General features: G+C 70.2%; 88 protein-coding genes, 3 tRNA genes, 1 pseudogene and 1 riboswitch (1 of these 93 running past the window's edge). Of the genes and pseudogenes, 59 read left to right on the top strand and 33 right to left on the bottom strand.

What is annotated here, in order from left to right; all coding sequences use genetic code 11:
- Positions 1 to 506: pseudogene (locus RWH43_RS13195) on the top strand (DNA polymerase III subunit gamma and tau); the annotation flags it as partial.
- Positions 506 to 1,099, top strand: coding sequence for a recombination mediator RecR (gene recR / locus RWH43_RS13190; RefSeq protein WP_150958566.1), 594 nt, complete (start codon positions 506 to 508; stop codon positions 1,097 to 1,099). The pseudogene RWH43_RS13195 and the gene recR, both read left to right, overlap by 1 nt.
- Before the next feature lie 36 nt (positions 1,100 to 1,135).
- Here recR and RWH43_RS13185 read toward each other — a convergent pair whose 3' ends face one another.
- Positions 1,136 to 2,536 carry a threonine/serine exporter family protein gene (locus RWH43_RS13185; protein WP_230705148.1) on the bottom strand — a complete coding sequence of 467 codons (1,401 nt, stop codon included), beginning with the start codon at positions 2,534 to 2,536 and terminating at the stop codon, positions 1,136 to 1,138.
- A gap of 182 nt (positions 2,537 to 2,718) precedes the next feature.
- On the opposite strand from RWH43_RS13185, the gene RWH43_RS13180 reads away from it, so the two are divergent.
- Positions 2,719 to 4,005 carry an aspartate kinase gene (locus tag RWH43_RS13180; protein ID WP_144832964.1) on the top strand — a complete coding sequence of 429 codons (1,287 nt, stop codon included), beginning with the start codon at positions 2,719 to 2,721 and terminating at the stop codon, positions 4,003 to 4,005.
- A 30-nt stretch (positions 4,006 to 4,035) separates the two neighbouring features.
- On the opposite strand, the gene RWH43_RS13175 is transcribed toward RWH43_RS13180, so the two are convergent.
- Genes RWH43_RS13175 through RWH43_RS13165 form a run of 3 tightly spaced genes read right to left on the bottom strand, consistent with a single transcriptional unit; the run spans position 4,036 to position 7,150 of the window.
- Positions 4,036 to 4,800 carry a FadR/GntR family transcriptional regulator gene (locus tag RWH43_RS13175; protein WP_144832966.1) on the bottom strand — a complete coding sequence of 255 codons (765 nt, stop codon included), beginning with the start codon at positions 4,798 to 4,800 and terminating at the stop codon, positions 4,036 to 4,038.
- Positions 4,797 to 6,287 (bottom strand): APC family permease, encoded by a 1,491-nt coding sequence (locus RWH43_RS13170; protein WP_154097418.1) that lies wholly within the window; start codon positions 6,285 to 6,287, stop codon positions 4,797 to 4,799. Before RWH43_RS13170 ends, RWH43_RS13175 begins: the two co-directional genes overlap by 4 nt.
- Positions 6,284 to 7,150: a carbon-nitrogen hydrolase family protein gene (locus RWH43_RS13165; RefSeq protein WP_230705150.1), complete on the bottom strand. Its 867-nt coding sequence runs from the start codon at positions 7,148 to 7,150 to the stop codon at positions 6,284 to 6,286. Before RWH43_RS13165 ends, RWH43_RS13170 begins: the two co-directional genes overlap by 4 nt.
- 107 nt (positions 7,151 to 7,257) lie before the next feature.
- Here RWH43_RS13165 and RWH43_RS13160 point away from each other — a divergent pair, with 107 nt between their 5' ends.
- The 6 genes from RWH43_RS13160 to RWH43_RS13135 all read left to right on the top strand — a co-directional run bounded on the left by RWH43_RS13160 (position 7,258) and on the right by RWH43_RS13135 (position 13,327).
- Entirely contained in the window at positions 7,258 to 8,328 is a 1,071-nt protein-coding gene (locus RWH43_RS13160) for an aspartate-semialdehyde dehydrogenase (protein WP_144832970.1), read from the top strand.
- A 99-nt stretch (positions 8,329 to 8,427) separates the two neighbouring features.
- Entirely contained in the window at positions 8,428 to 9,900 is a 1,473-nt protein-coding gene (locus tag RWH43_RS13155; protein WP_144832972.1) for a malate:quinone oxidoreductase, read from the top strand.
- Between the two features lie 7 nt (positions 9,901 to 9,907).
- On the top strand, positions 9,908 to 10,513 hold the full coding sequence (locus RWH43_RS13150) for a thymidine kinase (protein ID WP_144832974.1): 606 nt from the start codon (positions 9,908 to 9,910) through the stop codon (positions 10,511 to 10,513).
- A 59-nt stretch (positions 10,514 to 10,572) separates the two neighbouring features.
- Entirely contained in the window at positions 10,573 to 11,601 is a 1,029-nt protein-coding gene (gene galE / locus RWH43_RS13145; RefSeq protein WP_316001708.1) for a UDP-glucose 4-epimerase GalE, read from the top strand.
- An 80-nt stretch (positions 11,602 to 11,681) separates the two neighbouring features.
- Positions 11,682 to 12,464, top strand: coding sequence for a FadR/GntR family transcriptional regulator (locus tag RWH43_RS13140; RefSeq protein WP_154097420.1), 783 nt, complete (start codon positions 11,682 to 11,684; stop codon positions 12,462 to 12,464).
- Positions 12,465 to 12,505: 41 nt separating this feature from the next.
- A complete protein-coding gene (locus tag RWH43_RS13135; RefSeq protein WP_144832979.1) occupies positions 12,506 to 13,327 on the top strand; it encodes a siderophore-interacting protein in 822 nt (273 codons plus the stop codon).
- Positions 13,328 to 13,396: 69 nt separating this feature from the next.
- On the opposite strand, the gene RWH43_RS13130 is transcribed toward RWH43_RS13135, so the two are convergent.
- A complete protein-coding gene (locus RWH43_RS13130) occupies positions 13,397 to 14,191 on the bottom strand; it encodes an HAD-IIB family hydrolase (protein WP_316001707.1) in 795 nt (264 codons plus the stop codon).
- A gap of 375 nt (positions 14,192 to 14,566) precedes the next feature.
- Between RWH43_RS13130 and RWH43_RS13125 the strand changes: the two genes are divergently transcribed.
- Together RWH43_RS13125 and RWH43_RS13120 are read left to right on the top strand one after the other, a co-directional pair.
- Positions 14,567 to 16,597: an Ig-like domain-containing protein gene (locus RWH43_RS13125; RefSeq protein WP_316001706.1), complete on the top strand. Its 2,031-nt coding sequence runs from the start codon at positions 14,567 to 14,569 to the stop codon at positions 16,595 to 16,597.
- Between the two features lie 166 nt (positions 16,598 to 16,763).
- A complete protein-coding gene (locus RWH43_RS13120) occupies positions 16,764 to 18,368 on the top strand; it encodes a glycoside hydrolase 5 family protein (RefSeq protein ID WP_316001705.1) in 1,605 nt (534 codons plus the stop codon).
- Between the two features lie 82 nt (positions 18,369 to 18,450).
- Here the strand turns inward: RWH43_RS13120 and RWH43_RS13115 are convergent.
- The 4 genes from RWH43_RS13115 to RWH43_RS13100 form a co-directional block, all read right to left on the bottom strand.
- Positions 18,451 to 18,527: transfer RNA gene (locus RWH43_RS13115), tRNA-Pro, on the bottom strand.
- Between the two features lie 90 nt (positions 18,528 to 18,617).
- On the bottom strand, positions 18,618 to 20,114 hold the full coding sequence (locus tag RWH43_RS13110) for a hypothetical protein (RefSeq protein ID WP_316001704.1): 1,497 nt from the start codon (positions 20,112 to 20,114) through the stop codon (positions 18,618 to 18,620).
- 114 nt (positions 20,115 to 20,228) lie between these two features.
- Entirely contained in the window at positions 20,229 to 21,152 is a 924-nt protein-coding gene (locus tag RWH43_RS13105) for a metallophosphoesterase (protein WP_316001703.1), read from the bottom strand.
- A complete protein-coding gene (locus tag RWH43_RS13100) occupies positions 21,149 to 23,881 on the bottom strand; it encodes a transglycosylase domain-containing protein (protein ID WP_230705156.1) in 2,733 nt (910 codons plus the stop codon). The genes RWH43_RS13105 and RWH43_RS13100 overlap by 4 nt, the downstream gene beginning before the upstream one ends.
- A 116-nt stretch (positions 23,882 to 23,997) precedes the next feature.
- Here RWH43_RS13100 and sp36 point away from each other — a divergent pair, with 116 nt between their 5' ends.
- The 7 genes from sp36 to RWH43_RS13065 all read left to right on the top strand — a co-directional run bounded on the left by sp36 (position 23,998) and on the right by RWH43_RS13065 (position 27,611).
- Positions 23,998 to 24,216, top strand: a complete 219-nt coding sequence (gene sp36, locus RWH43_RS13095; protein ID WP_144833146.1) for a Sp36 family protein — start codon at positions 23,998 to 24,000, stop codon at positions 24,214 to 24,216.
- The gene (locus RWH43_RS13090; RefSeq protein WP_144832991.1) at positions 24,213 to 24,680 is read left to right on the top strand and encodes a RidA family protein; all 468 of its coding nucleotides are present in this window, start codon (positions 24,213 to 24,215) and stop codon (positions 24,678 to 24,680) included. The genes sp36 and RWH43_RS13090 overlap by 4 nt, the downstream gene beginning before the upstream one ends.
- 134 nt (positions 24,681 to 24,814) lie before the next feature.
- The gene (locus RWH43_RS13085; protein ID WP_144832993.1) at positions 24,815 to 25,525 is read left to right on the top strand and encodes a phosphatase PAP2 family protein; all 711 of its coding nucleotides are present in this window, start codon (positions 24,815 to 24,817) and stop codon (positions 25,523 to 25,525) included.
- A 73-nt stretch (positions 25,526 to 25,598) separates the two neighbouring features.
- A complete protein-coding gene (locus RWH43_RS13080) occupies positions 25,599 to 26,003 on the top strand; it encodes a YbaB/EbfC family nucleoid-associated protein (RefSeq protein WP_144832995.1) in 405 nt (134 codons plus the stop codon).
- Entirely contained in the window at positions 26,003 to 26,308 is a 306-nt protein-coding gene (locus RWH43_RS13075) for a hypothetical protein (protein ID WP_144832997.1), read from the top strand. The genes RWH43_RS13080 and RWH43_RS13075 overlap by 1 nt, the downstream gene beginning before the upstream one ends.
- The gene (locus RWH43_RS13070; RefSeq protein ID WP_144832999.1) at positions 26,308 to 27,186 is read left to right on the top strand and encodes a WXG100 family type VII secretion target; all 879 of its coding nucleotides are present in this window, start codon (positions 26,308 to 26,310) and stop codon (positions 27,184 to 27,186) included. The genes RWH43_RS13075 and RWH43_RS13070 overlap by 1 nt, the downstream gene beginning before the upstream one ends.
- Positions 27,183 to 27,611, top strand: a complete 429-nt coding sequence (locus RWH43_RS13065; protein ID WP_144833001.1) for a YbaB/EbfC family nucleoid-associated protein — start codon at positions 27,183 to 27,185, stop codon at positions 27,609 to 27,611. The genes RWH43_RS13070 and RWH43_RS13065 overlap by 4 nt, the downstream gene beginning before the upstream one ends.
- A gap of 24 nt (positions 27,612 to 27,635) precedes the next feature.
- Here RWH43_RS13065 and RWH43_RS13060 read toward each other — a convergent pair whose 3' ends face one another.
- The 3 genes from RWH43_RS13060 to acs all read right to left on the bottom strand — a co-directional run bounded on the left by RWH43_RS13060 (position 27,636) and on the right by acs (position 31,011).
- Complete coding sequence (locus RWH43_RS13060; RefSeq protein WP_144833003.1) at positions 27,636 to 28,559, bottom strand: hypothetical protein; 924 nt, start codon at positions 28,557 to 28,559, stop codon at positions 27,636 to 27,638.
- A gap of 77 nt (positions 28,560 to 28,636) precedes the next feature.
- Positions 28,637 to 28,924 (bottom strand): WXG100 family type VII secretion target, encoded by a 288-nt coding sequence (locus tag RWH43_RS13055; RefSeq protein WP_144833005.1) that lies wholly within the window; start codon positions 28,922 to 28,924, stop codon positions 28,637 to 28,639.
- Positions 28,925 to 29,043: 119 nt separating this feature from the next.
- Positions 29,044 to 31,011 carry an acetate--CoA ligase gene (gene acs, locus RWH43_RS13050; protein WP_144833007.1) on the bottom strand — a complete coding sequence of 656 codons (1,968 nt, stop codon included), beginning with the start codon at positions 31,009 to 31,011 and terminating at the stop codon, positions 29,044 to 29,046.
- Positions 31,012 to 31,444: 433 nt separating this feature from the next.
- Between acs and RWH43_RS13045 the strand changes: the two genes are divergently transcribed.
- The 14 genes from RWH43_RS13045 to RWH43_RS12980 all read left to right on the top strand — a co-directional run bounded on the left by RWH43_RS13045 (position 31,445) and on the right by RWH43_RS12980 (position 45,126).
- Positions 31,445 to 32,428: a TadA family conjugal transfer-associated ATPase gene (locus RWH43_RS13045; RefSeq protein WP_144833009.1), complete on the top strand. Its 984-nt coding sequence runs from the start codon at positions 31,445 to 31,447 to the stop codon at positions 32,426 to 32,428.
- Complete coding sequence (locus RWH43_RS13040; protein ID WP_316001702.1) at positions 32,425 to 33,321, top strand: type II secretion system F family protein; 897 nt, start codon at positions 32,425 to 32,427, stop codon at positions 33,319 to 33,321. Before RWH43_RS13045 ends, RWH43_RS13040 begins: the two co-directional genes overlap by 4 nt.
- A gap of 120 nt (positions 33,322 to 33,441) precedes the next feature.
- Positions 33,442 to 33,639, top strand: coding sequence for a DUF4244 domain-containing protein (locus RWH43_RS13035; RefSeq protein WP_230705165.1), 198 nt, complete (start codon positions 33,442 to 33,444; stop codon positions 33,637 to 33,639).
- Positions 33,636 to 34,028, top strand: a complete 393-nt coding sequence (locus tag RWH43_RS13030) for a TadE family type IV pilus minor pilin (RefSeq protein ID WP_260979732.1) — start codon at positions 33,636 to 33,638, stop codon at positions 34,026 to 34,028. The genes RWH43_RS13035 and RWH43_RS13030 overlap by 4 nt, the downstream gene beginning before the upstream one ends.
- Positions 34,028 to 34,348 (top strand): Rv3654c family TadE-like protein, encoded by a 321-nt coding sequence (locus RWH43_RS13025; RefSeq protein WP_316001701.1) that lies wholly within the window; start codon positions 34,028 to 34,030, stop codon positions 34,346 to 34,348. The genes RWH43_RS13030 and RWH43_RS13025 overlap by 1 nt, the downstream gene beginning before the upstream one ends.
- A gap of 68 nt (positions 34,349 to 34,416) precedes the next feature.
- Positions 34,417 to 37,341 carry a type I DNA topoisomerase gene (gene topA, locus RWH43_RS13020; RefSeq protein WP_316001700.1) on the top strand — a complete coding sequence of 975 codons (2,925 nt, stop codon included), beginning with the start codon at positions 34,417 to 34,419 and terminating at the stop codon, positions 37,339 to 37,341.
- Entirely contained in the window at positions 37,338 to 38,075 is a 738-nt protein-coding gene (gene tmk, locus RWH43_RS13015) for a dTMP kinase (RefSeq protein WP_316001699.1), read from the top strand. Before topA ends, tmk begins: the two co-directional genes overlap by 4 nt.
- A gap of 9 nt (positions 38,076 to 38,084) precedes the next feature.
- Positions 38,085 to 39,263 carry a DNA polymerase III subunit delta' gene (locus RWH43_RS13010; RefSeq protein WP_187358471.1) on the top strand — a complete coding sequence of 393 codons (1,179 nt, stop codon included), beginning with the start codon at positions 38,085 to 38,087 and terminating at the stop codon, positions 39,261 to 39,263.
- Positions 39,260 to 40,801, top strand: coding sequence for an alpha/beta hydrolase (locus RWH43_RS13005; RefSeq protein WP_262346276.1), 1,542 nt, complete (start codon positions 39,260 to 39,262; stop codon positions 40,799 to 40,801). The genes RWH43_RS13010 and RWH43_RS13005 overlap by 4 nt, the downstream gene beginning before the upstream one ends.
- A gap of 38 nt (positions 40,802 to 40,839) precedes the next feature.
- Entirely contained in the window at positions 40,840 to 41,535 is a 696-nt protein-coding gene (gene deoC, locus RWH43_RS13000; protein WP_186325503.1) for a deoxyribose-phosphate aldolase, read from the top strand.
- Between the two features lie 66 nt (positions 41,536 to 41,601).
- Positions 41,602 to 41,674, top strand: a tRNA-Thr gene (locus RWH43_RS12995).
- 153 nt (positions 41,675 to 41,827) lie between these two features.
- Positions 41,828 to 42,223 carry a hypothetical protein gene (locus RWH43_RS12990; protein ID WP_144833042.1) on the top strand — a complete coding sequence of 132 codons (396 nt, stop codon included), beginning with the start codon at positions 41,828 to 41,830 and terminating at the stop codon, positions 42,221 to 42,223.
- A 75-nt stretch (positions 42,224 to 42,298) separates the two neighbouring features.
- Positions 42,299 to 44,551 carry an MMPL family transporter gene (locus tag RWH43_RS12985; protein ID WP_316001698.1) on the top strand — a complete coding sequence of 751 codons (2,253 nt, stop codon included), beginning with the start codon at positions 42,299 to 42,301 and terminating at the stop codon, positions 44,549 to 44,551.
- The gene (locus RWH43_RS12980) at positions 44,548 to 45,126 is read left to right on the top strand and encodes an isochorismatase family protein (RefSeq protein ID WP_316001697.1); all 579 of its coding nucleotides are present in this window, start codon (positions 44,548 to 44,550) and stop codon (positions 45,124 to 45,126) included. The genes RWH43_RS12985 and RWH43_RS12980 overlap by 4 nt, the downstream gene beginning before the upstream one ends.
- 6 nt (positions 45,127 to 45,132) lie before the next feature.
- On the opposite strand, the gene RWH43_RS12975 is transcribed toward RWH43_RS12980, so the two are convergent.
- From RWH43_RS12975 to RWH43_RS12965, 3 genes are all read right to left on the bottom strand, one after another.
- Positions 45,133 to 46,239, bottom strand: a complete 1,107-nt coding sequence (locus tag RWH43_RS12975) for a PAS domain-containing sensor histidine kinase (protein WP_316001696.1) — start codon at positions 46,237 to 46,239, stop codon at positions 45,133 to 45,135.
- A 121-nt stretch (positions 46,240 to 46,360) separates the two neighbouring features.
- Positions 46,361 to 47,947 carry a molybdopterin-dependent oxidoreductase gene (locus RWH43_RS12970; RefSeq protein WP_316001695.1) on the bottom strand — a complete coding sequence of 529 codons (1,587 nt, stop codon included), beginning with the start codon at positions 47,945 to 47,947 and terminating at the stop codon, positions 46,361 to 46,363.
- 42 nt (positions 47,948 to 47,989) lie between these two features.
- On the bottom strand, positions 47,990 to 48,928 hold the full coding sequence (locus RWH43_RS12965; RefSeq protein WP_316001694.1) for an EamA family transporter: 939 nt from the start codon (positions 48,926 to 48,928) through the stop codon (positions 47,990 to 47,992).
- Positions 48,929 to 49,008: 80 nt separating this feature from the next.
- On the opposite strand from RWH43_RS12965, the gene RWH43_RS12960 reads away from it, so the two are divergent.
- On the top strand, positions 49,009 to 49,491 hold the full coding sequence (locus RWH43_RS12960) for an Lrp/AsnC family transcriptional regulator (protein WP_230705173.1): 483 nt from the start codon (positions 49,009 to 49,011) through the stop codon (positions 49,489 to 49,491).
- 21 nt (positions 49,492 to 49,512) lie between these two features.
- Here the strand turns inward: RWH43_RS12960 and RWH43_RS12955 are convergent, their stop codons facing one another.
- The 5 genes from RWH43_RS12955 to RWH43_RS12935 all read right to left on the bottom strand — a co-directional run bounded on the left by RWH43_RS12955 (position 49,513) and on the right by RWH43_RS12935 (position 53,819).
- Positions 49,513 to 50,352: a hypothetical protein gene (locus RWH43_RS12955; RefSeq protein WP_230705174.1), complete on the bottom strand. Its 840-nt coding sequence runs from the start codon at positions 50,350 to 50,352 to the stop codon at positions 49,513 to 49,515.
- A 53-nt stretch (positions 50,353 to 50,405) separates the two neighbouring features.
- Positions 50,406 to 50,603: a hypothetical protein gene (locus RWH43_RS12950; protein ID WP_316001693.1), complete on the bottom strand. Its 198-nt coding sequence runs from the start codon at positions 50,601 to 50,603 to the stop codon at positions 50,406 to 50,408.
- A 95-nt stretch (positions 50,604 to 50,698) separates the two neighbouring features.
- Positions 50,699 to 51,739, bottom strand: a complete 1,041-nt coding sequence (locus tag RWH43_RS12945) for an aldo/keto reductase (RefSeq protein ID WP_316001692.1) — start codon at positions 51,737 to 51,739, stop codon at positions 50,699 to 50,701.
- Positions 51,740 to 51,774: 35 nt separating this feature from the next.
- A complete protein-coding gene (locus RWH43_RS12940) occupies positions 51,775 to 52,812 on the bottom strand; it encodes a methionine synthase (protein WP_316001691.1) in 1,038 nt (345 codons plus the stop codon).
- Between the two features lie 20 nt (positions 52,813 to 52,832).
- The gene (locus RWH43_RS12935; protein ID WP_316001690.1) at positions 52,833 to 53,819 is read right to left on the bottom strand and encodes a putative oxygenase MesX; all 987 of its coding nucleotides are present in this window, start codon (positions 53,817 to 53,819) and stop codon (positions 52,833 to 52,835) included.
- 116 nt (positions 53,820 to 53,935) lie between these two features.
- Between RWH43_RS12935 and RWH43_RS12930 the strand changes: the two genes are divergently transcribed.
- Positions 53,936 to 54,877 carry a LysR family transcriptional regulator gene (locus RWH43_RS12930; protein ID WP_251508897.1) on the top strand — a complete coding sequence of 314 codons (942 nt, stop codon included), beginning with the start codon at positions 53,936 to 53,938 and terminating at the stop codon, positions 54,875 to 54,877.
- A gap of 64 nt (positions 54,878 to 54,941) precedes the next feature.
- The gene (locus tag RWH43_RS12925; RefSeq protein ID WP_316001689.1) at positions 54,942 to 56,135 is read left to right on the top strand and encodes a low temperature requirement protein A; all 1,194 of its coding nucleotides are present in this window, start codon (positions 54,942 to 54,944) and stop codon (positions 56,133 to 56,135) included.
- Between the two features lie 85 nt (positions 56,136 to 56,220).
- Here the strand turns inward: RWH43_RS12925 and RWH43_RS12920 are convergent.
- The 3 genes from RWH43_RS12920 to RWH43_RS12910 form a co-directional block, all read right to left on the bottom strand.
- Positions 56,221 to 56,293, bottom strand: a tRNA-Lys gene (locus RWH43_RS12920).
- 40 nt (positions 56,294 to 56,333) lie between these two features.
- Positions 56,334 to 57,353 (bottom strand): FecCD family ABC transporter permease, encoded by a 1,020-nt coding sequence (locus RWH43_RS12915; protein ID WP_316001688.1) that lies wholly within the window; start codon positions 57,351 to 57,353, stop codon positions 56,334 to 56,336.
- Positions 57,326 to 58,372, bottom strand: a complete 1,047-nt coding sequence (locus tag RWH43_RS12910; protein WP_230705178.1) for a FecCD family ABC transporter permease — start codon at positions 58,370 to 58,372, stop codon at positions 57,326 to 57,328. Before RWH43_RS12910 ends, RWH43_RS12915 begins: the two co-directional genes overlap by 28 nt.
- A gap of 23 nt (positions 58,373 to 58,395) precedes the next feature.
- On the opposite strand from RWH43_RS12910, the gene RWH43_RS12905 reads away from it, so the two are divergent.
- A complete protein-coding gene (locus RWH43_RS12905; protein WP_230705179.1) occupies positions 58,396 to 59,439 on the top strand; it encodes an ABC transporter substrate-binding protein in 1,044 nt (347 codons plus the stop codon).
- A 105-nt stretch (positions 59,440 to 59,544) separates the two neighbouring features.
- Here the strand turns inward: RWH43_RS12905 and RWH43_RS12900 are convergent, their stop codons facing one another.
- Complete coding sequence (locus RWH43_RS12900; protein WP_144833073.1) at positions 59,545 to 60,222, bottom strand: fasciclin domain-containing protein; 678 nt, start codon at positions 60,220 to 60,222, stop codon at positions 59,545 to 59,547.
- Positions 60,223 to 60,535: 313 nt separating this feature from the next.
- Between RWH43_RS12900 and sigK the strand changes: the two genes are divergently transcribed.
- The 4 genes from sigK to RWH43_RS12880 all read left to right on the top strand — a co-directional run bounded on the left by sigK (position 60,536) and on the right by RWH43_RS12880 (position 63,742).
- Entirely contained in the window at positions 60,536 to 61,138 is a 603-nt protein-coding gene (sigK, locus tag RWH43_RS12895; protein ID WP_186325504.1) for an ECF RNA polymerase sigma factor SigK, read from the top strand.
- Complete coding sequence (locus tag RWH43_RS12890) at positions 61,135 to 61,953, top strand: anti-sigma factor (RefSeq protein WP_144833077.1); 819 nt, start codon at positions 61,135 to 61,137, stop codon at positions 61,951 to 61,953. Before sigK ends, RWH43_RS12890 begins: the two co-directional genes overlap by 4 nt.
- A 55-nt stretch (positions 61,954 to 62,008) precedes the next feature.
- Positions 62,009 to 62,647, top strand: coding sequence for a DNA-directed RNA polymerase subunit beta (locus RWH43_RS12885; protein WP_154097445.1), 639 nt, complete (start codon positions 62,009 to 62,011; stop codon positions 62,645 to 62,647).
- 210 nt (positions 62,648 to 62,857) lie between these two features.
- Positions 62,858 to 63,742: an aminotransferase class IV gene (locus RWH43_RS12880; protein ID WP_316001687.1), complete on the top strand. Its 885-nt coding sequence runs from the start codon at positions 62,858 to 62,860 to the stop codon at positions 63,740 to 63,742.
- A gap of 82 nt (positions 63,743 to 63,824) precedes the next feature.
- Here the strand turns inward: RWH43_RS12880 and pstB are convergent, their stop codons facing one another.
- From pstB to RWH43_RS12860, 4 genes are all read right to left on the bottom strand, one after another.
- Positions 63,825 to 64,604 carry a phosphate ABC transporter ATP-binding protein PstB gene (gene pstB, locus RWH43_RS12875; RefSeq protein ID WP_144833083.1) on the bottom strand — a complete coding sequence of 260 codons (780 nt, stop codon included), beginning with the start codon at positions 64,602 to 64,604 and terminating at the stop codon, positions 63,825 to 63,827.
- A gap of 20 nt (positions 64,605 to 64,624) precedes the next feature.
- The gene (gene pstA, locus RWH43_RS12870; RefSeq protein WP_316001686.1) at positions 64,625 to 65,707 is read right to left on the bottom strand and encodes a phosphate ABC transporter permease PstA; all 1,083 of its coding nucleotides are present in this window, start codon (positions 65,705 to 65,707) and stop codon (positions 64,625 to 64,627) included.
- Complete coding sequence (gene pstC, locus RWH43_RS12865) at positions 65,704 to 66,729, bottom strand: phosphate ABC transporter permease subunit PstC (protein WP_316001685.1); 1,026 nt, start codon at positions 66,727 to 66,729, stop codon at positions 65,704 to 65,706. Before pstC ends, pstA begins: the two co-directional genes overlap by 4 nt.
- Positions 66,730 to 66,884: 155 nt before the next feature.
- Positions 66,885 to 68,015 carry a PstS family phosphate ABC transporter substrate-binding protein gene (locus RWH43_RS12860; RefSeq protein ID WP_144833089.1) on the bottom strand — a complete coding sequence of 377 codons (1,131 nt, stop codon included), beginning with the start codon at positions 68,013 to 68,015 and terminating at the stop codon, positions 66,885 to 66,887.
- Positions 68,016 to 68,172: 157 nt separating this feature from the next.
- Here RWH43_RS12860 and RWH43_RS12855 point away from each other — a divergent pair, with 157 nt between their 5' ends.
- Entirely contained in the window at positions 68,173 to 72,117 is a 3,945-nt protein-coding gene (locus RWH43_RS12855) for a Pls/PosA family non-ribosomal peptide synthetase (protein ID WP_316001684.1), read from the top strand.
- Complete coding sequence (locus RWH43_RS12850) at positions 72,114 to 73,409, top strand: M1 family metallopeptidase (RefSeq protein ID WP_144833093.1); 1,296 nt, start codon at positions 72,114 to 72,116, stop codon at positions 73,407 to 73,409. The genes RWH43_RS12855 and RWH43_RS12850 overlap by 4 nt, the downstream gene beginning before the upstream one ends.
- A 534-nt stretch (positions 73,410 to 73,943) precedes the next feature.
- Here the strand turns inward: RWH43_RS12850 and RWH43_RS12845 are convergent.
- The 3 genes from RWH43_RS12845 to RWH43_RS12835 all read right to left on the bottom strand — a co-directional run bounded on the left by RWH43_RS12845 (position 73,944) and on the right by RWH43_RS12835 (position 77,677).
- Entirely contained in the window at positions 73,944 to 75,428 is a 1,485-nt protein-coding gene (locus tag RWH43_RS12845) for an HNH endonuclease (RefSeq protein ID WP_316001683.1), read from the bottom strand.
- 210 nt (positions 75,429 to 75,638) lie between these two features.
- A complete protein-coding gene (locus RWH43_RS12840; RefSeq protein WP_316001682.1) occupies positions 75,639 to 75,995 on the bottom strand; it encodes a GntR family transcriptional regulator in 357 nt (118 codons plus the stop codon).
- On the bottom strand, positions 75,992 to 77,677 hold the full coding sequence (locus tag RWH43_RS12835; RefSeq protein ID WP_316001681.1) for a D-alanyl-D-alanine carboxypeptidase family protein: 1,686 nt from the start codon (positions 77,675 to 77,677) through the stop codon (positions 75,992 to 75,994). Before RWH43_RS12835 ends, RWH43_RS12840 begins: the two co-directional genes overlap by 4 nt.
- Before the next feature lie 37 nt (positions 77,678 to 77,714).
- A riboswitch (TPP riboswitch) is annotated at positions 77,715 to 77,825 on the top strand.
- On the opposite strand from RWH43_RS12835, the gene RWH43_RS12830 reads away from it, so the two are divergent.
- The 3 genes from RWH43_RS12830 to RWH43_RS12820 all read left to right on the top strand — a co-directional run bounded on the left by RWH43_RS12830 (position 77,817) and on the right by RWH43_RS12820 (position 80,688).
- The gene (locus tag RWH43_RS12830) at positions 77,817 to 78,458 is read left to right on the top strand and encodes an ECF transporter S component (protein WP_154097720.1); all 642 of its coding nucleotides are present in this window, start codon (positions 77,817 to 77,819) and stop codon (positions 78,456 to 78,458) included. Its footprint overlaps the riboswitch before it by 9 nt.
- On the top strand, positions 78,458 to 79,906 hold the full coding sequence (locus RWH43_RS12825; protein ID WP_154097719.1) for an ABC transporter ATP-binding protein: 1,449 nt from the start codon (positions 78,458 to 78,460) through the stop codon (positions 79,904 to 79,906). The genes RWH43_RS12830 and RWH43_RS12825 overlap by 1 nt, the downstream gene beginning before the upstream one ends.
- Entirely contained in the window at positions 79,903 to 80,688 is a 786-nt protein-coding gene (locus RWH43_RS12820; RefSeq protein WP_316001680.1) for an energy-coupling factor transporter transmembrane component T family protein, read from the top strand. The genes RWH43_RS12825 and RWH43_RS12820 overlap by 4 nt, the downstream gene beginning before the upstream one ends.
- Positions 80,689 to 80,714: 26 nt before the next feature.
- On the opposite strand, the gene RWH43_RS12815 is transcribed toward RWH43_RS12820, so the two are convergent.
- On the bottom strand, positions 80,715 to 81,209 hold the full coding sequence (locus RWH43_RS12815) for a GNAT family N-acetyltransferase (RefSeq protein ID WP_230705335.1): 495 nt from the start codon (positions 81,207 to 81,209) through the stop codon (positions 80,715 to 80,717).
- A 128-nt stretch (positions 81,210 to 81,337) separates the two neighbouring features.
- Here RWH43_RS12815 and RWH43_RS12810 point away from each other — a divergent pair, with 128 nt between their 5' ends.
- The 6 genes from RWH43_RS12810 (at position 81,338) to RWH43_RS12785 (ending at position 87,501) form a co-directional block, all read left to right on the top strand.
- On the top strand, positions 81,338 to 82,309 hold the full coding sequence (locus RWH43_RS12810) for a hypothetical protein (RefSeq protein WP_154097716.1): 972 nt from the start codon (positions 81,338 to 81,340) through the stop codon (positions 82,307 to 82,309).
- A 46-nt stretch (positions 82,310 to 82,355) separates the two neighbouring features.
- Complete coding sequence (locus RWH43_RS12805) at positions 82,356 to 83,117, top strand: SDR family NAD(P)-dependent oxidoreductase (protein ID WP_316001679.1); 762 nt, start codon at positions 82,356 to 82,358, stop codon at positions 83,115 to 83,117.
- Positions 83,114 to 83,893: an enoyl-CoA hydratase/isomerase family protein gene (locus tag RWH43_RS12800; protein ID WP_316001678.1), complete on the top strand. Its 780-nt coding sequence runs from the start codon at positions 83,114 to 83,116 to the stop codon at positions 83,891 to 83,893. The genes RWH43_RS12805 and RWH43_RS12800 overlap by 4 nt, the downstream gene beginning before the upstream one ends.
- A complete protein-coding gene (locus RWH43_RS12795; protein WP_316001677.1) occupies positions 83,890 to 84,720 on the top strand; it encodes an SDR family oxidoreductase in 831 nt (276 codons plus the stop codon). The genes RWH43_RS12800 and RWH43_RS12795 overlap by 4 nt, the downstream gene beginning before the upstream one ends.
- Before the next feature lie 220 nt (positions 84,721 to 84,940).
- On the top strand, positions 84,941 to 86,362 hold the full coding sequence (locus tag RWH43_RS12790) for an AAA family ATPase (protein WP_316001676.1): 1,422 nt from the start codon (positions 84,941 to 84,943) through the stop codon (positions 86,360 to 86,362).
- A gap of 104 nt (positions 86,363 to 86,466) precedes the next feature.
- Positions 86,467 to 87,501, top strand: a complete 1,035-nt coding sequence (locus tag RWH43_RS12785; protein WP_316001675.1) for a hypothetical protein — start codon at positions 86,467 to 86,469, stop codon at positions 87,499 to 87,501.
- A 92-nt stretch (positions 87,502 to 87,593) separates the two neighbouring features.
- On the opposite strand, the gene RWH43_RS12780 is transcribed toward RWH43_RS12785, so the two are convergent.
- Entirely contained in the window at positions 87,594 to 88,451 is an 858-nt protein-coding gene (locus RWH43_RS12780) for a Cof-type HAD-IIB family hydrolase (protein ID WP_316001674.1), read from the bottom strand.
- Between the two features lie 314 nt (positions 88,452 to 88,765).
- On the opposite strand from RWH43_RS12780, the gene RWH43_RS12775 reads away from it, so the two are divergent.
- The 8 genes from RWH43_RS12775 to RWH43_RS12740 form a co-directional block, all read left to right on the top strand.
- Positions 88,766 to 90,667: a beta-glucoside-specific PTS transporter subunit IIABC gene (locus RWH43_RS12775; protein WP_316001673.1), complete on the top strand. Its 1,902-nt coding sequence runs from the start codon at positions 88,766 to 88,768 to the stop codon at positions 90,665 to 90,667.
- Entirely contained in the window at positions 90,654 to 92,105 is a 1,452-nt protein-coding gene (locus RWH43_RS12770) for a glycoside hydrolase family 1 protein (RefSeq protein WP_144834391.1), read from the top strand. Before RWH43_RS12775 ends, RWH43_RS12770 begins: the two co-directional genes overlap by 14 nt.
- 44 nt (positions 92,106 to 92,149) lie before the next feature.
- Positions 92,150 to 92,980 (top strand): PRD domain-containing protein, encoded by an 831-nt coding sequence (locus RWH43_RS12765; RefSeq protein ID WP_144834393.1) that lies wholly within the window; start codon positions 92,150 to 92,152, stop codon positions 92,978 to 92,980.
- 19 nt (positions 92,981 to 92,999) lie between these two features.
- Positions 93,000 to 93,266, top strand: a complete 267-nt coding sequence (locus RWH43_RS12760; protein WP_144834394.1) for an HPr family phosphocarrier protein — start codon at positions 93,000 to 93,002, stop codon at positions 93,264 to 93,266.
- 126 nt (positions 93,267 to 93,392) lie between these two features.
- Positions 93,393 to 94,676 carry a dual-specificity RNA methyltransferase RlmN gene (rlmN, locus tag RWH43_RS12755; RefSeq protein WP_316001672.1) on the top strand — a complete coding sequence of 428 codons (1,284 nt, stop codon included), beginning with the start codon at positions 93,393 to 93,395 and terminating at the stop codon, positions 94,674 to 94,676.
- Between the two features lie 87 nt (positions 94,677 to 94,763).
- Positions 94,764 to 95,639, top strand: coding sequence for an ABC transporter ATP-binding protein (locus RWH43_RS12750; protein WP_316001671.1), 876 nt, complete (start codon positions 94,764 to 94,766; stop codon positions 95,637 to 95,639).
- Positions 95,636 to 96,439, top strand: a complete 804-nt coding sequence (locus RWH43_RS12745; RefSeq protein ID WP_230705326.1) for an ABC transporter permease — start codon at positions 95,636 to 95,638, stop codon at positions 96,437 to 96,439. The genes RWH43_RS12750 and RWH43_RS12745 overlap by 4 nt, the downstream gene beginning before the upstream one ends.
- Positions 96,439 to 97,466, top strand: the 5' portion of a protein-coding gene (locus RWH43_RS12740; RefSeq protein WP_316001670.1) for a sensor histidine kinase. The gene runs 196 nt beyond the window's last position; the window shows 1,028 of its 1,224 coding nt (coding positions 1-1,028); its start codon is at positions 96,439 to 96,441; the stop codon falls past the right edge of the window. Before RWH43_RS12745 ends, RWH43_RS12740 begins: the two co-directional genes overlap by 1 nt.

The raw sequence follows: 97,466 nt of genomic DNA, 5'->3' as shown, positions 1-97,466 counted from the left end.
GCCAGGGCGGCGCTCCGCGCGGACCGGCCGGCCCGGCGCCCGCCGGCCCGCAGGCGACGCGACCGAGCGGGCAGCAGCCCCCCGCGCCGCGCGCCGCGACCTCGTCGGCCCCGTACGCCTCGTCGGTGACCGAGTGGGCCGTGGCGCCCATCCCGGCCTCCGACGGCGCCGCGCCGTCGGCGTTCCGCGCTCCGACCGCCCTGGCGGTCGACGACGAACCCGACGAGGCCTCCGCGGGCATCGCACCGGCCACCCCCGTGCGCGAGGGTGTCGTGCTCCCGCCCCGTGACGTGGCCCGGTCGGTCCCGGCCCCCGAAGAGGTCGACGACGACGACGTGATCCCGCCCGCCGACGAGACCGAGGCCCCGCTGCCGCCGGTCGTCGTTCCGCGCATGCCCCCGCTTGGCGGCGGCGTGCAGCGCTACGGCGAGGCGGTCGTGCGACAGATGCTCGGCGCCACCTACGTGCGTGACGAACCCTACGAGCCCCCGACGAGGTTCAACTGATGTACGACGGAATCGTCCAAGACCTCATCGACGAGTTCGGCCGCTTGCCGGGCATCGGCCCGAAGTCGGCCCAGCGCATCGCGTTCCACATCCTGCAGTCGCCGTCGTTCGACGTCTCGCGACTGTCGACTCTGCTCGGCGAGATCCGCGACAAGGTCAAGTTCTGCGAGATCTGCGGCAACGTCACCGAGCAGGAGCGCTGCTCCATCTGCCGCGACCCCCGTCGCAACGCCACCCTGATCTGCGTCGTCGAAGACGCGAAAGACGTGGCCGCGATCGAGCGCACCCGCGAGTTCCGCGGTCTGTACCACGTGCTCGGCGGGGCGATCAGCCCGATCGCCGGCATCGGTCCCGACGACCTGCGCGTCACCCAGCTCATGCAGCGCCTCGCCGACGGCACGGTGCAAGAGGTCATCCTCGCGACCAACCCCAACCTCGAGGGCGAGGCGACCGCGACCTACCTCAGCCGGCTGCTGCACACGCTCGAGATCCGCGTCACCCGCCTGGCATCCGGTCTCCCCGTCGGCGGAGACCTCGAATACGCCGACGAGGTCACCTTGGGTCGCGCCTTCGAGGGCCGCCGCGCGCTCTGACCTCGGCCTCGGAAAGTCCGCGCCGGCCGCCCGCGACTACCGCCGCACGCGCGCCCGCACCCGGGTGACGCTGGTCAGCGTCGCGCGCACCGGCTGGCCGAGGTAGATGCCGAGCGAGGCGCCGACGGCCAACGCGATGCCGATGGTGGCCGCCCCCGCGAGGGTGGTCACGCCGGTCATGAGCACGGTGGGGTCGTCGCCCGACTCGACCACGCCGAGCAGTCCGCGGAACACCGCGGCACCGGGCACGAGTGGCAGGATCGCCGCGGTCGTGATCGCGACCGACGGCACGTGCAGGCGGTAGGCGACCACGATGCCGGCGAAGCTGCCGACGAAGGCGCCCACGCCGCTCGCGGCCGCGACCTCGAAGCCGACCCCGGTCGCCGCGACGTACCCGGCCCAGGCGACGAGGCTGAGCGCCGCGCTGACCACGACGATGCGTGCGCCGGCGCCGTTGTACACCGCTACCGCGATGGCGATGACGGCGGCGCCCACGAACTGCAGGGCGACGGGTCCGAGCGGCAGAGCCGTGGACGGCGGCGACATGCCGAGACCGATCACGCGCACGGTCTCGAGACCGGCGAGGATTCCGAGTACCACGCCGAGCGTCTGCGTCGTCAGCTCGAGAATGCGGCCCGTGGCGGTGAGGGCGAAGCCGTCGATCGCGTCTTGGGCCGCGCCGACGACGGTGAGTCCCGCGAGCATCAGCACGATCCCGGATGCCACGATCACCGACGGTCTGATCGCCGCGGCCGCGTCGAGGCCCGTGTAACGCAGCAGGGGGGAGAGCGCCGCGACGACGGTGAGCACGAAGCCGCCCGCGATCTGGGCGAAGAAGTAGGGCACGCGGGCACGGGCCATGATGTGCTGCGTGGTCGCCGCGAGCGCCGCGGCGATGAACGACAGCACGAGGGCGAGCCAGTTCGCACCGAACATGATGGCGACGCCGGCCGCGAGCGAGGCTTGCGAGACGATGACGATCGCGGGGCGGTAGCGGAACGGCAGGCGCCGGATGGCGCGGCAGCGCGAGATGGCGTCGTCGAGGGCCAGGCCGTTCGCGATCTCCTCGACGAGGGCCTGCAGGCGCTGCAGCTTCGCGTGGTCGGGTACCGAGCCGCGCACGACGCGCAGCAGGGTCGTCGGATGGGTCGCCCCCGGCCGGCTGTGCGCGATGGTGATCGAGTTGTAGGTCACGTCGACGTGCACGGGGTCGAGTCCGTACGCCCCGCACACGCGCACGATCGTGAGCGTCACCTCGTTGGCGGGCGCGCCGACGACCAGCATCGTCTCGCCGATGCGGATCGCGAGGTCGAGGATGCGCGTCGACAGCGCCTCGTCGATGACGGGCAGCAGGGTCGTGTCGGGCGACGACGACGCGTCGTCGGTGTGCACGAGACGGCGCAGCGACGACAGCCAGTGGCCGGGGGTGAGCGGCATCCGATCGCTCCAGGGGGGAGGGGGTGGAACCCGTCGATCCTATCCGCGGGCGGCTGGGCGCTCGCATGACAGTACGTGCATGACGGGGGCGGTATGCGCGCGCCTTTAGGATGATCCTCGGGCGCGACACCAGCGCCGGCGTCGTGGCATCCCGACGCACGACCCCTCCGGGAGTTCTCCTCATGGCTCTGATCGTCCAGAAGTACGGCGGCTCGTCCGTCGCCGACGCCGAGAGCATCAAGCGGGTCGCCAAGCGCATCGTCGACACGCGTCGCGCCGGCCACGAGGTCGTCGTCGCCGTCAGCGCCATGGGCGACACCACCGACGAGCTCCTCGACCTCGCCGGTCAGGTCGCGCCGATCCCCGCGCCGCGCGAGCTCGACATGCTGCTGTCCAGCGGAGAGCGCATCTCGATGGCGCTGCTAGCCATGGCCATCCACTCGATGGGCTTCGAGGCGCGTTCGTTCACCGGCAGCCAGGCGGGCATGATCACGGATGCCACGCACGGCGCGGCCCGCATCGTCGACGTCACGCCCATCCGACTCCGCGAGGCGCTCGACGAGGGCGCGATCGTCATCGTCGCCGGCTTCCAGGGATTCAACCGCGACACCCGCGACATCACCACGCTCGGTCGCGGCGGATCCGACACGACCGCCGTCGCGCTCGCCGCGGCGCTGAAGGCCGACGTCTGCGAGATCTACAGCGACGTCGACGGCATCTTCACCGCCGACCCGCGCGTCGTGCCTCTCGCGCGCAAGCTCGACCGCGTCGGCAGCGAAGAGATGCTCGAGCTCGCCGCCAACGGTGCCAAGGTCCTCTACATTCGCGCGGTCGAGTACGCGCGGCGCCACGGCGTGCTGATCCACGCCCGGTCCACGTTCAGCCCGAACGAGGGCACCTGGGTGCTCGACCCGTCGAAGAAGTACCCGCTCGTCCCCGAGGGAGCCACCATGGAAGAGCCCATCGTCGCCGGCGTCGCCACCGACCTCAGCCAGGCCAAGATCACCGTCATCGGCGTGCCCGACGTGCCCGGCAAGGCCGCCGACATCTTCAAGATCGTCGCCAAGTCCGGTGCCAACGTCGACATGATCGTGCAGAACGTCTCGGCGGCGGCGACCGGTCGCACCGACATCTCGTTCACGCTGCCCAAGACCGACGCCTCCGTCGCGCTCAAGGCCCTCGCGGGCGAGCAGTCCGAGGTCGGGTTCCAGAGCCTCGTGCACGACGATCAGATCGGCAAGCTCTCGGTCGTCGGCGCGGGCATGCGCACGCACTCGGGCGTCTCGGCGACGCTGTTCGAGGCGCTGAGCCTGGCGGGCGTCAACATCGAGATGATCTCGACCTCCGAGATCCGCATCTCGGTCGTGGTGCGCGGCGTCGACCTCGCCGAGGCCGCCCGCCTCGTGCACACCGCGTACGGTCTCGACGGCGACGCCGAGGCCACGGTCCACGCCGGCACCGGTCGCTGATCCGCCCGGCTCATCCGCGGCGGTCGACGCTCACGACGAGCGGATGCCGCTGGGTCGCGCCGAGATGAACATCGACGCGCGCAGCTCGAGCACGTGCTCGCGCGCGAGAGCCGCCGCGCGCTCGGCATCGCCGGCTTCGACGGCGGCGAGGATCGCAAGGTGCTCGTCGTTACTGCCGCGGAGGTACTCGATCGGGTACGGCACGAAGTAGCCGTAGAGCGCGTCGGCGGTCGTGCGGTGCGTCTCGAGGGCCCAGTCCTGGAGCGCCGCCGCGGCCATCGCGCGGTGGAACCGCACGTCTGCCTCGTGGAACTGCGACCAGTCGTCCGCGGCGGACGCGTCGGCGCTCGCCTGCCGAGCCGCATTCAGGTGGGCGATCGCGGTCGGGTCGTCGCGGTGCCAGGCCGCCTCGGCGGCGAGGGACGACTCGATCAGCGCGCGCTGGGCGATGAGGACCCGCACCGTCGGGGTCTCGCCGCGCAGTCGGACCACGGCCGGGTCGTTCGCCCAGCGCGAGATGTCGGCGTGGGCCGAGACGAACGTGCCGCCGTTGCGGCCGCGGCGCCGCTCGAGCAGTCCCTCCTCGGTCAGGGTCTCGAACACCCGGCGCACGGTCGCCGTGCTGACTCCGAACGCGTCCGCCGCGCGGTGATCCGAGGGCAGGTGGGCACCGGGCGGCAGCAGGCCCAGTTCGATCGCGAGGCACAGTCGGGCGCGGACGGCGTCGGATGCCGAGAGCGGGACGATCGACGAGAGTGCCGGGGCCGCGGCGGCATCGGCACTCTCCGTCGTCATCCGTCGATCATGTCATCCTGCGCGCGGGCGACGGCGATCGCGGCGGTGGGCGTGGCATCCGGTACCTGGATCTCCCCGATACGGCGTCGCCCGCCCCACGCCGCACCGACCACACCCGCGGCCACCGGGAGCAGAGCGAGCACGATCGACAGGGCGACGCTTCCTCCGGTCACCAGCGTGAAGTTCGACAGCACCAGCCAGAGCGAGAGCGCCAGGCCGATCACCGCGGCGATCGGGGCGACCACCGCGCGGCCGATGAGGGCGCGGCGCACCTGGGCGTTGCGCGAGAAGAAGACCAGCACGGCCACCGAGGTGAGCAGCATGAGCAGCACCATGCCGACCGTGGCGACCCCGGCCATCGAGCCGAAGACGCCGACCAGGGGTTCGACGTCGAACAGCGCGAACGCACCCACGATGACCGCGGCGGTGATCGTCTGCACCATCGACGAGAACGCGGGCGATTCGTGGCGCCCGTGCACGACGCCGAGGCGCCGGGGGAGTGCGCCGCGACCGGCGAGGGTGAACTGGTAGCGCGCGATGATGTTGTGGAACGACAGCACGCAGGCGAACAGGCTCGTCACCAAAAGCACCTGCGTGATGTCCTGGAAGATCGGGCCGAGGTAGCGACCGGTGAGGTCCATCAGCATGTTCGCGTCGCCCGCCAGCGTCGCCTTCGCGAGAGCGACCGCGCCGTCGGTGCCCGCGCCCGTGATCAGCGCCCAGCACGACACGGCGTAGAAGACGCCGATGATGATGACGGCCAGGTAGGTGGCGCGGGGGATCGTGCGGGCGGGGTCGCGCGCCTCGTCGCGGAAGACGGCCGTCGCCTCGAACCCGATGAACCCGGTGAGCGCGAACAGCACCGAGATGGCGAGGCCGGGGCTGAAGACGTTCTCGGCCGAGAACGTCGACCACGCGATCCCCTCGGCGCCACCGGTCGAGAAGATGACGACGTCGAGCACGACGACCACGGTGATCTCGGCGACCAGGGCGATCCCCAGCACGCGCGACGACAGTTCGATGTGTCGGTAGCCGAGCACGGCGACGAGGATCAGCGCGACGAAGGCGTAGACGCCCCAGTGCAGGGTCGGCCCCCCGAAGAACGTCACGAGATCTCCGAGCGCCCACCCGAGGAAGCCGTACACGCCGACCTGGATGGCGGTGTAGGCCACGAGGGCGACGAAGGCGGCGGCCAGTCCCGCGCGCGGGCCGAGCCCCGCCGAGGCGTACGAGAAGAACGCTCCGGCATCGCGGACGTAGGGCGTCATCGTGACGAAGCCGACGGCGAAGACGAGCAGCACGAGCGCGGCCAGCAGGAAGCCGACCGGGGCGCCGGCGCCGTTGCCCGAGCCGACCGCGATCGGCACGTTGCCGCCGATGACGGTGAGGGGAGCGGCGGCGGCGATCACCATGAAGACGATCGAGCCGGTGCCGAGTCGACCCGAGAGTCGCTTCACGCCGGGGGTTGTCGGGGGAGTGGGGGTCATGCGGGCGGCCTTTCGTTGCGGGTGACGGGGTCGGGCTGCCGGGGGGCGGTCTGCGGGGAGGGAGCGGAGGTGAGGTCGGGACGCCGGTCGCGCAGGTAGGGGTTCGCGGCGCGGGAGCGCTCGATCGCGGCGGGGTCGACCGTCGCGAGCAGCAGTTCGTCGCGGTCGGGGCCCGCGGCGGCCAGAACGACGCCGTCGGCACCCACGACGCTGCTGCGCCCGACGTAGCTCAGATCGCCCTCCGACCCGACGCGGTTGGCGTAGGCGATCGCGACCTGGCTCTCCCACGCGCGCACGCGGATGAGGTGCTCCGCGATGAAGGCGTAGGGCTCCATCTGGGCCGTCGGCACGAGGATCAGATCGGCGCCGGCCACGGCGAGGGCTCGGACGTTCTCGGGGAACTCCACGTCGTAGCAGATGAGCAGACCGAGGCGAAGGCCCCGCCAGGTGAGGAGGGGACCGAGCGTCTCGCCCGCGACGAAGAGCGAACGGTCGAGGTCGCCGAAGAGATGCGTCTTGTCGTACCGCGCGAGCACCGTGCCCTCGGCGTCGATCACGAGCACGGCGTTCGCGATGCCGTCGGGGCGGCGCAGGCCGGTGCCCACGACGAGGGCGATGCCGGCCCGGACGGCGACCTCGCGCAGGCGGTCGACGAGGTCATCGGTCACGACCTCGCCGAGTCGCGGACCGATGTTGTAGCCGGTCGCGAACATCTCGGGGGTGACCAGGATCTCGGCTCCGCCCTTCCGCGCCTCGCGTGCGGCCCGGGCGATGCGCTCGAGGTTGCGGGGCACGTCGCCGGGCTCTCCGCGGGCCTGCAGAACGGCGATCCGCACGGGGGAGGATCCGTCATAAGTGTTCATCGTGAACACAATATAGAGCGCGCTGTTTCCGCGGTGTAACGGGTTCGCGAAGAGCCGTCTGCGCCTGCCGGTAAGATCATCGAAATCCCGAACGCAAGGACACTCGCATGACCCGCATCTCCGATTCCGGAATCTCCCTCGCCGTCGTCGGCGCCACCGGCCAGGTCGGCACCGTCATGCTCGAGATCCTCGCCGAGCGCTCGTTCCCCATCCGCGAGCTGCGGCTGTTCGCCACCGCTCGCTCCGCCGGCACCTCGATCGACTTCGGCGGTCACTCCGTCGTCGTCGAAGACGTCGCCACGGCCGATCCCGCGGGGGTCGAGGTCGCCCTCTTCTCCGCCGGCGCCACCGGTTCGCGGGCCCACGCGCCGCGCTTCGCCGAGGCGGGCGCGCTCGTCATCGACAACTCCAGCGCCTGGCGCATGGACCCCGAGGTGCCGCTGGTCGTCAGCGAGGTCAACCCGCACGCGATCGACGAGGCCGTCAAGGGCATCGTCGCCAACCCCAACTGCACGACCATGGCCGCCATGCCGGTGCTGAAGGTGCTCGACACCGAGGCGGGCCTCGAGCGCCTCATCGTCAGCACCTACCAGGCCGTCTCGGGGTCCGGCCTAGCCGGTGCCCAGGAGCTCCTGGGCCAGGTCGAGGGAGTGCTCGCGCAGGGCGGCGTCGAGCGTCTCGTGCGCGACGGTTCGGCCCTCGACTTCCCCGCACCCGAGAAGTACGTCGCCCCGATCGCGTTCGACGTCATCCCCTTTGCGGGCAACCTGGTCGACGACGGCCTCAACGAGACCGACGAAGAGAAGAAGCTGCGCAACGAGAGCCGCAAGATCCTCGAGCTGCCCGAGCTGCGCGTCGCCGGCACCTGCGTGCGCGTCCCCGTCTTCACGGGTCACTCGCTCAGCATCAACGCCGAGTTCGCGCGCGACCTCTCGCCCGAGCGCGCCCGCGAGCTGCTCTCCGACGCCCCCGGCGTGCGCCTCGAAGAGGTGCCCACTCCGCTGCAGGCCGCCGGCACCGACCCCAGCTACGTCGGCCGCATCCGCGCCGACCAGTCCGCCCCCGAGGGCAAGGGCCTCGTACTGTTCATCAGCAACGACAACCTGCGCAAGGGCGCGGCGCTGAACGCGGTGCAGATCGCCGAGCTCGTCGCCCAGAAGCGTCTCGCGACCGCCTGAGGACACGGCATCCGGATGCCGGGTGTCAGGTGTCTCGACATCGAACCGACCGATCTCTCGATGTCGAGACACCTCACGGCCCGCACCTAGAATCGACGGGTGACTGAAAACGTCGATGTTCTCCTCATCGGTGGCGGCATCATGTCCGCCACTCTCGGCACGCTGCTCAAAGACCTCCAGCCCGATCTGAAGATCGCGGTGCTGGAGCGCCTCAGCGACGTCGCGCAGGAGAGCTCCAACGCCTGGAACAACGCCGGCACGGGCCACGCGGCGCTGTGCGAGCTCAACTACATGCCCGACAGCAAAGACGGAGCGCTCGACCCGTCGAAGGCCGTCGCGATCAACGAGCAGTTTCAGCAGAGCCGCCAGCTCTGGTCGACGCTCGTGGCCGAGGGCGTGCTCGACGAGCCGTCGACGTTCATCAACGCGACCCCGCACATGACCTTCGTGCGCGGCGAGAAAGACGTGGCGTACCTGCGTCGCCGCTACGAGGTGCTCAAGCAGCAGCCGCTGTTCGCCGGCATCGAGTACAGCGAGGACTCCCGCGTCATCAACCAGTGGGCTCCGCTGCTGATGCAGAAGCGTCGCAAGGGCGAGCCCTTCGCCGCCACCCGCGTGCCCGCCGGCACCGACGTCGACTTCGGCTCGCTCACGCGCCAGCTCTTCGCGAACCTGAGCGAGAAGGGCGTCGAGGTCGCCACCAACCACGACGTCAAGAAGCTCAAAAAGAAGAAGGACGGCACCTGGGAGGTCTCGTACCGCCACGTCATCGGCGGCACCCCGGGCTCCATCAACGCGAAGTTCGTCTTCGTGGGTGCAGGCGGATGGGCGCTGAAGCTGCTCCAGCGCTCGGGTATCCCCGAGATCAAGGGCTACGGCGTCTTCCCGATCGGCGGGCAGTGGTTGAAGACCTCGAACCCCGACATCGTCTCGAAGCACCGCGCCAAGGTCTACTCGCAGGCTTCGGTGGGCGCGCCTCCCATGTCGGTGCCGCACCTCGACACGCGTGTCGTCGACGGGGAGTCGGCTCTGCTGTTCGGACCGTTCGCGACCTTCAGCCCGAAGTTCCTCAAGAACGGCTCGATGCTCGACATCGTCACGCAGGTTCGTCCGCACAACATCGGACCCATGCTCAAGGTCGCCGTCGACAACCCGGGCCTCATCAAGTACCTCGTGAGCGAGCTGCTCAAGACGCACGCGAAGAAGGTCGACAGCCTCCGCGAGTTCATGCCCACCGCGAAGGACGACGACTGGGAGCTGCTCGACGCCGGTCAGCGCGCCCAGGTGATGAAGCGCGATAAGGACAAGGGCGGCGTCCTGCAGTTCGGCACCGAGGTCGTCACCTCGGCCGACCACTCCATCGCCGGTCTCCTCGGCGCCTCGCCGGGCGCCTCGACGGCCGTGTCGATCATGCTCGGCCTGATCAAGACGTGCTTCCCCGAGCGCATGGCCGCGTGGGAGCCGCGTCTGCGCGAGCTCATCCCCAGCTACGGGGAGTCGCTGAACACGCGACCCGACGTCGCCCGTCGAGAGCTGGACGCCACGGCGCAGGCCCTCTCGATCAACCCCTGAGGCGCTCGTGGCGAAGCTGTACTTCCGCTACGGGGCGATGAACTCCGGCAAGTCGACGGCCCTGCTCCAAGCGGCGTACAACTACGAGGAGCGCGGTCAGCGCGTGCTGCTGGCCAAGCCCGAGATCGACACCAAGGGCGCCGACCAGATCGACAGCCGACTCGGTGTGAAGCGTTCGGTCGACTTCCTCGTGGCGCCCGCCGACGACCTGCGCGAGGTGTTCCATGCTGCGGCGGGGCACGCGCCCGTCGCGTGCCTGCTCGTCGATGAGGCGCAGTTCTTCACCCCGGCGCAGGTCGACGACCTGCTGCGCATCGCGGTGCTCGACGGCATCCCCGTGCTCGCGTACGGCATCCGCACCGATTTCCGCACCGAGGCCTTCCCGGGATCGGCCCGTTTGATGGAGATCGCCCACAGCCTCGAAGAGCTCAAGACCATCTGCCGCTGCGGCCGCAAGGCGATCTTCAACGCGCGTCTCGTCGGCGGAAGGTTCGTCTTCGATGGCGACCAGGTCGCGATCGACGAGGGGCAGATCGCGGGCGAAGTCACCTACGAGTCGATGTGCGCGGCCTGCTACCTGCGCGAGTCGGGCGGGCGGCTCGACGGCCGCTGAGGGCCGCCGCGAGCGCGAGCGTGACGATCGGCGTCGGAGTCGACCGATAGCCTGGAGGCATGCGCGTACTCCTGGCCGGCGGTGCCGGTTACATCGGAACCCACACGGCCGTCGCCCTGCTCGAAGCCGGTCATGACGTCGTCCTGCTCGACGACCTGTCGGGGACGCACGCCGTCGCCGCCGAGCGGGTCGAGAAGATCACCGGCAAGCCCGCGCCGCTGATCATCGGCGACGCCGCCGACGAAGCCGTCGTCGCCTCCGCCTTCGACGACCACGGACCGATCGACGCGATCATCCACCTCGCCGCGTTCAAGGCCGTGGGCGAGTCGACGCAGAAGCCCCTCGAGTACTACTCCAACAACCTCGACACCACGTTCGCTCTGCTGCGGGTCGGTATCGCCCGCGGCATCCGGAGCTTCGTCTTCTCGAGCACCGGCACGGTGTACTCCGACCCGGCCGACCTGCCCTTCACCGAGGAGTCGACCACGAGCGTCGACCTCTCGAACGCCTACAGCAAGTCCAAGCGCATGAACGAGGTCGTGCTCGCCGACGTCGCGCGGGTGAACCCCGATCTCAACGTGACGGTGCTGCGCTATTTCAACCCGGTCGGCGCGCACCCGTCGGGTCTCATCGGTGAAGACCCCGCCGGCATCCCCAACAACCTCATGCCGTACGTCTCGCGCGTGGCGATCGGCTCGCTCGACGAGATCGGCGTCTTCGGCTCCGACTACGACACCCCCGACGGCACGGGTCTGCGCGACTACATCCACGTCGTCGACCTCGCCGAGGGTCACGTCGCCGCTCTCGAGCAGGCGCAGCCGGGTCACGCGGTGTTCAATCTCGGCACCGGTCGTCCGGTCAGCGTGCTCGAGCTCATCGCCTCGTTCGAGAAGGCCGTGGGGCACGAACTGCCCAAGAAGATCCTCGACCGCCGCCCGGGGGATGTCGCCGCGACCTACTGCGACCCCACCAAGGCCGGCGAGGTGCTCGGCTGGCGCACGCGACTCGAGATCGACGACGCGTGCCGCGACTACTGGAACTGGCAGACGACGAACCCCGAGGGATACCGCATGGCCGCCGACGCCTGAACCCCCTGTCGCCGCGCGGACACGCGCGTAGGGTGATGTGGTCGGGTCACACCGTGAGGTCCGCGCAGACGGAGGATGCCATGCCGAACAGCGCTCCACGCGCCTGGCAGGTGGTGCTCGAGCGGATCGAGGGCGACCTCCGCGAGGGCCGGCTCGCCCCCGGCGATCGATTGACGCCCGAACGCGAGCTCGCGACCCAGCTGGGCGTCGGGCGCTCGAGCGTGCGCGAAGCGGTACGCGTGCTCGAGGTGCTCGGCGTGGTGCGCACCGCGACGGGATCCGGTCCGACGGCGGGCGCGATGATCGTCACGACCCCGCGCGGGGGCCTCGCCGCCTTCCTGCGCCTGCAGGTCGCCGCCAACGGCTTCCCGCTGGGCGACGTGGTGCGCACGCGCATCGTGCTCGAGTGCGACGTCGCCGAACGCCTCGCCGGCGCGGAGGCCGACCTCACCGACACCGTCGAGGTGCTCGACGCGATGGATGCCGACGACCTGGCATCCGATGAGTTCCTCGCTCTCGACGCGCGGTTCCATCAGGCCCTCGCCGAGGCGTCGGGCAACGCCGTCGTCTCGGCCATGATGGCCGGACTCCGCAGTTCGATCGAGGCCTACACGCGAGCCGGGGCCTTGCGGCTCGACGACTGGGCGAGCACCGCGCAGCGGCTGCGGCGCGAGCATCGGCGGATCGTCGACGCCGTCGAACGCGGAGACGCCGCCGAGGCGCGGGACTGCATCCGCCGGCACATCGCCGACTACTACACCGAGGTGGCGCAGGCTCTGAGCCCGTCCGACCCCGCCGACGCCGCCGTCGCCGACGCGGCGCGTGTCGCCGTGACCGCCGACAGGTCGTCTACGCCCGTCTGAGCCGTCGACGGGCGTCCGCACCCGTCTTGAGAAGGAGAACCGTGTCCGATCGCCCCGCGCGCCCGCCGCGTCCGCAGCACGTGCTGTCCGTCGTCTCCCGTGAGCGTCTGAGCCCGCACCTCGTGCGCATCCGTGCGCGCGGTACCGACCTCACCGCGTTCCGCGAGAGCCCGCACACCGACGCCTACGTCAAGATCACCTTCGCCAAGCCCGAGTTGGGTCTCGAGCCGCCGTACGACCTGGCGGCGCTGCGCGAGACGCTGGCCCCCGATGACCTCCCCGTCACGCGCACGTACACGGTGCGGGCGGTCGACGGCGACGAGCTCACGATCGACTTCGTCGTGCACGGCGACGAGGGACTCGCCGGCCCCTGGGCCGCCCGAGCCGAGCCGGGGGAGCGCCTGGTCGTCTCGTCGCCCGGCGGGGGATACGCCCCCGACTCGACAGCGGACTGGCACCTCCTGGCCGGCGACGAGTCGGCCCTGCCGGCGATCGGGGCGGCGCTGGAGGCTCTGGCTCCGGATGCCGTGGGGGCGGCGTTCCTCGAGGTGCAGAGCCCCGACGAGCAGGTGACCCTGCGGGCGCCCGAGGGCATCGCCCTCACCTGGGTGCACCGGGGAGACGCCCCCGCCGGCGCGACGCCGGTGCTCGCGGAGGCCGTTTCGCAGTGGCATCCGCTCCCCGGACGCGGGCAGGTGTTCGCCCATGGGGAGCGCGAGGCGATGAAGGCCCTGCGCGACATCGTGTTCGGGCAGTGGCAGCTCGAGCGGTCGCAGGTGTCGTTGTCGGGATACTGGGCCTACGGGCGCACCGAAGACCGGTTCCAGGCCGAGAAGCGCGAGCCCATCGGTCAGATCCTCTGACGGGCGGGCGCCGCCCGCACTCGAGCGCGGGTCGGCGTCAGCGCGGGCGGATGGCCCGGCCCTCGGGGCTCAGCTCTCGGCGCGCTCGGGCAGCGTGGGGACGAGCTCGTCGAGGAACGCTGCGGTGTCCTCCCAGCCGTGCACGGCCTGGCACTCGACGCCCATGGCGAGCACGGGGTAGTCGTTGCCGTCGGGGTCGAGGCGGTCGCCGACGAACAGCATGTCGTCGAGGGAGATGCCGGTCGCCTCCGCGAGCTTGCCCATGCCGTAGGCCTTGTCGATCCCGCGGTGGGTGATGTCGACCGAGGTCGACCCGCCCGAGCGCACCTCGAGGTCGGGAATGCGGGCGGCGACGGCCTCGCGCAGGTTGTTCTTCTTCTCGCCCGTGGGGTCCCACGCCATCTTCGCCTCGAGCGGCGCCGACTGGCCGAGAGCCGAGAACGTGATCTGCGAGCCGCGGTCCTCGAGGATGTCGCCCCAGGGCTCGGCCTCCCACAGACCCAGGCGCTCGGCCTCTTCGCGCACTGCGGAGAGGGCGCGCTGCTTCTCGTCGTCGGTGAGCGAGTGGGCGTACACCGTCTCGATGCCCTCGGCGTTCAGGCGGTAGTACTGCGTGCCGCAGGTCGGCATGAGGTGGAAGTGCGACAGGAGCGCCGCGTCGGCGTGCGGCAGACGCTCGACCACCTGGGTGCGGAACTGCTGCAACTGGCCTCCGGAGATGATCGCCACCTCGACGCGGGCCGCGAGGGCGAGCAGGAGCTCGCCGATGCGGGGGTCGATCTGCGACTTCGACGGGGCGAGGGTGTCGTCGAGATCGAACGCGACGAGGCGGGGCGTGGTGTCGGGCACGGGTGCTCCTGGCATCAGGTGGTCGTTGCGCGCACGCCTACAGATGCGGCGCGGGGTCGTGTCGATTCTAGGCGGGAGGCCGCGGATCTCCCGACGGCCCCTCAGGCGAGGCTGCGGGTGAAGAGGCGGCGTCCCCCACGGGAAGGCGTTCCGCCGCGGGTGGTTCGATCCCGAAGTGCTCCACGGCGTCGGCTGCAGACAGGAGACGCAGCCGCACGATCCCGGGGAAGCATGAGAGTCCTCTCATGAATGACGGAAAGCGAAAACAACTTCATAACGAACGTTCAGGTTGTCGTAGGGTAGGCGCGACGCTGAGAGGTGGGTGGGGGCCCGATCGCGGTTCCCGTCCTGCTCGCCGTGCGTCTTCCGACGAGACACGTGAGAGAGACGATGACACGAAACATGAAGCGCTTGGGGTGGGCCGGTGCGTCCGCCGCTCTGGCGCTTACCGCCTCCGGACTCCTGGCCCCGGCTGTCGCCTTCGCCGGTGAGGCGGAGTCCACCGCCCCGACCTCGGGACCCCAGTTCGATTCCACGGCGAAGAAGCTGATGACCGAGAACGACCAGGTCGAGGGCGTCGCGAAAGACGGCTCCGGCAACGTCGTGATCTTCACCTCGACCGACGAGGCCGAGCTCGAGGGCACCGCCAAGGCCTTCGTCGACTCCACCTCGAACGTCGTGGTGAAGAACATCGGCAAGATCTCGGCCCTGGCCGCCACCGACGTCGTCGGCGGTGCGGGCTACGTCTCGCCCATCGACGACACCTCGGGCGCCCTGTGCTCGGTCGGCTTCAGCGGGTGGACCCCCGAGGGCGACCCCGCCGTCATCACCGCCGGCCACTGCAACGCCGACGGCACTCTCACGCAGAGCTTCCTCACCGTCCCCTCCCGCGACGAGGCCGCCGGCGGCACCCAGCCCGCGATCGGTGCTCCGCTCGGAACCCTCGGCTTCTCGCAGTTCGGCGGCCCGGGCAACAGCGAGGGCGCGAACGGAAACGCCTCGTCGGTCGACATCGCGACCATCGACGTGACCAACGTCACGCTCGATCTGCTCCCCGAGATCACCGACTGGTCGACGCCGAGCGATCTGTCGAAGTCGACCACCGACGTGCGCGCGGTGGGCAAGGCCCAGCTCGACAAGCCGGCGTCCAAGTCGGGTCGCACGACGGGGCTCACCAGCGGCACCGTCACGGCCGAGGGCTGGGTGCAGGTGGAAGAAGAGGCGGGCGATGCCCGTTGGGTCTACGGATTCGCGGTCGAGGGTGCCCCCGGCACCGTCCTCAGCGGTGACTCCGGCGGCTCGGTGTTCCAGGGCTCGACCGCCGTGGGCGTCGTCTCGGGTGGAGACCCCACGGGTGCCTTCCTCTGGGCCGCCGACCTCCAGGCCGGACTCGAGCGCACCGGTGGTTACACCGTGGCGCTGAAGATCGACGCTCCCGTTCTCACGACCCCCGCCGACGGCGGATCGGTCGCCGTGGGCGGCACGATCTCGGGCACCGCGCCCGCCGGTTCGACCGTGAAGGTCACCCCCGCCGCGGGCGACGCCTTCGAGGCGACCACCGACGGTTCCGGCAACTGGAGCTTCCCCGCCCCCGACAAGCTGGGCGACTACGACTTCTCGCTGCAGGCCGTCAACGGCTACAACACCTCGGCCGAGGTCGACGCCTCGGTCGTCGTCAAGGCCGAGGCCCCGGTCATCGTCTCGCCCGTCGACGGCTCGATCGTCGAGAACGAGCTCACCGCCATCTCGGGCACCGGCCTCGCCGGCGCCACGGTGACGCTGGGCGGCGACGCCACCGGCACCGCGAAGGTCTCGGCCAGCGGACAGTGGTCGGTCAAGACCGACCTCGGCATCGGCACCTACTCCGTCACCGCCGTTCAGGCGCGTGACGGGCAGACCTCCGCCGAGGCCACCTCGTCGTTCACGGTCGCTCCGTCGGCTCCGACCATCTCGGGCATCCAGGACGGCGCCACCTACAGCGGCGCGGCCGTTCCCACCTCGGTCTCGGGCACCGGTGTCGCCGGTGCGAAGGTCGTCGTGACGATCAACGACGCCAAGGTCGGCGAGACCACTGTCGACGAAGACGGCACCTGGTCGATCGTGCTGCCCGCCGCCCTCGGTGAGGGCTCCTACGCGGTCGTCGCGACCCAGACCGTCGAGGGTGTCTCCAGCACCGCGACGGTCAGCTTCGCCGTCGCAGCCGTTCCGGCGCCGTCGCCCTCCCCGAGCGGCACCCCCGCTCCGGGCGGCAACGGCAACGGTGGATCCGGCAACGGTGGCGCGGGCAACGGCGGTAACGGTGGCGGCCTCGCTGTGACCGGTATGGGCGACGTGGCTCCCTTCGCGTGGGGTGCTGCGGCACTCCTGCTCGCGGGCTTCGGTGCCCTCGGCTTCCGCAAGGAGAGCCGCTCGGCCCGCTGAGGTCGATGAGCCAGCGCCCCCGGCGCCTTCCCGTTTCGGAAGGCGTCGGGGGCGCTTTCGTTGTCGCGACCGCGGGTCGGTGCGCGCGACGCGGGGGACGGCGCCGACTCGTCGCGCGATTACGATGAGCTGACGTGCCCGACGGAGCCCGCGAAGGATGCAACGGATGAGAACCCGACGCGCAGCGTGGGCGACCACGATCGTTCTCGTCGTAGCGGCCGTGGTCGTCGCCGCCCTCGTCCTGACCTTCGCAGTCCAGCGGGTGAGTTCGTCTTCGCATCTCGTCCTCGAGAACCCGACGCTCATCTTCTCCGACCCGGGGGCGGTGTCGTTCGCCGTGTCGGGGGCGAGCGCGAGCGTGACGTGGAGCGTGGCCGACGAGGGTGGTCACGAGGTGGTCTCCGGCACCGCCGAGCCCGACGACGGATCCCTCACCATCGACGTCGCGCAGCGGGTGCCGACCGGCTACTACACGGTGACCCTCTCCTCGCCGTCCGATGGAGACGTCACCGCCGCGTTCGGGGTCACCGGCCCCGCCCCCGCGGACGATCGCTACTACAGCGTGCAGACCCTGAGCGCGCACCCGAACAGCGTCTACAGCGTCAACATGGACCGTCTGATCCCGATGCTGAAGGGACTCGGCTTCTCGTCGCGACGCGACTCGGTGTACTGGAGCCAGTTCGAGCTGTCGGCCGGCGAATACTCGACCCCGCCGTCGATCCAGCGCACGCTCGACGAGGATGATCAGAACGACATGTCGCTCGTCTGGACGGCCGGCAGCGGCAATCCCCTGTACGACGGGGGCCGCCTCCCGTCGTCGCCCGAGGCGATCCGCGCGTACGCGAAGTACATCGACGCATTCCTCACCGCGCACCCCCACGTCACCACCGTCGAGATGCTCAACGAGTTCAACGGCACGAACAACAGCGCCTGCGGCGCGACGGCGGCGTGCTATCTCGACATCGCGAAGATCGTCTATCCGTTCGTGAAGTCGCGGCATCCGGATGTCGTCATCGTCGCGGGGGGACTCGCGGGTGTCAGCCTCGATTGGTGGCGCGACTTCTTCTCGGCGGGGGGAGTCGCCTACGGCGACGCCTTCTCGTACCACCCCTACGGGCTCACGCCGCAGCGCCTGGGCGAGGTCGCCGACGAGATCACGCGGTTGATCAAGAAGAACAATCGAGGTGTCGGCAAGCCGCTGTACATGACGGAGGTCGGGTGGTCGATCTCCACCGAGCAGAAGGGCAACCCCGCGAAGGTCGGGACCGAGGAACAGCAGGCCGACCGGCTCGTCTACAGTTTCATCGCGCCGCAGGCGAGCCCGCAGATCGCTCTCGTCAACTGGTACCAGGCGCTCGATTACGGCCCGACCGAGACGGAGTACAACTTCGGCCTGTTCCGTCAGGCGACCGACAACGTCAAGGGGTTCCAGCCGAAGAAGGCCGCGATCGCGTTCTACGTCCTGCGGTCGCAACTCGACGGCTTCCGCTACGTGCGCACGGACACGCTCGCCGGCGACGTGCAGTCGTACGTGTTCTCGAACGACAAGGGGGTCACCACGCGGGTGATGTGGCGCACGACCCGGTCGTCGGCGGACACCTCGACGACGTCGGTGACGCTTCCGGCGACGGGCAAGGCGTACCTGACGGTCACGAGCGTCGACGGGGCGCGCCTGGCCGCGGTCACCGGTACCGCGGCGTCTTCGACGCAGGAGGTCTCGACGTCGCCGATCTTCGTGACCACGAGCAATTCGCCGCCTCCGGCGCGGTGACCCGCGAGCCGACGGAGCGGCGCATCCATCCGCCGGACAGGAAGAAGGCCCCCCGCGATCCCGCGGAGGGCCTTCTGTGTTGTGGTCGGGGTGACAGGATTTGAACCTGCGGCCTCGTCGTCCCGAACGACGCGCGCTACCAAGCTGCGCCACACCCCGTTGCAACTTGAAAAGTCTACCCTGTCGAAGCGGATGCTCCGAACCACGGCAGGACCCGGGCGCGTCATGATCGAGGCCGTTCGTGCGGGATCAGGTGCGCGGAGTGCCTCGTCTCCGCGCGATGCCCCACGCGGCGATCCCCATCGCCAGGACGACGGCCGCGATCCCGCCGGTTCCTCCGATCGCCGCCGCCGACATCCCGGTCGCGGCGAGGGCGGCCGGAGTCGACGCGGGCGGACTCGACGTCACGGGCGGCGGTGTGCTCGCCGCGGGGGTCGGGTCGACCCGCACCGGGGGAGGATCCCCCCACTGCGTCGTCTGCGAGGAGGAGGCGAACCTCTCGACGAAGACGAAGCCGGGAGAGAGGTGCTCCATGGTCTCGGCATCCTGGGCGCCGCGATCGATGCGCCAGACGGCGGTGTACACGCCGGGGCCGGGAAGGGGGTCGCTCTGCACCCGGTAGACGCCGCCTCCCGTGGCCGGATCGGTGCGGAGCTCGAGGTGCGCGACGGGGTCCAGCCCCGCGGGGATCTCGTCGGATTCGGCCGGGAACGAGCTGGTCGCGAACACGTCGGCCGTGGCCGAGATGACGACGAACGAGCCGTCCTCGAGACGCGGCCACGGCTCGTCGCTCTCGACGGCGACCTCGTCGACGAATCGTCCGTCCTGCAGGTGCGCCGAGGTGGAGATGTGCGGCGCGAAGCGCACGGGGCGCGTGGTGGCGTCTTCGGCGGTCAGCTCGAAGGTCGTGGGGCGTGCGGGCCCGGCTGATTGCTGCTGATCGGGGGTGGTGTACGAACGGATCGCGGCGGTCTCGACGGTGAACGTCCCCGTCGCGCGGACCGCATAGGGTCGTCCGTCGTTCGCGGCGGGAACCGGGGCGGAGATCGGGTAGACGATGCCTCCCACGACCCCCGATCGCTCCGCGGCGCCCGTGTCGGCGAACACGGCGTTCTCGAGCCGCAGCGTGCCCGACGCCGTGGGGTCGACGTCGGCGGTCACCGTGCCGCGCGTGGGGTCGTCTGCCTGCGTGGTGAGGGTCAGCGTTCCGCCGACGCGCGGGACCGCCATCGCCTCGGCCTCAGCGAGGTAGGTCCGAGCGAGGTTCTGGACCGCGACGTTGTTCTCGGGGCTGGCCCGCCGCATGATGTGGTCGATGGCGCCGCGCAGATCGTCGCCGGTGTAGCCCCACGAATGCAGGGTGGTGTCGCGGTCGACGATCGCCTTGACCGCCCAGCCGACACTCGCCGCCTGCACCGGGTCGTCGGTCTGACCGTAGGTGCCGACGAGGTGGTTGATCGAGACCAGCTGCTGGGGGCTGAGGCCGTTCACGTCGGAGGATTCGCCGTGGTCGGTCGTGTCACCGGTCGCCACCGGAAGCCCCGGGTGGATGCAGTACGTGTGCACGTCGCCGACGCGCATCGATCCGTGCCAACCCGTGGACGACAACGGCGCCCAGGTGCCGAAACCGGTGCCCTGGTCGGCGGCGTGCGCGGCGGGCGCGAAGCCGACGGCGCCGAGAAGTACGGCGACGGCGGCGGCGAACGCCGCCCGACGGCGCCGTGACGGAGGTGGTGAGTGCTGCATGCGAGTCCCTTCGATTGGAAGAGACTCGATCTTGCGTGAGGGGCGATCGCCGCCGATGCGAGAACGGACCGATCCGTGGAGGGATCGGTCCGTTCTGGTGCTGTGCAGAAGCGGTCAGCGAGGCAGCAGCGTCAGCAGAGTGGCCTCCGGCCGGCACGCGAAGCGCACGGGGGCGTAGATGGAGTGTCCGAGACCCGCGCTGACGTTCAACGGCACCGTTCGCCCGTCGTGCGTCCACTCGCTCAGACCGCGCGCCTGGTCGAGGGGCAGGTCGCAGTTCGACACCAGCGCCTTGCTGCTGAAGGGGATGCGCACCTGTCCGCCGTGGGTGTGCCCGGCCAGTAGCACGTCGGCGCCGAACGAGGTGAAGGCGTCGAGGGTGCGCCGGTAGGGGGCGTGCATCACACCGAGGGTGAGGTCGCCGGCATCCAGTCTCGAGACGACCGGGGGGATGAGCTCGGGCCGATCCCAGTTGCGGTGCGCGTCGTTCACGCCGAAGGCCGTGATCCGCGTGCCCTTCACCTCGAGCGAGACGGCCGTGTCGTCGAGGACCTTCCACCCGAGGTCGGCGGTGAAGAACCGATCGAGGGCATCGATGTCGAGGTGCTTGTGAGCCGGAACGTGCCCGGACGGTCCGAGGAAGTAGCGCAGCGGATTGCGCGGCGCGGGTTCCTGGTAGTCGTTCGAGCCGTGCACGACGAGTCCGGGGACGCCGCGCAGGGCGGCGAAGGCGGTCCGGATGCCGGTGAGCCCATCGCGATGACCGAGATTGTCTCCCGTGTTCACGACGAGGTCGGGCGAAAGGTCGGCCAGGCGCGCCATCCACTCCTGCTTGCGGTGCTGCCAGGGCGCCATGTGCGCGTCGGAGACGTGCAGGACGCGGATCGGTTCCGCGCCCTTCGGAAGCACGCGCAGGGCGTGGTAGCGCACCGTGAACAGGTAGCGCTCGACGCCCATGCCCCAGACGGCCGCCCCGACAGCGGCCGCCCCCGCGACCCCGAGGGGCGCGAGGGCGGCGACGCGGGAGGCGCGGCTCACGGGCAGTCCTTCGCGCTGACGTTCAGCACGACCGGGGTGTCCTTGTTGGCCGCGGTGCCGCCGGCGGGGTTGCTGGCGGTGACCTGGCCGCCGTCGGGGGCCTTGTCGCTCTTCTTGCAGTCGCCGATCGAGAAGTTGGTGAAACCGGCGTTCTTGAGATCGTTCTGCGCGGCGTTGATGCTGCGGCCGATCACGTCGGGGACGGTGCCGCCCTTTCCGTTGCCGGGGCTCAGGGTGATCTGCGAACCGGCGGGGGCGGAGCCGCCACCGGGGTTCTGCGCGGCCACGCGGTCGCCGCCGAGCTCGGAATCGATCGGGTCTCCGACCGTCACGCGGAAGCCGGCGTTCTGCAACGTCGAGGTCGCGCTGTCGATGCTCTGGCCGACCACGTTCGGGAGGTCGCGCTGCTGCGTGCGCAGCAGGTTGCTCGCGGGGTCGGGGAAGCGGTCGCCGCCGTAGACGTCGTCGGCCGCGCGCTGCACGTCACGTGCGAGTCGGTAGCGCATGTCGCTGAGCTGCAGGCCGTTGGCGAACTTCTGGAAGAGGCTGACGGTGCCGCCGTCCCAGTTGCCGACCCAGACCGCGGTCGTGACGTTGGTCGACGACTCGATCATCCAGGTCTCGTGGGCCTCGTGCGTACCGGTCTTACCGAGCACGGGGGTGCCGTCGCCGGGGTTGGCCTGCGAACCCGTTCCGCCACCCTGCATGACGCCCTGGAGGGCGTACGCGGCGGTCGCCGCGATCTCGGGCGTCAGTGCGGTCTCGCACTGCTGGTCGGGGATGGGGCGCTCGGAGCCGTCGGCCGCGGTCACCTTGTCGATGACCTTCGCGGGGCAGCGCGTGCCGCCGTTGGCGACCGTCGAGAAGGCGCCGGCCATGGCGATCGGCGAGATGTTGTCGCTACCGATGACCTCGTTGGCGTTCGCCATCAAGATCTCCTTGCCGTCGCCCGTCTTCACGCCCATCTTCTTCACGACGTTGGCGATGTCGCAGAGGTCGAGCTCGGCGGCCATGGCGAGGTAGCCCGTGTTCAGCGAGTCGCGCGTGAACATCATCGGCGTTCCCACGTAGCCGCGGCTCTCGTTGAAGTTGTTGATCGTGTACTTCGTGGTGTTGACCCACGGACCCTGGCACGAGTTCTTCATGTTGGGGACGGGCTGCAGGCGACCGTTCAGCGTCTCGTTGAGCGAGTGCCCCTTCTCGAGCCAGTCGATGAGGGTGAACAGCTTGAACGTCGATCCGGCGCTGAAACCGATCGATCCGCCGTTGTCGGAATCGCCGGCGAAGACGATCGAGCTGTACGAGGGGTCGGAGTCGGCGAGGGTCGGATCCTGCGTGAACTTCGTGTTCTGCGCGAGGGCGAGCAGGCGACCGGTCTTGGCCTCGAGGCTGACGGCGGTGGCACCGAACTTCAGGTTGTCGTAGCGGGCCGGGTCGAGGTTGGTCGGCGCGTTCTCGCTCATGGTCTCTTGAGCGGCGTTCTGCACGTTCCAGTCGAGCGTCGTCTGGATCGTCAGACCGTCCTGACGCAGCGCGTTGACGCGGTCGTCGGTTCCCTCGCCGAACGCGGGGGAGTTCAGGATCGTCGAGACCACGTACTGGCAGAAGTACGGGGCGGCCGAGGCGGCGCAGCCCTGGGTCGTCGGGGTGATCGCCGGGGTGATCGGCTCGATCGCGAACGACACGTACTGCTCGTGGGTGATCTTGCCGTCGGCCTCCATGCGGCTCAGCACGTAGAGCTGGCGGCCCTTGGTCTCGCTGTAGCCGTCGGCGGCGGCGACCAGCTGGTCCTGCGTGATCTCGCCGTTGTCGCGCAGCGTGTACAGCGCCTGGATGGTGCCCTGGTCGACGTCGTCGATCGAGCCGTCGGGAGCCTTGTTGTAGGCGGTCTCGCCGTCGCTGATGCTGCCGGTGGGCAGGTCGATGCGGAAGCGGTTGGGGTTCTGCACCATGCCGGCGAGGATCGCGGACTGTCCGACGGTCAGGTTCGCGGCGGGGGTGTTGAAGTAGTACCGCGCGGCGGCGTCGATGCCGTACGTGGTTCCGCCGAAGTTGGCGATGTTGAGGTACCCGAGGAGGATCTGATCCTTCGTGTACTCCTTCTCGAGCTGCACCGCGTAGCGCATCTCCTGCAGCTTGCGCTGGTAGCCCGCGGCACCGTCCGACTGGATGGCCTCGAGCGCGCACGCCTGCAGAACTTCGTCGCGGCTCTTGGCTTCGACCGCCGGGGTGCTGTCCGTCGCCTCCACGGCGGGGATCGCGCGGGCGTCGCGCTCGCAACGCTGCACGAGCACGTTCTTGACGTACTGCTGGCTGATCGAGGATCCACCCTGCGTCTCGCCGCCCGAGGCGTTGCTGAGCAGTGCACGGGTCGTACCGATGAGGTCGACACCACCGTGCTGGTAGTAGCGCGGGTCCTCGGAGGAGAGGATCGCGTCGTACATGACCGGGTTGACTTGGTCGAAGGTGACCGGGGAGCGGTTCTGGTCGTAGAACTTGGCCAGGACCTGGTCGCCGGCCATCAGCGTCGTCGGCTGCATCAGCTCGTCGGGCTGCAGGTAGCTCGGCATGTTGTCGAAGATCGTGATGGCGCTGGAGGCCGCCGCGCCGGAAACGGCGATGGCGGGCGTCACGGCAGCGGTGACGAGGAGTCCGGCGACCGCGCTCAGGCCGACGAGGCCGACGATGCCGCCGAGGGCACCGCTAGCCGTTCGTTTGTTCTCGGGCATAGGCTTGAGGATAAGCGACGTTGCTGGGCGATGCCTCGAAGGTGAGCCCTGCGCGCGTACGCGTCCGCCCCCGCGCGCAGATGCTGCGCGCTCCGAGCAACCTCCGGGAGCCCGAGATGATCACGTGGGAGTACCTCACCACGCCGCTGCTGATCCACAACACCGCCGCGATCCTCAACAACTGGGGCAAGCAGGGCTGGGAGCTCGTGCAGGTGGTGACCGGCCCCGAGGGCGGACTCGTCGCCTACCTCAAGCGCCCCACGGGCGGAGGCGCAGCGAACGCGGGTCTCGGTGCCGCCGAGACCGCCGCCAAGCAGTTCGAGGGGCAGCAGTGACCGTCTCGGAGCGTCTGGCCGCTCTGGGCGTCGAGGTGCCCGCGGTCGTGCCGCCCGTGGCGTCGTACATCCCGGCGAAGCGCCACGGCGACCTCGTCTACACCTCGGGCCAGCTTCCGATGGTGCAGGGTGCACTCCCCGCCACCGGCAAGGTCGGCGAGACCGACGGGCTCGTCAGCCCCGCGGATGCCAAGACCTACGCCCGTCAGTGCGCGCTGAACGCCATCGCGGCGGCCGCCGCGCTCGTGGGAGGCGTCGACAACCTCACCGGTGTGCTGAAGTTGACCGGCTTCGTGGCATCCGTCCCCGAATTCACCGGGCAGCCCGGCGTCATCAACGGTGCGAGCGAGTTCCTCGGCGAAGTCTTCGGCGAGGCCGGGGCGCACGCGCGCTCCGCGGTGGGAGTGCCGGTGCTCCCGCTCGACAGCCCCGTCGAGGTCGAGGTGGTCTTCTCGGTCGCGTGAGCGGAATTCCGGATGCCGACTCCTCGGCATCCGGATCGAAGGGGGCGTCCCGCGTGTCGGGGCGCCCCCTTCGTCGTGCCGCCGGTCGCCGGTCACGGCGGATTCTGAAGTGGCGGGGAGGATCATTCGTGCTCATGACCACCTCCGTCGTGCCGGGCGCGTCGTCCGCCGCCGCCTCGAACCCCTTCCTGGCCCCCGCCGCCCACCCGCGTCGGCTGGTGCTCACCGCCGTGGCGACCGTGCTCGTGCTCGTCGCTGTCGGCTTCCTCCTGCGGCTCGTGCCGCTCGACGTCGGGCTCTCCCGTGTCGTGCACCGCTCGCACCTCGGTGCCCTCGGTGCAATCGCGGAGGGGTTTTATCGTGCGGTCAAACCGGTCTCGGCGGCCGGGATCATGGTCGTGGCGACGGCGGTCGTCGGCTTCGCCACGCGTCGGTGGCAGGCGGCCCTCGCGTTCGTCGGGACGATCGCGCTCACCTGGGGCTCGGCCGAAGCGATCAAGCTCGTCGTCGAGCGGCCTCGCCCCGGCCTGTCGGAGCAGGTGGTGAACGCCGTCGGGACGACGGCCGACCCGTCGTTCCCGAGCGGCCACGTCGCGTTCGTCGCCGCTTTCGCCGCGGCGCTGATCTGCGTGTCGTGGGCGACCCGCTGGCGCGCCCTAGCGATCGGAGTGGGCGTCGTGCTGGTCGCGGCGATGATGCTGTCGGTGGTGTACATCGGCGTGCACTACGTCGGCGACGCGGTGGCATCCGTCATCTGGGTGGCGGGCATCTTCCCGGCCGTGCGCGCCCTCCTGGCGTTCGTCGTCGCACGGGCGCAGGAAGTGGTCGACGCCCGACGCCGGTGAGCCGGACCCTCCCCGTGCGCGGCATGAGGTTCGATAGCATCGGGCCGAGCCAATAACCGGGGGGAGGGCTCGAATGAACGACGCCGCGCAGATGCTGATCGCGATCGCCGGTCAGTTGGAAAAAGCCAAGGAGCTATCCGACGTCGCGGAGAACCTGTCGGGGGAGCTCGCCGCTCTCACCGGGGTGGGAAGCAGCGAAGATGACGAGGCGACGGTGACGGTCGATCACCAGGGCATCGTGACGGGGGTGACTCTGTCCGCCGGGGTCTCTCGCTCGGATGGTCGCTCGATCGCGGAGGCGATCCTCACTGCGACGGAGCGTGCGATCGACGACGTCAAGCGTCAGGCCGAGCCTTTGCAGGCGGCCATCCTGCAGCCTTACCTCCCCCAGCAGACCGTTGACTTCTCGGCGCAGTTGGACGAGCTTTTCCGTCGTGTTCAAGCGGTCGACGGGATCACAGACGAGGAGAATCGCTGATGACAGATCTCGATGTCCAGGCCGACGCGTTGCACGCGCACGCGTCCGCTCTTCACGGTTCGGCGGAGAGGTTCGACGCGGCGGCGGTTGCGGCGCTGCAAGCGGTCTCTCTCTCGCCCGAGGCTTTCGGGCTGCTGTGCTCTTTCCTCGTACCCGTCGTCGGCACGCAGCAAGCGACCACGGTTGCGGGGCTGGGCGCACTCAAGCTCGCTTTGTCCGCAGAGGCGACCGCCGTCTCAGCAGCGGGGAGCGCCTACGCCCTCCTCGACGACGTGCTCGCCTCCGAGATCGCGAAGGTCATCTGATGTCCCTGCTCGTCGCGCCCACCTATGAGAGCGGAGCGAGCGGGGAAGCCATCCTCGGGGCGATTCCCATCGCGGGAGGAATCGCCGACAGTGTTCGCGACTTCGGTAACGGCAATATCACCTCGGGCGTGATCGACGTCGCCGGATCGGCTCTCGACGTCGTCGGCGTCATCGCGAACCCCATTGCCACGCTCGTATCGTCGTGCGCGGCGTTCCTCCTCGACTACATGAGCCCGCTGCATGAAGAACTCGAACTCCTCACCGGGAGTCCGGAGATGGTGCGTGCGCTCGGCGGGACCTGGGACAACGTGGGGGAGGCGCTCACCGCGATCGCCGACGATCGCGACCGCGCGCTCGCCGGGTTGCGCGAGTCGTGGGAGGGCGCGGCGGCCACCGGCTACGAGACCGTCGCCAACGGCTTGACGACCCTCATGCGCTCGTTGGCCGACGCCGCCCACAGCAACGCCAACGGACTGCGTCTCGCGGCTTCCGTCGTGCAAGTCGTGTACGAGATCGTGAAGGGCATCATCGCTGATCTGGTCGGTCAGCTCATCCAGGCGGTCGTCATCGCCATGGCGACCGTGGGCGTCGGCCTGCCGGCCGTCGTCGCCCAGTGCAGCGCGAAGATCGCCCAACGCGTACCCCAGGTCGCGCGATGGGTGGAGAAGATCCAGGAGGTCATGCGCCGAATACAGGACATCGTCGAGACGTTCACGCAGTTCGGACGCAAGTTCGAGATCAACGCGGGCACCATCAAAGGCACCCTCGACAGAAAGGTCGACGTGTTGGTCAGCGTCCAGTCCGTCGATCTCGTCAACGCCGTGAAGGGCATCAACAGCGGCATCACGAAGTCCACCGAAGCGGGGGCCGAGTCGTGAGCGGCCCCGGCGACTCCTCAGGGGTACCGCAGCCCACGCGGGAGCGCCTCGCCCTGCGTGAGGCGCAGTACGCCGCTGCGCGCGCACGCGGAGAAGAGATCCTGGCCGCTCAGCGGGCGATGGACGCGGCGCGGGGCACAGCCTCGTCCTACCTCGGCGAAGTCACGGCGACGGTGTCGGCCCGGGGCCTTCTGACCGATCTGCAGATCACGCCGCGAGGAGCCGCGCTGGGCCCACAGGTCCTGGGACGGCTCGTCTCGACGACGATCCGCGAGGCGCTGCTCGATCTGGAGGGCAATTTGATCGCTGCGGTCGACGAGACCGGCCACTCCGAGGCTTCTGCTGCACTCGTGGCAGAGGTCACGGGTGGATTGCGGGGCCCTCTGGCAGCCCTGGATGATACGGAAGCTGCGCGCCAGCAGTGACATCGCGCGGTGGCGCGCCGTCGTCTACCGCTCGCCGCCCATCGTGGACGCGACCGTCGGAAGGTGCGAGCCTCCCGACCGCGTGCCCACATACACACCAGTCGGCGTGCCGGGTGGAACGTCCCAGACGTCGATGGCTTGTTGGCGCGACATCGTGACGTGCTTCTGAGCGTCGGGCGCCTCCTGCCATGGCACCTTGCCCTCGAGGCCGTACCCCTTCCAGTCCGGGCGGATGAGGCGCTGGCCGAGGGAGAGTCCGGCACCACCCTCGAGACGACGCGGGAAGACCCCCGTGCCCGCGACCAGGGGATCGGCGCGACCCCATGCGCGTTCGGGGACGGATTCGATCACGCCCGCAAGCGTCGTCGCGACGCTGCGGATGTGGCCTGCGTCGTAGGGCTCGAAGCCGTAGGCGAGCACGACGCCGGCGCGAATGACCACGGCGCTCACGGAAACCATCTCTGCGAGCACATCGAGGGTCTGCGGTGTCAGAAGGTCCTCGGCGAAGGAAGGCACGAATCCCTCGACGGTCCAACGGCCGTCAGCCGTGCGCCCGGGACCCAGCGGCGGAAGTGGGAGCCCGTAGTCCTTCTGCGTCGATGCAGCGTCGACCAGTCTGATTTCGGGGAGAGGCGCAGGCAGATCGATCCACACCGCGTTCGTCTCCCGCCGATCTCCGTGCGGAATGCCGCTGTTCGTCGTGCCGTATTCGTACCCGATCAGGCGGCCCGCGCGACAGCGGTGCCCGGCGACGGACCCCTCGGCGACGTCGATCACCGCAACCGTCCAGATGTCGTTGCGGCGGATGCCGCGCAGAGCTGCCTCGCGCAGCTCGTACGGAGGTGCGGGCTGGCTGGCGAACCAGGCCCACCCGCTGCCCTCCATCTCCGCTCGGAGCTGGGCCCGTTCGCGCAGAGCCTCCTCGCGCTTACGCTTGCCGAAAATCACGGTCGCAGTCTACGTGCGCAACCCATCGCCGCGACCGATTGCGGGTGCAGCCACTCGCGGGAGGAGGGGGAAGGCGGTCAGAATGAACGTGCGAGCGCCGACTCGGCGTCGGCGATCGCCGTCCCGGTCCGTAGGAGCACTTCGGCGCAGCCGTCGAGCAGAGCCTGCATGGCGCGCATCTGCTCTTCCCACCGCGTCCGCGCGAGGGAGTACGCCTCACGCGCCTCGCCCTGCCAACCACTCTCCATGGCAGCGAGCTGTGCGTCCAGCTGATCGAGTTCTGCGCCCATGCGTGACGACGCGCTGCGAAGCGTCTCGACGGTCTGGCTGACGCGGCCAAAATCGATCCGGATGCGATCCGCCATCCTCGTCCCCCTCGAATGTCGATTCCCGACACCACAGTACCTAGCTCGACGGCCGCTCCCCGTGCTTTTCGAACGTTGAAGATCCCGGATGCCATGGATCACGGCATCCGGGATCTTCCTCACTTCACCTGGGCGCTGATGACGCTCATGACGGCGGTGTCGGCGAGGGTCGTGGTGTCGCCGACCTCGCGGCCTTCGGCGACGTCGCGGAGGAGGCGGCGCATGATCTTGCCCGAGCGCGTCTTGGGCAGTTCTCCCACGATGTAGACGTCGCGCGGGCGGGCGATCGGGCCGATCTGCTGGCCGACCCACTTGCGCAGCTCGTCGCCGAGCCCCTCGACGGGGTTCTGCTTGAGGTAGCGGCTCTTGATGATGACGAAGGCGACGACCGCCTGACCCGTGGTCTCGTCGCTCGCGCCGACCACGGCCGCCTCGGCGACGCCCTCGTGACCGACCAGGGCCGACTCGATCTCGGCGGTCGAGAGGCGGTGCCCCGAGACGTTCATGACGTCGTCGACGCGGCCGAGCAGCCACACGTCGCCGTCGTCGTCGAGGCGGGCGCCGTCGCCGGCGAAGTAGTAGCCCTTGTCGGCGAACTTCTCCCAGTACGTCTCGCGGTAGCGGTCGGGGTCGCCCCAGATGCCGCGCAGCATGCTCGGCCAGGGTTCGGTGACCACGAGGAGTCCTCCGCTGCCGTTGCCGACCGGTTCGCCCGCGTCGTCGACGACGGCGATCGAGATGCCGGGCACGGGCACCTGCGCCGAGCCCGGCTTCGTCTCGGTGACGCCCGGCAGCGCGGAGATCATGATGGCGCCGGTCTCGGTCTGCCACCAGGTGTCGACGATCGGCGTCTCGTCGGCGCCGATGATCTCTCGGTACCAGACCCACGCCTCGGGGTTGATGGGCTCACCGACCGAGCCGAGCAGGCGCAGCGACGACAGATCGAACTTCTGCGGCACGTCGCGACCGATCTTCATGAAGGAACGGATCGCCGTCGGCGCGGTGTAGAAGATCGACACCTTGTGCTTCTCGATGAGCTCCCACCAGCGACCCGGGTGCGGGGTGTCGGGGGTGCCTTCGTAGAGGAGCTGTGTGGCGCCGTTGGCGAGGGGACCGTAGGTGACGTAGGTGTGCCCGGTGATCCAGCCGATGTCGGCGGTGCACCAGTACACGTCGGTCTCGGGGTGGACGTCGTGCACCACCCGGTTCGTGAACGCCGCCTGCGTCAGGTATCCGCCCGAGGTGTGCAGGATGCCCTTGGGCTTTCCCGTCGTGCCGGAGGTGTAGAGGATGAACAGCGGGGTCTCGGACGGGAAGGCCTCGGCCTCGTGCTCGCCGGATGCCTGGGGCACGACGTCATGCCACCACAGGTCGCGCTCATCGGTCCACTCGACCTCGTTGCCGCCGCGCTTGACCACGACGACGTGCTCGACCGTCTCTTGGACGCCCGACCCGTTGCGATCGGCCAGGGCCTGGTCGACCGCGGGCTTGAGCGGTGACACCTTTCCCTTGCGCCAGCCGCCGTCGGCCGTGATGACGACCTTCGCCCCCGCGTCGTCGATGCGCGCGCGCAGGCTGTCGGCCGAGAATCCGCCGAAGACGACGGAGTGCACCGCGCCGATGCGGGCGACCGCGAGCATCGACGAGATCGCCTCGGGGATCATCGGCAGGTACAGCGCGACGCGGTCGCCCTTCTCGACGCCGAGATCGGTGAGCACGTTCGCCAGACGCTTCACCTCGTCGGTGAGTTCGGCGTACGTCACGTTGCGGGTGTCTCCCGGCTCGCCCTCCCAACGCAAGGCGATCCGGTCGCCGTTGCCGGCGTCGACGTGGCGGTCGAGGCAGTTGTAGGCGACGTTGAGCTCGCCGTCGGCGAACCACTCGGCGAAGGGCGGATTCGACCAGTCGAGCACCTTCGTGAAGGGCGTGTGCCAATGCAGCTCCCGCGCCTGGTCGGCCCAGAAGCCCTCGCGGTCGGCGGCGGCGCGCTCGTAGAGCGCCCGGTCGCCGATCGCGGCGTCGGCGAATGCGGCCGACGGGGCGAAACGGCGGGTCTCGTTGAGGAGGTGGTCGATCTGGCTGCTCATCGCGGCGCTCCTTCGCGTTCACGGACGCCGGCGCCCATGCGCAGCGTCGTCACGTCGGTCACGCTAGCGACACCCTCCGACACGGGCCACCTCCGATAGTTGGCATCGCGGTGATCGGTCGGCGCAGCAGGGAAACAACTGATATATCGCGTTGCATACGTCTGGAAAGTTGGTGGCGCCCTCCGGCGCGCGTACGCTGTCTACCGCCCGAACATCGCTTCCGGCACCGCGTCGGGGGAGCCCCCCAATTTTCCCCGGCGCGTGGCGGCATCCCTCGCCCCCCACTGTAGGGATGCCGCCCCCTTCATTTTCGGACGGTCCTCCCGCGCGACGAGGCGCGGGGTTCCTCCCCAGATGACTCATCGCTCCGTCTCTCCACCGATCGACCGATCCGGTCAGCGGGCGCGGTCGACCGGTCCCTACGGTCGTCGTCATGTCGATTCCCTCCCTCCCCGCTCCGTCCGTCGTCGACGCGACGGACGCGGATCGCGACGACGCGGCGCTGGCGTTCCTCCGCCCGTTCCTCGACGACCCCACTGTCACCGATCTCTTCGTCAACGGCGAACGGGGCCTCTTCGTCGACCGCGGAGACGGCATCGTCCGCGTGCCGTCGTGGCGGGCCAGCGAGGCGGAGGTGCGACGACTCGCCGTCCGCCTCATCGCGCGCGGAGGGCGGCACCTCGACGACGCCTCTCCCTGCGTCGATGTGAGGTGGGCGCGAGGGGTGCGCGTGCACGCGGTGCTCGCGCCCGTCGCCGCGACCGGGACGTGCATCTCGGTGCGCGTGCCGGTGTGGTCCGCACCCGACATGGCGAGGCTCGAAGGTGCCGGCATGTTCGACGCCGCGCAGAGGGGCCGGCTCGAGGGACTCGTCGCTCGGCGCGACAACCTGCTGATCGTCGGCGCGACGGGGGCCGGGAAGACCACTCTCCTCGCCGCTCTCCTGGGCTGCGTTGCCGACACCGAACGGATCGTGACGATCGAGGAGGTCGCCGAGCTGCGACCAGCGCACCCCCATCACGTCGCTCTCGAAGCGCGCCAGGCCAACATCGAAGGCGTCGGAGGCATCCCCGTGTCGCGTCTCGTGCGCGAGGCGCTGCGCATGAGGCCCGACCGGCTCGTGATCGGCGAGGTGCGCGGCGAAGAGGTGCGCGAGCTGCTGCTCGCGTTGAACACCGGCCACGACGGGGGAGCCGGCACGCTCCATGCCAACAGCCTCGTCGACGTCGCGCCCCGGCTCGAGGCCCTGGGCGCTCTCGCGGGGATGGATGCCGGGGCGGTGGCACGGCAGACGGCGGGGGCGATTGCGGCGATCGTGCACGTGGAGCGTGTCGCCGGGCGCCGCCGTGTCGCGGCATGGGGGCGACCCGCGATTCGCGACGGTCGACTGCTGATCGAGGCGCGGGAGTGGGAGTGACACGGCCCTCCGCCCGTCCGGCCGCGGGCGACGACGACGCGATCGAGACCGTCGCGCGGTTGGCGACGCTCATGGCCGGGGGCGCTGCACCGGTGGCGGCGTGGTCGCACCTCGCAGCCGGAGGCGGTGCCGTCGTGAACGCCGCAGCGGATGCCGCGCGACGCGGCGTCGACGTCGGACCCGTGCTGGTCGCCGAGGGCGGCTGGTGGATCGGGGTCGGGGCGATCTGGAGCGTCGCGGTCGAGACCGGAGCTCCCTTTGCCGAGACGCTGCGCGGGGCCGTCGTGGCGCTGCGCGATGTCTCGGAGGTGTCGGCCGATGTGGCCGTCGCGCTGGCCGAGCCCACCTCGACCGCCCGGCTGCTCGGCTGGTTGCCGGTGCTCGGGGTGCCGATGGGGTACGCGATGGGGTTCGACCCCGTGAGCATCCTCGTCACCGATCCCCTCGGACCGCCGTGCCTGGTCATCGGGGGCCTCCTCATGGTCGGGGCGCGACTCTGGACGAGAGCGCTCGCGCGCCGAGCTCGCCCGGCCGCACGCATTCCGGGTCTGGAGCCCGAGCTGTGGGCCGTCGCGCTGTCGGCGGGAGTGTCGGTCGACCGCGCGAGCGCGCTTATGGGCGGCCTCGCCGACGTCGGGGAGGACGATCAGGCGACAGCGGCCGTGCAGCGGACGCTCGATCTGGCGACCCGGGCGGGTGTCCCCGCCGTCGAGCTGCTCCGCGGCGACGCGTGGCTCGCCCGCCACCGCGCGCGCACCGAGGGGCGAACGGCCGCAGCGCGGCTGTCGACGCGGCTGCTGCTTCCGCTCGCCGTCTGCACCCTTCCCGCGTTCCTCCTCCTCGCCGTCGTCCCGCTGGTGCTCGGCATCGTCCGATCGAACGCCTTCCCCTGACCCGCGATCCGGCGCGACCGCGCCCTCCGCTCGCCGTCGGCCCGCGGAGTCATCCCCTCCCCACCTCTACCCCTGGAGAACGACATGCCTCTCTTCCCTCATCGCGACTCGGGTTCTTCCTTGCTCCCGTTTCCCTCCCTCACGTCGGCGCGGGCGGGTGCGCTCTTCCTCGACGAACGGGGGGCGGCGACGGCCGAGTACGCGGTCGCCACGATGGCCGCCGTCGCCTTCGCGGGATTGCTCGTCGTCATCATGCGCAGCGACGAGGTGCGCGGCATCCTCACCGACCTGGTGCGCCGCGCCCTGACGGTGCAATGACGATGCCCTGGTCGCGCAGCGGGTGTACTCGCATCGCGGTGGCGGGCGCGTCGAGAGGTGAGCCCGGCCGACGGCTCGGTGAACGGGGGTCGGTCACGGCCGAGTTCGCCGTCGCCCTGCCCGCCGTCCTGGTCGTGCTCGCCCTGGCGGTCGGTGCGCTGAGCACGGCGGCGGCGACCATCCGCGTGCAGCACGCCGCCACCGAGGCGGCACGGCTCCTCGGCCGCGGCGACGAGAGCGGGCTCGCGCGGGTCGCCGAGATCGGGGCCACGGCCACGGTGCAGCGTTCGGACGACCTGGTATGCGTCGAGGCTTCAGCCCCCGTGCCGCTGCACCTTCCTCTCCCTCCCGTCGCCGCCCGGGCGTGCGCCCTGGACGGCGGGCACTGATGGCCGGCGCGACGGCGACGGTGGGGGTGGTCGCCGTCGTGGCGGCGCTGGCCGTCGGCCTCGGCTGCGTCGGCGGGGCCGCGATCGCCGCGTCGCGCCTCGCGGGGACGGCCGATGCGGCCGCGCTCGCCGCGGCGGACGCGGCGAGCGGAGCGGTGACGGGCTCCCCGTGCGACGAAGCGGGACGCATCGCCGCGGCCGGCGGAGCGACCCTGCGAGAGTGCGATGTCGCGGGCCTCGTCGCCACCGTCACCGTCGGCGGGGCGTACGGTGGAATCTCCCTCGATGCGCGCTCGCGAGCCGGACCCCCAAGCCGGTGAGCCCGTGAGACCTCCCGGAACCCGAACAGGGAGGCGTGTGTATGGTGTGCATCGAAGAAAGGACCCCAGTGGCAAACGGAAAGAAGCTCGTCATCGTCGAGTCCCCGACGAAGATGAAGTCGATCCAGGGATACCTCGGCGACGACTACGAGGTGCTCAGCTCGGTCGGTCACATCCGCGACCTCGCGTCGAAGAAGGAGATCCCGGTTGACAAGAAGGCGGCGTACGGCAAGTACTCCATCGACGTCGAGAACGACTTCGACCCCTTCTACGTGGTCAACGATCGCAAGACGAAGACCGTCGCCGAGCTGAAGCGCGCGCTCAAGACGGCCGACGAAGTCCTGCTCGCCACTGATGGTGACCGCGAAGGCGAAGCCATCGCGTGGCACCTGCTCGAGGTCCTCAAGCCCAAGGTTCCCGTGCGTCGCATGATCTTCCACGAGATCACCAAGGACGCCATCAAAGAAGCGGCCGAACACACGCGTGAGCTCGACGTCTCGCTCGTCGACGCGCAGGAGACCCGCCGCGTCCTCGACCGCCTCTACGGCTGGGACGTCTCGCCGGTCCTTTGGCGCAAGGTCGGCTCGGGTCGCGAGGGCACCGCCCTCAGCGCCGGCCGCGTGCAGTCCGCCGCCACCCGCATGGTCGTCGAGCGCGAGCGCGAGCGCATGGCGTTCGTGTCGGCGTCGTACTGGGACGTCGAAGCGCTCGCCTCGCAGGCGGGGTCGTCGTTCCGCACGCGCCTGAATCGTCTCGACGGCGCTCCCATCGCCCGCGGTGGCGACTACGACGACAACGGACAGCTGAAGAAGGCCGTCGTCGTGCTCGGTGAAGAGCAGGCCCGGTCCCTGGCCGAGGCGATCACCGCCGCCGGTCGCGCGACGGTCGCCAAGGTCGAGGCGAAGCCCGGCACCCGCAGCCCGCGCGCCCCGTTCACCACCTCCACGATGCAGCAGGAGGCCGGTCGCAAGCTCTCGATGAGCGCCAAGCACGCCATGGGCGTCGCGCAGCGGCTCTACGAGAAGGGCTTCATCACCTATATGCGTACCGACTCGGTCGCGCTGTCGGGCCAGGCCATCTCGGCCGCCCGTGCGCAGGCCGTGGCGCTCTACGGTGACAAGGCCGTTCCCGCCAACCCCCGCATGTACAAGAGCAAGTCGAAGAACGCGCAGGAGGCGCACGAGGCGATCCGTCCCTCGGGTGAGACCTTCCGCACGCCGGCGTCGCTCGCTTCGTCGCTCGACCGCGACGAGCAGAAGCTCTACGACCTCATCTGGAAGCGCACCGTCGCCAGCCAGATGGCGGATGCCAAGTACGAGACGACGACCGTCACGCTCACGGTGCAGGCCGGCGCGCAGACGGCCGAGTTCACGGCATCCGGCACCGTCTACACCTTCAAGGGCTTCCTCGAGGCCTACGAGGAAGGCGCCGACGAGAAGCGCAACGACGACGACGCCGACCAGTCGCTGCCCGCGGTGGCCGTCGGCGACGAGCTCGTCGTCAGCGACGTGGAGCCCAAGGGGCACAGCACCTCGCCGAAGCCGCGCTACACCGAGGCGAGCCTGGTGAAGGCCCTCGAAGAGAAGGGGATCGGACGCCCGTCGACCTTCGCCAGCATCATCGGCGTCATCCTCGACCGCGGATACGTCACCAAGCGGGGTCAGGCGCTCGTGCCGAGCTGGCTCGCGTTCAGCGTCGTGCGACTGCTCGAAGAGCACTTCGCCGACCTCGTCGACTACGACTTCACCGCTGCCCTCGAAGACGACCTCGACGCCATCGCCCGCGGCGAGCAGCGCCGCACCGAGTGGCTGAAGTCGTTCTACTTCGGCTCCGACAAGCAGGTGGGCCTGCGTCACATCGTCGACAACCTCGGCGAGATCGACGCGCGCGAGCTCAACTCCACGCGCATCACCGACACCGCGACCCTGCGCTTCGGCAAGTACGGTCCTTACCTCGAGGTCACCGACCCGACGGCCGACGCCGACGCCAAGCCGCGCATCGTCAACATCCCCGAAGACCTCGCTCCCGACGAGCTCACGCCCCAGAAGGCGCAGGAGCTCATCGACGCTCCGGTCGCGGGCGACCGCGTGCTGGGCGAGAACCCCGAGAACGGCAAGCTCGTCGTCGTCAAGGACGGCCGCTTCGGTCCCTACGTGCAAGAGGTCGACGCCGAGGAGCCCGAGGAGGTCGACCAGGCCACGGGTGAGGTCGTCGAGCAGCCGAAGAAGCGCGCGACGAAGAAGGACGCGGCCCCCAAGCCCCGCACTGCCTCGCTGTTCCGCTCGATGTCGGTCGACACGATCGAGCTGGACACCGCCCTGCAGTTGCTCTCGCTGCCGCGCGTCGTGGGCGCCGACCCGACGTCGGGCGAGGAGATCACCGCGCAGAACGGTCGGTTCGGTCCGTATCTGAAGAAGGGCACCGATTCTCGGTCGCTCGACGACGAGAAGCAGATCTTCGACATCACCCTCGAGGAGGCGCTGGCCAAGTACGCCGAGCCCAAGTACGGCGCTCGCCGCGCCTCGAGCGCCTTGAAGGAGTTCGACGCCGACCCGGTCAGCGGCAAGCCGCTCAAGCTGAAGGACGGTCGCTTCGGTCCGTACGTCACCGACGGCGAGACCAACGCCACGGTGCCGCGTGGCGAGAACGCGATGGAGATCACCTTCGAGCGCGCCGTCGAGCTGATCGCCGACAAGCGCGCGAAGGGACCGGCGCCGAAGCGGGCGACTGCGGCACGCAAGGCGCCGGCCGCCAAGACCGCCGCGGCCAAGACCACGGCCGCGAAGACCACGGCCGCGAAGACCACGGCCGCGAAGACGACCGCCGCGAAGAAGACCACGGCGACCAAGACGACGGCGGCGAAGACCACGGCGGCGAAGACCACGGCGGCGAAGACCACGGTGGCGAAGACCACCGCGGCCAAGACGACGGCGGCGAAGACGACCGCCGCCACGGCGACGACCACGCGCAAGGCGCCGGCGAAGAAGTCGTGACCGGCGACACCACCCGGCCGCTGCAGGTCCCTCGGGCCGCGGCGGCCGGTGGGCCCGGCCTGTTCGTGACGTTCGAGGGCGGCGACGGCGCGGGCAAGACCACGCAGGCGTCGCTGCTCGAGGAGTGGCTCACCGACCAGGGCCGACAGGTCGTGCGCACGCGCGAGCCCGGGGGGACCGAGGTGGGCGTCCGCATCCGCGACATCGTGCTGCATCACCGCGGTCACGTCGCTTCCCGCGCCGAAGCCCTGCTCTACGCCGCCGACCGCGCGCACCACGTCGAGACCCTCGTGCGGCCCGCGATCGCGAGGGGCGACGTGGTCATCCAAGACCGCTACCTCGACTCCTCCGTCGCCTACCAGGGCGCGGGGCGGGTGCTCGACGCCGACGACGTCCGCGCGCTGTCGCTGTGGGCGGCCGAAGGGCTGCTGCCCGACCTGACCGTGCTGCTCGACCTCGATCCCGCGGCGGCGCGAGCGCGCCTCGACGCCGACGACAAGCCGTTCGACCGCCTCGAGGCCGAGAAGAGCGAGTTCCACGCCCGCGTGCGAGCGGGGTTCCTCGCGCTCGCCGCAGACGAGCCGGAGCGCTTCCTGGTGCTCGACGCCGCTCGCCCGGCCGACGAGCTGGCGGCGCGCGTACGCGAGGCCGTCGGCCGACGACTGTGGGCTGACCGCGGGTCACCAGGGGATGCACAGCCGCGCACCGACGGCGGTGTCCGACCCCCCGGATAGGCTGGGCCCATGTCCGTCGTGATCGAGCCGTCGTCCCGGACCGCCGGTCCGGCGCCCTTCCCGTGGGACGCCGTGTGGGGGCAAGACGAAGCGGTCGCGAGCTTGCGCACCGCGGCATCCGACCCCTCCGCCCTCGCCCACGCGTGGCTCATCACCGGTCCGCCCGGGTCGGGTCGCTCGACCCTCGCCTACGCCTTCGCCGCCGCGCTGATCGCCGACCCCGGCGACGAGCAGGCCCAGCGGCAGGTGCTCGCGCGCACCCATCCCGACCTCACCGCGCTGCGCACCGAGCAGGTCGTGATCCGCATCGACGAGGCCCGCCGTCTCGTCGAGCGCGCCTCGTTCGCCCCCTCGCTCGGGCGACACCGCGTGATCGTCGTCGAAGACGCCGACCGCATGTCGGAGCGCACCTCGAACGTGCTGTTGAAGGCGCTCGAAGAGCCGCCCGAGAAGACCGTCTGGGTGCTGTGCGCACCCAGCGACGCCGACCTGCTGCCGACCATCCGCTCGCGCGTCCGCGTGCTGCGACTGGCCGAGCCCAGCGTCGCCGACGTCGCGGCGCTCATCGTCGAACGCACCGGAGTGACCCCCGAGGTCGCAGAGGAGTCCGCCCGGCACGCGCAACGCCACATCGGCATGGCGCAGCGCCTGGCCACCGACGACGACGCCCGCGCCCGGCGGGCCGAGACGCTCGCCGCGGTGCTCGCGGTGCGGGGAATCGGCGACGCCGTCGACGTGGCGAGCCGCATCGTGCGACTGGCGACCGACGACGCCAAGGCGCTCACCGCGACCCGCGACGAAGAAGAGCGTCGCTCTCTGCTGCGCATGCTCGGAGTGGCCGAGGGGGTCGCCGTGCCGCCCTCGGTGCGCGGGCAGGTCAACGCGCTTGAAGACGATCAGAAGCGTCGCGCCACGCGCAGCCTGCGCGACGGGATCGACCGCGTGCTCACCGACCTGCAGTCGTTGTTCCGCGACGTGGTGATGATCCAGTACGGCCGCGAGGGCGACCTCGTCAACAGCGAGCGCATCGACGCGCTCCGCGCCCTCGCGAGCGAGTGGTCGCCCGCCCGCACCCTCGGCGTGCTCGACCGCATCTCGGTCACTCGCCGCAACCTCGAGCAGAACGCCGCCCCGGTGCTGGCGTTGGAGAGTCTCATGATCACCGTCGCCAACGGATCGACCCCGTGAGCCTGCGCAGGCGCATCACCGCTGCCGCGGCGGGTCTCGCCGGCCTCGCCCTCGTTCTGAGCGGGTGCCTCTACGCGCAGATCCCGCCCACGGCCCCCGTCGACGGTCCGTCGCCCACGCCTCAGACCGAGGGCATCGACTCCTCGCTGCTGCCGTACTACGGTCAGACGCTCGATTGGCAGCCCTGCGGATCCGCCGGCTTCGACTGCACGAACGTCACGGCGCCACGCGACTACGCCGACCCCTCGGCGGGCGAGCTGCAGCTGGCCGTCATCCGCCACCGCGCGACGTCGGGTCAACCTCTCGGGTCGCTCTTGACGAACCCGGGTGGCCCGGGCGTGAGCGGCGTCGACACCGTGCGCGACTCCCTCTCGCTCGTGGCGGACGAGACGCTGACGCGCGACTACGACGTCATCGGGTTCGACCCGCGCGGAGTCGGGCAGTCCGCGCCCGTCACCTGCTACGACGCGGCCGGCATGGACGCCTTCCTGTACGACATCCCGCCCGGTGAGCGGGGGAGCGACGAGCGCAACGCCGCGCTCGAGAAGCGTCAGGCCGACTTCGCCCAGGCGTGCGCCGACAACAGCGACGGCATCCTGCCGTACGTCTCGACTGCGAACGCCGCGCGCGACATGGACCTGCTGCGCGCGGTGCTCGGCGACGAGAAGCTCAACTACCTCGGGTTCTCGTACGGCTCGTTCCTCGGTACCACGTACGCGGGCCTGTTCCCTGAGCGGGTCGGACGCATGGTGCTCGACGGCGGGATCGACCCGAGCCTTCCGTCCAGCGCGAGCGGAATCGCCCAGGCGGTCGGGTTCGAGAACGCCCTCCGCGCCTTCATGGCCGATTGCCTCACCTCGTCGGAGTGCCCGTTCACCGGCTCGGTCGACGACGCGATGAACGACCTGTCGTCCCTGCTGTCCCGCGTCGATGCGCGCCCGCTCACCGCCGGCGACGGGCGACAGCTCGGGGCCGACACGCTCGTAACTTCGATCGTGGCGGCGCTGTACAGCGATCAGAACTGGCCCTACCTGCGGCAGGCGCTCGCCGACGTGCAGAACGGCGACGCCACGGTGGCCTTCCAGCTCGCCGACTTCTACAACGGACGCGTCGACGGCACGTACCAGGACAACACGATGCAGGCGCTGCGCGCCTACAACTGCGTCGACTATCCCGACGAAGGCGACGAAGACGACCCGCAGCTGCTGGCCGAGCTCGAACAGAAGGCTCCCGTCGTCGCTCCGTACTGGATCGGGCCCGACGCGTGCGCCGCCTGGCCCGCGCCGCCGACCGGCGTCCGCGAGAAGATCACGGCGCCGGGCTCCCCGCCCATCGTGGTGCTGGGTACCACCGGTGACCCGGCCACGCCCTACACCGAGGCGCAGGCGCTCGCGGAGCAGCTCTCGCAGGGCGTTCTCGTCACCTACGTGGGCGAGGGACACCTCGCCTACAACAAGGGCAACGACTGCGTGAACTCGGCCGTCGACGACTACCTCGTCGACGGCACCGTCCCCGCGGTGGGACTCCGCTGCGAGTAGCGGCACAGCGTCGCGACCCCCACCCGCCTAGGCTTGTCATGTCACATCTCGAGGAGACCCCTATGACCGCGCCCATCGCCGACCTGGCGAGCTACATCGACCACACGCTGCTCAAGCCCGAGGCCACCCGCGCCGACGTCGAGCGCCTCATCGCCGAGGGTGCCGAGCTCGGAACCTACAGCGTGTGCATCTCGCCGTCGTTCCTGCCCGTCGACCTGCCCGCAGGGCTCAAGCTCGCCGTCGTCTGCGGCTTCCCGAGCGGCAAGCACCACGCCGAAGTCAAGGCCGCCGAGGCCGCCCTCTCGGTCGCGCAGGGCGCTGACGAGATCGACATGGTCATCGACGTGGGTGCGGCCATCGCGGGCTCGTACGACGTGGTCGAGGCCGAGATCCGCGCCGTGCGCACGGCTGCTCCCGCGCCCACCGTGCTGAAGGTCATCATCGAGTCCGCAGCGCTCAGCGACGAGGCCATCGTCGCCGTGTGCGAGGCGGCGGTCGCCGCCGGTGCCGACTTCGTCAAGACCTCCACCGGCTTCCACCCGGCCGGCGGCGCCAGCGTCCACGCGGTCGAGCTCATGAAGCGCACCGTCGGCGATCGCGCCGAGGTCAAGGCCTCCGGCGGCGTGCGCACCCGCGCCGCCGCCGAAGAGATGATCGCGGCGGGGGCCACGCGCCTCGGTCTGTCGTCGAGCCGCGACATCCTCGCGGACCGCTCGGCGACCGGGGACTACTGACCCGCGTACCGCGAGGCCCGCTGGAGCATGTAAGATCGATGATCGTGCACGCGACAGCGCGCACGTGCCGCCTTAGCTCAGACGGCAGAGCGATTCACTCGTAATGAATAGGTCAAGGGTTCGATTCCCTTAGGCGGCTCCGAAGGCCCTCACCCGCTTCCACCGGGTGGGGGCCTTTTTGTATCCCGCGCGACGAGCCGGGGGCCGGTGACGGCGCCCGATAGGCTGAGGGGCGCCTCGTTCCGCGCTCGCGCGACGGCGTCTTTCCGCCCGCTACCCCGCAGGAGCCCCCGTGTCGAACGCCCTCGATGCCGTCATCGAGATCTTCACGTGGGTGGGCCTCGGCGGAGGTCTGCTCCTCGCCTTCGCGGCGGTGTTCCTCTTCCTCGCCGACGGCACGTGGATGCCCGCACGCGCCGTGGTGGAGCACGTCGAGGGTGGGCGCGTCGTGCGGTGGTTCGACGACGACGGCGGGGTCAACGAGGCGCCGCTGTCCGCGCACGACGACGCGAAGGTCGGCGCCGCGGACATGACCGACATCTTCTATCGCCGGGGGAGTGCGCACCGCATGCGTTTGACGAAGTCGTCGCCGCTCGTACGGTTCGTCTCGTTGCTGGCCGCCGGGGTGCTCTCGCTCGGCACCATCGCGTTCGTGATCTCGATCGTGCTGTTGTTCGCGCGCGGGTGATCCATGCCCGGCTCCCGCGCAGCCTGCGAAGGTCGGACTTGACGAACGGACCATATCGCTAGATAAGCTAGCAATATGCCCGACGCTCCCGCGCCCGCCCGCCGCCGTTCACGCCGCCTCGACGATCGACCGACGGTGTCGCGCTGGCTGCGCATCGGCATCCCGAGCCTTCTCGTGCTCCTCTGGGTCGTGGGCGGCTCGATCGGTGGACCGTTCTTCGGCAAGGTCGACCAGGTCGCCACCAACGACCAGTCGTCGTTCCTGCCCCAGTCGGCGGATGCCACCCGGGTCAGCGAGCGCCTGACCGATTTCGTGGGCAGTGACACGATTCCGGCCATCGTCGTTGCCTCGTCCGCCGACGGCAGTGCCCTGACCGATGAGCAGGTGACCGACCTGCAGACGCTCGCCACCGACATCGCGGGTCTCGACGGCGTCAGCGGGGAGGCGTCGCCACCCGTGGTCTCGGACGACGGGCAGGCCGCGCAGATCTTCGTGCCCATCGACAGCTCGGGCGAGGTGCGCGACGTCGTTGAGCAGGTGCGCGAGAAGGTGTCCGCCGAGGTGCCCGCGGGCATCGACGTGTGGGTCACGGGTCCCGCCGGCTTCACCGCCGATCTCGCCAAGGGCTTCCTCGGCATCGACGGACTGCTGCTCGGTGTCGCGTTGATCGCGGTCTTCGTCATCCTCGTGATCGTCTACCGCTCGCCGCTGCTGCCGGTGCTTGTGCTGCTGACCTCGGTGTTCGCGCTGTGCGTGGCGCTGTTGACCGTCTGGTGGCTCGCCTTCGCGGGCATCGTGGTGCTCAACGGCCAGGTGCAGGGCATCCTGTTCATCCTCGTGATCGGTGCCGCGACCGACTACGCGCTCCTGTACACGGCCCGCTTCCGCGAGGCAATCGGGGAAGGCCGCAAGAGGTGGGATGCCACGACCCGTGCCTGGCGCGGTGCGTTCGAGCCCATCCTGGCCTCGGGTGGCACGGTCATCGCGGGCCTGCTCTGCCTGCTCCTGTCGGATCTCGCGACGAACCGGGCCCTCGGTCCGATCGCCTCGATCGGCATCGCCTTCGCGGTGCTGTCGGCGCTGACCTTCCTTCCGGCCCTGCTCGCCCTGGTGGGGCGTGCGGCGTTCTGGCCCTTCTTGCCCAAGCCGGGCAGCACCGCCCTGCCCGACGACCTCACGCAGCCCGCCAAGGGCCTGTGGCCGCGGCAGGCGCGTTTCGTCGCGCGTCGGGCCCGCCCCGTCTGGATCGTGTGCACGCTCGTGCTCCTGGCCGCGTGCGTCGGGGTGACGCAGCTGCGCGCCGACGGCGTGCCCGCGAGCGACCTGGTGCTGGGGGCGTCCGAGGCGCGCGACGGTCAGGCCGCGCTCGCCGAGCACTTCCCGGGTGGGTCGGGGAGCCCCGCGTACGTGCTGGTCCCCGAAGTGCAGGCGGCTCAGGCCGTCGAGGTGCTCGATGGAGCGACAGGCGTCGACGCGGTGGCCGTGCTCAGCGGCGACGCGCCCGGCGGCCAGTCGCCGGTGAGCGTCGTCGACGGCGCCCTGCAGACCACGGCGTTCGGGCCTCCCGGCACGCCCGCCCCCGCGCCCACCGTCTCGAACGGCGACGTACTGCTCGCGGCGACGCTCTCGGACACCGCGGATTCACCCGCCGCCGACGAGGCGGTGCGGCAGCTGCGCGTCGATCTCACCGACCGGCTCGGTGAGGGCACCGCCCTGGTCGGCGGCGTCACGGCCACCGACATCGACTCCATCGACACGTCCATCCGCGACCGTTCGCTGATCATCCCGATCGTCCTCGTGGTGATCCTGCTCATCCTGATGGCGCTGCTGCGCTCGATCGTGGCTCCGCTGCTGCTGATGGGAACCGTGGTGGTGTCGTTCGGCGCCGCCCTCGGCGTCAGTGCGCTGGTCTTCGATGGCCTCTTCGGCTTCCCGGGCGCCGACCCCGCCGTCCCCCTGTACGGCTTCGTCTTCCTCGTCGCGCTCGGGGTGGATTACAACATCTTCCTGATGTCGCGCGTGCGGGAGGAGTCGCTCGCGTACGGCACCCGCGCGGGCATCCTGCGCGGCCTGGTCGCCACCGGCGGCGTCATCACCTCGGCGGGACTCGTGCTGGCCGCCACGTTCGCGGCGCTCGGCGTCATCCCGATCCTCTTCCTCGCGCAGATCGCCTTCATCGTCGCCTTCGGTGTGCTGCTCGACACCTTCGTGGTGCGCTCGTTGCTCGTGCCCGCCCTCGCGTACGACCTCGGTCGACGCATCTGGTGGCCCTCGAAGCTCGGCCGGCAGGAGCGGGCGGATGCCGACGCGCCTAGGCTCGAGGCATGACCCGGGCCTTGTTCATCGTCGACGTCCAGAACGACTTCACCGAGCACGGCGCTTTGGGCGTCGAGGGAGGGGATGCGGTCGCCGAGCGCATCTCGCGCTTCCTCGAGCGTCACGCGGGGGAGTACGCCGTGATCGTCGCCTCCCGCGACTGGCATCACGGCGATGACGACAACGGCGGGCACTTCTCGTCGACCCCCGACCTCGTCGACTCGTGGCCCGTGCACTGCGTCGGTGGCACCCCTGGCGCCGACTACGACGAGTTCTTCGACACCTCGCGGGTCACGCACCACCTCAAGAAGGGGCAGGGCAAGCCCGCCTACTCGCTTTTCGAGGGAGTGTCCGACGAGGGCGAGACCGCCGCGCAGATCCTCGAGGCCCACGGCATCCGCGACATCGATCTGGTGGGGATCGCGACGGACTACTGCGTGCGGGCCTCGACCCTCGACGCGCTGGCGGCCGGTCGGGGGGTGCGGGTGTTCACCGACCTGATCGCGGGGGTGCACGCCGACTCCAGCGCCACCGCTCTCGCCGAGCTCGAGGCAGCCGGTGCGCGGCTGACCCACTCGGCGGAGTGAGCTCGGCTACACGCACCCGGTCGGGTCGTCGTCGTCGGTGCGGGGGATCGAGAGGGTCACCGTGGTGCCCTCGCCGGGTGCGCTGACGAGGCGCAGTCGACCGCCGTTGGCATTGGCCACGCGTTGCACGCTGGCGAGCCCGATACCCTGACCGCCGTCGCCCTTCGCGGCGTAGCGGCCGCGTTCGCCGTCGTTCGTGATCACCGAGAGATCGTCGGGGTGGATGCCGCGGCCGGTGTCGCGCACGCGCACGGCGGCACCCTCGTCGGTCTCGAACACCGAGATCTCGATCTCGTCGTCGGAGTACTTGGCCGCATTCTCGAGCACGTTCGCGATGGCGCGGCGCAGACCCAGGACGTCTCCGCAGACCGGAACGGGGTCCATCTGCGCATAGACGACGCGCTCGGACGCGGCGCCCGGGAGAACCAGCGCGACGGCGCCCCGGGCGACGAGATCCATGGTGGCGCGGTGGCGACCGCGCGTCGACTCCGGGTTGACGTTGGCCATGAGCGCCTCGGCCATCGCGACCATGTGGTCGCTCGCCTCGCCGGCCCGCTGCAGCAGGCGATTGTCGTCGCCGATCTCCTCGCCGATCAGGTCGAGGTAGCCGCGCAGCGCCGTCACGGGGGAGAGCAGGTCGTGCGCGAAGGTGCGCTGCAGGGCGACCCGCTCGTCGGCGGCCTGCTTCTCGCCCGTCAGGTCGCGCACGATCTTGACGAACCCGAGCACCTGGCCCTGGTCGTTGCGGATCGCCGAGATCGTGACGCGGGCCCAGAACTCCGAGCCGTCGCTGCGCAGGCGCCAGCCGGTGTCTTCGACGTGACCGTCGCGCTGCGCGGCGGCCAGCAGTGAGTCGGGAACCCCGCGTCGGCGGTCTTCTTCACGGTAGAAGCGCGAGAAGTGCGATCCGAGGATCTCGTCTTCGCTGTAGCCCTTGATGCGCTCCGCGCCGAGGTTCCAGCCGCGGACGAACCCGCCGCTGTCGAGCTTGACGATCGCGAAGAGGTCGACCTGCTCGTCCCAGTCCTGAGGGATCGAGCGCCGGATGCTCGTCAACGGGTGCGCCGGGTCGACCCCGGGCGCGACGGGCGGAGTCGGGGGTTCTTCGGGCACGCTGCTCATCGGACGGCACGGGCGCGGGTCGGGATACTCGCTGAAGCCATGCCTCGATCATGGCCCCCCGGTGGGGCGGACCGACAGCGATTGACATTCGCCGAACCGGTCCGCTCCCGTGTCACGAGACGGTGACGAGGGTGCGCTGCCAGCCGCTCGAGCCGTCGGGGGCGATGGGCGCCTGGTCCTGGATCTGCACGTTGCCCTGCGCGTCGGTGGCCCGGACCGCGATGTAGTGCGTGCCGGCCTCGGCGGTCCAGTCGAACTTCCACTGCACCCACGATTGGGCGTTGATGGGCGTCGAGAGCTGCGTCTGCTGCCACTCGCCGTTGTCGATGCTGACCTCAACCTTTTCGACGCCGATCGGCTGGGCCCAGGCCATTCCGGCCACGACCACGGGTCCGGCGGCGATCGGCGTGCCGATCTTGGGGGTGTCCACGCGCGACGACATCTTGATCGGCGCCTGCGCGGCGTACCCGCGAGGGGTCCAGTACGCCTCGTCCTTGTCGAAGCGGGTCACGGTGAGCTTGGTGACCCACTTCGTCGCCGAGACGTAGCCGTACAGACCCGGAACGACCATGCGCACGGGGAACCCGTGCTCGAAGGGCAGCGGTTCGCCGTTCATGGCCACCGCGAAGATCGCGTCGAGGTTGTCGTCGGTGAGCGAGGAGAGGGGAGTGGATGCCGTGAAGCCGTCCACGCTCTCGGAGAGCACCATGTCGGCATCCGCCTGCACACCCGCCATCCGCAGCACGTCGCGGATCGGCAGCCCCGTCCAGATCGCGTTGCCGACGAGGTCTCCGCCGACCTCGTTCGACACGCAGGTGAGGGTCACGCCGTACTCGTCGAGGCCCATGTTGACGAGGTCGTCGAAGCTGAGCTCGATGGGGTTGTCGACCATTCCCTCGATCGACAGGCGCCACGTGGTGGGGTCGACGTTGGGAACGCTCAGCGCCGTGTCGACGCGGTAGAAGTCGGCGTTGGGGGTGATGATCGGGCTGAGGCCGTCGATCTCCCAGTTGGCGTCCGCGGGGACGGTGACGGTCGACCGCGCGGCCGGCAGACGCAGGGCGTCGCGAGCGGCGGCGACCGACGAGGTCGCCGCGTTCAGCACACGTGCGCCCACTCCGACGACGACGGCGCCGACGGCGGTGAGGCCGGTGAAGAGCAGGAAGTGGCGGCGGTCGGTGCCCGTGGCCTCGACGTTCTGCGCGGTGGCGGCCGCCACCCAGCGACGCAGGCGGACCATGGCCAGCATCAGCACGAGGACGCCGGCGATGGTGCCGGCGACCGGGGGGAGCCAGCTGAGGGCGCCGGCGCCGGTGCGCGTGACGATGGCGGCGGTGGCGAGGATTCCGCCGATGCCGAGCAGCACGACCCCGACGAAGCGGAAGCGGTATTCGAGGACACCGGCGACGGCGGCCGCGACGGCGGCACCGAGTCCGACGCCGGCGAGCAGGGCGATCTTGTCGCTCTCGCCGAACAGGGTGATCGCGAGCTCCTTCAGGGGGCGCGGGACGATGTCGACGATGAACGAGCCGACCGCGAGGATCGGGCTCGCCGAGCGGGCGACCAGTGCCGCAAGGGCCTCGGCGACCGCCAGCAGTGCTGCCGCCGATACGATTCCGGCGAGTGCGGCCCAGATCCAGGCGTGGGGGCGGCGCACCGACGTCTTCCGGTCGGTCTTCGCCGTGGTGTCGGTGGTCATGGCATCCCTCATCTCCGGCCGTCGCGCACGCGTGACGAGGCCTCACACCTCATTCGGAGCGGAAGGGGAAACGGATGCCGTGGGGGTGAGTGCGAAGAGGGCGACGCCCGACGCGATGAGGGCCAGGGCGAGGGCCAGTCCGGCCGTGACCGGCTCGCCGAGCAGGGGGGCCGCCACGACCGCGGTGAGCACGGGGCTGAGCGCGCCGGCCGCCGCGGGGATGCTGCTGCCGAGGTTCTTCACCGCCACGACGTAGCAGGCGGTCGACAGCAGGCCGGTCCCGATGCCCTGCACGAGGGCGTAGCCGCCGAGGGCTCCCAGGTCGATGGAGCCCGAGAACAGGTGCGACGGCAGGGCGCCGGTTGCGGCGAGCACCGCGGCACCGAGGAGTGAAGCGAGCGAGACGACGACGATCACCCCGACGGGGTCGAGGCGCGTGCGAGCGAGGCCCACCGTGTACGCCGCCCACACGAACCCCGCGGCCAGCAGCACGGCGATGCCGCCGGGGCCGGCCGATCCGCCGGTGAAGACCGCGCTGGCGGCGACGCCCGCGACGATGGCGGCGAGGGCGAGGGCTCGACGGCGGGGGATGCCGCGCCGGCTGCGCGCGAAGAGCAGGAGCGTGACGAAGAGGGGCACCGTCCCGGGCACCAGCAGGCCGGTCAGCGCGGCGGAGGTGAGGTGGGCGCCCCACGCGAACAGCAGGTAGTGGGGGAGTCCGGCGAGCAGGACCAGCGCGACGATGAGCGCCCGCTCCCGGCGGAGCGCGCGAAAGGTGCGGGAGATCCAGGGCGACAGCACGAGCGCGGGCACTGCGAAACGCACGATCGCGGCATCCGCCATCGTCAGTCCGGCTCCCTCGAGGGCCCGCGCCGACAGGGCGAACGACGACCAGAGCGCGACGACCGCGGCCACGGCCGCGAGGCCGATCACGGTGGAGCGAGCGAGCGCGGGGCGGCGCGGCAGGGCGAACGTGGTCACCCGCTGAGCGTAGGGATTCGCCGGTGGCAGGCGATTGCGAAAGTTGCCCGTGAATCGTTGATCTTGGCAGAATCTGCCGTATGACGGCTCTCGATGGCATCGACAAGCGGATCCTGCACGAGTTGCAGCAGAACGGCCGTCTCACGAACCAGGAGCTGGCCGATCGTGTCGGCCTCTCGCCCTCGCCGTGCCTGCGGCGCGTGCGCCACCTCGAACAGCAGGGGGTCATCGAGGGCTATCGCGCCGTCGTCGCCCCAAAGGTCGTCGGGCTGAGCATCACCGCGTTCGTGCGACTACGCCTGGCGACGCACGAGGGGGCGACGGTGGATGCCGTGGAGCAGCGCCTGCGCGCGATCCCGCACATCGTCGAGGCGCACCTGCTGGCGGGTGACTGGGACTACCTCGTGCGGATCGTCACGCCGAGCTTCGCGGAGTACGAGCGCCTGCTGCGGGAGCACCTGCGCGCGATCCCGTCGCTGGCCTCGATCGACACCACGTTCGCCTTCGCCGAGACGAAGCCGCTCTCGCCGCTTCCGCTCGGCGAGGAGACCGCGCGCCGCTGATCGGATCGACCGGTCGCCCGATCAGGAGAGGAACGCCACCGGCAGGTCGGCGATCGGGAGACCCGAGGCGGCGATCTCGCGTTCGATCGCCGCGTGGTGTTCGGCGGGGGCGGTGAGCTGCACCTTCTCGGCCCCGTCGATGGGGGTTCCCCCGCCGCCGAGGAAGAGCGCCGTGGCTCCATAGGTGTCGATGAGCCGGGCGAGCAGGTCGTGATAGCGCTGCGCCTCGCCGGGGCCGACGACGACGCCCAGCTGCGGGCCGCTCACCTCCACGGGAGTGCCGGGGCCGACGCCCGCGGCCGTCCGCAGCGCGTCGGCGCCGGCGACGAGGGGGAGAAGGCGGTCCGCCATCTCGCGGCCGTCGATCGTCGAGATCCCCAGGCGCGCACCGTCCCAGATCGCAGCCTGCACGGTCTCCCCGGGCGCGAGTCGGCCGATCTCGGTCACGACCGGGGCGGGATCGAACCCGACGTCGGGACACCCGTCGTCGGCCTCGCCCGCGAAGGAGACGCGCGTGTCGGCGACGGTGACCACGTCGAAACCCCACGACACGGCATCCGAATACTCCGACGCGCACGCCAGGCGCCAGACTTCGTCGAGGTCGTCATCGGAGACGGTCACCGAGAGGGACGCGTGCGGCTGGACGAACAACGGCGCCTCGACCCAGCGTTCGCTCTGCACGTCCGTCACCCCGGGAATCGAGCCGACCTGCGCGCTCAACGCGTCGAAGGCGGGGTCGGAGCGGGGGAAGCGCGTCTCATCGGCCATGAGGCCGAACATCAGCACGCCCCCGCCGAGAACGGCGATCGCCGCCGCCGCAGCAGCGACGACGGCGATGCGGGACCGCACGTTCTTCGGCATCCGTCGACCTCCTCACCCGGAGGGTACGAGGGTCGCGTGAACGCCGGGAGAACTCAGCGCGTGTTCGTGCGGACGCCGCGCTGTTTGCTCATCTTCGCGATCACCTTGCGGCGGATCTTCTGCACCTTCGGGTCCTTCCAGACCCGGTAGGCGACGGTCCCCGCGGCGGCGGTGCGCCCGATGGCCGTGCGGGCGATGACGGCGCCCGCGAGGGCGACCGCTCCGGTCCCGATCCAACGTCCGACTCCCATGGTGACTCCTCTGCTCGCGTCGTGAGGTGTCCACCCCACACGATCGAGCAGCGGATGCCGTGCCGCTTGCGTCACCGCGGGCGATATGCCTGCGCTCAGCGGACGGCGGCGCCCACGGGGGCGGCGAACGGCTCCAGGGCGGCGATCACGTCGTCGGAGAGCGTGGCCTTGCTCGCGTGCACCGCGTCGTCGACCTGGCTCGGACGCGAGGCGCCGATGATCGCGGTGGTGACCACGGGGTCGCGCAGTACCCACGCCACCGCCAGTTGCGGGATCGACAGTCCCGCCTCGCGGGCGACGCCCTCGATGCCGCGGATGCGCTCGAGGTAGTCGTCGGTGAGGGCGCTGCCGTCGAGGAAGCGGCTGTCGGCGGCGCGCGAGTCGGCCGGAACGGTGCCGTCGAGGTACTTGGCCGTCAGCAGACCCTGAGCCAGCGGCGAGAACACCGCGCTGCCGACGCCGAGGTCGCGCAGCGTCGGGAACAGGTCGGCCTCGGGCGTGCGGTCGAACAGCGAGTACCGCGGCTGGTGCACGAACAGGCGCACGCCCTCGGCGGCGAGCAGCTCGTACGCGCGGCGGGTGAGGTCGGCGGGGTAGTTCGAGATGCCGACGTAGAGCGCCTTGCCGCTGCGCACGATGTCGGCGAGGGCGGTGACCGTCTCTTCGATGGGCGTCTCGGGGTCGACGCGGTGCGAGTAGAACACGTCGACGTAGTCGGTGCGCATGCGGGTGAGGCTCTGCTCGAGGGAGCGCATCAGGTACTTGCGGGATCCGCCGTCGCCGTAGGGGCCGGGCCACATGTCGTAGCCGGCCTTCGTCGAGAGGAACAGCTCGTCGCGGTAGGGGCGCAGGTGGCTGTCGAGAACGGTGCCGAACGTCGACTCGGCGGCGCCGTAGGGCGGGCCGTAGTTGTTGGCGAGGTCGACGTGCACGACCCCGCGGTCGAACGCGTGCAGGAGGATCTCGCGCTGCGAGTCGAGCGTGCGGCCGCTGCCGAAGTTCTGCCACAGACCGAGAGAGATACGGGGCAGACGGATGCCGCTGGCACCCGCCCGCGCGAACGGGACGTCGTCGTACCGTGCGGTCGACGCGGAGAGGGCGGAGGTCAGGCGGGGGTCATCGGCAGCGATGGGCATGGACCGACTCTGCCACGGATGACCCCGCTCGCGCGTCAGGCCGGGACGCGCGCCAGTTCGTCGCGCAGGATGCGGGCGCCGGCGGAGAGCGCGCTCATCTTGTCGAACGCGACCTGGCGCGGCAGGGGGGCCATGCCGCAGTTCGAGCTCGCGATCAGCATGTCGGCGTCGACGAACTCCAGGGCGCGCCGCAGGGTGTCGGCGACCTCGTCGGGCGTCTCGATGTCGTGGTCGGCCACGTCGACGGCGCCGAGCATGACCTTCTTGCCGCGGATGAGCTCGATCACATCGATCGGCACGTGCGAATTGTGGCTCTCGAGCGACACGATGTCGATACTCGAGCTCTGCAGCAGCGGGAACGACTGCTCGTACTGGCGCCACTCCGCGCCGAGCGTGGCCTTCCAATCGGTGTTGGCCTTGATGCCGTAGCCGTAGCAGATGTGCACGGCCGTCTCGGCGCGCAGGCCCTCGACCGCGCGCTCGAGGGCGGCGATGCCCCAATCCTTCGTCTCGTCGAAGAAGACGTTGAACGCGGGCTCGTCGAACTGGATGATGTCGACGCCCACCGCCTCGAGCTCCTTGGCCTCCTGGTTGAGGATGGTCGCGAACTCCCAGGCGAGCTTCTCTCGGCTGCGGTAGTGGCGATCGGCGAGGGTGTCGATCATGGTCATCGGGCCGGGAAGGGCCCACTTGATCGGGCGATCCGTCTGCTGCCGCAGGAAAGCGGCATCCGCGACGAACACCGGCTGGCGACGGCCGACCGCGCCGACGACGGTGGGAACGCTCGCGTCGTAGCGGTCGCGGATGCGCACCGTCTCTCGGTTCTCGAAGTCGACGCCCTCGAGGTGCTCGATGAAGGTCGTGACGAAGTGCTGACGCGTCTGCTCACCGTCGCTGACGATGTCGATGCCGCGGCGCTCCTGCTCCTGGACGGCGGCGCGCAGGGCGTCGTGCTGGCCCTCGGCGAGGGTGTCGCCCTCGAGCTCCCAGGGCGACCAGAGCACCTCGGGGCGGGCGAGCCACGAGGGCTTGGGGAGGCTGCCGACGAGGGCGGTGGGGATGAGCGCGTTCACGGTGGGGGTCTCCGGGGAAGTCATCGGGTCGGGAGGGCGTCGGCGACGAGCCAGGCGTCGAGCACCGCGCGGTGCGGCGTCACGAAGTGCTCCTCGGTGTAGCGGCCCTGGGTGATGCCGAGGCGGCTGCGCTCCTCGCGGTCGTAGGCGATATCGGTGCGCGTGAAGTCGCCGTGCTCGAGGGTCGGACGGAAGACCTCGCCGGCCGGGAAGTGGGCGTTGTAGATCTCGGGGCGGTAGATCTTCTGGAACGTCTCCATCGTGGCGATCGTGCCGGCCAGCTGTAGGTCGGTGTAGTCGGCGAGCAGGTCGCCCTCGAAGTAGAACGCCAGGGGAGCGACGCTGCCGTGCGGCATGAAGTAGCGCACCTGCAGGCCCATCTTGCCGAAGTACTCGTCGGTGAGGCTGAAGCTGTCCTGCTCGTACTCGAAGCCGAGCACGGGGTGCTCGACGCCGGTGCGGCGGTAGGTGCGGCTCGTCGAGACGCTGATGCACACGACGGGCGACTGCGCGTAGCGCTCGCGGTAGGCGGTGGAGCCCAGGAAGTGCTGGAAGAGCTTCCCGTGCAGGATGCCGAAGTCCTCGGGCAGAGTGAAGGGTCCGCCGTCCGCGTTGGCCGCCGGCAGCAGCACACTGAAGTCGTAGTCGCGCAGGTACGACGAGAAGTTGTTGCCGACGATGCCCTGGTGGCGCTCGCCGGTGGTGGTGTCGACGACGTGGATGTCGAGCACCTCCAGCAGCGGGAACTCGCGGTCGGCGCCGGCGTCGTCGTCGAACTGCAGGTGGGCCGAGACGATGTCGAGCTCGACGCTGTACGTATCCGCGCCGCCGCCGACGAGGTCGTTCACGCGGCGGTCGATCATCGCGAGGGCGTTGCGCAGGTTCTGCTGGCGGTGCTCGCCCCGGGCGAGGTTGGCGAAGTTGGTGGTGATCCGCGAGCTGCTCGACGGCGCGTAGTCCTCGTCGAAGCGGGTGGTGGAGATGCGGAACGTGATGTCGTTCGCCATGGCAAGCCAATCGAGAAGGGCCGGGTGGGCCGTGCGGTGATCGTGTTTTCATCGTGCGCTTCGACCGGAGTCATCGGGTAATTCCGTTGAACTATGCAGAGGTATAGCCTTCGACTATGGCTAGGCGATCGAGCGGCATCACCCTGCAGCAGCTGCAGTACTTCATCGAGGTCGCGGCCGAGGGCTCGATCAGCGCGGCGGCCGACCTGCTGTTCGTCGCGCAACCCACGATGTCGGCGGCGATGCGCGACCTCGAGACGCGCGTCGGTCGCGACCTGCTCACCCGCTCCGCGCGCGGGGTCACGCTGACCGTCGACGGTGTGGAGTTCCTCGGCTACGCCCGCCAGGTCGTCGAGCAGGCCGAGCTGCTCGAGCAGCGCTACCTGGGGCGCCCGCCTTCGCGTCGCCTGCTCGGCGTCTCGGCGCAGCACTACTCGTTCGTCGTCGACGCGTTCGTGCGGATGGTGAAGGCGACGGATGCCGCGGAGTACGAGTTCTCCCTGCGCGAGACCCGCACCTTCGACATCATCGAAGACGTGCGCACCCTGCGCAGTGAGATCGGCGTGCTCTTCCGCAACGACTTCAACCGCAACGTGCTCGACAAGCTGCTGCGGGACTCGGGACTCGCCTTCCATCCGCTCTTCCGCGCCGAACCGCACATCTTCGTCTCGCGGCGGAATCCTCTCGCCGGTCGCGAGCGCGCGAGTCTCGACGACCTCGCCGACCTGCCGCGCCTGACCTTCGACCAGGGCGCGAACAACTCGTTCTACTTCGCCGAGGAGATCCTCTCGACCCTGTCGAGCCGCCAGGAGATCCGCGTCTCGGACCGCGCCACGATCTTCAACCTCATGATCGGCCTCGACGGCTACACGATCTCGACCGGCATCATCAGCGACGACCTCGACCCCGAGATCGTCGCCGTGCCCCTCGAGGTCGACGAGCGCATCGAGATCGGCTGGATCGGTCGCACGGCCATCCCCCTCACCGAGCAGGCGCAGCGCTACCTCGCCGAGATGCGCGCCGTGGTGGCGGAGTTCGGGGTCGAGCTGATCGGCTGACGGCCGGCTCGGGTCGGTGAGCGGTTCGCCGTCGTGACCCGACGCGTCGGTGCCAGGATGAGGCATGGCATTCGGGATGGCCCGCGACGTGTTGCGCCCCACGGACTCCTCGCGCGCGGACCGGGTGACGTACGTCGAGCTGTTCTTCGACTTGATGTTCGTTCTCGCGCTGACGCAGTTGTCCGCCTACCTCTTCGAGAACCAGACTCCGCTCGGCGCGTTCGAGGGCGTCATCATGGTGTGCGCGCTGTGGTGGGCGTGGGTGTCGACCACCTGGGTGACCAATTGGCTCGACCCCGTGAAGCTTCCCGTGCGCGGAGTGGTCGTCGCTCTGGGGTTCGTCGCGCTCGTGATGAGCGTCTCGATCGCGGAGGCCTTCGGTGATCGAGCGTGGGCGTTCGCCGTGGCGTACGTCGTCCTGCAGATCGGGCGCACGGGGTTCATCGTGTGGGCGACCGTTCGTCACGACCGGCGGGTGGCGCACGATTTCGCTCTGATCCTCGGATGGACCGTCGTCGGCGGCGCCCTCTGGATCGTCGGTGCCGTGCTGCCCCCTGCCGGGCAGCTGCCGTTGTGGACCGCGGCGCTCGCTCTCGAACTGCTCGGCACGATCCTGGGGTACCCGATACCGGGTCGAGGAAAAGTGCGGCTGCAGTCGTGGGATCTGTCCGGCCCCCACATCGCCGAACGCACGGCGCTCTTCGTGCTCATCGCGGTCGGCGAGGGATTGCTCGTCACCGGCCTCGCCTTCGTCGAGAAGGAGTCGTCCGCGTCATCGGTGGCGTCGCTGGTGACCGCGTTCGTCGCCGCCGCGGCGGCGTGGTGGATCTACTTCGATCACGGCGAGCGCGTCGGCGCTGAGGCGATCGAGGCGTCAGACGAACCAGGCCGACTCGCTCGCACGGCGTACACCTGGGTGCACCTTCCGATCATCGGCGGGATCGTGTTGCTGAGTGTGGGCGACAAGGAAATGCTTTCGCATCCCGACCAGCGAAGTGCCGCCGCGACCATCGTCATCGTCGGCGGGCCCCTCCTCTTCCTCGCGGGCACCGTGCTGTTCCGGCGCACCCTCGAACGGCGGTGGCCGAGAGCTCAGCTGTTCGGCCTCGTCGGTCTGGCCGTGCTTGCGGGGATGGCCCTTCTCTTGCCTGTCCTCGACGCGCTCGGATTGTCGATCGCGGCCGCGATCCTTCTCGCCGGTGTCGCAGCCGCCGAGACCGTCGAGCGGGTGCGTCGTGGGCGCAGAGCGGGGGGATGAACGCACCTCTGGCGGCGCAAGCGCGCGACGGCGGCGGAGAGCGTCGCGTCCGGTCCGACGGCGTAGTGCTCCGAGAGGGAGAGAGTGGGCCCGGAGGGGCTCGAACCCTCGACCCGCGGATTAAAAGTCCGATGCTCTGCCAACTGAGCTACAGGCCCTGATGTCTCCAGCGTACCGGGCGCGAACGGGCCCGCGTGTTCACCGGCGCGTGCGCGCCACGATCCAGAACAGGTACGCCCCGCCCACCACGCCCGTGACGAGCCCGACCGGGATCTGCAGGGGAGCGAGCGCCCGCTGCGCCACGACGTCGGCGATGAGCAGCACCGTCGCGCCGATCGCGGCCGACCCGACGAGGGGGATGCCGCTGGTGCCCATCACCCTCCTCGCCAGCTGGGGTGCGGCGAGGGCGACGAAGCCGATCGGTCCCGCGACGGCGGTGGCCGTGCCGGTCAGCAGCGCGGCCACGACGATGAGCACCAGCTTGGCGCGGCCCGTGCGCACACCCAGCGAGCGGGCGGTGTCGTCGCCCAGTTCGAGCGCGCGGACCTCGCGGTGCACGACGACCAGCACCGTCGACAGCACGATCAGCGAGGCGAGGAGCAGGGCGACGTCGGATGCCGAAGCGGCCACGAGACTGCCGAAGAGCCACTGCGTCGCGTTGCGCGCGATCTCGAGCGGCGCACGTGTGAGCAGGTAGTCGTTGACGGCCGAGAGCAGCATGCTGAGCGCGATCCCCGCGAGGATCGTCTTCTCGCGCGAGATCCCGACCCGCCGGGCGATCATCATGACGACCACGACCGTGAGCAGCCCGCCCATCCACGCACCGGCCGCCGGCGAGGCGGTGGGAGCGATGAGGGTCAGCCCGATCAACGCCCCGGTGGCCGAGCCGGCGCTGAAGCCGACGATGTCGGGGCTCGCGAGCGGATTGCGGGCGAGGGTCTGAAACACCGCCCCGGCGAGCCCGAGGGCGGCACCGATCGCGAGCGCGGCCGAGATCCGGGGAACCCGCAGGCCCAGCACGACGAGCGAGGTGCGCGCATCGCCCGTGCCGGAGAGGGCGGATGCCACGTCTCCCACCGACGCCTGGAACGAACCCGTCGTCAGCCCGACCACTGCCGCCACCGCGGCGACGACCAGCGTCACGCCGAGGGCGATGACGGGACGGCGGGAGCGGCGTCGCACGAGCGCGGTCACGTCGTCTTCCGCAAGATCAGCCACAGCAGCAGGGGCGCGCCGACGAAGGCGGCGACGATCCCCGCCTCCACCTCGCCGGGAAGCGCGATGACGCGACCGACGACGTCGCTCGCGAGCGTCAGGGTGGCGCCGCCGACCGCCGCGAGGGGGAGTGAGGAGCGAAGGCCACCGCTCGCCGATCCGCGGACGAGGTGCGCGACCAGCAGTCCGATGAACGCGAGGGGGCCGGCCGCGGAGGTGGCCGCCGCGCAGAGGATGGTGATCGCGGCACCCGCGCCGAGGATCACCGGGAGCGGGGAAACGCCGAGTGCTCGGGCGAGGTCGTCACCGAGACGCAGCTGATCGAGGCCGCGCGCGACGACGACCGCCAGCACGATGCCCACGACGGCGAACGGGAGCAGCTGCGCGGCGACGCCGGGATCGCGTCGCTCGAACGAACCGACCGCCCAGAAGCGGAACGACTCGAACGTGTCGTCGTCCGCGAGCGTGATGATGCGGACGAGCGCGCCGAGGCAGGCACTGAGGGCGACCCCCGCGAGCACGAGCCCGACGGTGTCGGTGCGTCGCCCGGGTCGGGCGGCGAGGGTGACGAGCACGGCCGAGCCGGCTGCCCCCGCGAAGGCGAACCAGACGTAGCCGCTCGCGGTCCCGATGCCGAACACGGCGATCGCGACGACGACGCCGAGGGCGGCGCCCGCGTTCACCCCGAGAAGTCCGGGGTCGGCGAGCGGGTTGCGGGTGAGCGCCTGCATGAGCACCCCGGCCACGCCGAGGCACGCGCCCGCGAACACGGCGGTGATCGTGCGCGGCAGGCGCAGCTGGTGCACGATGACGCCCGCGGCATCCGTGCGATTCGAGAACAGCGCCGAGACGACGTCGGGCGGCGAGAGTGGCCGTGATCCGACGGCGAGACTCGCCACGATCACGCCCATCAAGACGACGGTGAGGCCCAGCGTGACGACGGCGATGCGCGCTCGCGAGCGGCGACGCAGGCGCGCCGGGGAGTCGGCATCCGCAGACACGGCCGGGTGGATGTCGAGCACAAAGGTAAGGATAACCTAACCCTGTGACTGCTTTTCGTTCCCTGTCTTCCCGCCACCGTTTCCGTCCCCTCGTCGCCGCTCTCGGTGCCGTGGCCGTCGTCGCTCTCGCGGGCTGCGCCGGCCCTGCCGCCCCCACCTCGAAGGTGGATGCCGAAGCCGCGGCGACCGGAGAGTGGGTCGTCTCGCGCGATCTCGAGCCGGGCATGGGTTCCGACGAGGCCGACGGCGTCTTCCCCCGCGAGGTGACGCACTTCGAGGGGGTCACCGAGGTCCCGGCCGCGCCGACGCGCATCGCGGTGGTCTCGACGGGGCAGCTCGATGCGGTGCTCGCGCTCGGCGACGTCCCCGTTGCCGCGACCCGGGCCGAGAACAGCGGGCTCGTCCCGCAGTACCTGCGCGACGCGTTCGCCGACGACGCGGCGTCGCTCGACGCGATGACCGACATCGGAGAACGCACCGAGCCCGACCTCGAGGCCATCGCGCAGGCGGCGCCCGACCTCATCCTCATCAACTCGACACGCGGCGAGGCGCTCTACGACGCACTGTCGGCGATCGCGCCGACGGTGGTGACGAAGGGCAACGGAGTGAACTGGAAGAGCGACTTCCTGCTGATCGCCGACGCCCTGGGCGACGAGGGAGCGGCTCGCGGTGTGCTGGATGCGCTGCAGAGCGACAGCGCGGACTTCGCCGCGACGCACGCCGTAGAGGAGCCGACGGTGTCGTTCCTGCAGTCGACCGGCGATCGCACGCGCATCATGGGCGTGCCCTCGTTCGCGGGCGGGATCGCTCAAGACCTCGGTCTCGGACGCCCGGAGTCGCAGCGGTTCGACGAGACGTCGCAGGAGATCAGCGCCGAGCAGATCGACCTCGCCGACGCCGATCACGTGTTCTACGGGGGAACAGGGCAGGGTGTCTCGTTCATCGAGGACGCCCCGCTGTGGTCGACGCTCTCCGCCGTCGCAGACGGGAAGACGACGATCGTCGACTTCGACCCCTGGTTCATGAACGCCGGCCCCGTCGCGGCACGGCTCGTGCAAGACGAGATCGTCCGCGTCCTGGGTTCGTGACGAACGAAAGCGAGCGCCGGACCCCCTCGCCTGGGGTCCGGCGCTCGCCGTCAGGATCGATCACTCAGTGATCGGTCGGATGCGCGTCGCCGCGCGTCCGAGGACTTACATCGGGGGCATCAGCACCGAGTCGATGAGGTACACCGTGGCGTTGGCCGTCTGGACGCCACCGCAGATGACGTTGGTCGAGCCGTTGACGGTGATCGCGTCACCCGAGCCGGCGACGGTCACGTCCTGGCCCTCGACGGTGGTGTGGGTGCCGTCGATCTCGCTGGGCGAGAGCTGGCCGGGGACCACGTGGTACGTGAGGATCTTGGTCAGGGTGGCCGAGTCGGTCTTCAGCGAGTCGATGGTCGCGGCGTCGATCTTGGCGAACGCGTCGTCGACGGGGGCGAAGACGGTGAACTCGCTGCCGTTCAGGGTGTCGACCAGGTTCACGTCGGGGTTCAGCTGGCCCGAGACGGCTGCGGTGAGCGTCTTGAGCAGCGGGTTGTTCGACGCGGCGACGGCGACCGGGTCAGCGGCCATGCCCTCGACCGAGCCGGCACCGGACGGAACGGCGGCGGCGTAGTCGGCGCAACCGGGGCCCACGAGGTTGGAGGCCGGGTCCATGGCGCTGGACGAAGCCGACATCGACGGCGATGCGGACATCGACGGCATCGACGAGGACTCGTCGGTGGTGGAGCCGCCGGCGGTGGAGCCGCCCGAGCAGGCGGTGAGTGCGAAGGCCGAGCCCAGAACGAGGGCGAGACCAGCAATAACGGGCTTCTTGTTGGTGAGCATGACATTCCTCCGAAATCGTCCGGATCGCGTCTGCGACCCGTCAGGGACACCCCGGTGCGAGGGGCGGTTCGCCGTGGAGCGGCTTACACAGGGCATTCGGGACCCCCGTCGCATCGGATTGCGGAATGTTGCGATTCGCCCGGCGTAACGGCATCCGGGCGACGATAAATACCAGATCAGAGGGTTTAAAATATTCCCGATAATATTTTTGGACGAGTTCGCTTCGCGCCGGAGAAGGGGGCGGGAAGGCCGCGGGCGCTAGCTCACGCGCGACGCGCGCGCACGCACGCGTGCCCACGCGGAGACGTACGCAATGATGGGACGCATGGTGATCGACGGCTTCGACCTCCCCGATGAGGGGCCTGCGCCTGCCGATCACGTCGGTGCCTTGCTGCAGCGCGTGGCCGACGGCGACCGCTCCGCTTTCGCCGAGCTCTACGACACGCTGTCCCCTCGCGTGTTCGGTCTCATCCTGCGCGTGCTCGTCGACCGGTCGCAGAGTGAAGAGGTTCTGCAGGAGGTCTTCCTCGAAATCTGGCAATCCGCTGCGCGCTTCACTCCGAACAGAGGGCAAGGAAGATCGTGGGTTCTCACGATCGCGCACCGTCGAGCGGTGGACCGCGTGCGGTCATCGCAGTCGAGCGTGGATCGCGATGTGCGCGCAGGATTCCGCGATATGGATGTCGCTTACGACGCCGTATCGGAAAAAGTAGAGATGAAAATAGAAGGGCGGCGCGTCGTCGATGCACTGGCGGCGCTTCCCGAAGCACAGAAGGAAGCACTCACGCTGGCCTATTTCGGTGGGTACAGCCAAAGTGAGATCGCAACCCTCGTCGGGGCACCGCTCGGCACGATCAAGACCAGGATGCGCGACGGCCTGTCGCGCTTGAGGATGGAAATGGGGGTGGACAAGTGAACGAGAGGGACTTCGCCGACCTCGCCGTCGGACACGCGCTCAACGCGCTCTCCGAGGCTGATGAGCGCGCGTACCAGGAGGCTCTCGCGGGGAACCCGAACTGGGACCACCACGTGCGCCACGCCGTCGATGCGGTCGCCGCGATCGGCGACTCCGTCGAGCCCGTCGAGCCCCCGCCGTCCGTGCGTGCGTCGCTGTTCGCCCGCATCTCCGAGCTCCCGCAGGACTCAGCGGTATCCACATCTCCGAACGAATCCGTCGTCGACGACGAGGATTACGCCGCGGCCGGGCCCGCCGTCATCGAGCCCGAGCGCGAGGCTGTCACGGTCGGCGCGTCGTCGGCCTCCGGCTGGGGTGCCCGCCGCTGGTTCGCGCTTGCCGCGTCGTTCGCCGCCGTCCTCGTCCTCGGTTTCGGCGCCGTCACCGTCAGTCAGCTGTTCGCCCCGCCCGCCGCGGTCGTGGCCCTCCAGCAGATCGAAGACGCGCCCGACGCGCAGTCGGCCTCGGCCACCATGCCCGACGGCACGGTCGCCACGGCCCACTGGTCGCCCTCGAGCGGCAAGAGCGTGCTCGTCGCCGACGGCATGCCGGCGCTGCCCGACGGCAAGACCTACGAACTGTGGTTCGTCCGCGGTGAGGACCAGATCGCGATCCCGGCCGGGATCTTCGAGCCGGATGCCGACGGCAACGCCACGGCCCAGCTCACGGGCGAGATGCACAGCGGTGACGTCATCGCCGTGACCGTCGAACCCGCCGGCGGTTCGCCCGACGGCACGCCGAGCTCGGCCCCCGTGCTCGCTGTCGCCACGGCGTGACTCGCCCCGCCTGAGCCCGGCCCGGCCTCCGGGGCCGACGCTCTAGCCTGGATGCATGAGCGATTCCCCCCGCGAGTTCCACAAGCCGGTCCGGCGCCCCGCCGAGCTCTTCGACCGCCTGTTCTCCGCCGAGGACCCCGCCGAGGTGTCGCGCGTCGCGCACAGCACCGCTCAGGCGCTGCTGTCCCGGGTGCGGGCCGACCCCAGCATCGACGTAGTCGAACGTCTCGTCGCCTTCACCGACGACCACGGCATCGACGACATCGCCGAGCTGTGGTCGCGCTCGCCCGCGCGGTCGCTTCCCGGGGCACTGTGGCGGCTCTACCTGCTGCAGCTCATGATCCACGACGACGCCCCGACCGCCGCCCTGCTGTACGAGCGCGGCCGGGTCGAGATGGCGACGGTGGATGCCGTGGTGGCCGGGGCCCCGGCTCCCGCCGGACCCGAAGAGCTCGTGGCGCTCATCGACACCATCCTGCGCGGTCTATTCGAGGGGGACTTCGCCGTCGCCCTCGATCGCGCGGCGGCGTTCTGCCGGGTGCAGGCGGCGGGCTCGACCCACCTCGCCGACGACTACGAGAACACCGAGTCGGAGCGGGCGAGTGCCCTGACCACGCGCGCCCTGCGGCTGGCGACCTACGCCGAAGATCTCTCGGCATCCGCCGCTCTCTGGCGCCGCGACGCGTTGACGTGAGCGCTCCGCGGGAGAACACACCGCGGAAAAGAAAAGTGCCGGACCGCAGAACGCCTCTCGGCGCAAGGCCGCTCAGAGCGGCAGAAGATGGAGCCCGGGGTTACTGCGGCCCGGCATGAAGAGTGTAACAAGACCGGCGCGGTGGCATTCCCTCCGACAGCCCCGTGGACAAGCCCCGGGCGTGTCGTTTCCCGCGTCTAGGCTCGCGGTATGGCTTGGCGTTCCGCTCTTCTGCTCGACCCCGCGGCATCCGACGACACCCGAGAGGACTGGGACGCGACCTTCCGCGTCGTCGACCCCGACGGGCCCGTCCTTCCGCTCGGAGAGCTGAGCGCCCAGCGCGGCGACGGGATCTTCGAGTCGCTCGGCGTCGTCGACGGGCACGTGCAGGAGGTGGGCCCGCACCTGGCCCGCCTCGCGCGCTCCGCCGAGCTCTGCGAGCTGCCCGCGCCGAACCCCGCGCAGTGGCGGGCGGCGATCGCCCGCGTCGCGACCGAGGCGGGCTCGGGCGAGTACGTCATGAAGCTCGTCCTGAGCCGCGGAGTGGAGCAGGGCCCGACCCCGACCGCGTGGATCACCCTCGCCACGGCGCCCGACAACTTCCGCTCCCGGAGCGAGGGTGTCGACGTCGTCACCCTCGACCGCGGCTACGCCCTCGACGCCCCCGCGCACGCGCCGTGGCTGCAGCTGGGTGCCAAGACGCTGTCGTACGGCGTGAACATGGCGGCCATCCGCGAGGCCCAACGGCGCGGAGCCGACGACGCCGTCTTCGTCACGACCGACGAATTCGTGCTCGAGGCTCCCACGGCATCCGTCGTCCTGCGCGTCGGAGATCGCTTCGCGACCCCGTCGCCCGCCGCCGGCATCCTGCACGGCACGACCCAGCTGAGTCTGTTCTCGTTCCTCGAGGCGCGCGGCTTCTCGACGGCGTACGAGACGGTCCCGGTGACCGATCTCACGACGGCGGATGCCGCGTGGCTACTGTCGAGCGTGCGGCTCGCCGCCCCGATCCGCTCCGTCGACGGCACGTCGGTTCCGGTCGACCGCGCGTTCACCGACGAGCTGAACGCCTACCTGCTGAGCCCGCGCGACTGAGCCCGCGCGACTGAGCCCGCGGGACTGAGGCGTGAACGACGAAGGCCCCGCCGGAGCGGGGCCTTCGCGGTGCGCGGGGTGCTTATCCGAAGCGACCCGAGACGTAGTCCTCGGTCGCCTGGACGCTGGGCGCGGTGAAGATCGAGGCGGTGTCGTTGTACTCGATGAGCTTTCCGGGCTTGCCGGTGCCGGCGATGTTGAAGAACGCCGTCTTGTCGCTCACGCGCGAGGCCTGCTGCATGTTGTGCGTCACGATCACGATGGTGTACTCGCTCTTCAGCTCGCCGATCAGCTCCTCGATCGCGAACGTCGAGATGGGGTCGAGGGCCGAGCAGGGCTCGTCCATCAGCAGCACGTCGGGCGAGACGGCGATGGCGCGCGCGATGCACAGACGCTGCTGCTGACCGCCCGAGAGGCCGCCGCCGGGCTTGTCGAGGCGGTCCTTGACCTCGTTCCAGAGGTTGGCGCCCTGCAGCGACTTCTCGACGAGGGCGTCGGCGTCGCTGCGTGACATGCGCTTGTCGTTGAGCTTCGCGCCGGCCAGCACGTTCTCGCGGATCGACATGGTCGGGAACGGGTTGGGGCGCTGGAAGACCATGCCGACGTGACGACGCACGAGCACGGGGTCGACGCCGGGACCGTAGAGGTCGTCGCCGTCGATGAGCACGCGGCCCTTGACGTGACCGCCGGGGATGACCTCGTGCATGCGGTTCAGCGTGCGCAGGAACGTGGACTTGCCGCAGCCCGAGGGACCGATGAACGCGGTGACCGAGCGGGGCTCGATGTCGATCGAGACGCCCTCGACCGCGAGGAAGTCGCTGTAGTAGACGTTGAGGTCCTGGACCTCGATGCTCTTGGACACGAGTGAGTGCCTTTCTGGGCTCAGCGCGCCTTGGGCGCGAACACCGCCGCCACGATACGGGCGATCAGGTTGAAGATGACGACGAGGACGACGAGCAGGAAGGCGGCACCCCAGGCGTTGGCCTGCGACGCGTCGATGTCCTGCCCGGGGAAGCTGTACGCGGTGTACGCCATGACGGGGAGCGTCTGCATGGGGCCGTCGAAGGGGTTGGCGTTGAAGTTGTCGGTGAAGCTGGCGGCGATGAAGATCGGCGCGGTCTCACCCACCACGCGGGCCACGGCGAGCACGACGCCGGTGATGATTCCGGATGCCGCGGTGCGCAGCACGACCTTGATGATCGTCGCCGACCGCGGCACGCCCAGGGCGAGGGACGCCTCGCGCAGGTCGGCGGGGACCAGGCGCAGCATCTCTTCGGTCGAGCGGATGACGATGGGGATCATCAGCACGCAGAGGGCGATGGATGCCGAGAAGCCGCTGAACGCCTTCGGACCGATGACCAGGCTGAACAGCGAGAACGCGAACAGACCGGCGACGATCGAGGGGATGCCCGTCATCACGTCGACGAGGAAGGTGATGGCGCGACGCAGCGGGTTGTTCGGCTGCGCGTACTCGACGAGGTAGACCGCGGCGAGGATGCCGATCGGCACGGAGATGAGCGCGGCGATACCCGTGATGATCAGCGTTCCGGCGATGGCCTGCCACGCACCTGCCGTGGCGACGACCTCGAGGGTGTTCGGGTCGAACGTGGATCCGCCGGTCTGGGTGATGAAGTTCCAGTTGACGACCGCCAGGCCCTTGGAGACGACGGTCCAGAGGGTCGAGATTAGCGGGGCCACGGCCAGCAGGAACGCGACGGTGACGAGGCCGCGCACCACCCGGTCGACCGCCTTGCGGCGGTTCTCGACGATGGTGGAGCCGACGCCGATCGCGATGAGGTAGATGATCGCCGAGAGGATCAGCCAGGTCGCGATGTTGAAGCCGCCGAGCAGCAGCTGCACGCCGGCGACGACGATCGCGACGCCCACGAGCATCATCGGCTCGATGTAGCGGGGGAGCTGCCCGCTGGTCAGCGCCAGGGGAGCGGAGGGGGCCGAGACGGTCATGAACGCTTGCCCTTCTTGCGGCCCTTGGACCCGGGTCCGGTCGCACCGATGATGTAGCGGGCGAACATGTTGACCGCGAGCGACACGACGAACAGCATCAGGCCCGTGCCGATCAGCGCCGAGCGCTGCAGGTCGGTTGCGATGGGGAAGTTCAGCGCGATGTTGGCGGCGATGGTCTGCGAGTTGTACCCGTCGGTGAGCAGGAGCACCGAGTAGATGAGGCTGGGTGACACGATCAGCGCGATGGCCATGGTCTCGCCGAGCGCGCGACCCAGGCCGAGCAGCGTGGCCGAGACCATGCCGCTGCGGGCGTAGGGGAAGACCGACAGGCGGATCATCTCCCACCGCGTCGCGCCGAGGGCGAGGGCCGCCTCTTCGTGCAGGCGCGGGGTCTGCAGGAACACCTCGCGGGTGATCGAGGTGACGATCGGGAGGATCATCACGGCGAGCACCACGCCACCGGTGAGCATCGTCGAGCCGGTGGACGAGACCGGACCCTGGAACAGCGGGATCCAGCCGAGGTACTGGTTGAGAAACTCGCCGACCGGCAGCAGCAGGGGGCGCATGACGATGATGCCCCAGAGGCCGAAGACGATCGAGGGGACCGCGGCCAGCAGGTCGACGATGTAGCCCAGGAATCCGGCGATGCGGCGCGGGGCGTAGTGCGAGATGAACAGCGCGATGCCGATCGCGACCGGAGCGCCGATGATCATGGCGATGAGCGCCGCCCAGATGCTGCCGAACAGCAGCGGGCCGACGTACTGCCAGAAGTTGGTCCACTGGCCGTTCTGGTAGCCGGCGAGATCGCCCTCGGTCCAGTTGCCGGTGATGGCGGGGAGGCCGCGCAGGATCAGGAAGATCGCGACGCCGGCGAGGATGATCATGATCGACACCGCGGCGGTGGTCGACAGACCGAGGAAGACGGAGTCGCCGACGCGACGTTTGCCGACGATGCTCGAGCGAGGCTGCGACGGCGGCGGGGAGGCGGGCGAGGTCTCGGGTTCGGTGACGGTGTCAGTCACGGGGGACCTCACGCTCGGCACGGGTCATGGGTTCTCCTCGATCGGGTGTTCTCTGAGGATTTCGGCTCAGCGGAGCGTTCGACGGTGGTCGACCGTTCCGATCAGCCCGGCCCGGCCCGCAGTGGATGCGAGCCGGGCCGAGTCCGACGAGATCTTTACTTGATGGCCGAGAGGGTCTCCTGCGCAGCCTCGAGGACCGACTCGGGCAGCGGAGCCGAGCCGGCGTTCTTGGCGGCGACCTGCTGGCCGAGGGTGCTGGTGATGAAGCCGAGGTACGACTTCACGAGCTCGGCCTGCTTGGCGTCCTTGAACGAGGTGCAGGTGATCGCGTACGACACGAGCGGGATCGGGTAGGTCTCGGCGGTGAGCTTCGAGTAGTCGAACTTCTTCGACAGGTCACCCGTCACACCGTTGCTGGCCTCGACGGCCGCGAGGTCGAAGGTCTTCGAGACGGCCTCGCCGCTGTACGCGATGGCCGTGCCGTCCTGGACGATCGACGCCGCGTTCAGGTCGCCGATGGCCGAGTGGTCGGCGTAGCCGATGGTGCCCGTGCCGGCCTTGACGGCCTCGACGACGCCCGAGCCACCCTTCTGCTTCGACACGTTGCCCTCGATCGGCCAGTCCTTACCGGCCGGGGAGGTCCACACCGACGACTGGGTCGCGGCGAGGTAGTTGGTGAAGTTCGTGGTCGTGCCCGAGCCGTCCGAGCGCGCGACGGTGGTGATGGGGCCGGCGGCGAGCGCGGTGCCGTTGTCGGCCGTGATGGCCGGGTCGGACCAGTCGGTAATCTGCAGCGCGAAGATCTTCGCGATGGTCTCGCCCGAGAGCTTGAGGTCGGTGACGCCGGGGATGTTGAAGATGATCGCGACGCCATCGAGGTAGATGGGGATGTTCACGCCACCCTCGGTGCACAGCGCCTTCGACTGGGTGGTCTGGTCGGCGGTGAGGGGAGCGTCGGAGCCGGCGAAGTCGTAGGCGCCGCTCAGGAAGTTGGTGACACCGCCGCCGGAGCCCTGCGACTTGTCGTAGTTGATCGTGACACCCTTGGCCTGGGCGTTGTACGCGGCGGTCCACGCGGCCTGCGCGTTCGACTGAGCGCTCGAGCCGCCCGACGTGATGGTGCCCGTGAGGGCGGTGTCGACCGTGAATGCCACGCCGGAGTCGGAGGGGGAGGCCGAGGCGCCGGCGGCGTCGCCACCGGAGGCCGAGGGGCCGGCGCAACCGGCGAGCGCGAGAGAGGCCACGGCGGCCACGGTGCCCAGCTGGGCGAGGCGGGAGATCTTCACTGTGTGAATCCTTCGGATGTCGGGAACTGGAAACCCGGTGCAGGGCTCTCCGGCACGGTAAACAGCGACTGCTAACAGACTGCGTTGTGCGGGTGAACGGGAGGTGAACCGGGTACGCCGTTCCGGGGCGTTTTCCTGGGCGTTGTACTGTTCGCCCGTGACGACACCCGCCTTCGCCGCACAGGCCCCGCTCGATCGAACGGACGCCGCTGCCCCCGCCCGCACGTTGATCGACCTCCTCAGCGACGTCGCGTCGCGGCATCCGGAAGCCTCGGCGATCGACGACGGATCGGGCGCGCTGAGCTACCGCGAACTGCTGGCGCGCGTGTGGCGCACGGCCGCGGCGCTGCACGCCGCCGGGGTGCGCCGCGGAGACCGCGTGGGCGTGCGGATGCCGTCGGGCTCGAAGGAGCTGTACGTGTCGATCCTCGCGGTGATGGCGGCCGGGGCGGCCTACGTGCCCGTCGACGCCGACGACCCCGACGAGCGCGCGCGCCTGGTGTTCGGCGAGGCGGGGGTGAAAGGCATCGTGGCGGGTGACGGGGAGTTCGTCGCAAGCGATCCGGATGCCGACCTCGTGCGCCTGTACGAGGGCGACGCGCCCCACCCGAGCACCAACGCGGTCCCCGTGCTCACGCCCCCGGGCGTCGACGACGACGCGTGGATCATCTTCACCTCCGGCTCCACCGGGGTGCCCAAGGGAGTCGCCGTCTCGCACCGGTCGGCGGCGGCGTTCGTCGAGGCGGAGGGACGCATCTTCCTGCAGGGCGACCCGTTGGGTCCGGGCGACCGGGTGCTCGCCGGACTGAGCGTCGCCTTCGACGCCTCGTGCGAGGAGATGTGGCTGGCCTGGGGGCACGGCGCGTGCCTCGTGCCGGCGCCGCGCTCGCTCGTGCGCTCGGGGGAAGACCTCGCCCCGTGGCTGCTGCGCCAGAGCATCACCGTCGTGTCGACGGTGCCGACGCTCGCGGCGATGTGGCCGGCGGATTCGATCGAGAACGTGCGCCTGCTGATCTTCGGTGGTGAGGCGTGCCCGCCTGAACTGGCGGCGCGACTCGTCGCGGAGGGGCGCGAGGTGTGGAACACCTACGGCCCCACCGAGGCCACCGTCGTCGCGTGCGCGGCGCTGCTGGACGGATCGCTCCCCGTGCGCATCGGCCTGCCGCTCGACGGCTGGTCGCTCGCGGTGGTCGACGCCGAGGGCCTGCCGGTCGGCGAGGGCGAGGTGGGAGAGCTCATCATCGGCGGCGTGGGCCTCGCCCGCTACCTCGACCCCGCGAAGGACGCGGAGAAGTACGCGCCGATGCCGACGTTGGGATGGGAGCGGGCCTACCGATCGGGTGACCTCGTGCGCTTCGACCCGGCGGGCCTGGTGTTCCAGGGGCGCGCCGACGACCAGGTGAAGGTCGGCGGTCGACGCATCGAGCTCGGCGAGGTCGAGTCGGCGCTGCAGGACCTGCCCGATGTCAGCGCCGCGACGGTCGCGGTGCGCACCACCGAGGCCGGGGTGCCGGTGCTCGTGGGTTACCTCGTCATGGAGGAGGGGATGGAGCTCGATCGGTCCGCCGCGCGGACGGCGCTGGCCGAGCGGCTGCCCGCGGCGACCATCCCCCTGCTCGGCGTCGTCGACGCCCTGCCGGTACGCACCTCCGGAAAGGTCGACCGCGCCGCGCTGCCGTGGCCGTTGCCCGGCGTCGAGACGCCCGCGGCCACCGACTTCTCCGCCGACGAGGCGTGGTTGGCCGAGCAGTGGCAGGCCGTGCTGGGGCTGCCCGTCACCGACCGCAAGACCGACTTCTTCGACCTCGGAGGCGGCTCGCTCGCCGCCGCGCAGCTGGTCTCGCGCATCCGCGCGCGCGTGCCGGAGTTCTCGGTCGCCGACATCTACGACGTGCCGCGCCTGGGCGCGATGGCGAAGGCCCTCGGTCCGCAGCTCAAGGACGAGGCGCCCGCGTCGTTCCATCGGGCCGCGCCCACCCCGCGATCGACCCAGTGGGTGCAGACGCTGCTCGGAGCGCCGCTGTTCATCCTGTCGGGCGTGCGCTGGGTGCTGTACTTGCTCACGGCATCCGCGATCTTGCAGACCGTGCCCGGCTTCGAGGTGCTGCCCTCCGTTTCCTGGCCCGTGCTCGGCATCGGCCTGCTGATCTTCTCGACCCCGTTCGGGCGCATGGCCATCGCCGTGGCATCCGCTCGCCTCCTGCTGGCCGGGGTGCGCCCCGGCGACTATCCGTGCGGCGGCGGGGTGCACATCCGCCTGTGGCTGGCGGAGCAGATCGCCGACCAGGTGGATGCCGTCGGCCTGGCCGGAGCGCCGTGGGTGTCGTACTACGCGCGGGCCCTGGGGGCGCGCATCGGCCGCGACGTGGACCTGCACGCCCTGCCGCCCGTGACGGGGATGCTCGTGATCGGCGACGGCGCCTCGATCGAGCCGGAGGTCGATCTGACCGGGTACTGGATCGACGGCGACCTCGTGCGCATCGGCCAGGTGCGCATCGGGGCCGGGGCGACGGTCGGCGCGCGATCTACTCTCGCGCCCGGCACCCGCATCGGTCGACGGGCCGAGATCGCGCCGGGCTCCGCGGTGTTCGGTCGGGTCAAGGCCGACCAGTCGTGGGCCGGCTCGCCCGCCGAACGGGTGGGCGGGATCGCACGGGACTGGCCGCGCGAGCGGCCCGCCGCCCCCACGCGATGGTTGTGGGCGTACGCGGTGTCGGCCGTCGTGCTCGCTCTGCTGCCGCTCGCCGCTTTCACCGTCGGAGGACTCGTGCTCGCCCAGGGGCTGCGCGGCAGCGCGGATCTCGCGCAGGCCGTCGGGGCGGCGTTCGCCTGGCTCGTTCCGGCCGTGGCCGTGACGGGGCTCGTGTTCGCGGCATCCGTCGTGCTGCTCGTGCGCCTGTTGTCGATCGGGCTCGTCGAGGGCCCCCACCCGGTGCGCAGCCGCGTCGCCTGGCAGGCGTGGACGATCGAGCGACTGCTCGACGCCGCGCGCACGATCCTCTTCCCGCTGTACTCGTCGCTGTTCACGCCGATATGGCTGCGCATGCTGGGCGCGCGCGTGGGTCGCGACGTCGAGGCCTCGACCGTGCTGCTCATTCCGTCGATGGCGCGCATCGAAGACGGCGCGTTCCTCGCCGACGACACGATGATCGCCTCGTACGAGCTGCACGGCGGATGGATGCGCATCGGCCCCGTGCGCATCGGCAAGCGCGCCTTCCTCGGCAACTCCGGTATGGCAGCCCCCGGCCACCGCGTGCCTCGCGACGGACTGGTCGCGGTGCTCTCGGCCGCCCCGCCCAAGGCGAAGGCGGGGTCGTCGTGGCTCGGTTCACCCGCCGTGCGCCTGCGTCGCCTGTCGGCGGAGGGAGACGAGTCGCGCACGTACCGGCCCACCGCCGGTCTGCGGCTCGCGCGCACGCTGTGGGAGCTGTGCCGCTTCGTGCCCGTCGTCGTCACCTGCGCCATCGGGTTGGGCGTGCTGTTCGCGCTCGCCGCGCTGTGGGACACGGTCGGTCCGGTGGGGACGCTGCTGCTCTCGGGCGTCGTGCTGCTGGCCGCGGGAGCCGTGGCCGCCGGGGTGTCGACCGCGGCCAAGTGGGCGATCGTCGGCGTCATCCGGGCGGGCGAGCAGCCGCTGTGGTCGAGTTTCGTCTGGCGCACCGAGGTGTCGGACACCTTCACCGAGATGGTCGCCGCTCCCTGGTTCGCCCGCGCGGCCGCGGGGACGCCCGCGCTCGCCGTGTGGCTGCGCACCCTCGGTGCCAAGATCGGCCGGGGCGTGTGGTGCGACAGCTACTGGCTGCCCGAGCCCGACCTGGTCACTTTGGGCGACGCGTCAACCGTCAACCGCGGATGCGTGGTTCAGACGCATCTGTTCCATGATCGAATCATGAGCATGGACACCGTCGAGTTGGAACCGGGTTCCACGCTCGGCCCCCACAGCGTCGTGCTGCCCGCCTCGACCCTCGGGGCGCACGCCACGGTCGGACCCGCGTCGCTCGTCATGCGCGGAGAGACGGTGCCCGTCGGTTCGCGGTGGAGCGGCAACCCCATCGGCCCCTGGCGCGCGGTCAAGGTGCGCGCCTACCAGTCGACCTCGTGAGCGCCGACGCCTACGCCCCGCAGAGTGGCGATCTCTCGTACGACGTGACGTCGTACGACCTGGTACTCGGATACCGCGTTCGCACGAACCGCCTCGACGGGGTGGCCACCATCTCCGCGGTCGCCCGCCAACCCGTGACCTCGTTCGCGCTCGATTTGGTCGGACTCCGCACCACGCGGGTGAAGGTCAATGGAGAGGCGGTGCGCTTCACTCCGGGGCCCCGCGTGCTCCGGGTGACGCCGGCGCGGGGACTCAGCGCCGGGGAGGCGTTCGAGATCGAAGTGGCGTACGCGGGTGCGCCCGCGCCGCGGCGGTCGCGGTGGGGCGCGGTCGGGTGGGAGGAGCTCACCGATGGCGCCCTCGTGGCGGGGCAGCCCGTCGGAGCCCCCACGTGGTTCCCCTGCAACGACCGGCCCGACAACCGGGCTGCGATGCGGATCGAGATCACCGTCGACGACGGCTACACCGCGGTCGCCACGGGAGTCGAGGGCGTCAGCTCGCGTCGAGGAGGTCGGGTGACCACGACGTTCGTCTCCGACGTGCCGACCGCCACCTACCTCGCCGCCGTGCACGTGGGGCGCTATCGCACGCGCCCGCTCGCGGGCTCCGGCACCGGGGTCGTTCCCGCCGTGACGGTGAGCGCGCCGCCCTCCCTCACCGCTGCCGTCGATCGCGCCTTCGCGCCGGTGCCCGAGATGCTGCGGCTCTTCGACACCCTGTTCGGGCCGTACCCCCAGCCCGCGTGCACGCTGGTGGTGACGGCCGACGAGCTCGAGATCCCCCTCGAGGCCCAGGGTCTCGCCGTCTTCGGAATGAACCACCTCGTTCCCGCCGCCCAGCGCCTCGTCGCGCACGAGCTCGCGCACCAGTGGTTCGGAAACAGCGTGGGGCTGGCGCGCTGGAGCGACATCTGGCTCAACGAGGGCTTCGCCTGCTACGCGGAGTGGCTGTGGTCGGAGCACTCGGGCGGACCGACCGTGCAGACCTGCGTGGGCGAGTACTACGCGCGCCTGGCGGCGAAACCGCGCGATCTGCTGCTGGTGGATCCCGGGCCCGACGACATGTTCGACGATCGGGTCTACAAGCGCGGGGCGCTCACCCTTCACGCGGTGCGCCGTCAGCTGGGCGACGCCGCCTTCTTCGACCTGCTGCGGTCGTGGACCGCCGAGCACCGCCACGCCCTCGTCACCACCGACGACTTCCGTCGCGCCGTCGAGCGCGCCGGGGGAGCGGATGCCGCGGCGACGCTGTCGCGCTGGATCGATTCCGAGGCTCTGCCGCCCCAGCCTTGACCGGGTGATGCGGCCTGGGCAGTTCGTCGTTCGCGTGGCCCGGCTGTCGTTTCCGACCGCCGATGCGGAGATGCCCGTGCGCTCGCACTCGGCGTGAGCGCGCCTGCTCAAGGCGGGTGCGTCTGCTCGAGGCGCGCGCGGCTGCTCAGCGCGGGTGCTGATGCCGACCGCGGACCGCCGACACGGGGACGCGCGCCTGCACCGAGCGCGAGTGCGTCTCCACAACGCGGGCAGGCCTGACGGGCGCGGGTGCAGGGCGGTGCGCGCCCGGGGTGTGGGGATGAGTCGCCGAGGGCGTGGGTGCGCCTGCCGGGTGCGGGTGCGGGTGCGGCGCGCGTCAGAAGGTTGGGTGTCGATCGGCGCGGGCGCGGGCGCGTCTGCTCGAGGCGAGCGCATCGGCGCGGGCGCGGGTGCGCCTGCTCGAGGCGCGTGCGTGTGTTCGATGCGGGCGCGTCTGCGAGGCGTGCGGGGAGGGAGGAGCGCGCGCGGGGAGGAGCGCGCGCAGGGAGGCGTGGGTGCAGGGTGGTGCGTGTGTCAGAAGGGTGGGGGTGTGCCGTTGTCGTCGGGGTCGGGTGGGGGTGGGTCGTCGGGGGTGAAGCGGACGGCGGGGGAGTAGGGGAGGGGTTCGTCGGTGTAGGTGCGGCCGGTGGGGGAGGTCCATTCGAGGATTCCGCCGGGGAGTTGTCGAACCTGCCAGCGGGTGAACTGCTTTTGGGTGTGGTGGCGTTGGCAGAGGTGGGCGAGGTTGGTGATGGTGGTGGGGCCGCCTTTGGCGTGGTCGTGGGTGTGGTCGACTTCGCAGCGGATGGCGGGGATGGTGCAGCCGGGCCAGCGGCAGTGGCGGTCGCGGGCGCGGAGGTGGCGGTCGATGGCGGTGGTGCGGTGGTAGGTGTCGGTGTGCAGGACTGCTCCGGTGAGGGGGTGGGTGAGGACGCGGTCCCAGGGGGTGGGGGTGGTTTCGGCGAGGGTGCGGGCGGTGTGGGCGTCGATGGGGGCGTGGCCGATGAGTTCGGCGGGGTCGTCGTTTTCTCGGGTGGGGTTGAGGATGGTGAGGGCGGGGACGACGATCTGGACGCGGGCGCGGATGGTGCCCAGGGTGCCGGGGCCGTCGTCGGTGCGGGTGGGGTCGGCTTCCGGTGCGGCGGCCAGCAGCAGGTCGGCGAGGATGTCGGCGCGCAGTTGCGCGGTGGTGCGCTGGTCGGTGGCGAGCATGGTGGCGGGACTGAGAGCCGCCGCGGCAGCGGAGTGGTCGGACCCGAAAACCGGGTGCGGGCCGGGTGCCGCGGTGCCGCCTGCATCGTCGCCGGGCGTATCGACACCCGCGACGGCCCCGTCACCCCCGTCGAGTCCGAACGCGCCGCCGGCCCGGATGTCGAGGAGCGCGCGAGCTTGGTGCGTGAGGCGGTCGTAGATGCCGACGGCGAGCACGGTGGGCAGGGTTGCGATGAGGTCGGACATGCCGTCGGCTTGGGTGACGAGGCGGACGCAGCGGGTGTCGCGCCCGCGCTGGTGACGTTCGGTGAGGGTGGTGGGGTGCAGTTTCTCGGCCAGGACGGCCAGGCGGCTGCGCAGGCGGGCGGGACTGCGACCCTCGGCGGTGGCGACGGCGAGAAGGTCGAATTCGGCCTTCTTCTCGGGCGGGAGGGCTGAGCCGATGTCGGCGATGACGTGGGCGTGGGCGCGGGTGAGAGCCCCCGCTTCCCACGCGGCGAGGGTGGCGGGGTAGTCGTCGATGAGGGTCATCGCCTGACACATCTGCCGCTGCACCGACCGGTCGGAGAGGTTCTCGGCCGCGGCGAGCTCGGACGCCACCTCCCTCAGGGCCAGTTGCGCGGCGCGGGCGGGCGCGCGCTGGTCGGCGAGGACGTCGAGGGCCAGGTGCCCGGCCTCAGCGAGAGCACGGGTGCGGGCGACCTCCGCGGCGGCCAGCACAGCGCCCGTGGAGCGGACCTCGGCGAGCACCGCGGACAGGCCGCGCGGGCCGTTCCCTGCGGGTGTCGACGAGGCCTCCGATGACATGTTCGCATGCTAGCGACGACCTCCGACATTGAGTCCGGGTATCACGGCGCATCCGACCCACTTTCGGCGGATCCAGGGGCATTGAGGGCGCAATCCGCGAGCACGAGACGTGAAAAACCCAGGTCAGAGGCAAGCGGGTGATCTCGCGGGTGAAGTTCGCCGCGGCATCCGGAGCCGTCCGAAAACCGCCGTGAGCCGCGTCACCGCTCCTCAGTCTTCGCGCAGAGCGGCCCGCACGAGATCGATCGCCTCGGCACTGGACAGGCCCAGGCGTCGCGCCGTCTCGGCAAAGGTCCGCGCGGCAGCGGCCCCTCGGGCGGCGGCGGCATCCGCGCCCTTCACGAACGTTCCCGCGCGGCCGCGGGTCTCGACGTAGCCCGCCTCTTCGAGTTCTTTGTAGGCGCGAGCGACGGTGTTGGCGGCGAGGTCGAGCTCGCCCGCAAGGGTCCGCACCGGAGGCAGACGGGTTCCCGCGACGAGCGTGCCGTCGTCGATCTGCGCGATGATCCGGCCCCGCACCTGCTCGAACGGCGGGACCGACGACGACGCGTCGAGCGAGAGCTTCATTCGTTCAGTCCGAACAGGTCGAGGGGGTGTGTGAGCCGCCACCACGGGCTCGGCGGGTCGAGCTCGCCGGCGAGTTCGACGTCGACGGTGTCCGCGTCGACGGGACCCGTCGCCGTGAGCGAGCCCACGGTCTCGCCGGGTTCACGGGCGTCGCCGAGGTCGAACGAGGTCGAGGTCTTGGCCTCGGCGCCGTTCCAGAGCACGACGGTCGCGTCGGTGGCGGTGACCACGTCGACGTCGGGGGCCCACAGCGACTCGACCTTGCCGACGACCGTGCCGGCCGTGAGCGAGGGGCTCGGCTGCAGCTCCTGCTCGATGCGCGCGAACAGATCACGGCTGGCCTGATTGCGGCTGTCGGGCCCGGGCTGGCCGAGCACGGCGGCGTAGGCGCGCACCGTGGTGCCGCCGACGGTGATGTCTTTCGCCGTCAGCAGGTTCCAGGCGTCGAGGGTGCCGGTCTTCACACCGATCACGCCGGGATCCTCGAGCAGGGAGTTGCCGTTGCGGAAGGTGCCCGCCCCCGGCAGCGTCAGCTCGGGCGTGCGCACGATCTCGGCGATGACGGGGTTGGCGAGAGCGCGCTCGGCGAGGGCGATGAGGGCGGCGGGCGTCGCGGTGTTGCCCGCCTCGATCCCGGTCGGGTTGACGATCGTGATGCCGTCGATGCCGCGCTGGGCGAGGTACTCTTCCGCGGCGGCGGCGAAGGCGGCATCCGATCCGAAGAGATCGTTCGACAGGCGCTGCGCGTAGTTGTTCGCGGAGGCGATGAGCATGCCCTGCAGCATCTGCAACTGGGTGAGCGTGCCGCCGACGGGCACGTCGAGCGACGATTCGCCGCGCGCCCGGTACTGCCAGTAGTCGGCGCTGTCGGCCTGCGTGAAGGCGTACGTGCCGCCCTGCTCGCTCGGGGCCAGCGGCAGCTTGTCGAGCACGACGAGGGCGGTGACGACCTTCGTGATGCTCGCGATCGACTCGGGGGCGTTCGCGGGAGTCGAGAGCGTTTCGGGCATGCCGTCGAGCGCGATCGCCGCTTCGCCCTGCGCCGGCCACGCGGGGTTCGCCGTGGGCGCGGCGGTCGGCTGCGCGGCGACGGTGCGCACGGTCGGAGCCGCGGCGTTCAACGGCCAGAGCAGGGTCGCGGCGACGTATGCCGCGACCAGCATGAGCAGGAGGATGGGCGGAACGACGGTGGCTGGACGCAGGCGGCGCCGACGCCCTCCGGCCAGCAGATCGCCCGCGCGAAGGGTCGATCCGGAGACGACGAAGATCGGGGCGGGGCGCGGAGCGGCTGCCTGGTGGGGGTCGACCCACGCGAGCGCTCCGATGACGGTGGAGGTTCCGGATGCCGTGGCGGCGGTCGACGCGGGCGAGGCGCCGGTCGTCGGCGGCGGGGTCGTCGCGTCCGCCGGTGACGGCTGCGTCGTTGTGGCTGGGGACGCCTCGGCTTCGGCGCCCTCGGCGGCCGGTGCGACGGCGGCAGCGCCGGTCCGGGGTGCCTCGGCGTCGGCGGCACTCGCGGTGACGGGAGCCCCGGCCTCGGACGCCTCGGCCTCGACGGCACCTGCAGCCCGCGGATCGGCCGGGGAAGCGGCATCCGAAGTCTGCTCCGACTCCGCCGGAGCGGCGAGCGGCTCGTCCGGGTTCCGCGGCGCGCGTCGCGACTCCGGGATCTGCTCGCTCACCCGCCCACGCTACCCCGGGCGTGCCCCTATACTCGTCACCACAACCCACGGGAGTCCGGTGAGCCGGGCTGAGAGGAAGCGAATCCACGCTTCGACCGTCGAACCTGATCCGGATCATGCCGGCGCAGGGAGGAGAGAAATGCACACGTCCACGTCTGCCCCCGCGAACCGCTCGACGGTCGTCGCCTCGGACCGCTTGCGGTGGCGTGTCGTCGACATCGTCGTCGCCGCCGTGCTCGGCGTCGCGATCGGCCTGGTGTTCTGGGCCTGGAACACCGTCGGCGGCCTCTGGTTCGTCGCCATGGACGGCGTCACTCCCGGTCTCGGGGGCCTCGCGGTCGGTATCTGGCTGATCGGCGGCGTCGTCGGCGGGCTGATCATCCGCAAGCCCGGCGCGGCTCTGCTGGTCGAGCTCGTGGCCGCCGTCGTCTCGGCCCTCATCGGCAACGTGTGGGGTCCGCTCACGATCGTGTCGGGCCTGGCTCAGGGCCTCGGCGCCGAGCTGATCTTCCTCACCTTCCTCTACCTGCGATTCACCCTGCCGGTCGCCATGCTCGCCGGAGTCGGCGCGAGCGTCGGCGCGTGGCTGAACGAGCTGTTCGTCGGGTCGTCGCCGAACATCGCCAAGACCGTCGAGTTCAACCTCATCTACCTCGGCACCCTCGTGGTTTCGGGTGCGCTGCTGGCCGGTCTGGTCGGCTGGCTGCTCGTGCGTGCACTGGCGGCCACCGGTGCGCTGAGCCGCTTCGCCGCCGGGCGGGAACGCCGCCGCGACGTCTGATGCCGCATCCCGCGCGCGTCGACGTCGAAGGCTGGGGCTGGCGCTACGCCGGTCGCAAGCTCCCCGCCACGCGCGAGATCGACCTCGTCATCGAGCCCGGCGAGCGGGTGCTGCTGCTCGGCGCCTCGGGTGCGGGCAAGTCGACCCTGCTCGCCGGTCTCGCGGGCCTGCTCGGAGGCAGTGACGAGGGGGAGCAGACCGGGCGCATCCTCGTCGACGGCGGGGCGCCCGAGGGGCAACGCGGACGCATCGGCCTGGTCCTGCAGGACCCCGAGGCGGGGATCGTGCTGTCGAAGGTGGGCGACGACGTGGCCTTCGGGTGCGAGAACCTCGGGGTGCCGGCATCCGACATCCCCCACCGGGTGGCGCACGCTCTGGCCTCCGTCGGTCTGACCGTGCCCCTCGACCGCCCGACGAAGGCGCTGTCGGGCGGGCAGAAACAGCGCCTCGCGCTCGCGGGTGTGCTCGCGATGCACCCCGGACTGCTGCTGCTCGACGAGCCGACCGCCAACCTCGACCCCGACGGCGTCGACGACGTGCGCGCGGCCGTCGAGGGCGTCATCGCGCGCGAGGGCACGACGCTCGTGCTGATCGAGCACCGCACCGCCGTGTGGGCCGACCTCATGACGCGGGTCGTGGTGCTGGCGCCGGGCGGGGGGCTGATCGCCGACGGCCCGCCCGATCGCGTGTTCGCGGAATATGGCGACGCGCTCGCCGCCGCCGGAGTGTGGGTCCCGGGTCGCCCGGTGGAGCTTCCGGTCGCCGCTCCCTCGTCGAATCCGGATGCCGTGCTGACGGCCGAGACGTTGGCCATCGGGCGCGAGAAGGGCACCGTCGTCGCGTCCGACCTCAACCTGATCGTCCCCACCGGCGCGGGCACCGTCGTGACGGGCCCGAACGGCGCGGGCAAGTCGACGCTCGCGCTCACCCTCGCGGGGCTCCTGCCCGAACTCCGCGGAGAGGTGACCGCCGCGGCGGGGCTCGCGGCCCGCGGCATCCGGCGCCCGTCCCGCTGGCGCTCCACCGAACTGCTCACGCGCATCGGCACGGTGTTCCAGGAGCCCGAGCACCAGTTCCTGGCGTCGACGCTGCGCGACGAGCTCGCCGTGGGGCCGAGAGCGCTCCGGATGCCGGCGGCTCAGGTCGAGCAGATCGTCGACGAACTGCTCGAGCGACTCGACCTTGCCCCCCTCGCCCTCGCCAACCCGTTCACCCTGTCGGGCGGCCAGAAGAGGCGCCTATCGGTGGCGACGGTGCTCGCCGCCTCGCCCGAAGTGATCGTGCTCGACGAGCCGACCTTCGGTCAGGACCGTCGCGGCTGGACCGAGCTCGTCGCCCTGCTGCAACGCGAGATCGCACGCGGGCGCGCGGTGGTCGCCGTCACGCACGACGCCGACGTGGTGCGCCATCTCGGGCAGCACCGCATCCGCCTGGGGGAGGCCGCGTGAGCGTCGTGGTCGAGGCCCCCGCGCGCACGGCGTGGCTCGACGGCGTGAACCCCGTGACGAAGGTCGCGATCGTGGTGGTGCTCGCCGTGCCGTTGCTGGTCTCGATCGACGCGGTGAGCGCCGCGACGGCCCTGATGCTCGAGCTGCTGTGCGTGCCGCTCACGGGACTGCCGTTGACGACGGTGCTCAAGCGGATGCTGCCCGTGCTGGTGTTCGCCCCCGTCGCGGCGGTGAGCATGCTGCTGTACGCCCGCCCCGGCGGCACCGTCTACGGCTCGTTCCTGTTCGCCACGATCAGCGACGACTCGATCGTGCTCGCGATCGCCGTGCTGCTGCGCGTGCTCGCGCTCGCGCTACCGATGATCCTGCTGTTCGCCCGCACCGATCCCACCGCGCTCGCCGACGCCCTCGCCCAGGTGGCCAAGCTGCCGAGCCGGTTCGTGCTCGGCGTGCTCGCCGGGGCGCGCACCGTGGGGCTGTTCGTCGACGACTGGCGCACGATGACCCTCGCCCGCCGAGCGCGGGGGCTCGGCGACCGCGGGGCGCTCCGTCGGTTCTTCTCGATGGCGTTCGTGCTGCTCGTGTTCGCCGTGCGCCGCGGCACGAAGCTCGCCACCGCGATGGAGGCGCGCGGGTTCGGCGCCGACGTCGAGCGCACCTGGGCGCGGCCGTCGACGCTGTCCGGCCGCGACGGCGCCGCCCTTGCGGGATCCCTCGCGCTGGGAGCTCTGGCGCTCGCCGCCGCGGTGGCGACGGGCGCGTTCCGCGTCGTGGGGACGTGAGCGTCGGCGGCGGGGCTACCGACGACTCAGAACACGTACTCGAAGCACAACGAGCGCGGCATCGTCTCGATGTAGGGCTCGTAGACCGGGATCGGGGTGAAGCCCGCGGCGGCGTACATGCGCAGCGACTCGGGCTGCATGCGCCCGCTCTGCAGGATGACGCGGCGCGCGCCCGCGCGACGGGCGAGGTCGACGACCGTCTCGGTCAGGGCGGTGCCGACCCCTCGGCGGCGGGCGCCGGCGGTGACGATGAGGCGCTTGAGCTCCCACTCCTCGCCCAGGCGTCTCAGGATCACGTGCCCCAGAGGAGTGTCGTCGGCGTCGATCGCGAGCAGCGTCGCCACCACGTCTTCGGGGTGCACCGCGAGAGCGGCCTCGCGCTTGGCGGCGACCTCGGGGGTGTCGTCGGCGTCGGCGTCGCGGTAACGCTCGTCGAGATCGGCATCGAGCACGCGCCGCAGGGCGACCGCGCGGGGATCATCGACGGCGACCTTCTCGATACGGAACCCGGGCTCGCTCACCCGACGAGCCTAGGGCCGGTGGTCCGCGCCGGCCCGACGCGCGACGATCGGTGCGCACTCGCCTGCGCGAACCGGCCCCGCGCTGCGGGGTTCGCCCGCGACGGGGGCAGAATGATGACGGGGGTGTCATGGGTCTGTCGTTCGCTCTACTCGCGGTGAGCGTCGCGGTCGCGACCGCGGTCGGCTTCGTGGCCTTTCCGCGTCTGGGAACCCCCGGTCGGGTGACGCTGTTCCTGCGGTACGCGGCGGTGGCCGGGGTCACCGCCGTCGGCTCGAGCGCGATGTACTTCATCTACGGTGCGGGCGGCGGTCTGCTGACCCTCGTGCTCGGAGACGTCGCCATGGTGCTCGCCCCGGCCCTCATGCTCGTGGCCGTGAGTGCACTCGACGGACGCCGGGTGCGCCGAGCGTCGACGTTCGCCCTCGTGCTCGCACTGATCGTGGCCGTGGTCACCGCCACGGTCCCCCTGCCCGCCTCGCTGGCGGTGAAGGCGGTGGCCCTCGCCGCCGCCTGCGCCGCCTGCGCGTGGGTGGCGAGCCACTCGCGCGTCGAGCCCTTCGGTCCGCTGCGCATCATCGCCTTCGCCAACGCGGTGTACGCGCTCTATTGCCTCGCGCGCGTCGGGGTGGCGCTCGCCGCCGGATGGGAGTCCCCCCTGTACCTCACCGCCTTCTCGTTCGGCCCCGCGACCATCCTCGGGGCCGTCGCCGTGGTGGCGATGGGCGTCGCGGTCGTCCGCCTGTGGGCCGGCCCGCGCGCCGAGGTGCGGCCCGAGGTGTGCCCCGCGGGGGTGGCGGTCGTCGTGGGCGACTGGGACCTGGCATCCGCCGCCTATGGCCCTGAACGCATGCGCGACCTCGTGGTCGACCTGCGCGCGGCGGCCCACGACCTCGACCCGCACGCCGCCGACGTGCCGCGGGGGGCCGAACTGACCGTCGCCGACCCGGTCGAAGCCCTCGGTGCGCGCCTGCGCGACGCCTACGGCTGGGCGCCCGAGCAGACCATCCTCCTCGCCGACGGGGCCGCCACCGCGGCGATCCGCACGCGCCCCGGACGTACGCGGCGGGGGCGATGGGGCCGGGGCGTTTCGCGGTCCTGAGTTCCGGCTAGGGTGGAACTCGGTTTCAGCTTTCGAAGGAGAACGCATGGACATCGAAGGAGCCTCCGCCCTCGTCACCGGCGGCGCCTCGGGCCTGGGCCTGGCCACGGCACGACGATTGGCCGCCGCGGGAGCCCGCGTCACGATCGTCGATCTGCCCTCGTCGTCGGGGGCCTCGATTGCCGAGGACCTGGGCGGATCGTTCGCCGCCGCCGACGTGACGGATGCCGAGCAGATGGCCGCGGCCGCCGCCCTCGCCGCCGACGCGGGGCCCCTGCGGGTGGTCGTGAACTGCGCCGGCATCGCGCCGCCCGCGAAGGTGCTCGACCGCGACGGAAACCCCTCGTCGCTCGCCGACTTCGAACGCGTCGTGCGCGTCAACCTCCTCGGCACCTACAACGTCATCGCCCAGACCTCCGCCGTCATGGCGAAGACCGACCCCGCCGAGGGCGGTGACCGCGGGGTCATCGTGAACACCGCGAGCGTCGCGGCCTTCGACGGGCAGATCGGTCAGCCCGCGTACTCCGCGAGCAAGGGCGGCGTGCACGCGATGACGCTCCCCGTGGCGCGGGAGCTCGCCCGCCACGGCATCCGCGTCGTCACCATCGCCCCCGGCATCATGGAGACGCCGATGCTCAAGGGCCTCCCGCAGGCGGCGCAGGACTCGCTCGGCCAGCAGGTGCCCTACCCCTCGCGCCTCGGCGCCCCCGACGAATACGCGCGCCTCGTGCTCGCGATCGTCGACAACGGCTACCTCAACGGTGAGACCATCCGCCTCGACGGCGCGATCAGAATGGCACCGAAATGACCGACGGCATTCTGCTCCACGTCGAGGACGGGCTCGCGCGCGTCACCTTCGACAGGCCCGCATCGCTGAACGCGATGGACTTCCCGATGGCCCGCCGCTGGCGCGAGGTCGCGATCGAGGTCACCACCGACACCTCGGTGCGGGCGGTGATCCTGGATGCCAACGGGCCCGCGTTCTGCGCGGGCGGCGATGTCGTGGCGATGTCGACGACCGGGGCTGCGGGCAGCGACGTCACCGAGACGGCGCACGCGATCCACGACGGCATCCGTACGTTCGCGGAGGCGCCCCTGCCGATGGTCGCCGCCGTGCAGGGCGCCGTCGCCGGCGGAGGGCTCGGGCTCATGCTCACCGCCGACTACGTCGTCGCGAGCGAGAACGCCCGCTTCGTCAGCCGGTACGCGAACATCGGGCTCACCCCCGACCTGGGCGTCTCGACGCTGCTGCCCGCCGCGATCGGCCAGCGTCGCGCGCTGCAGCTGCTGCTGCAGGACCGCATGCTCACCGCCGCAGAAGCCCTGGACTGGGGTCTGGTGGCCGAGGTCGCGGCATCCGCAGATCTGGTGTCGCGCGTGAACGAGGTCGCCCGCTTCTGGCTCGACGGCGCGAGCGCCGCGTTCGGGCAGGCGACGCGCCTCGTGCGCGCGGGCGCGGGTCGCACGTTCGCCGAGAACCTCGACGACGAAGCCGCCACCATCGGCGCAGCCTTCGAAACGGCCGAAGCGCGGGCGCGGGTCGCCGCGTTCGCCGCCGCCTCCGCGAAAGGACAACGCTCGTGACGCTTTCAGGAAAGACCATCCTCATGTCGGGCGGCAGCCGCGGCATCGGCCTCGCGATCGCGCTGCGCGCGGCCCGCGACGGCGCGAACATCGCGATGCTGGCCAAGACCGACACCCCGCACCCGAAGCTCCCCGGCACGGTGCACACCGCCGCGGACGAGATCCGCGCGGCCGGCGGGCAGGCGCTGCCGATCGTCGGTGACGTGCGTGACGAGGCCTCGATCACCGAGGCCGTGATGCGCACGGTCGGCGAGTTCGGCGGCATCGACATCGTCGTCAACAACGCCAGCGTCATCGACCTGTCGGGCTCGATCGAGCTCGCGACGAAGAAGTACGACCTCATGCAGGACGTCAACGTGCGCGGCACCTTCCTGCTCTCGCGCGCCGCGGTGCCCCAGCTGAAGGACGCCGCGAACCCGCACATCCTGTCGCTCTCGCCGCCGCTGAACGTCACGCCGAAGTGGCTCGGCGCACACACCGGCTACAGCCTCGCCAAGTTCGGCATGACGATGGCCACGCTCGGGCTCGCGGCCGAGTTCGCCGAGGCCGGCATCGCCGCCAACACGCTCTGGCCGCGCACGACCATCGCGACCGCCGCCGTGCAGAACGTCATCGGCGGCGACCGGCTCATGGCCGTCTCGCGCACGCCGGAGATCTATGCGGATGCCGCGTACGAGGTGCTCATCGCGCCCGCGCGCGAGCGGACCGGGCAGACGCTGATCGTCGAAGACGTGCTGCAGGCCGCCGGAGTGACGGACTTCTCGGGGTACGCGGCGGTGCCGGGCACCCCCGACGAAGCGATGTACCCCGACATCTTCCTGGACTGAGATTGAGAAGTGCTTTTAGTGGGTTACATTGTTTCTGCTGGGGCGCGCGTTGCGATCTCGCAAGCATGGGGGCAAAGATTTGAGTGCACATAGTGGATGGCGCGCAGGCGCGATTACTGCGCCGCTGAATGATCAGCTTCAGAAGCACATCTACGAACTTGAAGATCGGTTTCCGATCGTTCGGCAGCATCGGAAGACCCTTGGGGAGCTAGGGTCTCAGATGGTGCATGCACAAAAATGCACTGTGAGTGGATTGCATAATTGTCGCATCTCGCTTGTGCGGTTCAGTGGAGCGATTGAAGCCGCGTTCGGCCTGACGCGAGAAGTCATGTTTTTCTATAGTCCGTATCCGGATCTGCAAATTCGAGAACTCAAAGCGGCTAAGGATGCCATCAAAAAGCTCCACCGAGACGTGACTCCGGACGTCATATTTGTCTGGACCCCTGATCCGAGGGCGCGACAGAAGCTCGACGATTGGTCGACTGGCGGGTTTTTAGCTATACCGCTGACCAGCGCCGATGCGACGGACCCAGTTAGTCTGGTTGCACTCTTGCGTGACTATATCTACGCTCGTGACCTGTTCTACGAGTCGACACCCGTCCGGGGTGACCGCTTCTTCGGTAGGCGTCAACTCATGCAGGCGCTGCGAGACGACGTCCAGAACCAGAGGGTTGCCGGCCTTTTCGGGCTGAGAAAGGCGGGTAAGACCAGTGTGCTAACCCAGCTCGCGGACGACGTTGGCAATGAAAACCGCCTTGTTATCTTGCGTGATCTTGAGAGCTTGCCCTCACCTCCTACTGATCCCATACCCAGTCTGATCAAAGACTTGCGCGCGGATTTGCTTGAGATTCTGCAGCGCCGCGGTCTCAAGAGTCGACCCCTGGGGCAGCTCGCATCAGACGCGGACGCTTCAGATTTCCGGCGGGCCATGCAGGCAGTGCTGCGTTCACTCGCCAAGGAAAGCGTGACGCTTGTTCTACTTCTCGATGAAATTGAATATCTCACCCCTTCGGACCGCATCGACATCAGTGAAGGGGATATGACATCGGTATCCCAGTTCTTGGGGGCATTAAGGAGCCTGGTCCAGGAAAACGAAAACTTCACTTTCGTGCTTTCCGGCCTAACAAGTGCGATCGTTGAGAATGGACGTCTATTCGGGCGGCCGAACCCGCTATTTTCGTGGGCCAAAACACACTTCCTGGCTCCGTTCGATAGGGCCGAGGCTGACGAGCTAGCCACGTCTGTCGGGGCGAGGATGGGCATAAACATTGACGAGCCCGCGCTAGCCACATTTTTCGAGGCGACGGGCGGGCATGCGTTCCTGTATCGCAGTCTCGCATCGTCGGTGGTGCAGAAGCTCCCCGTCGATGTCTTCCAGCGGCGGATCGCTCGAGCTGATGTTCTGCGCGACCTGGACGACTGGAAACGGACTGTTGCGGGGAATATCAACGAGATGATTAGTCACGTTCGGCGCTACTACCCCCTCGAAGCCGTCATGCTGGATCTATTGTTGGATTCCCCATCCGATTTCGGCGAGATCGCTAATGAGCAGCCGATGGAACTGCGTCATCTGATGAGTCTCGGCCTCGTCGAGAAGGATGGTAATTCGTATCAAGGTGCCACAGTCTTGAGCCTCCTGTGACTTCGAAGCTCGCCGCCGCTTCTGCTACGAGGTCGGCGGCAATCTCCACGAGTATGAGGCGCCACCGACTAGTTTTCGTGCAGATGGGAAGCCTATTTGAGCCCATGAGGGAAGCAATCCTGGATGGCCTGCCGGGTGTTCACGTATCCATCGACGATCGGAATGCCTGGAGTGACCTACCCTCCGAGTCTTCTCTGGTAATTACGGATCTAGATCGGTGCGCGACCTCCCACGAGAACATTCTGGGCGAGGTGCGAGAATCGGCGTTGGCGGCACTAGACGACGGTCGTATGGTCTGCCTGGTATCACGGGCCCCGCGTTTGGCCTTCCGGTCAGTGCCCGGAAGTTCCGTCCTTGAGGATGCGGCGCTCGCCATCTCTAGCCCACTGGATCGAGAGGAGTTGGAGGTTGCTGACGGAGATCCGCCGCCGGCCGGATGGCCCCTGCCGGCAGTCTCGTTCGGCGGTCCGTTGACGGCAGCGATGTTGACCGGAGCGCTGGCAGAAATGGGTGAGGGTCTCGTTACCGCACTGGATCATGCCATTTTCGAGGTCGATCCCAGAAGCGCGGATGGCCTACAGTTTCTTTCCGCGCGTGAGGTGGAAGGTCTACGCGGCGCGGGATTGGTCAAACTCGACTCGTCAGGCGTACCTCGCCTCACGACTGGGCGGTCGACCTCGCTACTGAAGGAAGCGCTATCGGAGCACATCAGTCATTCAGTTTCCCCTTCGGACCGGCTCGCGGACGTGGTGTCGGGTCTATGGCTGATAGAACGTTTGTTGCGCGCTGCTGTTCGGACTGCTGCGATCGACAAATTCTCTGACGCTTGGCGCTCCAACTGCCTCGGTGGCTTGAACGCCGAAGTCCTACGGCGCGCACAGCTCGACTCCAGTGCCGCGGCTAAGACGGTCGGGGACCTGCGCGACCCTCTCGAGTGGCTCACCCTTGGCGAACTTGTCGACATAATTCGGGGCAATAAGTTTGATCAGTTGGGGGTCGAGTCAGCTATCTGGAGGAAGCTTCAAGAACAGCTCATCCCTGTGCGCAATCGGCTAGCCCATGTCAGGTTACTCAAGGCGCAGGATCACGAAGTGGTTCAGATGTGGAGTAGTACCTTGAAGGGCAGGCTCAATCTCTGAGCGACCGGGGATTTTAGAAGCGCATCGCCGAGTCAGACTTAGAAGCCCCTAATCGAGCTCCTGCTCACATCGCGTTCACTGGCCACCCCGGGTCAGAGCAGGCCGAGCTCCGCGAACGCGTTGTGCACGCCGTCGTCGAGCACCGCGGTGGTCACCCGGCCCGCCAGCTGCTGCAGCTCGGGCACGGCGTTGCCCATCGCGACGGGCGTGCCGACGACCTCGAACATCTCGACGTCGTTCCAGCTGTCGCCGATGCCGATGGCATCCGCCGCATCGATGTCGAGCAGGGCGAGCACCTCGGTGATCGCGGAGCCCTTGGTGACCCCGGCCTGACCGATCTCGCCGTTCGAGCCTCCCGGCAAGGGGATCGACCCGGGGATGACGTGGAAGCCGTCGCCGAGTTCGGCCGCCGCGTGGGTCACGGTGTCGGTGGACGGGCTGACGAACACGGCCTTGGCGACGGCGTCGCGATCGACCTCCGACACCGGACGCGGCTCGCGCCAGAGCGGCTGCTCGGGAGGCAGGCCCTGCGCCTCGAGCTCGGCGGCGCGCTTCTCGTGCCGCTCGCGGCGGTACGCGCTCATCACCGGTCCCATGCCGGGGCTGGCATATACGCCCCCGTGGGTCTGCAAGAAGTAGTGGATGCCGTGGGCCTCGAAGTACCGCTCGACCGCTTCGACGTCGGCTCGGGGCATCGGGTGATCCACGATCAGCGCACCGTCGTGGGGTTCCTCGCCACGCGTCGCGTAGGCACCCCCGTTCGTGATCGCGCCGTCGAATCCGATGGCGAGCACGTCGGGATGGATGTCGCCGGCCGAGCGTCCCGTGCACAGCCACACGAGGTGTCCGTTCTCGCGCGCCCGGCGCACCGCGGCCACCGTCGAGGGGGCGATCACCGAGCCGTGCTCGAGGATCGTGCCGTCCACGTCGAGGAAGGCGATGCGGGTCATGTGCACTCCACAGCGATCGGCGCCGAGGCGCGGACCAGGTCGGGGGATCGGCGCGGATGCCACGTCGAGAGCAGTCGCCGTCGAGCTCGAGAGCGCGGACGACACCGCCACGGTACGCGACGAGAACCCGCGCTCAGCTCCCCGATTCGGCATCCGCCGATCGTCGTGTAGAGTCGCCGACGGACATGTGACTGGTCATGCAGGCAGGATCCGAACGCAGTGCGAGAGCACCGCCTTCGGGTCCTTTTTTGTTGCCCGGGCGACTTCGGAGTCGACGTCGCGACGCGTGTCCTTCGATCCAAGGAAGGACTTCGATGACCACTCAGGACAGCGCCCGCGCGATCCTCGAGCACGTCGGCGGAGCGGTCAACGTGGCCTCGCTCCACCACTGCTCGACCCGCCTCCGCTTCACGCTCGCCGACGACACGCAGGCCGATGAGGCCGCCCTCAAGGCCACGCCCGGCGTCATCGGCGTGGTGCTGGGGACGCAGACCCAGGTGATCGTCGGATCGGGAGTGGCGAACTACTTCCGCGAGATCGAGAAGCTGCGCACCGGTGGCGGCACCCGCGCCGAAGCGCGAGTCGATGCCGCGAAGCCGAAGTTGACGCTCAAGCGCGCCGGGTCGGTGTTCATGGACTTCGTCGTCGGCGTCTTCACCCCGATCATCCCCGCCGTCGCCGGTGCGGGAATCTTCAAGTCGTTCCTCATCCTCGCCGTCGCGCTCGGATGGCTGCAGACGACCGATCAGACCTATCAGGTGCTCACCGCGATCCCCGACGCGGTGTTCTTCTTCCTGCCGTTGCTGGTGACCTACACCGCGGCGAAGAAGCTCGACACGAACATCCCGCTCGCGCTCGGCATCGTCGGCCTGCTGGTGTTCCCGACCTTCGCCGGCCTTCTCACCCAGGAGGGCGGCGTCGCGCTGTTCGGCCTGACGGTGCCCGCGATCGCCTACAGCGCGCAGGTCTTCCCCCCGATCCTCGCGGTGCTGCTGCTCGCGGTCGTCGAACGCGGCGCTCGCCGCATCAGCCCCAGCGTGATCAGCACGTTCCTCGTGCCGCTGATCTGCTTCGTCGTGGTGGCGCCCGCCACGATCTTCCTGCTCGGCCCGCTCGGCTTCTTCCTCGGGACCCTCCTGACGGGCGCGATGCTGTGGCTGTACGGCACCCTCGGATGGATCGCCGTCGCGCTGATGGCCGCCGCCCTTCCGTTCATCGTCTCGGTCGGCATGCACAAGGCGTTCATCCCGCCGACGGTGGCCACCATGGCCTCCGCGGGCAAGGAGAGCTTCTACCTCGTCGCCTCTCTCGCCCACAACCTCGCCGAGGCCGGCTCCAGCCTCGCGATCGCCGTGCGTACGAAGAACAAGACCCTCCGCGGCACCGCGATCTCCTCGGGCATCTCGGCCTTCTTCGGCATCACCGAACCGGCCCTGTACGGCGTGACGCTGCAGAACCGTCGCGCGGTCATCTCGGTCGTCATCGGCGCGTTCGTGGGTGGGTCGTACCTCGGCATCGCGGCCATCTCGGCCTTCGCGCTGGTCAGCCCGGGTGCGGCATCCATCTCGATGTTCATCGACATGGCCAACCCCTGGAACCTGCTGCACGCGGTGATCGGCGCGCTCGTCGCCATGGTCACCTCGTTCATCGTCTCGCTGGTCATCTGGAAGGACTCCGACTCGGCCACCGTGCGTCTGCTCGAACAGCAGGCGGGCACGTCGACCCCTGTCGGGGAGCCCGTCGCGGGCGGGATCGTCGCCCCCATGACGGGCGAGGTCATCGCCCTCGCCGAGGTCGACGACCCCGTGTTCTCGGGGGGCATCCTCGGGCCCGGCGTCGCGATCCGCCCCACCGACGGCGAGGTGCGCGCGCCCATCAGCGGCACGGTGTCGAGCCTGCTGCCCTCGCGCCATGCGCTCGGCATCCTGGGTGACGACGGACTCGAAGTGCTCGTGCACGTGGGCCTCGACACCGTCCGCCTCGAGGGTGCGCCCTTCACCGCGCACGTCGCCCAGGGCGACCGCGTCGAAGCCGGACAGCACGTGCTGACCGCCGACCTGGCGGCCATCGAAGCCGCAGGACTCGACATCACGACGCCCGTCGTCGTGCTCAACGGCGACGCGTACGACGTCGCCCCCCTCGTCACCGGACGCGTCGCCGCGGGCGCCGCTCTGCTGTCGACCGACGCGAAGGAGACCGCGAATGGGATTGCCTGACGGATTCCTCTGGGGCGGCGCGCTCGCCGCCAACCAGGCCGAGGGCGCGTGGAACGAAGGGGGCCGCGGTCCCGCGGTCTCGGACGTCGCGAAGTACCGCCCGAACGTCGACCCGCGTGAGTACGCGGTGCACCACCAGCACACGCTGGAGAGCATCGCCGCCGCGATGGCCGACGACGACATCGCCTTCTACCCGAAGCGTCGCGGGATCGACTTCTACCACCGCTACCGCGAAGACCTGGCGTTGTTCGCCGAGATGGGCTTCTCGGTGCTGCGGTTGTCGATCGCCTGGTCGCGGCTGTACCCGACCGGCGAGGAGCTCGAGCCGAACGAGGAGGGCATCGCGTTCTACCTCGACCTCTTCACCGAGATGCGCCGTCTCGGCATCCGCCCGCTGGTGACCCTGTCGCACTACGACCCGCCGCTCGCTCTGGCGCTGAAGAGCAACGCGTGGGTCGACCGTGGCACGATCGCGCTGTTCGAGCGGTTCTCGCGCACGTGCTTCGAGCGCTTCGGACACCTCGTCGACCTCTGGCTGTCGTTCAACGAGATCGACGGGATCATCCGTCACCCCTTCACCTCGGGCGGCATCATCGACGAGACCGTCGAGGGCTCGCTGGAGCAGGCCTGTTACACGGCACTGCACCACCAGTTCGTGGCATCCGCGTCGGTGACGAAGATGCTCCACGAGATGTGGCCCGCGTCGGAGATGGGGTGCATGCTCACGATGCTCACCACCTACCCGAACACCTGCCACCCCGACGACGTCGCGGCGACCCAGGCCAAGGAGCGTCTCCTCTACCTGTGCACCGACGTGCAGGCCGGAGGGGCGTACCCGCGGCTGGCGCTGAAGGCCCTCGAGTCCAAGGGCATCACGATCCCCTTCGCCGAAGGCGATGTCGAGCTGCTGCGCGATCACCCGGTCGACTACATCTCGTTCTCGTACTACATGACGCTCACGGAGTCGGTGCGTCCGGATGCCGAGCGCACCCCCGGCAACACGGTGCTCGGCGTGAAGAACCCGTTCCTGCCGTCGAGCGAGTGGGGGTGGCAGATCGACCCGGTGGGCCTGCGCATCTCTCTCATCGACCTCTACGACCGGTACGGCAAGCCGCTGTTCATCGTCGAGAACGGTCTCGGCATGCGCGATGAGCTCACGGAAGACGGCCGCATCCACGACCCGTACCGCATCGACTACTTCCGGTCGCACTTCGCGGAGATGATCCGCGCCGTCGACGAGGGCGTGGAGCTGCGCGGCTACACGAGCTGGGCGCCGATCGACATCATCAGCGCCTCGTCGTCGCAGATCTCGAAGAGGTACGGTTTCATCCACGTCGACCAGGACGACCTCGGCAACGGCACGGGCGAACGACGTCGCAAGGACTCGTTCTTCTGGTACCAGAAGGTCATCGCCTCGAACGGGGCCGACCTGGCGTGACGACCGCACTCGCTGCGCGTCCGCCGGGGTCGACGGAGACACCCATGCAGATCATCAAGAAGGTGCTGAACTCCAGCGTCGTGCTCGTCGAAGACGAGCGCGGCGTGGAGCGCGTGCTGTTGGGCAAGGGCATCGGTTTCGCCGCGCGTCCGGGCGACACCGTCGCCCCCGGGTCGACGGACCGGGTGTTCGTCGCGCTCGACGACGCCGATCAGCGGAACCTGGTCGAGTTGCTCGCCCAGATCCCCGGCGGCTTCGTCGAACTCACGAGGGCGATCGTGATGGATGCCGAGAAAGCGGGCATCGAACTCGACGCCCACATCTACCTCACGCTCACCGATCACCTGCACTTCGCGGTGGAGCGCCAGCGGCGGGGCCTGCAGGTCACCAACCGCCTCGCGTGGGAGGTGCGCACGGTCTACCCCCGTGAACACGAGGTGGGCCTGCGCGCGCTCGGGCTGCTCCGCGAGCGCACGGGGGTGTCGCTTCCCGATGAAGAGGCCGCCAACATCGCCTTCCACCTCGTCAACTCGGAGGTGGGACGCCCTGCCGTCGACTCGATGCGGGTGGTCGGGCTCGTGTCCGACATCACCACGATCGTCACGCACGCCGGGGGAGTGACCCTGGATGCCGACGACCTCCACACCCGTCGGTTCCTCACGCACCTGCAGTTCTTCGCGGAGCGGTTGTTCAGCGACCGCCTCGCCGGTCACGACGAAGACCTGCTCTTCGCGACCATGACGGCCAAGCACCCGCGGGCCGTCGCGACGGCCGAACGCATCCGCGCGTTCGTCCTGAAGGAGCACGAGGTGGCCATCTCCGACGAGGAGGTGGGCTACCTCGCCCTCCACATCGCTCGCGCCCAGTCGAGCTGAACTCCCCGAAAGGTCTCCCATGGCACAGCGCACCGCCGTCTTCGGCTCGTCCTCCGGCCTGCACTCCCGTCCCGCCGCGACCCTCGCCCGCGCGGCCGCGGCCTCGAAGCACACCGTCACCCTCGCCGCCGGCGACGCCTCCGTCGACGCCCGCAGTATCCTCGCGCTGCTGCAGCTGGGCGTGAAGACGGGCGACGAGGTGGCCCTCGAGGTCGACGGGCCCGAGGCCGACCGTGTCGCCGACGAGCTCCAGGCGTTGCTCGAGCAGGACCTCGACGCCGCCTGACCCGATCGCGTGAGGGGCCGGACCGGGTGTACCCCACGCCGCCCGGCATCCCGGCCCCTCACGTGCCCCCCGAGAGCGGAACACGCGCCCAGCCGCGGCGCAGATGCGCCCGGTACCCTGGAAACCATGACCGAACAGCCCACCGTGCGCACCACGACGCCTCGGCAGGTGCGCCCCGCGGGTGCCCCGGCCGACACCGGCATCCGCCAGGTGCGCCCCAAAACCGAAGGCTGGCAGCAGGCCAAAGACGAGACCGGTCGTCCGCTGCTGCAGTTCGCCAGCCCCAAGCGCGGCAAGCCGCCCGTGCACCTCGCCGACCTCACACAGGACGAGCGCGTCGCCAAGCTGAAAGAGCTCGGCCTCCCGGGCTTCCGCGCGAAGCAGCTCGAGAAGCACTACTTCACGCACTACACGTCGGATGCCGCCGACATGACCGACCTCCCGGCATCCGGTCGCGAAGAACTCGTCGCCGGAATGCTGCCGCCGCTGCTCACCGAGGTGCGGCGACTCGAGACCGATCGCGGCGACACGATCAAGTTCCTCTGGAAGCTGCACGACGGCGCCCTCGTCGAGTCGGTGCTCATGCGCTACCCCGGCCGCATCACGCTGTGCGTGTCGAGCCAGGCCGGCTGCGGCATGAACTGCCCGTTCTGCGCCACCGGTCAGGCGGGCCTCACCCGCAACATGTCGGCGGGCGAGATCATCGAGCAGATCGTGCGCGCCAACGCCCTCATCGCCGCCGGCGGCCTGGGCGGAAAGAAGCGCGACGACCACTCGCTCGATCGCGTGTCGAACATCGTGTTCATGGGCATGGGCGAGCCTCTCGCCAACTACGCGCGCGTGATGCAGGCCGTGCGCGTGATGGTCGACAAGGACCACGGCCTCGGCATGAGCGCCCGCGGCATCACCGTGTCGACCGTCGGACTCGTGCCCGCGATCAAGAAGCTCGCCGACGAGGACATCCCGGTCACCTTCGCCCTCTCGCTGCACGCCCCCGACGACCACCTGCGCGACGAGCTCATCCCGGTGAACTCCCGCTGGAAGGTCGACGAGGCACTGGATGCCGCGCGCGCCTACTTCGACAAGACCGGGCGCCGCGTCTCGATCGAATACGCCCTGATCAAAGACATGAACGACCACGCCTGGCGTGCCGATCTGCTGGCCGAGAAGCTTAACGCCCGCGGCCGAGGCTGGGTGCACGTCAACCCGATCCCGCTGAACCCGACGCCGGGCTCGATCTGGACGGCATCGGAGGTGCCCGTGCAGAACGAGTTCGTGCGACGCCTGAACGACGCCGGCATCCCGACGACCCTCCGCGACACCCGCGGCAAGGAGATCGACGGAGCGTGCGGCCAGCTCGTGGCGACCGAAGAAGACGAGGCAGCCGCGGCCGTCACGCCGGTCGGCTGAGGAGTCTCTGCGCGCCCACCGATCGGTGGATGCCGACTCCACCGGCTCGTCGTTCCCGTGGCGGTCCCGCCCCGTCAGACTGAGGGCATGAGCGAGAACGTCGTCGAGGTCGAGAACCTCCGCAAGACCTACAAGGGCGGTCTCGAAGCGCTGCGTGGGGTGTCGTTCGACATCCGCCGGGGTGAGACGTTCGCGCTGCTCGGGCCGAACGGCGCGGGCAAGAGCACGGTCATCGAGATCCTCGAGGGCTACCGCGACCGCACGAGCGGAGACGTGCGCGTGCTCGGCGTCGACCCGCACCGCGGTGGCCTCGACTGGAAGGCGCGGCTCGGCATCGTGCTGCAGAACACCGGCGAGGCACCCACCGCGAGCGTGCGCGAGCTGCTGGCGCACTTCGCCTCGTTCTACCCGCGGCCGCGCGACGTCGACGAGGTCATCGCGTCGGTCGGTCTGACCGAGAAGGCCAAGGTCTCGGTGCGCAAGCTCTCGGGCGGGCAGCGGCGTCGCGTCGACGTCGCCCTCGGTATCGTCGGCCGACCCGAGCTGCTATTCCTCGACGAGCCCACGACCGGCTTCGACCCCGAGGTCAGGCGGCAGTTCTGGAATCTCATCCGCGACCTGCAGCGCGAGGGCACCACGATCCTGCTGACCACCCACTACCTCGACGAGGCAGCCGAACTCGCGGAACGCGCGGCGATCATCGTGGGCGGGCAGATGGCATCCGTCGGTCGAATCGACGAACTCGGGGGACCCGACGCGCGCGTGCCGCTCGTGCGGTGGCGCGAGGGCGGCGAGACCCGCGAGCAACGTACGCAGGACCCCGGAGCCCTGGTCGCCCAGCTCTACGCCCGCCTCGGCGAACCCGAGCGGCTCGAGGTCGTGCGCCCGAGTCTCGAAGACGTCTACCTCTCGTTCCTCGGCGACGAAGCGCGCCGCACGGCCGCGGCGGGAGGCCTCGCGTGAGCCGCGTGCTGCGGCTGGGTGCCGCGCGCATCGCTTTCGAGGTGCGCTCGTACTTCCGCCAGGGCGACTCGGTGTTCTTCACCTTCCTGTTCCCCGTGATGATCCTGCTGATCTTCGCCGTCGCCTTCGACGCGCAGACCTTCGGTCCGCCCGGAGACGAGGTGGATGCCGCGCAGTTCTACCTCCCCGCGATGCTCGCCGCGGGCGTGCTGCTGTCGGGCCTGCAGAACATGTCGATCGACATCGCGATGGAGCGCAGCGACGGCACCCTCAAGCGCCTCGGCGGAACCCCGCTCAGCCCGGTGTCGTACTTCATCGGCAAGCTCGGGCAGGTGCTGGTGACCGGCTTCCTGCAGTCGGCACTGCTGATCGTGGTGGCCGCGGTGTTCTTCGGCGTGCCGCTGCCGACCGACCCGGAGCGCTGGTTGACCTTCGCGTGGGTGTTCCTGCTGGGCGTCACCACCTGCGCGATCCTGGGCATCGGCCTGTCGGCGCTACCCCGCACCGGCCGCAGCGCCACGGGCGTCGTCATTCCGATCGTGCTGCTGCTGCAGTTCATCTCGGGCGTCTACATCAACTTCGCCGCCCTCCCCGAGTGGCTGCAGAACGTCGCGAGCGTCTTCCCGCTGAAGTGGCTCGCGCAGGGCTTCCGCTCGGTGTTCCTGCCCGAGGGGTTCGCGGCGGGCGAGCCGTCGGGCTCGTGGGATCACCCGCTGATTCTGCTGGTGACGGGCCTGTGGCTGGTGCTCGGGCTCGCGCTCGTGCGGCTGACGTTCCGGTGGATTCGAAAGGACGCGTGATGTCGCAACTCACCGCCGCCCCCGTCGCCGCCTCGGAGGGGGCGGATGCCGGACTCCCCACGACGCGAGGGTGGATCGTCGCCTTCCTCGCGGCGGGAATCCTGGGCGCCGGCATCGTCGTCGCGTCGGCGATCGTCGCCGGCATCCCGTGGGCGTCTGCCATCGCGGCGCTGACGCTTCTCGGGGCGTACACCGTGTTGATCCTTCTCGTGCTGCCCCGTCTCCTCCGACGCGAGGCGGGGACGATGGGCGCGCTCGAGGTGGTCACCATGGTGGTCACGGTGCTCGCGGTCGCCCTGCTGACCTTCCTCGTGCCATGGCTGGCGATGCTGCAGTTCTGGGTCTTCCCGCTGCTGTGGACGCTGGCCGCGTCGACCCGGATAGCAGTGGTCGCGTGCTTCGTCTCCGCCGCGTCGATCTTCGCCGCGCTGCTGCCTTGGACGGGCGGAGGATCGTGGGCGGTCATGGCCTTCGTGCAGGGCGCGTCTTTCGTTTCCGCCGTCGTGCTGGGTCTCTGGATCAGCGGCATCTCGCGGTACGGCTCCGAACGCGACGTCCTCGTCGCCGAATTGACGGCAGCGCAGAGCGAACTCGCCTCTCTGCATCACGACGCCGGCGCGACGGCCGAGCGCGAGCGCCTCGCCGCCGAGATGCACGACACGATCGCGCAGAGCCTCGCCGGGACGGTCATGCTCGCGCAGCGCGCCCGGCGCGAGCTGGTCGAGGGAGCCTTGTCGCCGTCGACCCTCGAGCTCGTCGAGGAGGCCGCCCGGGCAGCGCTCGCCGAGACCCGAGAGCTGGTCGCCGGGGGAGCCCCCGCCTCGGTCGGGGTCGGCGGACTGACCGAAGCATTGCGCACGGTGGTCGCGCGGGCCGTCCGCGAGACGGGTCTCGACGTCGAGCTCGTGACCTCCGCCGTGCCGCCCCTCGATCGCGAGGCGGAGGTGGCGCTCCTGCGGTGCGCGCAGGAGTGCCTGTCGAACGCGAGACGGCACTCCGGTGCCCGTCGCGTCGAAGTGACTCTCGC

It is taken from the genome of Microbacterium algihabitans (assembly GCF_032464975.1).
Lineage (GTDB): Bacteria > Actinomycetota > Actinomycetes > Actinomycetales > Microbacteriaceae > Microbacterium > Microbacterium algihabitans.
The sequence above is the reverse complement of the archived record's forward strand: the minus strand, read 5'-3'. Positions and strand labels throughout refer to the sequence as shown.

Bases quoted from the DNA above. Each gene is read 5' to 3' on its own strand.
- recR (WP_150958566.1), top strand. From the start codon at position 506: ATGTACGACGGAATCGTCCAAGACCTCATCGACGAGTTCGGCCGCTTG.
- RWH43_RS13185 (WP_230705148.1), bottom strand. From the start codon at position 2,536: ATGCCGCTCACCCCCGGCCACTGGCTGTCGTCGCTGCGCCGTCTCGTG.
- RWH43_RS13180 (WP_144832964.1), top strand. From the start codon at position 2,719: ATGGCTCTGATCGTCCAGAAGTACGGCGGCTCGTCCGTCGCCGACGCC.
- RWH43_RS13175 (WP_144832966.1), bottom strand. From the start codon at position 4,800: ATGACGACGGAGAGTGCCGATGCCGCCGCGGCCCCGGCACTCTCGTCG.
- RWH43_RS13170 (WP_154097418.1), bottom strand. From the start codon at position 6,287: ATGACCCCCACTCCCCCGACAACCCCCGGCGTGAAGCGACTCTCGGGT.
- RWH43_RS13165 (WP_230705150.1), bottom strand. From the start codon at position 7,150: ATGAACACTTATGACGGATCCTCCCCCGTGCGGATCGCCGTTCTGCAG.
- RWH43_RS13160 (WP_144832970.1), top strand. From the start codon at position 7,258: ATGACCCGCATCTCCGATTCCGGAATCTCCCTCGCCGTCGTCGGCGCC.
- galE (WP_316001708.1), top strand. From the start codon at position 10,573: ATGCGCGTACTCCTGGCCGGCGGTGCCGGTTACATCGGAACCCACACG.
- RWH43_RS13140 (WP_154097420.1), top strand. From the start codon at position 11,682: ATGCCGAACAGCGCTCCACGCGCCTGGCAGGTGGTGCTCGAGCGGATC.
- RWH43_RS13130 (WP_316001707.1), bottom strand. From the start codon at position 14,191: ATGCCAGGAGCACCCGTGCCCGACACCACGCCCCGCCTCGTCGCGTTC.
- RWH43_RS13125 (WP_316001706.1), top strand. From the start codon at position 14,567: ATGACACGAAACATGAAGCGCTTGGGGTGGGCCGGTGCGTCCGCCGCT.
- RWH43_RS13120 (WP_316001705.1), top strand. From the start codon at position 16,764: ATGAGAACCCGACGCGCAGCGTGGGCGACCACGATCGTTCTCGTCGTA.
- RWH43_RS13110 (WP_316001704.1), bottom strand. From the start codon at position 20,114: ATGCAGCACTCACCACCTCCGTCACGGCGCCGTCGGGCGGCGTTCGCC.
- RWH43_RS13100 (WP_230705156.1), bottom strand. From the start codon at position 23,881: ATGCCCGAGAACAAACGAACGGCTAGCGGTGCCCTCGGCGGCATCGTC.
- sp36 (WP_144833146.1), top strand. From the start codon at position 23,998: ATGATCACGTGGGAGTACCTCACCACGCCGCTGCTGATCCACAACACC.
- RWH43_RS13085 (WP_144832993.1), top strand. From the start codon at position 24,815: ATGACCACCTCCGTCGTGCCGGGCGCGTCGTCCGCCGCCGCCTCGAAC.
- RWH43_RS13080 (WP_144832995.1), top strand. From the start codon at position 25,599: ATGAACGACGCCGCGCAGATGCTGATCGCGATCGCCGGTCAGTTGGAA.
- RWH43_RS13075 (WP_144832997.1), top strand. From the start codon at position 26,003: ATGACAGATCTCGATGTCCAGGCCGACGCGTTGCACGCGCACGCGTCC.
- RWH43_RS13070 (WP_144832999.1), top strand. From the start codon at position 26,308: ATGTCCCTGCTCGTCGCGCCCACCTATGAGAGCGGAGCGAGCGGGGAA.
- RWH43_RS13055 (WP_144833005.1), bottom strand. From the start codon at position 28,924: ATGGCGGATCGCATCCGGATCGATTTTGGCCGCGTCAGCCAGACCGTC.
- acs (WP_144833007.1), bottom strand. From the start codon at position 31,011: ATGAGCAGCCAGATCGACCACCTCCTCAACGAGACCCGCCGTTTCGCC.
- RWH43_RS13045 (WP_144833009.1), top strand. From the start codon at position 31,445: ATGTCGATTCCCTCCCTCCCCGCTCCGTCCGTCGTCGACGCGACGGAC.
- RWH43_RS13030 (WP_260979732.1), top strand. From the start codon at position 33,636: ATGACGATGCCCTGGTCGCGCAGCGGGTGTACTCGCATCGCGGTGGCG.
- RWH43_RS13025 (WP_316001701.1), top strand. From the start codon at position 34,028: ATGGCCGGCGCGACGGCGACGGTGGGGGTGGTCGCCGTCGTGGCGGCG.
- RWH43_RS13010 (WP_187358471.1), top strand. From the start codon at position 38,085: ATGTCCGTCGTGATCGAGCCGTCGTCCCGGACCGCCGGTCCGGCGCCC.
- deoC (WP_186325503.1), top strand. From the start codon at position 40,840: ATGTCACATCTCGAGGAGACCCCTATGACCGCGCCCATCGCCGACCTG.
- RWH43_RS12985 (WP_316001698.1), top strand. From the start codon at position 42,299: ATGCCCGACGCTCCCGCGCCCGCCCGCCGCCGTTCACGCCGCCTCGAC.
- RWH43_RS12980 (WP_316001697.1), top strand. From the start codon at position 44,548: ATGACCCGGGCCTTGTTCATCGTCGACGTCCAGAACGACTTCACCGAG.
- RWH43_RS12970 (WP_316001695.1), bottom strand. From the start codon at position 47,947: ATGACCACCGACACCACGGCGAAGACCGACCGGAAGACGTCGGTGCGC.
- RWH43_RS12960 (WP_230705173.1), top strand. From the start codon at position 49,009: ATGACGGCTCTCGATGGCATCGACAAGCGGATCCTGCACGAGTTGCAG.
- RWH43_RS12955 (WP_230705174.1), bottom strand. From the start codon at position 50,352: ATGCCGAAGAACGTGCGGTCCCGCATCGCCGTCGTCGCTGCTGCGGCG.
- RWH43_RS12950 (WP_316001693.1), bottom strand. From the start codon at position 50,603: ATGGGAGTCGGACGTTGGATCGGGACCGGAGCGGTCGCCCTCGCGGGC.
- RWH43_RS12945 (WP_316001692.1), bottom strand. From the start codon at position 51,739: ATGCCCATCGCTGCCGATGACCCCCGCCTGACCTCCGCCCTCTCCGCG.
- RWH43_RS12935 (WP_316001690.1), bottom strand. From the start codon at position 53,819: ATGGCGAACGACATCACGTTCCGCATCTCCACCACCCGCTTCGACGAG.
- RWH43_RS12930 (WP_251508897.1), top strand. From the start codon at position 53,936: ATGGCTAGGCGATCGAGCGGCATCACCCTGCAGCAGCTGCAGTACTTC.
- RWH43_RS12925 (WP_316001689.1), top strand. From the start codon at position 54,942: ATGGCATTCGGGATGGCCCGCGACGTGTTGCGCCCCACGGACTCCTCG.
- RWH43_RS12900 (WP_144833073.1), bottom strand. From the start codon at position 60,222: ATGCTCACCAACAAGAAGCCCGTTATTGCTGGTCTCGCCCTCGTTCTG.
- sigK (WP_186325504.1), top strand. From the start codon at position 60,536: ATGATGGGACGCATGGTGATCGACGGCTTCGACCTCCCCGATGAGGGG.
- RWH43_RS12885 (WP_154097445.1), top strand. From the start codon at position 62,009: ATGAGCGATTCCCCCCGCGAGTTCCACAAGCCGGTCCGGCGCCCCGCC.
- RWH43_RS12880 (WP_316001687.1), top strand. From the start codon at position 62,858: ATGGCTTGGCGTTCCGCTCTTCTGCTCGACCCCGCGGCATCCGACGAC.
- pstA (WP_316001686.1), bottom strand. From the start codon at position 65,707: ATGACCGTCTCGGCCCCCTCCGCTCCCCTGGCGCTGACCAGCGGGCAG.
- RWH43_RS12845 (WP_316001683.1), bottom strand. From the start codon at position 75,428: ATGTCATCGGAGGCCTCGTCGACACCCGCAGGGAACGGCCCGCGCGGC.
- RWH43_RS12840 (WP_316001682.1), bottom strand. From the start codon at position 75,995: ATGAAGCTCTCGCTCGACGCGTCGTCGTCGGTCCCGCCGTTCGAGCAG.
- RWH43_RS12830 (WP_154097720.1), top strand. From the start codon at position 77,817: ATGCACACGTCCACGTCTGCCCCCGCGAACCGCTCGACGGTCGTCGCC.
- RWH43_RS12825 (WP_154097719.1), top strand. From the start codon at position 78,458: ATGCCGCATCCCGCGCGCGTCGACGTCGAAGGCTGGGGCTGGCGCTAC.
- RWH43_RS12810 (WP_154097716.1), top strand. From the start codon at position 81,338: ATGGGTCTGTCGTTCGCTCTACTCGCGGTGAGCGTCGCGGTCGCGACC.
- RWH43_RS12805 (WP_316001679.1), top strand. From the start codon at position 82,356: ATGGACATCGAAGGAGCCTCCGCCCTCGTCACCGGCGGCGCCTCGGGC.
- RWH43_RS12800 (WP_316001678.1), top strand. From the start codon at position 83,114: ATGACCGACGGCATTCTGCTCCACGTCGAGGACGGGCTCGCGCGCGTC.
- RWH43_RS12790 (WP_316001676.1), top strand. From the start codon at position 84,941: ATGGTGCATGCACAAAAATGCACTGTGAGTGGATTGCATAATTGTCGC.
- RWH43_RS12785 (WP_316001675.1), top strand. From the start codon at position 86,467: ATGAGGGAAGCAATCCTGGATGGCCTGCCGGGTGTTCACGTATCCATC.
- RWH43_RS12780 (WP_316001674.1), bottom strand. From the start codon at position 88,451: ATGACCCGCATCGCCTTCCTCGACGTGGACGGCACGATCCTCGAGCAC.
- RWH43_RS12775 (WP_316001673.1), top strand. From the start codon at position 88,766: ATGACCACTCAGGACAGCGCCCGCGCGATCCTCGAGCACGTCGGCGGA.
- RWH43_RS12770 (WP_144834391.1), top strand. From the start codon at position 90,654: ATGGGATTGCCTGACGGATTCCTCTGGGGCGGCGCGCTCGCCGCCAAC.
- RWH43_RS12765 (WP_144834393.1), top strand. From the start codon at position 92,150: ATGCAGATCATCAAGAAGGTGCTGAACTCCAGCGTCGTGCTCGTCGAA.
- RWH43_RS12760 (WP_144834394.1), top strand. From the start codon at position 93,000: ATGGCACAGCGCACCGCCGTCTTCGGCTCGTCCTCCGGCCTGCACTCC.
- rlmN (WP_316001672.1), top strand. From the start codon at position 93,393: ATGACCGAACAGCCCACCGTGCGCACCACGACGCCTCGGCAGGTGCGC.
- RWH43_RS12750 (WP_316001671.1), top strand. From the start codon at position 94,764: ATGAGCGAGAACGTCGTCGAGGTCGAGAACCTCCGCAAGACCTACAAG.